Raw genomic sequence first — 112724 nt, forward strand, 5'->3', positions numbered from 1 at the left:
CCGTCGATCAGTGTGCAGTTGGCCCGCATGGTTCGTGCTGAAGTCGAGTACCGACACCCTCTTGAGCTTCTGCAGGACTATTCGAACGCCGACAAGCACAGGGCCTTGAGGCTGTGCGCGGCCGGTACCCTTTCCACGACCGGCGATGTTCCGCTCGCCGATCTCGACCTGGGGTTCCGGGAACTTGAGGTTGGATCCGTGATTGCCACCGCTGCGCCGAACACGAGTCTCATAGTCGAACTCAATTCGGCCGTCTTGATGGAACGGCCAGGTTCTACAGCGATGGTGGCGCCTGTTGCAGAGCTATCTCATCTCCATAGGTACGTTGCCAACGTTGTAGTGCCCGTGCTGATTACGGGTGTCGAGCTTCCTCGATCATTACCCCCGCAAATTGAACTCGGCGATAACGGCGCTGCGAGCGCCGAACGGATCTCGCGGGGAGAGTGGGCCCCTGCTCCGGAAAGGTGGGCAAGCAAGACTCAAGAGCGCCTTGCCGACTGGGTGGCAAAGCCACCGCTGCGGATGGCCAAACATCAGGGGTAGGTGCTCAGGAGCTGCCGCGTTCGTGTGGGTGGCTTCAAATGTGTCTCGCAGCAGCAAAGTTCTCCCACCGGCCAAGTGTGGTGCAGGTCAGCCCGCCCGGGCTTGTCACCGTAGAAGGTGAAGGTCCCTGTTCGGGGGTCTGAACTAGTTCCTGCCGAGGTTCGAGAGGCGCTGATCGAACCGTTGCGTCAGTGCGCGGACGGCCTCCCGCCAAATATTGGCTTCTTCGATGTCGATGTCAGCGGTTCCGCGCTTGAGGCTCTCGACGTCCTCGCCCCGGTAGCGCGAGCGATTCCCAGTTGTGGGCCTTGATGGGGCAGGACGGGGCGGCAGGCGATCGCTGGCGCGAATACTGTGGCGCCGCGGGAACGAAGCGGACCTGGGAACGCTGCTGTTCTTGGTCCATGACCGGGATGTTCTCGTCCGGGGGGACCGCAGCCTTCTGCGTCGCGAGGTGGGCGGCGGACGGTATCGGCCGCCCGGCCACGGTTTAGGCAGTGCAGAGTCTGATCGACAGCTCCGGCACCCACATTGTCCGCCAAATAGTCAACGGCCTCGAAGGAGTTGCCGACATACCAGCGCTGGCAGCTGTCTCGGAAGCTTTAGTTCGACACCCGTCATCATTCGTACGCCGGTGGGCCATTGCCGCGTCCAGGTAATCACTGTCCTAGGGCGGTGACGGTTCGATGGTGCATCGTCCCGAGTCACTGCTGACGACTTACCGATTTCATTCCGCTTGCGCTGGCACGTCGACGAGGACGTGATGGTTCGCCGGATGGCGGTGACGAAGTCGCCGTGGTGGTGTGATCAGGCGAAGTCGTGGTTCAGGAATTCGGTGCGGAGTCGAGTGATGAATTCTGGGTAGTCACGGCCGTATGTGGCGATGCCGGAGCGCACCGCTTCGAGCGCGGCTCTGATCGCGGTGATGTCGTTGCTGACGGCCAGCATGTAGGTTCTGGCGGCTTCGTACTGTGGGACGAAGTCGGTAGCTCCGGCGATGCCGGGTTCGATGGTCAGCGGTATGGCGGGGTCGGTTTGCAGGCGGTATGTGGTCAGTGAGTGGTTGGCGAAGTCCGGTGGTGGGGTGGTGCCGTGATCCATCGTGTCGAGGGCGGTGCGGAAGTCGTCGAACTCGACGAGGCCGCTGCGCTCGAAGGCGCGTCGCGCGCACCAGCGCGCGAGGGCCCGCAGGCGGTCTTCGGACAGGGCATCGATTTCATCGACTAGATCGCGGTCGAGGTCGGCGATTATCGAGGCGGCGGTGGAGATCGTGAGGTCCTCAGCGAGGCGTCCGGTGGGTGGGCGTCCGCCCCATCGGTTTCGCAGGGCGAAGACAGCCTGCGCTTCGGGGCTGTCGATGGTGAACTTGGTCAGGGTCCCGTCAGGGCCTGGGGCATGGAAGTGTTCGTAGTCGACTTGCGGGAGTTGCTTCGTCGGCGGCTCGTGAGCGGTGTCGGTCTTTCGTAGCCGCGTGATCGAGTCTGTGGGGCGGGTTGTCGGGGTGATCTGGAGTAGGTACTGCTCGGTGGGTTCGGTGGCGATGCCGTCGAAGTCGATATCTCGGCCTCGGGCGTGCGCGCGTACGCGGTAGCGGCCGGCGGGGATGAGGGCGTATCCGTCGGCGACGCGACCATCGACGCTGAGCACTCGTAGGTCCTCGGGGGCATCGATCACGGTTTCTTCGACGGTTTCCCATTCCTCCAGCGCCGCGGTGGTGTCGTGGGTGTCGACTGTGAGGGTGGCTGGGCCGTAGGCGATTCCGGTCAAGATGGTGACGAAGCCGGGGCCGGTCCAGATCAGGGTTCCTTCTGCGGTGACATCGGTGGTGTCGGTGCCGCTGCCGGCGAGCAGGAATTGATGGTCGCTGACCTGGACGGTCCCGGTCTGGGTCATTTAACTCACTCCCTTGGTGGTCAGGATCCCTTCACATAGAAGGTATCGCCGTCGAGTACGCGGTTTTTCACATAGAACCATCCGGTGATGCCGCCGCCGCGCATGTTGTCTCGCCCCGGCATCATGCACATACTGATCCCCGCCGCGTTCCAGAACGTCACCGGCACCGACAGGGGGACGACCCAGCCGCTGGGCATTCCTGTGGCACAGCTGCCCTGATAGGTCCTGGCCGGGCCGTTGGCGCCTCCGCCCTGGTTGGTGGAGGCGAAGGGGTATTCGTCGCACTGCTGGCCCGCCGGGCGGGGGCGCGGTACCCGGTTGCAGGAGATGTTGCGATTGTTCTGGATCTGGGCGTCGTTGGTAGTGCGGGTCAGCGGTGTGCCGTTCGGTGCTCCGGGAAGACCGCTGGCCTGGGCGTAGCCGATATGGCCGGACAGCGCGGGCACGTTGCGGGTGGTCATGTCCAAGATCGGTTCCGCGCCGGCGACGATGCAGCCGGAGGTGTTGCGGTTACCGACCTGATCGCAGCGAATCACCGGTGACACACCGGCCTTGGTGGTGACGGGGTTCGCATTGGATCCGGGCAGTGAGATCGTGAATTCGGCGAAGCCGTTGGTCCGCGAGATCGCTCCGATCCCCACCGGTGAGGACATGGTGTAGTCACGCTGGTACGGCGTTTCGGCGACCGGGTGGGGCGGCTCGTTGTTGTTGAAATTGTGGCTGCAGCTACCGTCGCTGGTGCAGTAGACCGACATTGCGTATTGGGCGGCGTCGAGTCCTCCGGTGACGCCGGTTATGTGCAGGGCCGTGCGCACATTCCAGGTCGTGGAATTCCATGCAGTGGTGAGCTGGTTTTCCTGAACCACTCCCAGCGTTCCCAACGGCGCGCCTGTTTCGCGGTCCAGCAGCGCCAATTGCCCTTCGCGCCACATGCATTGATACTTCCGATCGCCAGCCCACTGCCGGTGGGGAAGGTCCTTGCAGTACGGCTTGTCGAGCACGCTGGTCCAGCTTGCCTGCGGTGCCAGAGCCGGGGCCGGTTCGGGTCGGCACCAGCTGTAGCGGGGGTTGTCGCCGGTGTCGGTGGGCAGGTCCGTGCACAGCGGCAACTCGCCGAACATCTGCCCGGTGTCGGGCTGGCTCTTCGGTGCGAGGTCGGGCTGGGGGGCGTTGGTCCAGCCCGGCCCGGTCACCGCCACCCGATCGTCGTCACCACAACCGGGGCAGTTGCCGTCGTCGATGTAGTCCTCTTGCCAGTCGATATCGTCGTCTTGCACCGCGGTGGTGGGCCAGCCGATGGTGCCGTATTGGAAGTCTTGATCGAAGGCTTGTCCGCGCTGCCTTTGATCCGACACCGGATACCCGTAGGGGCCTGCTTCGTAGTTCGTCATCGCCCATTTGGTCAAGATTCCGCCGGACGCCGGGTGCGCACCGGTCGAGGGGGACCAATAGATCATGCCGTGTTCGAACCGGTTGAACCGGCCGACGCCATCCGGCGCTACGGTTTCGTCGCTCGTCGGGTAGCCGAGATAGCCTGTTTCCCAGCCGGTTTCGCCCCACTTGTCGCGGATGGCGCCGGCGACGTAATAGGCGTCGTTGAGTTTCCAGTAGATCGTGCCGCCCTGGAAATACTGGCGGCGCCCGATATTGTCGGGGTTGACCAGCTCGTCGGAGGTCGGATAGCCGAGAACGCCTGCCTCCCAGCCGTTGCGCTGCCAAGCGGCGAAGAAGTGGTTGGCCACCGGATGCGCTCCACCGGCCGGTGACCAGTAAATCGGGCCGTTCTGGAATGTCGAGCGTTTCCCGACCCCGTCGGGGTTGGTCAGCTCGTTCGACGTCGGCCACAACAGGAAACTGTTCGGGCCGCCCAGCTCGTTGTATTTGTCGCGGATCGCGCCGCACACCTCATATGGCGCCGGCCAATACACCTGACACCCGGGTGTGGCCAGCGGTTGCGGCGCGCTCGCGGTCGCCTCCATGGTCTCGGCTTTGTCGGCCTGCTCCCTTGGTGAATCCGTCGGGCACCTTCTCCCGATCCGACCGCATTTTTCCAGGAACCACTGTGCGATTGGGGTTCTCGGTCGGCTTCCAGGCGCCCGCAGCCGGATTGTGCGGTGGTGTCGGCGCCGACTGTGGTGGGCTCGTCGGCCGCGGCGAGCCGGGTGGTGGGATGGAGCTGCTCGTCGGCGGTGGCGAGGAGGTCGGTGGTGGATCCGCAAGCGCTACACCGGCACCACCGGTGATCGTCAATGCGACAACGACCGCGGTGACGAAGGGACGCGCACGTACCGCACGGCGGCGGCCGGTGGCGGGGTAGTGAAGACGTGGTCGAGCCATGACAACCTCCCTGATCTTCCCCAGTAACGTTGCCGCTGAGCCGATTACGCGCTCGCGGCAACCGTCCACGACCATATCGAACATATGTTTGCCCTACTGGTGTGTTGCTGGTCGCGTGTCCGATATGTTGCGCGTCCGTTATGTCTGGATGTTGGCGCGGTAGCGGATATGACTGTGACTCAGCGGATTTAGGATTCCGTCCCACGAGCAAGGGGGAAATCGCCTTCAGCTGGGCCGGTTCGAATTCCGGAGGCAGTAGCAGCTTCCGGGCAGCGCTGCGTAGTGGTGTGCGCGGCCGGCGGTGTTCATGTTCGTTGCGCGGCAGTGCCTGCCGGGTGTTCCCGCTGCGGTCCGGGTCTACTGGCAGGCCAGTAGACGAGTGTGATCCCGCCGACCAGCCGGGATGTTGCTGTGCGCCGGAGTTTCCAGGTCCGCAGTCGCTACGATTTTCCGCCGACCGCGGTGCTCGAGGTGGTAAAGGACACGGATCGATCAGGCACCGGTGAATTCTGAGCGCCAGGCAATCTCGATGTCCGGAAAGCGTCGCTTGGCACACGGCTCGCCCTCGGACATCGTGATGTGGGATGGGAGGCCGCACATGTAAGGCCGGACGGCCGCGCTTTCGCGCCGCGCCCTTCTTCCGCGGAGTTGTTGCCGGCCGGTTCCAGGGGCGCGGTGTCAGATGAGGTGTGCGTAAATTTGTGCCATGACGCAGCCTATGACCTTGTCACCTTGGGCGGTGGTCGCCACAAGGGCGTTCGGTTCGGCTTTGCGGGGGACCCGGAGTTCGCAGATGGTTGCGCCGCGGCCGATGGTGCGGCTGAGTTCGACGTCGACCCGGGCAGGGGCGAGTTCGAACAGTTCAGGCCAGAGCAGGTAGGCGGCGGCGGAGGGATCGTGCAATGCCGCGGGCCGGGGTGTGTTCGGGTCGGTCATGCGTAGGTAGAAGCCGACGTGGTCGGCGACGATATCGGCGCGTTCGGTGCCGATGGTCCGCAGCTGGTGTTCGTGGTCGGGGGTGATGAGGACTTGGCGGGTGAGGTTGAGGCCGAACATGCGCAGCGGCGCGCCGGAACGTAGTAACCCGTCGAGTGCTTCGGGGTCGGCGTAGGCGTTGAATTCGGCGGCGGCGGTGTGGTTGCCGCCGGTCGTCGAGCCGCCCATCCACACCACCGCGTCGATGGCGTCGACCAGTTCGGGGTGGAGCAGCAGCACCACGGCGATGTTGGTCAGGGGCCCGGTCGCCAGGATCGTGATCGACCTGGTCGCGGCCGAGCGCAGCGTCGAGGCCAAGGCGTGGATCGCGTCGACGGGCTCGGCGGCGCGCTGAGCGGCGGGGAAGCAGCGGCCCAGGGTACCCATGGCACCGGTGCCGAGGAGCCGTTCGATGGTTTGGGGCTCCTGCGCCAACGGTTTGGCAGCCCCGCGGTAGATCGGAGTGTCCAGTCCGCAGAACTCGGCGACGGCGAGGGTGTTGGCGGTGGTGTTGTCCAGGCTGGTATTGCCGACCACTGTCGATATCCCCAACAGCTGGATCTGTGGTGCGCGCGCGAGCACCATCAACGCGAGTGCATCGTCGAACCCGCTATCGCAGTCCATCCACACAGAACGCATGCATTTCCCCCTCTCTCACGCACCGCAGCAGGCAGCCGAGATGTTGATCGCCAGAAACGCCGCCTGTGCCACGAGAGCCGCGGCGCGGGGCCACAATATCGGGATCGGGACCTGGGTGGCGCCCAATTTCGGTGGGCCCAAGATGATGTCGTGCAGGATGGGGCTCGCGTGCGTGGGGCTCGATTGGCTCCGCAAGGCAAGGCCACCCGATACCCGCGCGGGCTACTCGTCTCAACTGTCGCGCTGGTACCGCGCAACGAACCGCGCGCGCAATTGCTGCTGTAGGAACACAAAACGATGGCCGCTCTCCCGGAACACCAGTGACGAATCGTTCGACCGTTCGCCAGTGGGCGGTCGTCCGCGATGCCACTTTGGGCGCTGTCGGTGACAGCGGCAGCGTCGCCCGCGCCCGTGCCGACGGCGGGCTGGGTTTTGATCCGGAAGTCGTTGGTGTCTTCACATGCGCTCCCGTGGCACTGCTGCCCGTAACTGGTTGTGCTCGACTGTATTTCACGCAGAAGTCGACCCGGCAGTATGTCAGTGGTACTCGGTGGAAACGGATGCCAATGTCGGTTCGGCCGGATACCGTGTGAGCGCGACAGATTCATGGTGCGGATGGTGCCGTCGTAGCGAGGAAGGGGGCGCGCGGTGGAGGAAGGCTCGATCTCAGAGCTTGCCGTGTTGTGGGGAATGGCGGATTGCACGTTGGCGGTGCCGCGGTTCGGTGAGCCGGGCTGGTCGTATGAGGAGACTCTGCTACTGGCGTGCCCGAAGGGCATTCGACGGTTCATGTTGCGCGAAAGCCGTTCGAGTACAACGGGAAGCAGTTGCGCTACGTCGCGTTGATCTGTCCCGATTGCGCCCACGCGTACGAGATGCGGGACTTCGCGTTCACGTCCTACGCTCAGGTGCGAAACGCGTCTTCAGGACGCGGGCCCCGGCCACAGCAGGGGAACGCCTCTCGCTCCCGCACCGCTTCACCCGCGAGTCAATCGCGGCCGAGTTATGAGCCAACGCACGAGCAGCAAGCGGTGATCGAGGTTGCGAGGGCTGGAAAGCATCTTGTTGTGCAGGCCGGCGCCGGTGCGGGAAAGACCAGCACGCTGGAGTTGGTGGGTCACGCGTTGGCGGGCAAGAAGGTCGCCTACACCGCCTACAACAGGGTCACCAAGGACGAGGCGAGCCGCCGATTCCCCTCCCACGTCCGCTGCGCCACCGCGCACGGATTGGCCCACCGGTTTCTGCAGCGCTACCGACATCGACTCGACAACACGCAGCGACAACGGGCCGAAGACCAAGCCAGAATCCTGGGCATCCAGCCAGGCAGGCGTAGGTGCGAGCCGTCGAACTCGGGGGCGACGATGGTGTTGAACAGCTCGTTGTAGCGGTCGATCAGTCGCTCGCGACGGGCGGGATCGCCTTGCAGCGCCCACATTTCGAACTCGGTCGCCAACCGGCGCGCTTCGGCCTGCGCGGCGCGGGTGGCACGAGTGTGGAGCTTGTCCCCACCGGTGGCGGCGTGGAACTCCTTGGATTTGTTGATCTGGATCGGTTTGGAGTTGCACAGCGCGGTCAGGATGTCGATGTGGTCGAAGCGCTTGCCGGCGACACCGCAGCACGCGACACCCAACTCGTCGGCTTGGGCGTCTTCGAAGTTGTAGCCGCCGTCCTGGTTCGTGTAGAACTTCGGGGCCAGCCCCCACTTCTCGACGTCGGCGTGCCAATCGTCGTACTCTGGAACATCGATCACCCACTCCCCGGCAACTCGGTCGACGAGCACCGGATGCCCGGCCGGGATGGCGAAGGTGTCGCGGATGAACTGCGCGTACTCGTTGGGCGGCACCCAGACCGCGCCGAGGCGGATATCGACATCGGTGCGTCGTGCAGGCAGAACCGCGGTCAGTGCTTCGACGGTTGGCGCGATAGCGGGGATCGGTGTCCACCCGTTCGTCGCTGCGGAGAGCTTCTTGAAGACGTTGCCCGACAGGTAGGACGCGGCACAGATCCAGGTGTCGGGATCGGCGATCGACCGGAACGCGAGCCCAGTCTCCACCAACTGCTGGGCCGCATCCTCATCAGAAGCGGTGAGCAAGCGGGCAATACGGGGCACGTCGATGACCCCGGTCTCGTCGAGGCTCACCGCCACCGCGTCTTCGATGCTGGTGGCGTGGGTGATCGGTTGTGCCGCAGTGGCGATCACATCGGAGGTGAGCAGCGGCCCTTTGCTGGCGCGGCCGGTGTCTTCGTCGAAGACTTCGAGCGCGAACACCAGCGCGATAGTGGGATCGTTGCGCAGGACGCCTTCCAGATGCGTCTGCTTTCGGAACGGTTCGCGTTCGGGTTCCCACGCTTGTTCCGTGAAACCTTCGAGCACCTCGTCGGGAATAGGCCCTAGGAACGGCTGTCCGGGTTCGCCTTGTTCGGCACGCCAGGCGGTGGCCGCGGCATCGACGCGTTCGCGGTGGCGCTTCTCGGTGACCGGCGGCGGTTCGACCCAGGTGAATCGGTTGATGAAGCCGTAGGTTTCGAGATAGCGGTCGTAGCGTCGGTTCAGCTCACCGCGCAGCGCGGATCGTTCGGCGTGATCGCGTCCTTCGAGCTGCGCTTGCACGAGAGTGGCGGCGACATCCCGTAGTCCGAGCAGCTCCCGCCATTCGGCGATCCGGCGTTTCCCGCGTACCGGGGCCTCGGTCCAGTCGGTGCCGGTGAACACCTCGATTCGCCAGAGCTGCTTGTTCCACCGCAATGTGTCAACCGCGACCTCGGTGCTTTCCTCGACTGGCGTGACCAGACCGGTGCCGAAGGCATCGGGACTGGCGATGACAGTGGACGCCGGTGTGGCGGTCAACCCCCAGTCCGGCGTCGAGGCCGTTGTCGATGATGCGGGTCAGTCGGCCCGCCACCAGGCGAGCGAGTTCCTCACCGACGGGGCCGTCGATGTCGAGTGCATCGCGGCTGTATTGGCGCTGTCGCCAGCACAATTCGCCGAGGATGTGATCGGAGTGGGCGAGGAAGTACTTGTTGAGTTCGACTTCGCGGCGGTACCCGTGCTCGTCACGCACTGTGGTCATCCCCGATTGCAGGTACAGCCGGGTGTCCGCGGTGGGTTCGCGGCCTTGCTCACGCACTCGCCAGATCAATAAGTCCTGCACCACTCCGGTACCGGCGACGCGCAGGAATGCCTTGGCGGGCAACCGAAGCGCGCCGACCAGATCCGCCCGCGCGGCCATATGCTCGCGGGCGGTCGCGTCGCGTATCTCGCTGGTGAAATGCGAAGTCAGAACTGCGACATAGCCGCCGACACCGACCAGGTCGAGGGATTTGACCAGGAAGTGGTTGTGGATGGAGAAGTTCGCGGCGTTGTGGATCGGATCGTAGAGACGCACTTTCCCGAACGGCACGTTCCCGATCGCCAAAGCGAACGCGCCCGCCTCCACTCGGGTGTCTTCGAATCCCTCGCAGCGGATCTGCGCCGAGGGATACAGCGCCGCTGCGGCGCGGGCGGTGATCGGATCGCACTCCACCCCGACCATCACCGCCTCCGGCGGAGCTTGGTCGATGAAAACTACTGCGCCGCAGCCTGGTTCGAGGACCGGTCCGCCGGAGAATCCGGCGCGGCCGATGGCCTCCCAGATCGCCTGGGAGACGGTGGGGTCGGTGTAGTGAGCGTTGAGAGTGCCTGCGCGGGCGTGTGCCAACTCCGTGCTGTCGAGCAGTTCGTGCAGCCGTGTGTGCTCAGCCTGCCATTGCGGGTCGTCGGTGGAGATCCCTGGCAGCGCACCCCACCCGGACCAGGCGGCGATCACCTGCTGTTCCTCGGGCGTCGCGTAGCGGTCCTCGTTGTCGAGGCGGCGCAGAGTCTCGATTACGCGGAGATTCGCGTGCGCGCGGTCGATCTCCTGCGACGGAACCCACAGCCGGGTTCCCGGCTCGAAGTTTACCGGCGCGGGCAGGTCACCGCTCGCCGCTGCGTCCCGAACAGGTGTGGGAGAGGGCGCGGGCTATCGGGCGTGGTGACGGCCACTTCCAAGGGGGTGGCTGTGATCTGCTGCGCCGAGATATCGGCTTCTTCGAGGTCAGGTGTGGCAGAGCCGGATTCGGCTGCGGACTGGCTCGCGGCTTCCTGCCATCCGCGTAGGTATTCGTTGATCAGGTGGAGGACGTGGTCGGGGTCGGTGTTGCTGCGTGCCAGCGCCGTCGCCAGATCGGGGTCGATTGGAGCGGCGGGGTCAGTGCGTCCGTCACGGTAGGCGTCGCGCCCCAGCGCGAGGAAGTCCTCGGGAGCCATTCCCGCCAGCGCGATCGCGGTCGCATCGCGGTCGTCGGCGGCGCTATCCATGGCGGTACCGCTACCCGTGCTGGTCGACGCGGCGGACGCTGCCCGTTCCGGAATAGGTTGCGCCTCAGAAGCCCCCGATCGGCTGGTGGTCGGGCGCGTTCGTGTGGAGGTGAGTACCGACCTCGCGGTACCCGTCGCGATGTGCAACGTCGCTTACGGCACGCGATTGATCGGAACGCGCGGTGGAACCGGCGAGAAGGTAGCCGAGATGCGCGTCTATGTTGGGGGTTCCGAGGGCCCCACTCCTGGTGAGCCGATTTCGGCTGTTGTGGCGTGGGAGTTCCGGTCCCGACTCTATGAGGAGCTCGGTCAGTGGTCCGAGTATGTCCGCGGCGAGCGAAGCGAGTGCTTTTACTGGCACCGTGCGGACGTTGTTCTGGGTCTCGATCTCCACGAGTCTTTCGTACTGCTGAACGTTGTCAACCCCCGCTACGAGCGATGGGTTCGCTCCACCCGGTCAGCTCCGCGCTCTCCGGGAGCAAAGGAGATGTGATCTCAGCAGCCTATATGACCGTGTGCCGCAGCGGCGGGCCCACGTAATGTGTGGGCCCGCCGCTGGTTTCGAGTTTCAGATGCGTTCAGGCGACCCTGTCCGCGAGCGGCTGTGCCGTGGCCTGGTCGCTGACGTCGTCCTGCCAGCTCTCGTGCAGGTCACGGTTGCGTGTGAAGGCGAAGCCGATGACCGCGGCGACCGCGAGCAGGACGGCGCCGACGGTCATCATGTTGTTCAGACCGTCCACCACTGCGGAATGGGCGGCAGACACCGCTCGGGGTCCAATGCCGTCAGGGAGCTGCCCGAGGACCGAAGAGCCCGCTGCGGCAACAGTTTCTCCCTGGTCGTGGGCGGCGCTGCCGATCTGCTGACCAATTTCGGAGGCGGCGAAGTGGTTGGCGACGCGGGCCTCGAAGAAGGAGCCGAACACCGCGATGCCGAGGGCGACGCCGATCTGCTGGAAGGTTTCGCTGACACCGTTGGACATGCCGGCTCGGGCAGGCTCGACGACGTTGATCGCCAAGGCGGCGCGGGTGGGGTTGAAGATGCCCATGCCGACGCCGATCAACAGGAAGTTGGCGAGCAAGGCGGTCCATGAGCTGTCGGACTTCAGTAGCAGTGGAACCGAGATCATGCCTGCGCCGACAGCCAGAGAGCCGATGCCCAGTAGCCATCGGGGGGAGACCTTGGCGGTCAATGCGCCTGCGACGCCGCCGATCACCATCATGACCGCCGACATCGGCAGTAGGCGCAGGCCCGTGGCCATCGGCGAGTGACCCAGTTCGATCTGGACGAACGACATGAGCAGGAAGATGGCGGCCAGCGACGATCCCATCAGCAGCACGGTCACCGCGGCGAGGCTGTCGAAACTGACGATCCGGAACAGTGACAGATCCAGCAGTGCCCGCGGTCCTCTCGCGCGTTCGATGCCGACGAAGACGGCGAGCACGATCGCCGAGGCGATGAACAGGCCGACGATCAGTGTGCTGCCCCAGCCTTCGGTGTTGCCGCGCAGGATGGCGAAGACCAGCATGGTCATGGCCACGGAGAAGGTGATCAGACCGGCCCAGTCATTGGCGTGCGGTGTGCGGTCTCCCCGGTCTGGGATGCGCAGTGCGCCGGCGATCACGGCGAAGATGCCCAGCGGTACGTTGACCAGGAAGATCCATCGCCAGTCCAGGTACTGGGTGAGGACGCCGCCGACCACCGGGCCACCGGCGATGGCAACGCCGTAGCCAGCGGCGAAGACTCCGAGCGCCTGGGCTCGTTCCTTGCCGCTGAACTCCTGGGCGATCAAGGCCGGTCCGATCGCGAACAGCGCCGCGGCGCCGACACCCTGGATGCCTCGTGCGATGTTCAAACTCCAACCGTCCCAGGCTAATCCGCAAGCCAGGGACGCCGCCGAGAACAGTGCGAATCCGAGGAGGAACATCGACTTGCGGCCGTACCGGTCGGCCAGTGCGCCGCCGGTGAGCAGGAAGACGCCGAGGGTGAGTGAGTAGGCGTCGAGCACCCATTGCAGATCGGCGAGATTGCCGATGTCGAACGCGCTGCGCACGCTTGGCAGGGCCACGTTGACCGAGGTCAAGTCGATCATGAGCATCGAGGTGGCGAGAGTGACGATGCCGAGTGTCCACCAGCGGGCGCTGGCGGGTGGAGCCCCCGACGGGAGGGGGCTCGTTGTGTCTATATGACGGCCAGACATTTCGTTCAACCTCCGAAGGCGTGATCCAAGGTCGGTTACCATTGGTTACAGAGGTCATGATGTGTGACCCGAGCTCGCAGGGGAAGAAGGCACTTCAATGTCACAGAGGAACATCCAGGTGCCCGTGGGGTACGACCTCGAAGAGGATTGCCCTTTCCAGGAGGTCCTCGAGCGTGTCGCGAGCAAGTGGGTTGTCCAGGTGATTTTGGCCAGCTCGGCAGGTCCGGTCAGGTTCACCGAGCTCGAGAGCGCGATCGACGGGATCAGCCGACGGATGCTCACCCTGACGTTGCGTCGCCTCGAACGTGACGGACTAGTCACCCGCACCGTATATCCCTGTGTCCCACCGCGAGTCGAGTACACCGCGACCGAACCAGCCCTCGAGCTACAGGAAGCGTTCCAGGCCCTCGCCGATTGGGCGTTGCGTCATCGGCCTACGATCGCCGCCGCCCGCCGCGTCTACGACAACAGGGTCTCAGCTGAGGCTGAGGATTCAATCCTTAGTTGAAGATCAAATGAACATCTAGGTTAATTCCTCGGTGGGGAATAGATCACCGCGCGCCATTGTTGCCGGCGCATTGACGTGACGTGTGGGTATAGCTTTCTTCGGCGACCGCGGGTTATATGCGCAAGTCCTTGTTCGAGTGAGGCCGATCACAAATCATGTTAAATTATCATGCTGAATTTGAAAGGACTTTGGCGGGAGGGCACACTCGAAGGGATTTGCTTTCTGAACACTGGGTGGGGGAAGTTGTCGTGAGTGAAACCGAAGAGAGACGTAGATCTGAGCTGGCTGCTTTTCTGAAGGCTCGGCGCTCTCGCCGTCAACCCGAAGATGCAGGTCTGGTTCGGACCGGCTATCGCAGGACGCCGGGGCTGCGCCGCGAGGAAGTCGCCGTTCTCGCGAACATCGGCGTCTCCTGGTATAGCTGGCTGGAGCAGGGTCGGCCGATCAAGGCATCAGCGCAGGTGGTCAACGCCATCTCGGACGCGCTGGGATTGGATCAGGAGGACCGCGCGCACCTGCGGGTGTTGGCCGGGCTACATGAGTTCGATGTTGTTCCCGTGTCCGAAGAGAGGGTTTCCCGAATTGTTCGGGATGTGCAGCTCGTTATCGATAATATTGGCGATCCGGCATATATCCTCGACAAATATGGCAGCGTTGAATTTATCAACGCTGCAGCTCGGGAGCTGATCTACGCACCGATCGGCTCGAACTGCATGATTCGATTCTTCACCGATGCAGATTATGCCGACAGATTTGTCGATCAAGATGCTGCCGCGCGGAGCTTGGTAGGACGCTTCCGAAAGCGGGTGGGGAAGTACATAGACGATTCTATACTCGCCGAGACGGTTGATTCGCTCCTCATGCGCAGTGATTCTTTCGCGTCGCTGTGGCGTGAAATGGCGGTAGGCTCCGATCTGCCCGAAGTCCTGGTCTACCGTCACGATTCACTCGGCCAGCTGCCGATGCGAACCACCAGCTTCGCTCTCGAAGCAGACATGGAGCGCACCCTGGTCGTGCATTCTGTCGACGGACCCATGTCCGATGTCGTGCGGCGGCATCTGCAGAACCGTTCGTGCGCGGACGGCCGAGTGATTGCGTCAGAGCCGACTCAGTGGCATGACCCTGCGTGTGCCCTGACCAGCATCGACGTCTGAAAGTAGCGGGGGTCCAAAGGATTCCATTGGGGGGTGGGCGGCCGGAGTGTGGCATGGCGGTCTCCAACCCTTCACGCTCTCGCGGTGTGGGTGTTAGTCGGAGTAACAGGACCGAGACACCCTGGTTGGCGGTACCGCGCCCCGGCAATATCGACTTGCGGGACAACGGATCTCATCGGCGAGAGCAGTTGTTCCCCTGGTGCTTTCGCATCCGGTCGAGCCGTTCTGTATTCGAGACGGCGCCCCGCGTCGCCGGTCCCCTTTGACATCTGGCGTCGGCCGTGAGGCGAGTGACTGCGAGGAGGGGATTTGTGACGTCAGCTGTACATGAAGATGCGATTGCAATCGTCGGTATGTCTTGCCGACTGCCCGGAGCGCGAGATATCGACTCCCTGTGGCGTCTGCTCGACGGAGCCGATACCGCGGTGAAATCTGTTTCACCGAAAGGACTTCCGGATCGTTCGCAACATCCGGGTGACGCGCATCGATTCCACGGCGCGGTGATCGATGACATCGACCTGGCCGGCGAGGTACAACCGTTCGGCGTGGTCGATGTCGGTGGCGGCCATCGACTGGAACCGGCGAGGAACATCGCGGTTGTTCAAAAGCGTCAGCACTGCGGTTTTGGAGATCCGGTACTGCGCGGCCAGCCGCGCCGCCGAGGCTCCGTCGCGATACGCCTGAATCAGTTCTTCCACCGCTGTGGACGTCAGTCGACGCTCGATTCTGCGGGGAGCCCGGGAGCTGTCTGCTGTTGTCCGCTCGCGCCTGCGGCGCGGCCCCGAAGGCTGTCCGGAGTGGATTTTCGCGTGGGTGGCCTCGAGTTTCTGCAGGTCAGCACGTTTGGAATAACGCCCAGCTAGGTCCACAATTCTTAAAATCCCAGGTCGGGCCCTTTTTTCATCCATACGGCGGCCGAGCATTTCGCCCAGAAAGGATTCGGGAGCGCGACGATCAGAGACATCGCTGCTGCCTGCCGGATCTCGCGTGCTGGGCTCGTGCACTATTTCCCGGACAAGGAGGCGCTGCTACAAGCGGTGCTCGAAGAGCGTGACCTCGCGGACCGGAGACGATTCGGGGCGTACGTCCAGGTGCCCGGCGGGCTGGGTATTTTGCGCGGGATGGTCGAGTTGGCCGCTCACAATCAGCAGACGCCCGGATTGATAGATCTGTTCGTGCGGCTGTCGGCGGAGGCTTCCGATCCGGAACATCCGGCGCACGAATACTTCGTCGAGCGCTACGACCGGATCCGTCTCGGCACCGCCCGAACACTGCGAAAGGCGCTTCGCGCCGGGTATTTACATGAGGATTCGGATCCGGACCGAATCGCTGTGCGCCTGACCGCGCTGATGGACGGCCTGCAAACCCAATGGCAGTTCGACCGTACGATCGATATGGCGCACCACATCCGTGCGGCCATCTACGAGGTTCTCAGCGGCGAAGGCAGAAAGGCGTTCGAAGCGCTCGCTGTCGGGCCGCCTCTCGCATGAGGCCTGTCGCGTCCCAGCGAACGCCTCGTGCACACGTCGGCGCGCTTCCTCCGGCTTTCTCGAACCAGCCGACGCTGGACACATCTCACAAGTTAGGGCCCACATCATGAGGTCTTCCTGGATTTTGGCGTTCGCCGCTGTAGTGACCATGGCCGGGCACACCGCCGCGGTGAACGCGCAGCCACCCGCGCCCGCGATGAACGATTGGGACTGTCGGCCATCGGCCGCGCATCCACGCCCTGTGGTATTACTGCACGGCATCACCGACAGCACGCACGAGTGGGACGCGCTGGCCCCACGTCTGGCCGAGGCCGGTTACTGTGTCTTCGCACTCGACTACGGCAAGGATGAGCGAACGTTGTTCCAGGTCAACGGGTTCGGTCCCGTGCGGCGCTCGGCGACGGAAGTCGATGCTTTCATCGAGGCGGTCCGCACCCGTACCGGTGCCACCCAGGTCGACCTTGTGGCTCATTCGGAAGGCGCTGCGATCGCGCTGTCCTTGGCCGAGCAGGTCGAGCGTGGAGACCGGATTCATACCGAAGTTCTGCTGGCGCCACCCACTTTCGGCACAACGCTGTCCGGTGTCGTGGAGGTCGCCGAACGGTCCGGAGTTCGTGGCGTGACCGATGCCGTCTTGTCGAATGCGATGTGCCCGGCCTGCGCCGACCTCGAGGCCGGATCACCGTTCATCACCGAACTCGACCGTGCACCGATCGCGGTGGCGGGCGTGCGCTACCACGTTCTCGCGACGCGTGACGACACCGTCGTCACCCCGCCGGGCACTGCCTCGTTCATCCCGGAGGTCGGTGTGGACAATGTCTTCGTCCAGGACCTGGCTCCCGGGCATGTCGTCGACCATGCCACTCTCCCACGCGATCCCGTCGTCATGGGGTGGATCACCGCTGCCCTCGACCGATAGGGGGCATGGGCGTCCGGCGTACGTGACGACCCGCAGCGCTCACAGCCGCGGGGTGTTGCCCCGCCGGGTGACGTTGCCATCGACTACGACCACGTCTCGTCCATATCGGCCCGCTGTGTCCGCGGTGCTGGTGACGCGTTCCCTGTTCCGGTCGTGAGGACAAGATCGGCGCCGTGCTGGGTGAGCAAGGCAGCGACGGCTCCGCCCATTCCGCCGTCGAAGAAGGCGAAGGAGCGCAAGTGGTATGCGCGATGGTCGTGGGCGCAAGGCGTCGGGACCCGGTCGCCTTGCCCCCCTGGAGTTCCGGTCAGGGCGGCGGCTGTGACCGCGGCGATCAGCGTGAGCAGTTGTCGTCGGCCCGGTCTCGCAGGATCCATCGCTTTTTCCTGGTAGGGCGGTGTTTTGGCAGGACCTCGTTTCCGGCTCGAACGTAGCATTCGCCGGGCCTCGCAAACCGGACCCGGCGGCCGGCGCGTGCGTCGGTTTCGATCGGGTGGGAGATTGGAAGGATGGCCTGAATGAACATGGTCGCTACGCCCGGATGGGAATTGGCTGCGGTATGTGCGGTTCTGGTGTGTGCGGCAGCGGCGGTGTACCGGGTGGCGCGGCTGGGGTCGATCCTGATCGTTCCGGGCGCCGCGATGCGCGCGGTCGCGCAGCTGAGTGTGGTCGCGCTGGTTCTGGCCGCAGCTTTGGCGAGGGTGTGGTCGTCGCTGCTGGTGCTGGGCGCGATGTTCGCCGCGGCGGTGTTCACGGCTGCGCGCCGGGCGCGGGCGGGCCGATCCGGGGTATGGCTGGCGGTGGCTGTGGGTCTCGGCTGGTGTGTGGTGCTTGTGCCGCTGGTGGGGACTGGGATCGTTCCGATCGCGGGCGTGGCGATCGTGCCGATCGGTGGAATCATCCTCGGCGGCACGATGACCGCCACATCGTTGGCGGCGCGGAGAGCCTTGGATACGATCGAGCACCGCCGCGGTGAGATCGAGGCCGCGCTGAGCCTGGGAATGTCCGAACGAGACGCCCACCTCGAGATGATTCGCTCCACGGCCGCCGACGCCTTGCTGCCCGGAGTCGATCAGACCCGCACCGTAGGTGTGGTGACACTGCCGGGAGCGTTCGTCGGGGTTCTGGTCGCCAGCGGTTCGGCGACACAGGCGGCCGCGGTCCAGGTGCTCGTGCTGCTCGGATTGCTGTTGGCCCAGTCATGTGCGGTGGCGGCCACCATCGAACTGGTGGCACGTGGCCACGTGCGCCGCGCCGCCGGCAGGCGGTGATCGCCTCAGCCTGTAGGAAATGCGTTAAGAAATCCTGTGAGGGTCCGGCCCGGAGGCGCCTCAGTGCAGGATGAGCATCGACGACCTGATCGGTCGTCGAGTGGCAGGTTGTGCCGTGGGTGATTTCGGGGACAGGAGCGTGGGGATGCGGATGGTCCGGTTCGCTACCGCCGCGGTCGTTGCGGTGGGGCTGCTGACCGGTTGTTCGAGTCATCCGCCGCAGGCGGAGGTGCGCCAAGCTGTGGACCCGAATTTCCTTGCCGGGTGCGGTCCGGTGGGGGAGCCGGTGATCGCGCGGGCGGTCGACAGGTCGACCGCGATCAAACAGTCCTCGCCGCCGACGTGTGCGTGGGCCGCGTCGGGTCCGGACGCAGACACCGTCGATGTGACCTATGCCTGGTTGTCCGGTGACACGCTCGCCCGCGAGCTACAGATCGCGCAGCAGTCCGGGTATCAGGTGGAGAAGTTCGTGGTGAAACGCTTCGCGGGCTTCTACTGGCACGATCCCCGCGATCCCGGCCACTGCGGGGCCACTGCCGCTGACACCGGCACGGTCACCTGGTGGGTGCGAAACCGTTCGCACACACCACATCCCGATGACCCGTGCGCCGCGGCCATGACGCTGATGCAGCAGACGTTGTTGATCGACGGCACGTGAGCGATATGGTCCGCGCAGCGCGGTCTGCGCGGACCCCATCCGATTCGGTTTGTCTACCCGGTGATGGATTGGGCGAGCTTCACCGCCACCAAGATCACAGCGATGAGCAGGTAGCCGCGAAGGGCGAGCATCCCAGCCGTGCGGAGCGGCGAAAAGGCCGGGCGTGGAAGGGTTTCCAACGCGGGAGTGCGCCACGTGTCGCGATCCTGTTCGCGGATTTTCCTGCGTTCGCAGCGGCTGAGCGCGGTGGCGTCGAGCTCCTCGATCTGGTCGGGATCGAGTCCACCCAGTTCGGTGGCGGTGCGTTCGATCGATCGGCGGGCGCTGCGATGCCGCGACAGCCCAAGGCCGATGCCGCTGATCCCGCCGGCCGATACTCCTGCGGCGAAACCGATTTCGAGTGTGCGGGTCGACAGGTGCGGGAAGAATGTCGCGGCGGTCAGCGCGAGTGACAGCAGCACCAGCGACCAGACGATGATGCCGGCGACGATGTTTTGCCGGGTGGTGTTGACCCACGGCCCGAGCACCGCCTTGTCGTTGCACAGCAGCACGAGAAACACGGTGGCCGAGGGCAGCAGCACACCCGCGAGTGCTTGCACACCCTGGGTCAGTAGTCCGAGGACGTGGTCGGGGCTGAACGACACGGCGGCCGCGGCCGCCAGCAGCGCGGCATATCCCAGGTAGAAGGCGGGTGCTTCGCTGATCTTCCAGTGCAGCGAATGCCGTCGGCCCAGGGTGTCGCCGAGCGCGTAGGTGGTGGCCAACCCGACCGCGTTGGCGCCGATCAGTGATGCGTCGAGCAGCAGGATCGCGAACATTGCCCCCACGGTGGTCCCTGCGTGCTGTTTCAGCCCTTCGGCGACCGCGCCTGCGTCGCTGAACGTTCCGACGGCGTCGGTGCCGGCCAGTCCGAAGGCGGTGGCGGCCATGATCGCGACCGCGCCGAGCACGACTACGACGATGCCGACCCACAGATCGATGCGCTCGTAGCGGATCCAGCGCGGGGTGATGCGTTTGTCGACGATGTTGGACTGCTGGAAGAACAGCTGCCACGGCGCGACAGTGGTGCCGACGATCGCGACGATGATCAGCAGTAACGTCGAGTTCAGCCCGCCCGGAAACGACGGGACGAAGCCCTTCGCCGTCGCAGACAGGCTCGGGTGCGCGAGAAAGGCCAGCGGGAACATCACGATGTCGACCGCGATGAGCGCGAACAGCAATCGCTCCCAGCGACGGAACGAGCCTGCGGCCACCACCGTGAACAACAGCACCGCGGCCACAGGCACCGAAATCCCTTTCGGCAGCCCGAAGTAGCTCAACGCCAATGCGACACCGATGAATTCGGTGACGATGGTGAGTGCGTTGACGACGAACAGATCGCCGACGCTGAACGCGCCCCAGAACTTGCCGAACCGGTCGAAGATCAGCCGCGCGTGTCCGACACCGGCGACAGCGCCCAGGCGCACCACCATTTCCTGGTTGACGTAGAGCACCGGAATCAGCAGCACCAGCGTCCACACCAGCGCCATGCCGTAGTTCTGTCCGGCTTGGGCGTAGGTCGCGACCCCGCCGGCGTCGTTGTCGCCGACCATCACGATCAGGCCCGGACCGATGACCGCGAGCAGCATCCGCAGACGCTGCCCGCGGCTACGCCCCTCGACCGTGTCGTGTCGGCCGATGGTGCCGAGCGCGCCGACGATATCGCCGACGTGCGCGGAATCCATCACCGCCGTCGACTGCGTGGTGTGCTCGTTCGGCGTCGCGGTGTCGGTGCGGCGGTCGTCCCCGCCTGAGTAGAAGGCCATCGCCGGTCCTTCCCTTTCTGAAATCTTCTGCAGTACAGGGTTTTCCGGTTTCAGCGGTGGTAGGTGTGGCCGCCGAGAGAGGCGGTGACGACCGCGTGTGGAATGTGTGCCGACCGCAGGTTGTGGCGCTCCGCGGGCGTGAGGTGGTAGCGGGCACGTATACGTCGAGCCGATGCGCTCAACACGTCGCCCAGGCGGTCGGGACGCGGGAAGGTGGGGAAGGACATGATCGTGCTCCTCGCGGAATCGCAGCCGCCGCATCATGTTTCACGAAATACGGGCACGCGAGAGCGGCCGGACGCTGCTTCGGCGACAAGGGCCGCCGAAAGCGTCGGATGCGGTGTCTCGCCGTGATCAGGCCGTGAAGTGGCCGCAGCAAGCTGAGTGGGAAACGGAATGTCGAACCGGACTCGGATACGGACTATCGCCGGAATTCATCTCGTCCCTCACCTCCTTGCCGCCGGGACGCACGCGCACGTCATACATTGTCGAAACAACAGCTGGGAGACATCGCCGCGAAAGCGGCCGATGGGCACCCCTCTCGTCAGAGCTTCGGCACTGTACGACGTATCCCCTTGCGGGAGAAGCCACTTCGGATCATCCCTTAATCCGGAAAGATCTGTCCTAATCCTGGGCGTCTCTCGACGTCGTCGGATCAGTGGCCTGTGTTCGTACAGGAGCCTCGCCTAGCGAGGTGCTGACCGAGCAATTCTGCACCGCGGGCGAAACTCTGTCAACCGAGGTGATCCGAGACACAGCGAAGTGTGAAAGGTGTTGCAGCAGTGGCTGTTCGCGTCTGCGTGTTGTCGGCCGCGGTCGGCGGGGACGGCTACGGTCGGTGAAAAGTGATCGAAATCCGTGCACGCAGCCCGCGCCATGCTTCGCGCAGCGTCCACCTGATGACCTTGCCGACCGGCGACGTCCACGTCGTGGGAGAGGGGTCGGCTGCGGGAAGTATCGATCGAGCATGCGGGCCCTCGGAAACGTCGGTTTCCGAGGGCTCGCGACGCGGTCTGTCAACGGTCAGTTCTGGGGTTTGTTGATCGTGTTGAAGAACTGGATGGCGCTGGCGACTGCCACCGGCCCGCCGAGGATCACGGTGCCCGCCGAGGCACCGAGAGCGGCGCCGGCGGCGGCGCCCGCCAGGCAACCGCCGGGGGCTCCGGCGAAGAAGATCGGCGGCATCAATGCGGTGCCGACGACCGCGCCGGCCCGATCGGCACATCCCGATCATCGCTTTCCACGGCAATGCGGACCAGATCGTTTCCTACAACGGGGGTGTGGGGCCGGTCGGCCAGAACCTTCCCGCTTCGGACGGCTCCCCCCGCACCGCGGGACAGCAAATGGGTGATCCCGGTGCCGCGGGCGAAATCATCAGTACGCAAAGTGTGCCGGATCAGGCCGCGGCATGGGCGGCACGCAACGGATGCGGCTCGACTCCTGCTGTCGAACGGGTGGCAGCCGACGTGACCCGGACGGTCTACCCGTGTGCGGCCGGCGGTTCGACCGAGTTGTACACGGTCGAGGGGGGTGGTCACAACTGGCCGGGCGGGGACGCCTCGACCGTGCAGGAGCTGATCGTCGGACATCAGACGCGTTCGATCAGTGCCACCCAGATCATCTGGGACTTCTTCCGGTCACATCCACTCGAGGGCCCGATCGCATCCTGACCGCACACGACCCGCAGCCATCGGCTGCGGGTCACCGCGCGGGCGGGTAATGTTTCAGTTCGGTGATATCCCGGCCGACGCCTTGCCGCCCGATCAAACGGCCCTTGCGGTACAGAAAGCGCTTCATCCCGAATTCGTGTCGTACGCACGCCCACTCCGTGGCTCCCGGCGTGGATTTCCATTTCGCGGACCTCGCCGTCCGGCCGCAGGACGCGTCTCGAAGAACGGCTCGCGCACCCGGTTTGCTCGGAACCGCGGGGTGACCACTGTCCGTGCCGGCTGGCGGTGTCTCGATCGGTCTGTGCTCGCGACGGCGGACAAGCCCAGATGTGCCGGCACGTATCCGAATTCGTCACTGCCCGGGGATGCGGCAACGATCGGTCGTGACGTCCAACTGGCCGTTGATGATGTTCTGGTGGACAAACACCGTGCCGTTGCAGATGTAGGCGAGGTCGTTATCCCTGGGCTGGATGAGAGTCGCTTCCTCGACCTTCCCGCTGGTGGGCGTGCCCGGGCCGGCCTGGCAGTTCTGCCCCTTGATGGCCTTGGTTCCGTCTAGTTCCGTCACACCGAACCCTTGCTCGGCGATGTCGCAGGTGTAGACCGGCAGCGGACCGAGCGGCTCGGCTGAGGCCGTCGGCGCCCACACTGTCACCGCGGCCGCGGCGGCGAGGAAAGCAGTGGGCAGAAGGCGCCGGGTGCAACGAGCATCACGCATTTTCGACCTCCTGGGGTGTCGTACCGATCCGGTCGTGCCGCCACGAGGCCGGCTTCTCCCCGCGACAGCGCAAGAAACGTGCTGGACAAGCTGATCGACAGGCCACCCGCGCTTACGCGCGGCGCCGGGCAGACAACCCGACGCGACCACGGTAGGCGCACCGCCCGCACCGGCCGACACGTCCGCTCACCCCGGCGTGTCCGACTCCCGAACCTGTGCACCTGCAGAGTCGGACATGGTGTGGCTCGAGGCCGAACGGGCCGCTTCGGCATGGGACCGGGGCGACTGCTGGTGGCTCTTGCGTTGGCAGGATTAGGTACCGGAACGCGGTAGTGGTCGCGAGGGGGATTCTCCTCACTCACCGATTTGGATCGCGTGGTCATTGCCCGTGCCACCGCCGAAGTCTGCCGCTTCGTTTCGGCTGGCCCGCGTCGAATTCGACGACCGTGTGGCCGGTGCTGGCGTCAGTCGGACGACGGGGATGGTCCGCCCAGTTGCCGCGGCGATTCGGCGGAATTTGGCGTAGGGCGCGAACACGGCAGTTCCGAGATGCCACAACCGCTCTCGCTCGGCGTCGTCGCGAACGACCGCGGCGCGCATCGGCATTCCGGCGAATTTCACGTCGGGGTTCTGCCGCAGGTTGTAGTACCAAGCGGGGTTGGTCGGTTGCCCGCCGTTGAGGGCGATGACGATCACGTCGTGGTCGTCGTGGAAGTACAAGACGGGATTTCGCCGTGGTGCGCCGGTTTTGGCGCCTCGGGTTTCCAGAACAGCGGTCGGCAACATCAAGGGCAGCCCGAAACGTTCTCCGGTCACGGCCATCACGTAGCGATCGAGTTTCCAGAACAGATTCGGCATGAGCTGCCGGACCGGTTCCGAACCGATGAACCCGGCGTAGGTACGGTAGACCCAGCCGCGGCGCCGATAGGGAGATCGGACCGTGGGCCGTGCATTTTCTGATGTCACCGCAGTGGCACCGATGGCGGCGTACAAGCCGGTCAGGGCAACCAGCGCTATACCCCCGCGCAGCGGCACGTCGCGCCGCAGGAGATGGGTAAGGCCGGTGAGTGTGTCGGCTACGTCGACCCCCAGTGCGAGTCGCTTCCAGCGATCGCGTTCTTGTTGCTGAGCGGTGAGATATCCCAGTCCCATGGCCAGGGCCCGAGCACCGTAGATCCTCGTCATGTAGGTCAGTTCCGGTGAACCGGTGACACCGGTCAGCTCGGCGAATCGGCGTGGTGCTGCCAGGGACATGACCGCCAGCCCGATCCGCCCGATCGCCAGCAGGGTCGGTGCATCGGTCATCGTGGCCTCAGACGCGTGACCGGCGATCACGTCGTCGAGGATCTGGTCCAGACGGCGGGGTGTGAGGTCGGCGAGGCCTGTTGCCCGCTGTGGGTCGACGACGTAGTCGTATTCGTTACTGCTGAGCAGGTATCGGCAGAACGCGTAGTTCTGACCCGTCGCCGCCGCGACGAGCGCGGCGTCGAGCTGGGGGGTGGCCAGCGGGGTCGGCGCAATCATCGGGCGGCGGCCGAGCCGGGCCGCGATCGCGCGAAGCAGTTGTTCGTGGGTGGGTTCCGCGCTCGCGGGGACGTCGAGAATCCGGCCGGCCAGGTCCTCACGCGTGCCCGCCGCGATGATCGCCTCGGTGACGGTATCAGGGTCGGTGACCGAGACTCGGTTCGACCGCCAAGGCCCCAGTGGGATGATCGGGAACCGTTGCGCCACGCGGAGATACGGCAGTATCGCCCGTGAGCCGTCACCAACGACCATGCCTGCCCGCAGCGTTGTCATGCCCGGGATCCCGTCACGCAGGATCTGCTCCACCTGAAGCCGATTGCGTTGATACCGCGGCGGGGCGATGCCCTCGGGCGGGGCCAGCATGGTGAAGAACACCCCGCGTGCCAGTCCGGCTCGGCGGGCCGCGTCGACGAACCGGTGCGCGGCGATGATGTCGCGCTGATCGGTGCGGTTGTCGGTCGCGTCCAAGGCGTGCACGAAATAGAACGCGACGTCGACTTCGTCCAGGGCTTCGTCGAGACCGGTTCCGGCGACGACATCACCGGTCACGACCTCGTGCAGCTCCGGTATCGCCCTGTTCGGGTCGCGGGCCAAGCCCCGCACGAAATGGCCCTCGGCCAGGAGTCGGCGGGTCACGTTTCGGCCGTTGTATCCGCTGGCCCCGACGATGAGCGCCTTCATTTGCGAATACCCTTCGCACACAGTCGCTTCCGCGAATCAGTCACCGGGATTCGATCGCCGGTAGCCGAATCAGCGTGCGGTCCGGGGTGTCGGTATTGCAGACGGAGCGCGGTGACGGCGATGCGGGGAGCGGTGATCAGTACACGGAACTGGGCCCACCGTGATGTGCGGGGCCGCGCATCCAAATGCACTGACATCCAGTGGTGGACCACCAGGCCGCCGCGGAAGGTCCAGATCTCGGCGCCGGTCACGCAACCTCGGACGCCGAAGGTGCCGTCGAGCGTGAGCACCACACAATCGTCGGTGGCGCATTGCGGATATTTGCGCACCCGGAACCGATGTCGGCGCCAGAGCTCGGCCATCAGCGTCGCCGCGGGCCGAATCGCATCGATCCCCTCGTGGCGTTCGCGTGCGCCGTCGACGATCCAGTCGGCCACCGCGTCCGGGTGATACAGCCCCAGCCACCCCTCGGTCGATGCGAGGTTGGTCAATCGCTGCGCTCGCGCGGCGAACGCGGCCCCATCGACGACTGCGCCGTCGGTCGTCGCGTCATCGCAGGCTGATACAGACATACAGAGTCCCCTCTCGATGATGGGTGCGCGCTGCGATATGGCTGAAGCCGCCGCGCCCCAGGCGATTCGGAGGTGGTAACCGCTCCGGTAGGACCACCTGCGATCACGGTAACATAAGAAATAGAAGTAGAGATAAATTTTAGAACTACGCTTCGCTTTGATATTCCGCTGATAGGGTGGCGAACGTGGCGCGACGTACATATGAGCAGTTCTGCGGCCTGGCGCATGCGCTGGACGTGGTCGGTGAGCGGTGGACCTTGCTGATCGTGCGGGAGCTGATGTCTGGCCCGAAGCGATACTCCGACCTCGCCGCGGCACTCGACGGCATCGGCACCAGCCTGCTCGCCACGCGGGTCCGCCAGCTCGAAACCGACGGCATCGCGCGGCGCACGCTAAGTGCCCCGCCGGGCGCCTCGGTGGTCTACGAGCTCACCGCGACCGGGCGCGAATTGGCCCGCGCGGTGATCCCATTGGCGTTGTGGGGCGCCCGGCACTATATGAGCGATGAATCAGCCTCCGGCGAGAGCTACCGCCCCGAGTGGGCGCTGGTCTTCCTCGCCGACGACCTCGACCCCGCAACCCTGGCAGGGGTGACCGCCAACTATGACTTCCATATCGACGAGAACACCGTCCGCCTCCACATCGCCGACGGACACGCCACCGTGACCGCCCCCGACGCGACGCCCGCGAACGCCGAACTGACCTCCGACGCAGTCACTCTCGCTGCCATCGCAGGCGGCCGCACCACCATCAGCGATGCCGTCACCAACCGGCGACTCCGAGCAGAAGGCAACCCCGAAGCACTGCAGACACTGCTGTTGATCCTCGACACGCAGCTGACGAGCCACCTGACCCGGATCGGCGGCCCAGCACACCAACCCGAGCAATAGGGAGCCACCGACGCCTACAGGCGACGTTCACCGAACGCGGGCACCTGACCGACACTCCCCGCTGGGCCGACAACAAACGATCTCGATGCCCGAAGCACTCTTGTTGTTGAGCAGGTCAGGTCCGCGGTGGGCGGCGGGGACACCGACTTCCGCTACGACGTCGGCGCGATGGCGACCCACGCCCAGCGTGATCTGGTGAAACGGCATGTGTCCGAGGCGGTTTCGGCCGGAGCCACCGTGCTCGCAGGCGGAAAGCCCACCGGCACGGGCACGTTTTTCGAACCGACGGTGCTGGTCGAGTCGACCACTCGATGAGCTGCGCAGCGGAGAGTATTGCGATGTCGGACTCGGTTCTGCATCAGCGGCGGGGTCCGGGCCGGTCCTTGCGCGCCCGCTCGGTTGCAGGAATGTAGTGGGTCGTGCGAGCCTGTTCATCCGTGGGGATCGGACAGCGGCTTCGCTGGCAGACGCCGGGAGTAGAGCTGCAATCGAACAAGTCTGCGTCGGCGGCAGATGCGCCTGTGGCATGGCAGGACGTGATCAGTGCACTGAACCGCCTCGCGCCTGAAATTGCGGCAACCTGCCGTGCGCGGCAGGTTCCGTCCCGCGAGCGGTCACTGCTGACTGGACGGGGGTGGCTTCTCGACTTCTATCCCAGTGCGCGACTGCAGTTGCGGATCGATTGGACCGGCGGCTGGGCGTTCATGCACCGCCCCATCCCTCAACCCGGCGCATACCGGGCTCTTCCCGGGCATGGAGCGAAGAAGATCTCCACCAACGATGCTCGTCTGCATTGGGAGAGCCGAGTAGCCGGAGATCCCAGCGCCCGCTCGACGTTCACAGAACCTGCTCTGCGTGAAAGTTTCCGGAATCAGCTCGCACGTCTGTCGCCGACCGGGACGCAGTGAGTAGCTTGCCGGCGCGGGATCGGTTGGCCCGTGTGGAGCGTCGTGTCCTTGACCGTGGCGGTGTCCGCGCACTGGAACACATCGCTGCAGGAGTCCGGCCCCAAGTCGCCGCGCAGCCCGTCGCGGAGAGCGTGACGAGTGCGGGCTCGGATTCATCGGGAGGTCCGGGGGTAGGCCGGGGGCATGGGTGTCATCGACGAGGACATGCGCTCGATCGTGGACAGCGCCAAACTGGGGTTCGTCGCCACGGTGTGCGCGGACGGATCACCGAACCTTTCCCCGAAGGGGACCGTGCGGGTGTACGACGACGACCATCTGGTGTTCCTGAATCAGGCGTCGCCGGGCACGGTCGCCAACTTGCGGCGTGATCCCCGACTGGAGATCAACGTCGTCGACTTCCTCAAACGCCGCGGGTACCGGTTCAAGGGAACCGCCGATTTTCACGGCCCCGGCAGCCCGGTGTTCGAGTGGATTCACGACTGGTTGCTCGCCACACAGGGACCGGGATATCCCGCGATCGAGGCGGTACTGGTAACCGTCGACCGCGCCTTGCCGGTGGACTCGCCGGCCTACCAGTTCGGGCATGCCACGGAGTCCGAACTGCGGGCGGCCTGGGCCGAAACGTACGGGGTCGAGTAAGTCCCCAGGGGCTGTGTCCGGCGTGACGGCGCCGCATCGGCCGAAAGGAGGCACGCACGATGGCCGGGATTCCGGACATGATGTACGCGGCCTACGTGGAGGCGCTCGGCCCGGCCGATGCGATCCGCTACGGGCGGTTGCCCGTCCCGCAGATCGGGCCCACCGATGTGCTGGTGGCCGTCCACGCGGTCACGGTCGACCCGGTGGACACATTCGTGCGGTCGGGGGCGTATGCGACGCCGACTCCTTTCCCGTTCGTCATCGGCCGCGACCTGGTCGGAAACGTCGCGGCGGTCGGCGACGGTGTCGCTGGTTATGCGGTCGGGGACACGGTGTGGTGCAACAGTCTGGGCCACGGTGGCCGGCAGGGTTCGTTCGCGCAGTACGCGGTTGTCCCGGTCGACCGGCTGTACCACCTGCCCGACGGTGTGGATCCCGTTCAGGCGGTCGGTGTCGCACATCCGGGCGCCACGGCATGGTTGGGGCTATTCCGGCACGCTCGGCTCGAGCTGGGAGATGCCGTATATATCGGCGGCGGCGCCGGAAACGTCGGCGATGCGGCGGTCCGCCTGGCGCGTGCGGCCGGCGCCCGGGTGATCGCGTCCGCCTCCGGGAACGGGCTCGAACGTGTCCGGGATGCGGGGGCGGCCGGGGTGATCGACTACCGGGACCCCGACATGGTCGAGCAGATCCGGGCGGCGGCGCCCGAGGGGTTGGACGTGTATTGGGACACCTCGGGCCACCACGACTTCGACGTCGCGATCGCATTGCTGGCCCGCGGGGGCCGGCTCCTGCTGACAGCGGCCGGACCACAGGCGCGGGTGCCGCTACCCGTCGCCCGCGCCTACACCCACGACGTCACCGTGGCTGGGTTCGCGATCAGCAACGCCACCGTCACAGACCTGGCCGCCGCCGCGACCGTGCTCAACCAGAAGCTCGCCGACCGAACCCTGACCGCACGAATCGCCGAGACGATGCCCCTGGCGCGAGCAGCCGACGCGCACCACCGTCTCGAAAAGGGCGGCGTCCACGGGCGGCTCATCCTGATGCCGTGACGAGGAACCGGAACGGTGTGGGCAAATGTTCCGGGCCGGCTTGGGCTGCACCGTGGTGGCTGATTTCCGTTGCCGTCGCCTCGGCTCCGGGCTGTCGAATCAGATTCCGGCTGCGAGGTTTTCGAGTGTTCGGAGGCCATCCCGTTTCGCGTAATGCGCTGCCGGGCTTTGCGCTGCGGGGCGCAAGCCGGACGACCAGTGATGCCGGGCCGTTCGCGGCGTGGGACGCTCTCGGTGCTACGGCATGTCGTGGTGTTCGTCGGCGGTTGCTGGGCGGGCGTACATGTGGCCGTCGCGGATGCCGAATTCGATGCGGCAGGGAAAGGTCGGGACTTCGGCGTCGGCGCGGTGATGATGGGTGACGAGCATGGCCATGGCCCAGTCGCGCAGCGGCACGGGCAGGGTGACCGTGGTTCCGTCGCGTAGTCGTAGGCGGGGCTCGCCGCCGCCGAGGGGGTCGGCGATGGCGATTCCGGCGATGTCGAGGATCAGGCCGGTATCGGTCGCGGAGGCGACCACGGGTGGGTCCAGCGCGAGAACCATATCGGCAACTTAGCCGCCGATCCCGTCGTGATCACGGTGTGCGGGCTCGTGTCGGCCGCGGGTTTTTTCCGGCAGGTCTATGCACTGTGACCAGCATCGTTGCCGACGAGCGGATGTGCGTGCACTATCGAAATCGGCCGATCAAGGATGCTCGTGCGGGGCCGAGCGGGCCCGGCCGCCGGATGCGTGAGATCCCTTGGCGACTTGTCACTTTCCCATTGTGAACGGTGACTCCGGTCCCGGTCACCGCGCGGCCGATGGTCCACGCCGGCCTCGGCAGAACTTGGCGGCGGTAGCAGCGAACGGAATCGTCGCGGAGAGGAGCGAATGCGATGACAGACACCCTGACCGATATTCCCACCGCACCCCTTCGGCTCGCCCGGCCCGCCCCGGTCGCGCGGGCGACGTCGGCCCGCCCGGTCCCGGTGACCGGGGTCGCGAGCGAGTGGCAGGAGGCGAAGACGGTGCTCGTCACCCGTGTCGCCGGGCCCGGGCAGTTGGTGACCGTGCCACGGCTGGTTATCCCTATCGGGTTGGGCCAGTTGGCGTTTCGTGTGTCGTCGCAGTCTCCGGAAGCCGACGATGTGATGCGTGACGGCCGGGTGCTGGTCCAGGCCGGTGATCGGCGCGGACGTCCGGCGCTGGGATCTCACCAGCGTCAGGGACACGCGCAGGTCGTGACCGCGGGCACGCTGGTGTCGTTCGTTCAGGCCGAGATCGAGGCCAAGTATCGGTGGCGAATTCCGCTGGCGAAGTTCGGTCACCGGCTGGCGCGGGGAAACGCCCCCTACGGCGACGTCGTCGTTCTCGTCACGGTTCAGGATTCTCCGTCTCGAATGCTGCCCCCGGTACCTTGACCGACGCCTGCCGCGTGTCGCTGAACGAAGCGATGCCGCCGGGGTGGCGATCGGCCCGGCGGCATCGCGACGACTCTCGCGTAGCCCGTCATGCCTTCGGCCTACGCGCGGGCCGGCGCCGGGCAGGACGTCGGCCTCACTCCTCTGTTACCCGCTCCGCCATTGACAGCAAACCTTCAGCGCTCGGATTCGAGCCAAAATCGCGTGCCGCGCGGACGTATTCGATTGACGTTTCCCTCCACGTCACCGTAGGTGCACCGAGTCGACGAATGGCATGCCATCAGCGCGCGCGGCGGGTTTGCTACCGCAGGTCGCTGCGGAATAAGAACGATCGTGGCGTTACCGAGGTGAGGAGTTCGTGGTCTGCTCCTGGATCCGGGGGAAGGGCTGCTCGGCTTCGAGAAGGTAGGCCAGTTCGATCAGCGTGCGTTCGTCGCCGTATGCGGCCGACAGCTGCACCCCGACCGGCAGGCCGTCGGGAGTGCGGCCCATGGGCAGCGAGATGGCCAGGGTGCCGGCGATGTTGTTCAGCGGCGTATAGCTGACGTAACGGGTCAGCCGGTCGATGAGTTCGGGGAAGGGAACGGTCGGTGCGATGTGGCCCAGTGGCGGTGTCGCGTGCGAGAGTACCGGCGACACAACGACTTCCAGCCGGGCGAACATGCGCGCGTAGGCGGCTGGGATGCCGCGCAAACGGCGCAGTGCCGCCGGTGTCCGGTGCAGGTTGCGCCGGTGATGGGCGCGCAATCCGCGCGTGAGCCCGTCGGTGGCGGCCGCGTCGAACGAGCGATCCAGGATGAGCTTGCCCGTGCTGACCGCTAGATCGGCCAGCAGCGCCCAGTATTGGACGAAATCGGCGGCGAACTGATCGGTGACCGGGAGCGCGATCGGCTCGATGACGTGCCCGGCCTTCTCCAGCAGCGTGGCGGTGTGCTCGACCGCGTCCCGGGTGGGCGCGTCGACCTCGGCGCCGGTGACGCTGTGCATGAGCAGCCCGACCCGCAGCCGTCGTTGCGCCGGGCCTCGGACTTCGCCGATGGGAGCAAGTTTCGGGTTGCGCCAGACGTTCTCGGCCGCGGCGACGAATGCCGCGGTGTCGCGCACGGTGCGGGTGAGCACACCCTCGGAGATCATGTGGATCGGCACATGCCGCACCTGTTCGCCGTCGATATGGCGGCCGCGGCTCGGCTTGAGCCCGACGAGTCCGCCGCATGCGGCTGGGATGCGGATGGATCCGCCCCCGTCGTTGGCGTGCGCGATCGGAACCACACCCGCGGCGACGAGTGCGGCCGAACCGCCCGACGACGCGCCGACCGAGCGGTCCAGATCCCATGGGTTGCGCGTGGGCGGTTCGGTCATGAATTCGGTGGTGGCGTTGAAGCCGAACTCCGGTAGTCGCGATTTGCCGAGCAACGTCAGCCCGGTGCCGAGGAACTGGTCGGTGTAGGCGCCGTTCTTCACGGCGGGCCGGGCCCGGAACGCCTCGCTACCGTGGTTGGTCGGCAGGCCCGCGACGTCGGAGTTGTCCTTCACGAAGGTCGGCACGCCGTAGAGGGCGGCATCGGAGCGCCAGTGGTAGCGCGGGGCGTCGTAGATCGCGCAGGCGACGGCATCGAGTCGCGGGTCCACCGCGCGCGCCCGCTCGATGGCGGCGGCGGCGAGCTCCTGCGGGCTGACCGAGCCGTCGCGGACCAGTTCGGCGAGGGCGACCGCGTCGTGCTCGGCGAGCGCATCGTCGCGAAATGCGTGAAGGGACGTCATGGCGGCTGAGTCTAGAAGAATGTACAGACTCTGCCCAGAGGGAAACTGTAAGAAATTACAGAGATGGCCTAGGCTTGGCCGCGTGACCCCGCGCCGCCACCGTCCCAGCGCCCAGGCTCGACGCGAAGCCCTGCTCGCGGCCGCTGTCGAGGTCACCGCGGCCGTGGGCGTGGCCGGAGTGACCCACCGCGCGGTCACCGAAAAAGCCGGGCTGCCGCTCACCACGGTCGGCTACTTCTTCGACTCGATCGACGCGCTGACCGAGGAAGCGCTGCGCGTCTACACCGACGCCGACGCCGATACCCAGGTCGCGCTCGCCGAGGCGCTGGCCGAGGCGCACAGCACACCCGACGAGATCGCCGCCGCGCTGTCGGCGGCCGCGACCCCGCGCTCGCCGGAGACGCCGGCGTTGTTCGAGGCCTATCTGCACGCCGCGCGGCATCCGGAGTTCCGCGACGCCGCCGCGCGGGCACTGGATGCCGCACGCCGGGCCGCCGCCGCGGGCGTTCGCGCGGCCGGATCGCCGGAACCCGACACCGCCGCACCGGCATTCACGGCCTTGGCCCACGGGCTGGCGCTGCACGAAATGGCCGTACCGGGCGCGCTGCCGCCGGATTCGGTACACGCGGCGTTCCGGGCGCTGTTTCTGGGATTTCTGCTCGACAACGGACATGTCGAGCTGGCTCTGAGACTGCGGCGACAAGGGTCGGTGGACGACGAGGCGACCGAGGGTGACGGGCGATCAGCCGAACTCGATGCCTGACAACGGGTTTCGGTCACGCATGCGACCTGCGAGGAAGACGCCGATTTCGCCGGACGCCGCGAGGTGCAATACCTGAAGGCGTTCGAGTCGGTGGGTCGACGTCCGACATGCGCCTCGCGGCGACGCCGGGCGGATTCAGTGAGTTCGGGGGCCGAGGACGAGTCCGAGTAGCGCGGCGACGATGCCGGTGCAGGTGTCGACGAGCCGGTCGCGCTCGATGGTCAGGTGCCCGTCGGTCCATTCCAGATACACCGACGTCAACGCTCCGGCCAGTGCGGTGCCGATGGTGGCGAGCGCGGCATCACTGCTGGCGAACAGATCCCCGGCGCTGTCGCCCAAGAGCGGAGCCAGAGCCCGGATCACCGCAGGGGTGCGGCGGGTGATGTGTGCCCGTAAATCGTCGTCGGCCAACGGTTCACGCAACAGCACGCGCGCCCGCCGCGGGTCCTCGTCGAAGAAATCGGCGCAGGTTTGCAGCGCCGATCGGATCGCCGCATACGGGTCGGTGCCCGCGCCGATCACCGACAGCCGTTCGCGCAACGCCGCTTCCACCCGGTCGTAGACGGCGAGGATCAGCGTTTCGCGGCCGTCGAAACTTTCGTAGAAATAGCGCGGGCTCAGATTCGCCTGTCGCGTCACCGCCCGCATCGTGACCGCCCCGGCTCCCGCTGTCCCGAGCAGGTCGAAAGCGCAATCCAGCAACAGTTCACGGCGTTCGCCGGAACGGTCCTGCAGCGTCTGGCCTCGCCAGAGTTTGGGTGCGGTGCTCACAGGATCATCCTCGCATCCCGCCCGCACACCTCATTGACATCACCTGATTCTACATGAATCATACGATTCACCTCGAGGCGCGCCGCACCGGCACCGTGGCCGGTCGCGCCGATCGTGTGAAGGGGTCGCTCATGTTCGACGAGGAACAGTTCCAGCAGGCGCTGCGGCAGCCGCGGTTGTCGAAACCGGTACCGGAATTCCTGAATTCCAATCGGGCCGTACCGATTCGGGCGATCCCCGAGGCCGAACTGCAGGCCGGCACCCTCGAGTGGTTCGGTGAGTTCGAACGTAAACTCGAGCTCTACGGCAAGCTCGGCGTCGATCTGAGCTGGGTCATGGAATGGGCCAAGAAGTACTGGTGGAGCTTTCTGGTCCGGGATATGAGCCTCAACCACGAGCTCTACGCACCCGACATCCGCTACACCGACGTCACGACGTTCGGGCGCACCATCGTGGGCATCGACGAATTCGTGAAGTACAACTTCGCCTTCTTCGACGCCATCCCGGACTGGCGCTACGACCCGCTGCCGAATCAGGTGTATCTGGACGTGACGCCGGAAGGCACGGTGCGCACCGTGATCCGCTACATCGGCAGCGGGCACTGGACCGGCCCGCTGCGCCTGTACCCCTACGACGAGTCGGCGCCGGTGATCTACGGCAACGGGCGCTTCATCCAGTGCCCGGCGGTCGACCGCTACCACTTCAACGCCGACGGGCTCATGGAAGAAGGCGAAACCCTCTACGACTTCCTCGACGCCACTCAGCGCGGCGGAGTCCTGCCCCGCGACGACAGCTGGCAGTTCCGTGCACTCATGGCCGCCTCCAAACTCCCCGCACTCCTCGCCCGGATCGGGACAGTGCGGTAGCGGGTGGCCGGGGCGGGGGAGTGGCGAAGCCGTTGATCGGCTTCGGAATGTTCGCTCTCGTCGCGGTCCTGGTGATCACCACGGTCTGGAATACGCTCGCGCGCACGGTTTCCGGTGGCACACACAGCTATTCGGCGACCCCGCGCGATGCGAGTGGTGCTCGACGGATTTCAGCCGCTGTTCCATACGCTGAATACGCAACAGGTCAACGATCTGTCCGACCACGGCGACGGCTACATCTGCAGCCTCGACATCTCCCGGTACGGCGTGCTGCTGCGCCGCGGGCTCGTCCCGCAGATCGGCGGGAACTCTCGCTCGCCCATGTGCAGGGGAGCGTTGGCCGTTTGCCCCTGCCTCTCTTCGTCAGCGCCAGCCGACCTGAGTTCTATCAGCCTACTGCTATATGCGCATCTACTTATTAGATCCCACAGTTTCTCCCACTCGCTGACAGGGATAGCTGCGGACAAAAGAACAGCCAGGATGGTCCGGGCCGATCGTCGGTGCGGGGTGGCAACGGAGCCAGCAGTACGGCGAGCAAGGGGCGTGTGACGCAGCCTGATTCGGGCCTCCGCGCCGGACTGCGGGAGGTAACCGCGGAATTCGAGTAGCGGTCTACTCGGGTCGGCGGCGCGGTCGGTCCATACGCTGACAGCAACGTAGAAAGTTGATTCCTCGGCGTGGCTCGAACGGATGAAAGTAACGACGTCACCGCCGCAGAGGGATCCGGGTTTCGGTGCTGCTCAGCGCATTACGGTGTAGGCGAGCGTGAACGGCGCCCCGGTTTCACAGCGGCGGTGCGGCTCGGCTTATCGCCGCACAGCACCGCCGGCGCCACAGCACACCGGTCCGGTCGGTCATCGTCCGCTGTGCAGCCATTTCGTCGTGCCTGGCAAAGTATTCCGATACGATGCCCGGCCGGTCGATGCCCGGCAGGTCTTCTCCGATCGCGTATCCGGCCATTGCCAGCGTCGTGGCCACGTACTTGTGCGGCTGTCCGGTCCGGACTCGGTTGTTCGCCAACGGGGGGCGGTGGCTGGGTTCGTGATGGCCGACCGCCGAGTCGGTGGTGGCCGGACGACACGAAGACCCGCGCGTACCGCGAATCCCGAGGAACGCGCGCAGCTGTGGCCGCGAATCACCGAGGCCTACCGGGGTTACGCGAACTACCAGACGCGGACTACGCGGGCGATCCGGTGGTCATCCGCGAACTCGGGGAAGCGCTCTGACCACACGTTCGCGGTTACTCCGTGCGCCCATGCCCGCATCCGAACCCCGTCGCTGAACATCGGCCGCGAGGTCGTCGCGTCGAGCGAATCGTAAGCTGGTGGCATACGGAATGCCTAGGCCCCGCATCCACCGACTGGAGACCCTGGTGACAGATAGCCGATCAGCCTCGAATCCGCGACGCACGATCGTCATCACCGGTGCCAGCGACGGCATCGGAGCGGTGACCGCGCGGGCGCTGGCCGCTCCCGACGTCGACCTCGTCATCGTCGGCCGGTCGGCGCACAAACTCGCCGCCGTGACCGCCGACACCGGTGCCACCGCCTTCACGGCCGATTTCGCCGTCCTCGACGATGTGCGCGGTCTCGCCGAGCAGATCGGTGAACATGCCGGCGCGATCGACGTGCTGCTCAACAACGCGGGCGGCCTGTTCGAGTCGCAGCAGCGGACCGTCGACGGGCACGAACCCAACTTCCAGATCAACCACCTGGCCCCGTTCCTGCTCACCAATCTGCTGCACGACAAACTCGCCGCCAACGGTGCGCTCGTGCTGAACACCGCGAGCGTCGGCAACCTATTCGGGCGCGTCGACATCTCCGACCTCGACTACCGGCGCCGCCGCGCCTTCGGATGGCGCGCCTACGGGACGAGCAAGCTGATGAACATCATGTTCACCCGCGGTATCGCCCAGCGCTGGACATCGGATGGAATCGTCTCCGCCGCAGTTCATCCCGGCCCCGTAGCCTCGAGCTTCGGCCGTGACTCCCGCGCCGTCGGCCTGCTCTACCGCACTCCGCTGCGCCACGTCGGCACCATCACTCCCGCCCGCGGCGCCGAACCCCTGATCGACCTGGCCCGCCGCGGCGCCGACCCGGAAATCAACGGCGTCTACTTCCACCGCCACCGAGCAAAAGGCCCCGAGTCGCCCCAAGCCCACAACCGCCGCCTCATCGACGAACTGTGGTCCGCCTCAGCCGATCTCGTCGGACTGGATTGAGATCGAGCCTCGCCTGGCGCGCCGATGACCGCGGCGTAGGTCCTTGTCCTCGTCGGCCGAGCGGGGCTTGCGCTCCCTCGGCGGCCAGTACAACACCGCGTAGTAGACAGCGACCGACAGCAGGCATACGACGATCAGAAGACCGAGCATCCGAATCCTTTCCGGTGCTTTATTTCTGGCCACTTCGCGAATGACAGGCGCGGCGATACGGTCTCGACGTCCGCCAGCGCCATGACGGCGTTGAGTGTGAGCGCGTCCATGTGCTCCGGCGACGGGGTGAGCACAGCATCGACATCGGCGTCCCGTACGAGATCCGGCAGTGGCACGAGACTCGCCCCAGGCCACACGAGCGCGTAGCCGAGATGCCGCGCCAACCTCCTCAGTTGCGCCGCATGCCATTGCGCTGTCTCGCTGACGTCGTCTGCGATCCATGCGAGCGCTGTCGGCTCAGCTCTCATCGCCGTCGACTTCGGCGATATACGGCGCGACGTTGTCGAGCATCGCGGATTTCGTCTCGTTTCCCTCAACACGCATCGACAGGCACTCCCCGGTTCGAAGGGCTTTCGGTATCGCATCCGGCGCCGGAGAGGTTGTCTCAACCCGGCGCGGGGACGTATCGCAATGATGCACTCCCCAGGCGTGGATGTCTAGTCTAGTCGCATGAGTCTAGATATAGAATCGGCCACGTAGGCCAACCGACGAGAGGCATTACCAGTGAGCGTGACGGGCGACGTCATCCGGCAACGGAGAAAGGTCCTTGGCTACTCACAGACCCGGCTTGCGAAGTTGGTGGATGCGGACCAGAAGACCGTGTCTCGTTGGGAGACAGGCGAAACCGAACCAGTTGTGTCGGACCTCGTCCGGCTCTCCGAGGTGTTGGACGTGTCACTGAACACGCTCGCGGGCAAGACCGCCGTCGGACTCGAATTCTCTGGTGACTGGTGGTACTCGGGGCAGGCATTCGGCGACGCCGGGGAACGAATCGACACGCTCGAACTGCATATCGAGCAAGACGGATTGTGGCTGCAACTCGCCGGCGCCCGGGCCCGGCCGGTGTCGGAAGGGTCCTACGCGTGGACCGGTGAAATGAAGCTCTACGACTCCGAAGCGTTCATGGGGTGGTATGTCGCTGCTGACGGAAATGTGCGATCGAAGGGAACGCTGTATTTCGAACTTCACCCGCACGGCCAGATGATGAGGGGCGGATGGGTCGGTCAGTCGTATGTTGCACCGGTTGTGCAAGGTTGGTGTGCGGTCGCGCGGGAACGTTGGGTCGCGGAGGCCTTGGTCCGTGACATGGCCCGAACTGAGGGACAATTGAAGGCATGGCCGACACTGAAACCGTAGTAGACGTTTCGATTACTGCCAGCGACCCGGAATTTCTGGCCGGGCTGGTCCGTGAACTAGTGGAAGCCCGATATGTGGCCTGCGGCAATATCGTTCCCGGCATCCGCAGTATCTACCGGTGGGACGGCGCAGTGCAAGACGACGGGGAGTCGTTGGCTATTCTGCACACTCGGCGATCGCGGGTGGATGACATCTTGGCGTTCCTGAAAGACAAGCATCCGGACGAGACACCGCAGGTGATAGCCACGGAAGCGGTCCAGACCCATCCGGGATATCGGGATTGGGTCTTGGACAGCACCCGACCGCGCTAGCCGCAGCGGAGGCGCGACAAGTGAGTCGGCATCCGTCCCGGGACCGGACTTCTCGCGGGGCGAGGACATCGGATCGCCAGCCCGATGAGCTCGTGCTCGAGCGGGCTACTTGGTGCGCAGGCAGACGATGAGGGTGGTTTGTAGGTTGTAGGTGCTGCGGGTCTCTGTGTAGTACGCGTCCGAGTCGGGATACGCACTGCCGCAGAGGGTCTCGGCGGAGTCGGACTCGGTGGAACCCGGCGCCTGGGGGAAACCCGGAGTCGGCGCCGGGCGCGACAGGGTGCCGAGGACGGTTGCCTGGGCGCGCGGATCGTCGCAGGGCAGGACCTGAACGTTGGCGTTGTCGTCGTCCTGTCCGCCGCTGGGCCGGTGCGTGTTCCAGACACATTGGCCCGCAGTGAAAGTAGTGGCCGGGATCGGGGTGCGGATGGTGCTCGGATAGGTGCCGTTGGGGGAACCGGCGGGCGAGTACGACGAATGCTTCGTGTTCGGATCGGATCCGGCTGCGGCGATGATGCCGGCGATAGCGAGGAACGGCAGCAGAACGGCGAGGATCTGTGGCCGACGATAGAGCGGCTTACCGGGATCCATCGGTTGGTAGGGGCTGCCGGGAATCGGCGGCGGCAGTTGGCCGATCTCGTAGCGGCAGTACAGGTTCCACAGGATGGTGAGCGGGTTGGCGATGAAGGACACGATGCCCCACCAGCCCTGCCACAGACTTTCGCCGGTCATCTGCCGGAAGGTCGCCAGGCCGCAGTCGCGGCAGAATGGGCCGGACGCCTTGCGGAATTGCATGACGATGAGCAGGCCGCGGTGGGCGCGAATGTTCACGGTGGCCGCCGGTGTGGCGCCGCAGTAGTTGCAGTAGACGCCGTTGGCGGTGGAGTGCTCGGCAGACAGCGGTGACACGTCGGTCACGTTCCCCCCAGAAATTTTCGGTTGAGCGCGCAGTGCCGGGGAATTGAATCACATTCGGCGCTCCTCGTGCGGAATGACTCCGAACGGTTGCTCCACCCCGATCGGTTCGCGACTCGGTAGTACATTGTCGTCGGGTTCCCAGGAGGTTCCGGCTGACCGCGCGGCAGTCGGTCGTCGAGTTCGGTGCGTACCAGCGATGCGGCGTCAGGGAGGAAATGTGGATATCACCCAGTTGATCCTCGATGACCATCACGAGCAGCGGCGGTTGTTCGCGATTCTGGAGCAGATCGACCGGGGGGACACCGGGGCGCTGGCGGCGATCTGGGACAGGTTGGCGGCCTTTCTCGAGTTGCATGCGCAGGCCGAGGAGGAGATCTTCTACCCCGCGTTGCTGCAGGTGGGGATCGCGGCTCGGCGAGCGAGCGGGGCGGAGGACGAGACGCTCGACGCGATCGGTGACCACAACGAGATCAAGGACGCGGTCGCAGACGTAGGGCGGCACCAGGTCGGCACCGACGAGTGGTTTGCGGCGGTCGCGGCGGCGAATCTGGCCAACAGTGACCATATGGCCGAGGAAGAACGTGAGGGGCTCACCGATTTCCGCCGCCTGGCCGGGTTGCAGCGCCGCCATCAACTCGCGGTTGCCTTCGCCGCGTACGAGGCGCGCAACTACGCCGGTGTCGTGTCCGTCGACAAAGACCCTGCCGGCTATGTCCGCGCGGCGGAGGCGGCATTGCGATCGGAGGCCAACGGATCGCTCAGCGTGGGTAGTTTGAAGCGAATCCCACCCGGCTGAGCACTTCACGGTGGGGTCGAAGGACGGCGACGTTCGCTGATCGAGTTCTCGGCGAATATCCGCGTGGGCGTGGCACTCTGGAGACGTGCCTCTCCCGGCGGGTGGCCGCCGGCACGACAACGCTAGGAGGTCGCAGGACATGGTGAGCGTTATCGGTGGTGGGATCGCGGGCAGTTGCCTGGCCGGTGGTCTCGCACGGCGAGGGCATCGGGTAGCGGTCTACGAACAACAGCGCCCAGGACCCGGAGCCGGGGCCTTCCTGTTCATCGACGGGCGCGGACACGACGCGATGGAGGCGATGGGCGTCGATCGATCGGCGCTGCACGAGGTTTCGTATCCGCTGGCGGGACTCGACTACGAGGACAGCCGCGGGCGGCGTAGCGCAATGCCCAGTCGCGGCCATCGTTTCTGGTTGCGCCGCAACCTGATGGGCGTGCTGTCGGAGTTCGTCGCGGGCTCCGCCGCCGAGCTGCGCTACGGCGAACCGATCACCGGCGTGACCGTGGGCGAGGACAACCCCACGATCCGGCGCGGCTCCGAAGTCGTCACCGCCGAGGGGCTGTTGATCGGCGCCGACGGTATCGATTCCGTGGTCCGCGCGTCCGTGGAACCCGACCGCACTCCCGTCTACGCCGGTGACGTCGTGCTCTACGGAATGACCGGCACGCCACTGGATCCGCCGCCGCCCACCACCCCCGCGGTCCTCCACTTCTACGCCGAGGTCGCCGAAGACGGCAGCGCCGGAAGCACGTTCGGCCACATCTGGCGACCCGAGGATCCGGCGGCCCTGTGGTTCGTGCGGATCCCGCGCGATCCGCTTCCCGGTACTCGCGACGATATCGGGATGCGACCGGTCGACGAGTGGGCCGAAACCGTCCTGACCGCAACGCCTTCCAGCCGAGCGTTGGTGTCGGCCTTCCTGTCGCGGACGGAACTGGTGCACGTCAGCAACGCCCGCAACGTCCCGCTGGAAAGCGCACGCGCACCGCAGGATTCGGTCATCCTCATCGGTGACGCCGACCACGCGATCACTCCGGCCGCCGGAGTGGGCGCCCGCGACGCGCTCGAGGACGCCCGCGCGGTCTTCGACGCGATCGTCGGCACCGCCTCACCCGCCGAAGCGATGACGCAACGCCGCAAACAGATCGTCACCGACCGTGAGGCGGCTCAGCGGGCGCGGCGGCGATGACGGTCACTGAACCGGTAGCCCTGTGAGCCGGGCGAGGGCGGTGTAGCCGTCGTCGGTGCCGGGCCAGTGGGCGCGGACCGCCTCCGGGCCGGCGGTGCGGACGACGCTGCGCAGGACCGCGGTGACGATGATGGCGTCGTCGGCGTATCCGATGAGGGGGATGATGTCGGGGATCAGGTCCAGGGGTGAGGCGAGGTAGGCCAGCACCAGCCAGAGCCGGATCCGCACGCCGCGCGGCAGGGATCGGTCGGCGGCCAGGCGGCGGATCAGGCGCAAGGTGTCGGGCAGGATCCGCACCGCTTCGCGCAGCAGGTTGCCGCGCGGCCGGACGATGATCAGCGCCGTGATCAGCGCGGTCCAGCACACGATGAGCGCGGCGGCGACCGCGATCAGCAGATCCCACCACCACGAGCCGGTCATGATCGGTATCCCACCATCACGTGTCGTGTCGGCCGGCGGTGGGGCCCCGGCGCCGGTTGTGTTCGGTTTCCCTTACCGGAGCAGTACTCGGCCGAGGTTTGCCCATAGCTTGCCCTAGTGTGCGGCGGTACCGTATAGACAAGCCTCCGCCGTCGGATGGGAGAGCATCGTGAGCGACGAATCGGCTCGCAAGACATTCACCGAACTCAAGGAACGCGCCGGGCGCCGTCTCGTCAGCGGACCGGAGCGTTCGTTCATCCCGGACGCCGATCTCGACGAGTTCTGGGCCACGCTGGAGCCCGCGACCATCGATTTCATGATCGGTGAATGGCAGGGCGGCGAATTCGACACCGGCCACCGGGAGAACGGAACGCTGGCCCTCATCAACTGGTTCGGCAAGACGTTCGATTCGGCCACCGATGTGAAGCCGCTGGTCTGTCTGGACGCCGACGGTAGCAAATACTCGAACACCGACAACGGCGAAGGCAGCCTCTGGATGGAGGAATTTCGCGGCGAGGTCACCGCGACGATGGTCTTCGACGGGCAGCCCGTACACGACCATTTCAAGAAGATCGACGACGACGCCGTGATGGGCATCATGGACGGCAAGTACGCCCTCGACAACGGCCGCTACGCCTACTTCTATCTCGAACGGGCCTGATTTGGCGTCGATGAGTGCGCGGTGATCGACGGAATCGGTGTCGAACCGCGTCGATGAATTTCGAGCGCGCACACCGTCTATCCCGTTATGAGGCGACTGAGCTACGGGATCAGCATGTCCCTGGACGGCTACATCAACGACCGCGACGGCAGCATCGACTGGTCGAATCCGGACGACGAGTTGCACCAGTTTCACAACGACCGGTATCGGGACATCGAGATTTCCCTGCACGGTCGTCGCCTGTACGAGCTGATGGCCGACTACTGGCCGCACGTGCGTGCGGACGCGCCGCCCATCCAGCGTGAATTCGGCAGGTTGTGGACGGAGAAGCCGAAGTTCGTCTTTTCCCGGACACTGACCGAGGTGCACTGGAACAGCACGCTGGTCGGTGAGAACGCCGTCGAGGAGGTGCGCAGGCTGAAGGCCGAGGGCGACGGCGTCATGGAGGTCGGGGGTGCGAGTCTCGCGGCGTCGCTCATTCCGCACGGGCTCATCGACGAGTATCAAGTGTTCGTGCTGCCCGTGGTGCTCGGCGGCGGCACACCGATGTTTCCGCTTCTGGACCAGCGTATTTCGCTCCGGTTGGCGGAGACGCGGCATTTCGACACGGCGGTGATGTTGCGCTACGTCGTCGACTGAGGACGCCCATGGAACTCGGTCGCCGTTGTGCACCCGCTCTCGCTCGGGCACAGTTCGGTGCGGCGGTGACGGGGTCGTCGGCCGCCGGTTGGTGATCGTTCCAGGCTCGGGTAGCGGAAAGCAGGCGATGCGGTGGGTGTGTATGTGGTGACCGGGGCGGCGTCCGGGATGGGGCGGGCCGCGGCGGAGAAGTTGCGCGAGCGGGGCCATACGGTGGTCGGGGTCGATCTGCGGGACGCACAGGTGGTCGCGGATCTGTCGACTCCGGCCGGACGCCGCACCGCGATCGACAGTGTGCTCGCGCAGGTGGACGGGCATCTCGACGGCGCGATCCTGGCGGCGGGAGTGGGGCCGGTGCCCGGTGCGGACCGGCCGCGGCTGATCTTCGAGGTGAACTATCGCGGCGTCGTCGACCTGCTCGACGGCTGGCGCTCGGCGCTGGCGCGCGCGGACGAGGCGAAAGTCGTTGTGTTCGGCAGCAATTCGACGACCACCACGCCGCTGGTGCCGCGCCGGGCGATCCGTGCGCTGCTGGCGGGTGACACCGAGAGGGCGCTGCGGGCATTGCGGATCTTCGGCGGGAATGCGCCGTCGATCGCGTACGGGACGTCGAAGATCGCGGTGAGTCACTGGGTGCGCCGCCAGGCGACGACCGCGCGGTGGGCCGGGGCGGGGATCCGGCTCAATGCCCTGGCACCCGGCGCGGTGCTGACGCCGCTGCTGGAGAAGCAGCTCGCGACTCCGGCCGAGGCCAAGAATATCGAGCGTTTCCCGGTTCCGATCGGCGGGTTCGGCGATCCGGGCGATCTGGCCGAGTGGGCGGTGTTCATGCTGTCGCCGGCGGCGCGTTTCCTGTGCGGCAGTATCGTTTTCGTCGACGGCGGCAGTGATGCCTACTTCCGTGCCGACGATTGGCCGCGCGCTGTCCCGCTACGCAAGCTGCCCGGTTATCTGTGGCGATTCTTCGGCTCGGGCCCGCGCTGAACGCTTCGGGCCCTCACACCGCGGCGAGTTCGCGTCGCAGCACCTCGCTCGCGGCGCGTTCGCCCGAGCGAACCGCTCCGTCGACCCACCCGCACATGACGGCCGAACTTTCGGTTCCGGCCCAGTGGATGCGTCCACACGGTTCGCGCAGCGCACGGCCGAACTCGGTGAGCACCCCGGTCGGCAAATGACTGAGCATTCCGCCGCCGGAATAGCGTTCGGCACTCCAGTCCTGCTCGACGTAGTCGACCGGGGAACCGGCCTTGTTCCCGAACCTGGTGACCAGTTCACGCACTATCGCCGCCCGGCGTTCGGTGGCGTCGAGCCGGCCGAGCTGTCGTGCGGTCGGCCCCTCCGTGATGACGCACAGGACTCCGGGCCGCGCGGTATCGGTGCAGGCGTCGATGGTGACGGTGGCCGGCGACCCCGGCGCGGCCGACTGCCCGGACAATCCGTCGTGCCGCCAGAACGGCTCGTCGTAGACGACGGAGGTCTTGATGATCGAGCCACTCGGCACGCGCTGATGCAGGAACGAGCGATCGACCGGCAGCATCGGCTCGTACCGGATCTGACCGGCGACCGCGAGTGGGACGGCGACGATCGCCCGATGAGCGCGCAGCGTCGACGCTCCGGCGTGCACGGTCACCCCGGCCTCGTCCTGCTCGATGCCGTGCACCGGCTGCGACAGGTGAATGGAGTCGCCGAGCTGGTCCGCCATCGCGCCGGAGATCGCACCCATACCGCCCACGGGCCGCGAGTCCTGGGCGCCGCCGCGGATGCTGAACATGAAGCCCGGCCCGCCTCCGGACGCCATCTGATACAGCGCGAAAAGCATCGACACTTCCGAGGCGGCGGAGGTGTAGCTGCCCGCGATGGCGGTCTCGAGCAGATCGTGCGCGGCCTTCGACCGGATGCGAGTCAGCCACTGCGCCAACGTGATCCGATCCCATTTCTGCGCCTTCCGGGCGTCCCACGGCGCCTCGAGCGGGATCGACTTGCACAGGTGAGCGAGTTCGGCGAAGCCGGCGCCGAGGTTGAGCGCGGCCCACGGACTCATCGTCCACGGGATCGTGCCGGTGTAGCGGTACTGCTCGCCGTCGACGACCATCATCGCCTCGCCGTCGGTGTACTGCCGGTAGCTCCCGATCCCGAATTCGCCCATCAGGGCACGGATGCGGTCCTGTCCGGGCCCGATCCAGGCGCCGCCGCGGTCGATCCAGCAACCGTCCGGGCGCATCTCGGTGAACGTGCGCCCGCCGAGCCGGTCACGCGCTTCGAGCAGCGCCACCGATCGACCTGCCTGCTTCAGTCGCAGCGCGGCGGTCAATCCGGCGAATCCGCCACCGATCACGCAACAGTCCACGTCTGTCATCGAGAGCCGCCTTCGTGTCGACGTTCTCCGGGCCACTATCGGGCCACGGCACCGCTCGCATCCACGACTTCGTCGCTACGCACCACTTCGGTCGGATCGACATCGCAGGTGGGCAATTTTATAGCAAACCATCAGGGCGGCGGTCCGGAAATCCGGCGCCTATCCCAGCCGGCCGGTCGAGACGGCTGCCGGCAGCCCGTCGCGGGGAACTAGTGCGATGCGCCTGCCCGAGATCCGTAGCCGCAGACCGGCGGCACGGGCGAGGACGACACCGATCAGCGCTGCCGATGCCGCCGAGACCGCCCCGCAGGCGAACAGCCCGAGCCGGGGGCCGAACTCCTCGGTGAGCCATCCCACGATCGGTCCGCCGATAGGGGTGCCGCCGGTGAAGACCATCATGTACAGCGACATCACCCGCCCCCGCATGGCGGGGTCGGTCTCCAGTTGCACCATCGAGTTGCCGGAGGTGTTGAAGGTGAGCCCGAGCAGGCCCACCACCGCGAGCAGGACGGTGAAGAGCCAATAGTCCGGTGCGAAGGCGGTGACCGCCTCGAGTGCGCCGAAGCCGACGGCGGTGGCGACCAGCATGCGCATCCGAACCCGCCCGCGGCGGCTGGCCAGCAGCGCGCCCGCGAGCGAACCCACGGCCAGTGCGGTGTTGAGCAGCCCGTACTTGCCGGCGTCGACGTCGAAGACGTGATAGGCGAACCCCGACAGCACGGTGGGGAAGTTGTAGCCGAAGGTGCCGATGAAGCCCACCATGACGATCGGCCAGAGCAGTTGCGGATGTGCTCGCACGTAGCGCAGACCGTCGCGCAGTTGCCCTTTCCGCCGGGGCAGGCGCGGCACCGGTGTCAGCTCCGACGGTCGCATGGCCAGCAGACCGGCGATGACGGCGGCGAAGGAGCAGGCGTTGATCGCGAAGGCCCAGCCGGAACCGACGGCGGCGATCAACGCTCCGGCGACCGCCGGCCCGACCAGTCGCGCGGCCTGGAAATTCGCGGAGTTCAGGCTGACGGCATTGCGCAGTCGCCGGCGGCCGACGATTTCCGGGACGAACGATTGACGGGTCGGGTTGTCGACCACGGTCACCATGCCCAGCAGCAGCGCCAGCAGGTAGACGTGCCACACCTCGACCGTGCCGGTCAGCGTCAGGGCCGCGAGTACCGCGGCGAGCACGCCCATGGTGGCCTGGGTGAGGACCAGCAGCCCCCGTTTGGGAAAGCGGTCGGCGATGACGCCGCCGTAGAGACCGAACAGCAGCATCGGCAGGAACTGCATGGCAGTGGTGATGCCCACGGCGAACGAGCTACCGGTGAGCCCGAGCACCAGCCAGTCCTGCGCGATCCGCTGCATCCAGGTGCCGGTGTTCGAAACCACCTGTCCCGCAAAGTAGTAGCGATAGTTCGGGACGGTGAGGGAGGCGAACATCCCGCCCGTGCGTTCCGGCGGTGCCGGTGGCGGTGCGGGCAGATCGGGCGGAAGCGAATCGGGGGCGGTGGTGGTCTGGTAATCGTCGGTGCGGCTCGCGGTCAAAACTGCCTTTCCTGCGTTCGGCTCCTTGTTCGGTGAAGAGCAACGTTCGGTTGCTGCGGACGGGCCGGAGGGCGGATACGGCGTGGCGCCGGACGGGTTCCGACCACCGATCCACGTTGCTTAGCCTATCTAATTAACTATAATGCACGGGATCCCGCTACCGGCCGGCGATTTCTGTGCGGTTGGCGACACGATGGCGGCGGATTCTTTACGTTTTCCCTACGCCTCGCGGCCGCCGGGTCCGGGTTTACCGGATTTAGGCTGATTAATCGTGGTTTCACCGATCGACGTCGCCAAACGAGTTGTGCTGGGACGACCGTTTCGCAGCGATCGGCTCGGTGAGACGCTGTTGCCCAAACGGCTGGCATTACCGATTTTCGCCAGCGATCCGCTGTCCTCGGTGGCGTATGCGACCCAGGAAATTCTGCTCATCCTGACTCTGGGCGGCCTCAGCTACCTGTATCTCACACCGTGGGTGGCCGGCGGTGTCGTGGTGCTGCTGGCGGTGGTCGCGTTGTCGTATCGCCAAGTCGTGCGCGCCTATCCCTCGGGGGGCGGATCCTACGAGGTCGTCGCCGAAAACCTTGGTGCGATACCGGGTTTGGTGGTGGCGGCGGCGCTGCTGGTCGACTACGTCATGACCGTGGCCGTATCGGTCGCGGCGGGGGTGGACAACATCATCTCCGCCGCGCCGGCGTTGAACCCGCATCGGGTGCTGATCGATATCGGGTTCATCGTGGCGCTGACCGCGATGAACCTGCGCGGGGTGCGCGAATCCGGCCGCGCGTTCGCCGTGCCGACCTACGGATTCGTCGCCGGCGTCATGGTGATGATCTCGATCGGCCTGATCGAGACACTGATCGGACACCCACCGGTCGCCGAGAGCGCGCACTACCAGATCCACGCCGCGCACGCCGGCCTCGGTACGGCCGCGGTGGCGTTTCTCGCGCTGCGGGCGTTTTCCTCGGGGTGCACGGCGCTGACCGGCGCCGAAGCGATCTCCAACGGGGTACCGGCGTTCCGGAAACCCAAGTCGCTCAACGCGGCCCGCACGATGACCGCGATGGGTGTGCTGGCGATCGTCATGTTCACCGGGGTGACCGCGCTGGCCATGATCACCCACACGCGCGTCGCCGAGAACACCTGCGATCTGATCGGATTTCCCGGGGATTGCCGCACCGACGCCCAGAAGACCGTGATCGCGCAGATCGCGGGGGCGGTGTTCGGCGACACCAGCGCGGGCTTCTACTACCTGATGGTCACCACCGCGCTGATCCTGATCCTCGCCGCGAACACCGCCTACAACGGGTTCCCGCTGCTGACCTCGATCCTGGCTCAGCACCGCTACCTGCCGCGGCAATTGCACACTCGCGGCGACCGGCTCGCCTACTCCAACGGCATCGTCCTGCTGGCCGCGGTCGCCGCCGGGCTGATCTACGCCTTCGACGGGCAGACCACCAGGCTCATTCAGCTCTACATCGTCGGCGTGTTCACCTCGTTCACGCTGTGCCAGACCGGCATGGTCCGGCACTGGAATCGCGAGCTGCGCGGCGTGACGGCCCCGGCGCAACGACAACGCATCCACCGCGCCCGGGCGATCAACGCGTTCGGCGCCTGCTTCACCGGCGTCGTGCTGGTCGTGGTCATGATCACCAAATTCGGCCACGGCGCCTATCTCGTGGTCATCGCGATGCCGTTGCTGGTGCTGATGATGTACCTCATCCACACCCACTATTCGGCGGTGCGCGCCGAACTCGACATCGACCCCGGCGAGGAGACGACGCTGCCCGGCCGGGTGCACGCGATCGTCCTGGTTTCGGACTGGCACAAGGCCACTCGGCGAGCGGTGCAATTCGCGCGCGCCACCCGTCCCGACACCCTCACAGCGATCACGGTCAACGTCGACGACAGTGACACACGGGCGCTGACCCAGTCCTGGGAGAGCCACGATGTCTCCATCCCGCTGAAGGTCGTGGAATCGCCCTACCGCGAAATCACACGCCCCGTCATCGAATACATCAAACGGGTCCGTCGCTCACGGCCCCGGGACGTCGTCAGCGTCTACATTCCGGAGTACGTCGTCGGGCACTGGTGGGAAAACCTGCTCCACAACCAGAGTTCGCTGCGGCTCAAGGCGCGCCTGCTGTTCGAACCGGGTGTGATGGTCACCAGCGTGCCCTATCAGTTGCGCTCCTCGCGAAATCGCAAGCCGCCCACCGTCACACCGAGCCCCGGGCAGGTCCGCCGCGGAATCGTCGCACCCTGATCGGTGACCTTCGCCGCGATCAGCGCTCGGCTCGGCCGGTGACGGTGTCGACATCGACGAGCAGATGGCGTGGCCCCCGGAAGATCTGGTTGCGCCGATACGGCGGCGGATCGACGACCAGCCGTGGGGTCGCCACGCGGCGCAGGAAGATCTCGAGCGCGAGATCGACTTCCAGCCGGGCCAGTGGGCCGCCCGGACAGGTGTGAATGCCACTGCCCCAGCCGAAATGCTCGTTGTCTGGGCGCTGGAGGTCGAATCGGTTCGGGTCGGTGAATCGGTTCGGGTCGCGGTTGGCGGCGGCGTAGACCAGATGTACCGCGGCCCCTTCCGGGATGACGGTGCCGGCGATCTCGATATCGGCGGTGACGCTGCGGCTCGGGAAGAACTGCACCGCCGCCTGCAAACGCTGCACCTCTTCGACCGCGCGGGGGATCAGTTGCGGTCGATCGCGTACCTGATCGTAGGCGCCGGGATTGCGCAGAAGCGTCATCACACAATTGGCGATGGTGTTGACCGTCGAGTCGTGACCGGCGATCAACAGCAGGACCGCATTGGCCAATACTTGTTCGGCCGGCATGGGGCCGTCGGGGCCGTCGTCGTGCAGTAGTCGCGACAGCAGCCCTGGGCCCGGCTCGCGCTGGAGCTGTTCGATCAGGTCCGCCAGATATCGGGTGAGGGCGTCACGGCCGGCGTGGGCCTTGCCGGCGCGAATACTGCCGTCTTCGGTATCCGCATCCGGGCCCAGATCGGTGCCGGTCAGCATGTCGTAGATCCAGGCATGGAAGCGCGGCTCGTCCGCGAGCGGGATGCCGAGAATCGTGGAGATCACCGTCACCGGTACCGGATAGGCGTAGTCGTCGACCACGTCCAGTCGTGTCTCGCCGCGTGCCGCGAAGTCGTCGAGCAGCTTGTCGCACAACCGGACGATGACGGGTTCCATGCCGGGAATGACGTGCGGGGAGTGCGGTGGGCCGAAGTGGCGCATCACCTGGCGGCGCGCCCGATCGTGCGCGGGAGGATCCGAGGCGATGATGCTCTGCCTGCGAGCGGGCGGCGGCGTGCTCGCCGCGTCGGTGCCCGCCAGGGGATTGCCCAGTGGGCTGCGGCTGATATCGGAGCTGACCCGGGGGTCGTGCGCCAGGGTCAGCAGTTCCTGATATCCCGTCACCACGTACAGGTTGTCGGCCACGCGCGCGACCGGGGTCCGGCGGAGCTGGTCGAAGTAGGGGTACGGGTCGGCGCGGTGTTCGTATTTCATCGCCTCGGCCCAGGCGGTCGCCGCGGTCATGCTGCCTCCTCGCTCAATGGAATTCGGCGCCTCGTGAGGTGGGGTCATGGCCGGTCAGCACCACATCGGGAATGCCGGTCGGCACCCGCGGGTCGGGGAAGCGGGCCGGTATGGGCGCCGGGTAGGCGGCTCGGTCGTAGCCTGGCGGGGGCGGCGGAAACGGCGCCGAACGTTCGATCATCGCCGCGTAGTAGGGGAGCCATTTGCCGTGGTCGAACGTCACCGCGCCGACGATGCGGCCGCGCCGGCCGTAGACGGCGGCGAACCGATACTCCTCGGGACGGCCTTGGGTGAACGCGATCTCGTCGCCGAACGAGCAGACCCCCACACCTTTGATGTTCACCCCGAATTGGGCCGACCAGAACGACGGCAGCGGTAGGTGCGGTCGCCGTTCGGTCTCGAGGCTGATCATGTTGTTCGCGGCGACCTGCGCACCGCACACCGCGTTGTCCCAATGCTCCATCGAGATGAACTGATACTCGTAGAGCACGTGCGGCTGCCGGGCGACATCGCCGGCCACGAAGATGTTGTCGGTCACCACCCCGTTGATGTCGAAGGCACGACAGCCCGCATCACATCCGACGCCCCAGAAACCGGCGGCCAGCCCGGCGCCCTGCAACCATTCGACATTGCGGATCGACCCCAATGACGCGACCACCACATCGACGTCCAGTGTGGTTCCGTCCGAGAGGCGGGCCCGGCGCACCCGTCCGTCGGAGTCGCCGTCGAGGGACCGGACGGACACACCGGTGCGCAGGTCGACTCCCGCACCGCGCTGCATCCGTGCGGCGATATCGCCGATCACCCCGCCGAGCGGGCCGATCAGTGGTCCGCCGCCGCGTTCGGCGACGGTGACCGGCACGCCGCGCTCGCGGCACACCGAGGCCAGCTCCGAGCCGATGAATCCCGAGCCGACGACCAGGACGCGCTGCGGATTCGCGTTCAGCGCGGCCTGCAGGCCCGCCGCGTCTTCGCGGGTGCGCACCGTGAACACTCCGCGCAGGGCGCCCTCGGCCGGGTTCGGCCAGGGCCGGGCCCGAACGCCGGTGGCGATGAGCAGCCGGTCGTAGGGCACCGTGTCGCCGGTGGCCAGCAGGACCCGCCGGTTCACGCGATCCAAGCCGGTGGCGGCCACTCCCAGCCGCCATTCCGCGTCGACCGCCCGCATCCGCGGAAGTGCGGTGTGATCGGCGCCGACCCATCCCTGCAGGACCTGTTTCGACAGCGGCGGACGGTCGTACGGTTCGTGCGGCTCGTCGCCGATGAGGGTCAGGCTTCCGTGAAAGCCTCTGTCCCGCAACGCTTCCGCCGCGCGCAGTCCGGCCAGCGAGGCGCCCACGATGACGATGCGGCCTTCCGCTCGGAATGTCTCGACCAGGTCCGCCATCAGCGAGGCGGTCCTCATGTCGCGGGCTCCGCCTCGTCGGGAGTGTAGGTTTCCACCAGGATGGCCTGGACCGGGCACGATGCCGCCGCCCGCAAGACCCGGTGACGCTGTTCGTCGTCCGGGTTGGGGTTGTAGGTCAGTGCCTCCTCGCCCAGTAATCGCAGCACTTGCGGTGCCAGCGGAACGCACTGCGCGTATCCCTGACACTTGTTCAGATCGACCACGATGCGCATGCCCTCAGCTCCTCGTTCGAACCGAGTCCCTATCGGCCGGACAGCCCCGCGACCGCTGCGGGCCGATCAGCACTGATACCCGCGAGGGTCGACGTGAACTCCCGGAGGAGGACACGTCCCGAATGCCGGATGCCGTGCGGGCATCTCACAATGGATTCGTAGCGGCCGGGCCGACGGGTTATCGCCGGCGGCGAGGTGCTGCCGAGCGAGGTGGCGCCGCGCGCATGTGGTCGCGCACCGGCGACAGCAGGTCGGCCAGCGTCGTGGTGTCCTCGCGTGACAACGGTTCGAACAGTTGCTGATTGACGACCTCGGTGTGGCCGGGCAGCACCTCGGCGAGCAGCGCCCGGCCGGCATCGGTGATCGTGACCGTGACGCCGCGCTCGTCGTCCGCGGAGGGTGCGCGCGTGACCAGGCCCGCCTTCTCGAGCAGACCTGCCTGATAGGTCAATCCGCTGCGGCTGTAGACGACGCCGTCGGCCAGGTCGGTCATGCGCTCGCTGCCGGTGGGGGAGTCGAGGCCGAGCCGCGCCAGAAGCTGGAACTGCACGTAGCTCAGGTCGCCGGCGTCTCGCAGCTGTTGCTCGACCGCGTGTCGCAGCAGGCCGGCCACCTCCATGAGGGCGAAGTACGCGCCCAGTTGGGCGGCGTCCAGGGGCCGTGGAGTGTCGGACATGGCACGACTGTACAACTCTTGCTTCGATTTCGAAACTCTTGCTTCGAATTCAAAGCACTGCTACCGTGGCCAAGTACTTCGAGTTCGAAGCACATCGAGAGTGAGGCACCACGATGAAGGCGATTCGATTTCACGAGTACGGCGATCCCGGCGTTCTTCGCTACGAGGACGTCGACCTGCCCGTTCCCGGTCCCGGCCAGGTGCGGGTGCGTGTCGCGGCGACGGCGTTCAACGCCGTCGACGGCAATATTCGCGCGGGGTTCATGCAGGGCCCGATGCCGCTGACCCTGCCGCACATTCCCGGCCTGGACGTCGCGGGAACCGTCGACGCACTCGGCGAGGGTGTGGCCGAGTGGGCGGTCGGTGAGCGGGTCGTCGGCTTCCTGCCGTTCACCGACGACGGCGCCGCGGCGGAGTACGTCCTCGCGCCCGCGGCGATTCTCGCGGCGGCGCCGGTGAGTATCCCGCTGGCCGATGCGGCCGCGCTGCCGGTGGTCGGCCTCACGGCGTGGCAGGCGCTGTTCGACCACGCCGAACTGAAGCCTGGCCAGCGGATTCTCATCAGCGGCGCCGGTGGGGCCGTGGGGGGTTATGCGCTACAGCTGGCCAAGGCGGCCGGCGCCTATGTGATCGCCACCGCCAGCCCGCGCAGCCGCGAGCGCGTCGCGGCGAGGGGTGCCGACGAAGTCGTCGACCACACCACCACCGAGGTGGCCGCCGCGGTGACCGAGCCGGTCGACGTCGTGCTCAATCTCGCGCCGATCAGCCCGGCCGAGTTCGCGGCACTGGCCGGACTGGTCCACGACGGCGGCGTCGTGGTCGGCACCACCGTGTGGATGCCCGCTCCGGCGGACGAGGCACGCGGTGTGCGCGCGGTCGACGTCTACGTCCGCAGCGACGCGCGGCAACTGGCGGAACTCGTTGCGCGCGTGGACCTTCGCGAGCTGATCGTGGACGTCGACGAGCGTGCTCCGCTGGCCGAGCTGGCGTCGGTGCACACCCGGGCGGGCGCGGGGACGCTGCCGGGCAAGGTCGTCGTCCTCGCGGCCGCGGACTGAGCTGCCGCGAGAGCTCTCGAAAGCCCGGGCGCGGGGACCGGACTACTTGCGGGCGACGCCCGCGTAGGCCGACACCTGCGCGTCCGTCTTCTTCGGCGGCGCGACCCCGTCGGGGCGCCAGCGGTGGGGCACCTCGACACCCGGCTCGACCAGGTCCATGCCGTCGAAGAAGCGCGCGAACTCGTCACGGCTGCGGACCTGGCACGGCAGGCCGCTGCGGCGGTAGATCTCGACCACGGTCGCTATCGCCGTCGGATCGAAGTCCGGGGTGACGTGGGTCATCACCAGGTAGGAGCCGGGTACGAACCGCTTCATCAGCGTCTCGATGATGCCGTAGGCGCCGTGCTCGTCGGGCACGAAATGCATCAGCGCGTTGAGGCTGACCGCGACCGGCTGGGTCAGATCCAGCGTCTCGTGCAATTCCGGGGCGTCGAGAATCGCTTCCGGGGTGGTGACGTCGGCGGAGATGTAGTTGGTGCGTCCCTCCGGGGAGCTGATCATCAACGCCCGGGCGTGGACGAGCACGATCGGATCGTTGTCGACGTAGACGACCCGCGAGTCGGGGGCGACCTCCTGGGCCACCTGATGCAGATTCGGCTCGGTGGGGATACCCGTTCCGATATCGAGGAATTGACGAATCCCCGCGTTCGCCAGGAATCGTGTGACGCGGTGGATGAAGGCCCTGTTCTGCCGTGCGGCCGTCCGCACTCCGGGCCAGGTCGCCACGACCTTCTCGGCCGCTTCCGCATCCGCGCTGTAGTGGTCCTGGCCGCCGAGGTAGTAGTCGTACATGCGGGCGGTGTGGGGCTGGTTCTGTCGCAGGTCGACAGGGGCGCCGGATTCCACGGTCGCAGTCCTTTCCGAGATGAAGTGGCCCTGGCGAAATGCGGTGCGCCGGGTCGAACGTGTTGCGGGCAACGGGAATCGGGGATCCGGCCGATTCCCGCACGCCGTGTGAGTCTACCCGGCACCCTCGGCGCGCATCGGGTGTCCGACGATCCCGCCCGGCGCACCGGGCGCCGACGAGAAGGGCGGGCCGGCGCGGGCGTGGTAAGCATGTCGAGTGGGTGCGCGTGAGAGAAACAACGTGGCCGTCCTCGGCTCGGCGGACGGGCCGACGGTGCTGCTCGCGCACGGATTCGGCTGTGACCAGAACATGTGGCGCCTGGTCACCCCGATTCTGGCGCGGCGTTTCCGGGTGGTGCTGTTCGATCATGTCGGCTCGGGCCGCTCGGACGTCTCGGCGTGGTCGGCCGAACGGTACGGCGACCTGCACGCGTACGCCGAGGACATCGTCGATATCTGTGCCGAGTTGAATCTGCGGGACGTGGTGCTGGTCGGCCATTCGGTGTCGGCGACGATCGCGGTGCTGGCGGTCGTGCGGGCGCCGGAGTGGTTCGCGAAGCTGGTGCTGGTAACGCCGTCACCGCGGTATATCGACGAAGGTGACTACCGTGGCGGATTCAGCCGCGCCGATATCGCGGAATTGCTCGACGCGCTCGAGGCGAATTATCTGGGCTGGTCGGCGTCCATGGCTCCGGTGATCATGGGCAATCCGGATCGGCCCGAACTGGGCGCCGAGCTGACCGAGAGTTTCTGCCGCATGGATCCCGCGATCGCGCGGGTCTTCGCGCGCGCGACCTTTCTGTCCGACAATCGCGCCGACCTGCGGCAGGTGAGTGTGCCGACGCTGATTCTGGAAACCGCGCAGGATCCGATCGCCCCGCGCGAGGTCGGCCGATTCGTCCGCGATCAGATCGCGGGAAGTGAACTGGTCACCCTCGATGCCACCGGGCACTGCCCGCAGTTGAGCGCCCCCGAACTCACCGCCGCCGCCATCGAGGCGTTCGCCGGCCGGGCCGCGATGAGCCGATGATGATGTGCCGGCCGGGTGAGGCGGACCATCGCGACAGCGAGCGGTCGCCGAACGCCGATCCCGTGTTCTCGGCGATGCTGGAAGACAGTGCAGAGGACCTCTACGACCACGCGCCCTGCGGTTATCTGTCCACCCTGATGGACGGCACGATCGCGAAAATCAACAGCACCCTGGTGGCCTGGCTGGGCCACGAGCAGTCCGAGCTGATCGGGCGCCGCGCATTCACCGATCTTCTCGCGGTGGGCGCGCGCATCTACTACGAGACCCATATGGCGCCGATGCTGGCCATGCACGGCCAGGTCAACGGCCTGGCGCTGGATCTGCGGTGCGCCGACGGAACCAGACTGCCGGTGCTGGTGACCTCGGTGGTGAAATGCGGCCCCGACGGCACCGCGCAGCTGATCCGCACCACGATCTTCGATGCGCGCGAACGCCGCGCCTACGAACAGGAACTGCTGCGCGCTCGCCAGGCCGCCGAGCGTGAACGCGAACGGGCCCTCACCCTGGCCACGACGTTGCAACGCAGCCTGTTGCCGTCCGAACTGCCGGTGGTGCCGGGAATGCAGGTCGCCGCCTACTACCATCCGGCCTCCGTCGACGAGGTCGGCGGCGACTTCTACGACCTGTTTCCGCTCACACCCGACACCTGGGGATTCTTCCTCGGCGACGTCTGCGGTAAAGGCGCCGACGCCGCGGTGGTGACGTCCTCGGCGCGGTACACGATGCGCGCCGCGGCGGTCTACGACCCGGAACCGCTGGCTGTGCTGGCGCATCTCAATACGGTGCTGTGCCGCGAATTCCCCACCGGCGCACCGCGTTTCTGCACCGTGGTCTACGGTTCGCTGCGACCGACTCCTGATGGCGCCACGCTCACGCTGGCCGCCGGCGGGCATCCACCTCCGGTGGTGATCCGGGCGGACGGCACCACCGAGGTGATCGAGACGCCGGGCGGCATGCTGGTCGGAGCACTTCCCGACGCCGTATTCGCCGGCCGCACAGTGCGTCTCGGTCCCGGCGACACGGTGCTGCTCTACAGCGACGGCCTCACCGAGGCCCGCGTCCGTGGCCGCGAACGCCTCGGTGAGGAACGTCTCCACGAGTTCATCGACGCCCTCGGCCCGGTCACCGCGCCCGCGTTGGTCGCCGCGTTGACCGAGATGCTCGCCGGATTCGACGGTGTCGACGACGACACCGCCCTGCTCGCGCTCGGCGTCCCGGCGACCGCGGCTCGGTCGGCGTAGACGTGTTCCGTTGGCGCGTACCGAGTTTCGCCGAAGCGCTCTCGGCTACTTGCCGCTGAAGACCGGGAACTTGCCGGCGTCGCCGTAATCCCGGATCTGTTCCATGTTCCGCAGCGTGTGCATGTCGTCGTCGGAGATCACGAAGTCGACCTGGGCGTTGCTTCGCATGTGTTCCGGGTTCGCCGTTTTCGGCAGCGGGAGAGTGCCGAGTTGCAGGGTGTAGCGGATGCACAGCTGGGGCACGGTCACTCCGTAGCGGTCCGCCATCGCGGCGATGTCCCGGTTGTTCAGTATCTCCCCGTGCGCGATGGGGGGAGTAGGCCTGCACGAGGATGTCCTTGCTCTCGCAGTAGCCGATGAGGTCGGCCGGGGTGTTTCCGACGTGGACGAGCAGTTGATTCACCTGTGGTGCGACCGTGCAGGCCGCGAGGATGTTGTCGAGGTCGTGCTGTTCGAAGTTGGAGACGCCGATGGAACGGAGCTTGCCCGCCCGATACGCGTCTTCGAGCGCACGCCACGCCTCCCGATTGCCGTCCGCGTAGTCCCCGCCGCGGAAATCGGACCAGGGCTGCGGGCTGTGGATCAGCATGAGGTCGATGTGGTCGAGCCCCATCCTGGCGAGGGAACCGTCGATGGCGGCGGCCGCATCCGCGTAGTTCTTGATCTCCGCCGCGAGTTTGCTGGATACGAACAGCTCGTCCCGCCCGACACCACTGGTGCGGACCCCTTCGCCGACGCCTCGTTCGTTCCCGTACGCCTGCGCGGTGTCGATGTTGCGGTATCCGATGCCGACGGCATCGACCACCGCCCGGGCGGCCTTGTCGTCGTCGATGAACCAGGTGCCCAAGCCCAGCTTGGGCGTCCGCACCCCGTTGGACAGCGTGTACGTCTCGTTCAGAACCATCGTTTCTCCATTCCTTCGCCGGGCACCGACTCGGTCGCTCACCGATCCGGCCGCCGGCATCAGGACGGCGCGGATCGGCGTCTAGGCGGCGACTACCCACAACAGCCCGGCTACACCGCCACCGAGGCAGTTGTCGGCGAACGGATGCGGCAACACCGCGACGGCGTGGTCGCGGGGAACGGCTCCGCAATCCGATGCAACCTGTTCTAATCGGAGTGGGCGGGAGGGAACCCGGACCGTATCGACGCCGAGCGGAGTGAGATCGTGCCCCTAGCTCTGACCGCGGATCAGGCGGCGCTGGCGCAGGCCGTCAGCGGATTCGCCGACCGCCACCACACCCGGGAATACACCCGCAAGCACACCGACCGGCTCGCCGCCGGCGAACTGCCCACCTTCTGGGCGGACCTGGTCGCACTGGGACTGCCCGGTGTGCATCTGCCGGACGAGGTGGGCGGGCAGGGGGGAACGCTCGACGAGATGGCGGTGGTGCTCGCCGAATCCGGGCGGTCGCTGTTACCCGGGCCGCTGCTGCCCTCGGTGATCACGAGTGCCATCGTGGCGTCGGCGGAAACCGTTGCGACGGTGAGTGATACGTTGCGTCGGTTCGCCGAGGGCGGGACCGGTGCGACGGTGGATGCGGGTCACGGGGTGCGGTTCGCCGACGGCGGTTCGAGTGGTGAGACCGGCCCGGTGCTGGGCGCGGCCGCGGCCGACGTGCTGCTGGTGGCCGCCGCCGACGGCGACCGCATCCGTTGGTTCCTGGTGGAACGCGACGCCCCGGGCGTGCAGATCGAGGCGTGTGCCGGATCGGATCTGGGCCGCGATCTCGCCGTCGTCCGCTTGCGCGATGTCGCCGGAATCGAGCTCACCGGCATCGACACCGGCTATGCCGAGGCGGTCGCCACCGCGTTCATGGCCGCCGAAGCCGCCGGAGTGATTCGCTGGTGTTCGGACACTGCCACCGAATACATCAAGGCGCGCAAGCAGTTCGGCCGTCCCGTCGGTTCCTTTCAGGCCGTGCAGCATCGTGCCGCGCAACTGCTGATCACCAGTGAGCTCGCCACCTCGGCGGCCTGGGACGCGGTGCGCGGTCTCGCCGACGAGCCGGCGCAGCGCACGCACGCCGCGGCCGGTGCCGCGCTCACCACCCTCGGCAATGCCGTGCACGCGGCCGTGGAATGTCTGTGCCTGCACGGCGCGATCGGTTTCACCTGGGAGCACGACCTGCACCTGTACTGGCGGCGGGCCATATCTTTGGCCGGTCTCGGCGGTTCCCCGGAGAGCTGGGAACGCCGCCTCGGCGAGGTCGCGCTCGATGGTCCGCGCACGTTCGCGGTGCCACTGCCGGAAACCGATTCCTCGTTCCGCGCATGGGTGTCGGAGATTCTGGATCGTGCCGCCGCCCTGGACAATCCGACTCCCGGGAAGATCGGTGACCACGACGCCACCAATACCGGTCCTCGCCGCACGCTGCTCGCCGATTCCGGGCTGGTCTCGCCGCCGATGCCGAAACCGTGGGGAATCGAGGCGGGCCCACTGGAGCAGTTGATCCTGCAGGACGAATACGACCGGCACGGAATCGCGCAGCCCTCCATGGGAATCGGCCAGTGGGTGGTGCCGATCGTGCTCCAGCGCGGCACCCCCGAACAGCTCGCCCGGCTGGCCGCGCCGGCACTGCGGGGCGAACAGATCTGGTGTCAGCTGATGAGCGAACCGGAAGCGGGTTCGGATGTGGCGTCGCTGAGCTTGCGCGCCACCAGGGACGGCGACGGCTGGCGGCTCAACGGCCAGAAGATCTGGACCACGCTGGCGCATCGCTGCGACTGGGGACTGCTGCTGGCCCGCACCGATCCCGAGGCCGAACGTCATCGCGGCCTGACCATGTTCCTGGTCGATATGCACGGTGCGGGCGTGACGGTCCGCCCGATCACCCAGTCCAGCGGTCAGGCCGAATTCAACGAGGTGTTCTTCGATGACGCCTTCGTCGGGGACGACATGGTCCTCGGCGAGGTCGGCCAGGGCTGGGCGCTGACGCTGGAAACCCTTGCCCAGGAACGGCTTTTCATCGGCGGCGTCCGCGACCCGGGACACAACTCCCGCATCGTCGGCATCATCGAACGCGCGGAGTACGCGGGCAGCCGAGAGAACGCCCTGCGCGTGCTGGGCCGGATCAGTGCGCGCGGAGCCGCCATCTCGGCGATGAATCTGCGCGAGACCATTCGGCGCCTCGGCGGTCACGGAATCGGCCCGGCCACCAGTATGTCCAAGGCCGCGGCCTCGATGCTGCACACCGACGCCGCGGCCGCCGCGCTCGAACTCATCGGCCCCGCGGCGGCGCTGAACGAGAAGGACTGCGAGGTCGTTCTCCACGAACTCGACATCCCGAGCTGGGTGATCGGCGGCGGGACCCTGGAAATCCAGCTCAATACCATCGCCACCCTGGTCATGGGTTTGCCGCGGAAATAGCCCATCACCGTCGCGCCGCCGGAACCGCGTTGTTCCCGCAGCCGTATCGAACTGCGGGACAACGGGTTTCAGTTGCGGACGAAGGTGATGGGCAGCCCGTCCTTCGGATAGGGCAGCGAGTGGTAGTCCAGCGGTGGGACGTAGGCGGGGTCCACCCGCCAGTGATAGTCGCGCAGCAGGCGATGCATGATCGACTTCACCTCGAGTCCGCCGAAATGCATGCCGATACATTTGTGCGCGCCGCCGCCGAAGGGCTCCCACGCGAAGCGATGCGATTTGTCCTCGCGGCGTTCGGGGCCGAAGCGGTCGGGATCGAAGGTGTGCGGGTCGGTCCAGTACTGCGGCATCAGGTGGGTGAACTGGATTCCGATGACGACATCGGTGTCGGCCGGAATCCGAACCCCTTGGATCACAGTGTCTTTCACCGCGTAGCGGACCAGGACCGGGACCGGAGCCCGCAGTCGCAGCGCCTCGCGCATCACCAGATCGATGGACTCCAGCCGCTCGAGTTCGGCCATCGACGGCGCGGGACCCAGTGCCGATGCCTCACTGCGGCAACGCTCCTGCCATTCCGGATGCTGTCCCAGATACTGCAGGATCGTGGAGGTGGTGATGGTGGAGGTGTCGTGGGCGGCCATCATCAGGAAGATCATGTGGTTGACCACGTCGTCGTCGCTGAATCGGGCCCCGTCCTCGTCTTCGATATGGCACAGCACCGAGAAGATGTCGTCGGTCTGTTCGGCGCGTTTGGCTGGTAGGTAGTGGCGCAGAAATTCGTCGAGCACCTTCCGGCCGCGGTAGGCCTTACCCCAGCGCGTGAACGGCACATTGCCGCGCACGATTCCGGCCGCGGCCTGCACACATGCGATGAACGCCTTGTTGATCCGGTCCATCTCGGCCGGTGTGGTGTCCGCGGCGCCGCCCATGAACAGATCGGCGGCGATATCGAGGGTGAGCTGCTTGAGTTTCCAGTACGCGGGGAAGGATTCGTTCTCGCCCCAGTGCGCGACACCCTGTTCGATCGCCGGATGCAGCCGCTCGGTATAGGCCTGCAGGCGGGGACGGGTGAACGCCTGCTGCATGATTCGCCGATGCCGCTTGTGCTCGTCGAAGTCGATGAGCATGAGCCCGCCGTGGAAGAACGGGCCGACCAGCCGCGACCAGGCGGGCTCGTTGGCCAGCGCCCCGTCCTTGTTCAGCAGTGCTTCCCCGCAGGCGTCGGGACCGAGCAGCAACGCCGCGGTCCGGCCGAGGGAATACATCGGGGCGACGGGCCCGTAGTGATCCCATTCCCGCTGGAACAGCGCCAGCGGGTCCTGGGCGTATTGCAGCAGTTGCCCGAGCACCGGGTAGCCGCGATCCTCCCGCCGCTGGGTCGGGAGAGGCCTGGTCTCCAGGGCGTCAGCCGTCATCGCACACCTCGTCTCTGTGATGCCGCTCACGTCACAGCCTGATTCAGGAAGGGCGTCCTGTCAACCTTGATCGTGAAGTCGCTGTGGCATGCTGGGGCCATGGCCGTGCAATCAGGGGTCTATCGCGGAGCGACCGCCGCCGAACGGGCCACCGAACGCCGGTCGCGCCTGCTGGACGCGGGTCTCACGGTGTGGTCCGATGCGGGAACCCGGACGACGATGACCGCGGTCTGCGCCGAGGCCGGACTCAGCGAGCGCTACTTCTACGAAAGTTTCACCGGACTCGACGCCCTGCTCGAAGCCGTCCTGAACGAGATCGCCGTCGAAATCGAGGACAACAGTCGCAGCGCCGCCGAGGCCGCCGGAGACGATCCGGAAGCGCGCATGCGGGCATCGATCGGCGCGTTCGTGCGGCTGCTGGTCGAGGATCCGCGCAAGGGCCGGGTCGCGATCGTCGAATCGGTGGCGTTTGCGCACTTGCGCAGGCGCCGTACGGAATTGCTCCGGCACCTGGCGCACGAGTCGGCGATCGAAGTACGAACGTGGCTCGGCGATTCCGGCCGCAGCCGGGCCGCCGACGAAACCTCGGGTCTGCTGTTCATCGGCGGCATGGCCGAACTGGTCACCGCCTGGCTCGACGGCGCCATCGAGTTGACCGCCGAGGAGATGGTCGAGGCGGCGTGCCGGGCACTGCGTGGTCTCTATCGCTGAATGCCGGTGGTGAGAATGGTCGCGAGTTCGCGGTAGGCGTCGGCGTCGTCGAGGCCGGTTTCGGTACGGACGCCGCCCTGCTGGATGCGGACCATCATGGTCGCGGCGAGGTCGGCGGCGAACGCCGCGTGGACTTCCCGGAATTCGCCGGCCGCGACGCCGTCGTCGACGAGTTCGCGGACCCTTCCGGCGGCGAGGCGGGTGTTCTGCTCGTACACCTCTCGCGCCGGTGCGAAGGCGTCCAGGTCGGTCATGAACTGCTCGGACGCGGCGCCGAGTACGGCTCCGACGGCCGACAGATAGGCGATGATGCGTGCGCGGGCCCCGGTGGTGGTGGCGATGCGCTGCTCGACGTCCTCGGTGGCGCGCCGGAAGAAGTGCACGGTGGCGGCGCGGACCAGCTGTTCCTTACTGCCGGCCAGGGTGTAGAGCGTGCTCTTGGAACACCGCAGCCGCGAGGCGATCTCGTCGAGGGTCAGATGGGCGAAGCCCTCGGTCAGGAAGAGGTCGACCAGGGCGTCGAACAGTTCGGTACGCCGCCGGGTCCCGAAACCGCCACGAGTCGTCTGCGTCATGCCTGAATAGTACTCAAACGAGTCTTGCAGTACCGTTCGCCGGACAGTACTCTGGCCGATAACCGAGTACTGCCATGCGTGGCCGAGAGGGAGGATGTCGTGGCTGTCGATCGATTGCTGCCCACCGACGAGGCGCACGAGCTGATCCAGCTCACCCGTGACATCGCGGACAAGGCGCTCGCGCCGATCGTCGATGAGCACGAGCGGTCGGAGTCGTATCCGAGCGGTGTCTTCGCCACCCTCGGCGAGGCGGGGTTGCTGAGTCTGCCGTATCCGCAGGAGTGGGGCGGTGGCGGCCAGCCCTACGAGGTGTATCTGCAGGTGCTCGAGGAGATCGCGGCGCGGTGGGCGGCGGTCGCGGTCGCGGTGAGCGTACACAGCCTCGCGTGTCATCCGCTGATGATGTTCGGGACCGAGGAACAGCAGCGTCGCTGGTTGCCGGAGATGCTGGGCGGCACCACGATCGGTGCCTACAGCCTGTCCGAGCCGCAGGCCGGATCCGATGCCGCGGCGGTGGCGTGCAAGGCCGTGCCCGCCGACGGCGGGTATCGGCTCAACGGCACCAAGGCGTGGATCACCCACGGTGGTGTCGCCGATTTCTACAACGTGTTCGCGCGGACCGGTGAAGGCTCGCGCGGGATTTCGTGCTTCCTGGTGCCGAAGGACCTCGAGGGTTTGAGTTTCGGCAAGCCCGAGGAGAAGATGGGCCTGCATGCGGTGCCGACGACGACCGCGCATTACGACGACGCGTACCTTCCTGGGGAGCGGCGGATCGGCGCCGAGGGGCAAGGTCTGCAGATCGCTTTGAGCGCATTGGATTCCGGGCGTCTGGGGATCGCGGCGGTCGCGACGGGGTTGGCGCAGGCCGCTCTCGACGAGGCGGTCGGTTACGCGAAGGAGCGCAGCGCCTTCGGTAAGAAGATCATCGATCATCAGGGCTTGGGTTTTCTGCTCGCCGATATGGCCGCCGCCGTCGACTCGGCCCGGGCCACCTACCTCGACGCCGCGCGCCGTCGCGATGCCGGACTGCCCTATTCGCGGCAGGCGTCGGTCGCCAAGCTGGTGGCCACCGACGCCGCGATGAAGGTGACCACCGATGCGGTGCAGGTCTTCGGAGGCTACGGCTACACCCGTGACTTCCGCGTCGAGCGGTACATGCGGGAAGCCAAGATCACCCAGATCTTCGAGGGCACCAACCAGATTCAGCGCCTGGTCATCAGCCGCTCACTCGCGAAGTAGCCGCCCGCCGCGCACTCGGCCGGCGCTATCGGCCGGTGAAGAACTGCCAGATGACGGTGGCGGCGTCGAATTGACGGCTGACCTTGCCGATGAGGACGGCGGGCAGATATTGCGGGCCGCCGGGCCAGGTGTGGCCGCCGTTGTCTATCGAATACGCCGCTACCCGAGTGTCGTCGGCGCACGCGGCGGTCGCGGTGCGGACGGTGGTTCCGTCGTCGACGACCGTCGGCAGTTCGGCGGTCGTGACGGGGCCGCACCGGTTTTTCGTACGCCACAGTTCCTGGGTGGCGTCGACGGACAGGACAGGGCTGGTGCCCGGGCCGAGGCGGCCGGAGGTCATCCGCACGACTCCGCCGTCATAGGGGACGACCGGATCTGCGGTGCCGTGGATTTCGAGCACCGCCGGCGGGTGCGTGGGGGCGCAGTCGGCGGCATCGGCGGCGGGCAGAGGCCCGGCGACTGGCGCGATCGCCGCGATCTTCGCCGAGAGCCGGCAGCCGAGATACTCGGTGAACATCGCGCCGTTGGACAGGCCGGTGGCATAGACACGGGTCGGATCGACGTCGTTGTCGGCGACGAGGCGGTCGATGACCGCGGAGACGAAGGCGACATCGTCGATCCGCTTCGCGCCCGCGCTGGTGTCCGCGCCCCGGCCGTCGTTCCAGCTCTTGTCGGAGCCGACAGGGTAGACGGCGACGAACCCCTCTGTATCGGCCAGGGCATCGAAACCCGTTGTGGCGGCCATGTTTTCGGCCGTTCCGCCGCCGCCGTGGAAGATGAGGACGGCCGGGCGTCTCCCCGGCCCGGGCGATGACGGTTCGTGGATCAGATACTGCCGTGGCAGGCCGCTCGACTCGACTGTGACCGTCCGGTCCCCGGCCGGAGCGGCGTGCAAGGGAGCACATCCACTCACCGCGGCGATCAGACCGGCTGCCGCGACGAAGGCCGGGACCGGTGCGAATCGCTTACCCATCGCACAACGGTAAACCGGATCTGCCGGACCCTCACCCCTGTGGCGCTGAGGATCACCTGAAAACCGCGGCGGCGGCAGGACGTATCACGACGCGGTGCTCGCCCGAGGGCACCTCCGGCGACCGAGCGCCGACGGCGACGATGATCGGATCATGATCAGGCCGAAAGTGATCCTCAGCCGGGCGATGGAGGCAGGGCTCGTGGTGGTGGGGCTGGCCGTGTTGTGGGCCGGCGACCCGAACGACTGGCTCGTGGTGTGGGACGTCTACAACGCCGCGGTCATCGGAGTCGCGGTCGGGGTGGTGACCGGTGGGCGGTGAGCGGGTTGTGCGGGAAAGTTGCCGGAGTACGCTGAGTGAGTCGGCCTTCGATGAATCGGCCTCTCGATGAATCGAGACAACTCATGCACGAGCTGGCAATCGCGCAGGGGATCGTGAGCGGCGCGTGTGAACACGCCGCCGGGCGGCGGGTGTACCGCGTGACCGTCGCGATCGGGATGCTCTGCGCGGTGGTCCCGGATGCCCTGCACTTCTGTTTCGGCCTCGCGGCCGAAGACACTCTCGCCGAGGGCGCCGAACTCGTCGTCGAGGAAATTCCGGGCCGGGCGCGCTGCCGCACCTGCGGCGCCGAATTCGGTCTGCCGGATCTGATCCCGCTGTGCGCGTGCGGCAGCGCCGACGTCGACATCCGCGCCGGGCGGGAGTTGCGAATCCGCTCCATGGAGGTGAGTGACACATGTGCGCAACCTGCGGATGCGGCGGCGACGACACCCAGCCGGTGATCACCGGCCTGCACGAGCACGACCATCCTCACGATCACGACCACGACCACGGCGACACGCACGATCATGGCGTCGGGGACGCGCACGATCACGGCCACGACCACGCGCACGATCACGACGACGGGGACGCGCACGATCACGGCTACGACCACACGCACGATCATGGCGACGGGCACACGCATGACTATGGCGACGGGCACGCGCATGACGCCCATGACCACCACGCAGACGAGCACCCGCCAGACGATCCCGATCGGCACGAGCACGGCGGTCCGCCGACCGAGACCGTCACTCTGGAACAGAAGGTCCTGGCCAAGAACGACCAACTGGCACAAGACAATCGGCGCTGGCTGGCCGAGCGGGACATCCTCGCCCTGAACCTCACCAGTTCCCCGGGCGCGGGCAAGACGACGCTGCTCGAACGCACCATCCGGGAATGCCCGGGCATGCCGATCGCGGTCGTCGAGGGCGATCAGGAGACCCTGCTGGACGCGCGGCGGATCGAATCCACCGGCTGCCCCGTGGTGCAGATCAACACCGGCGCCGGTTGTCATCTCGACGCGCAGATGACCCGCGGCGCGCTCGAATCACTGCACCCGGCGCGCGAGAGCGTGGTCCTGATCGAGAACGTCGGCAATCTGGTATGCCCCGCCCTGTTCGACCTCGGCGAGCGCGCGAAAGTCGTCATCGTCTCGGTGACCGAGGGAACCGACAAACCGTTGAAGTACCCCCACATGTTCGCCGCGGCCGGGCTCGTGCTCATCAACAAGATCGATCTGCTGCCCTATGTCGACTTCGATCTCGCGACCTGTACGCGCTATGTCCGGGCGATCAATTCCGGGGTGACGGTTCTCCCGGTGTCCGCGACGAGCGGAGAGGGCCTCGGCGACTGGTACGGCTGGCTCGCCGGGCAACGCTCGTCGGTAGCCGCCGCACCCCATTGAGGTTCATTTGCCGCGAGACTAATATTTGTGTGGTCTGTATCACAGATTGAGACGGCTTCGAGCCGGATCGGCCAGCCCCCGCCCGGCTCGGGAAGGCGGCGTTCATGCCAACCCAGGAAGCAGTTCGGGCCGAAGAAACGCTGATACACGTCCTGTGGATCAACGCGGGCCTCAGTTGTGACGGCGATTCGGTGGCGTTGACTGCCGCCACCCAGCCCAGTGTCGAGGAAATCGCGCTCGGAGCGCTTCCCGGCCTGCCCAAGATCGCCGTACATTGGCCGCTGATCGATTTCGAATGCGGTCCGAACGGGGGAGCCGACGACTTCCTCGAATGGTTCTTCAAGGCCGACCGCGGCGAACTCGAACCCTTCGTTCTGGTGGTCGAAGGGTCGATCCCGAACGAACAATTGCACGGCGACGGTTACTGGTGCGGTTTCGGCAACAACCCGGCGACGAATCAGCCGATGACCACCAGTGAATGGCTCGACCGGCTGGCACCCAAGGCCACCGCGATCGTGGCGGCCGGCACCTGCGCCACCTACGGTGGCATTCACGCGATGGCGGGCAACCCCACCGGAGCGATGGGGGTTCCGGATTATCTCGGCTGGGATTGGAAGTCCAAGGCCGATATTCCGATCGTCTGTGTGCCCGGATGCCCGATCCAGCCGGACAATCTCTCCGAGACGCTGACCTATCTGCTGTACATGGCCACCGGCCAGGCGCCGATGATTCCGCTCGACGATGCGCTGCGCCCGAAATGGTTGTTCGGCGCCACCGTGCACGAGGGTTGTGATCGCGCCGGATACTACGAACAGGGTGATTTCGCGGAGGAATACGGTTCCCCGAAATGCATCGTGAAATTGGGCTGCTGGGGCCCGGTCGTGAAATGCAATGTGCCCAAACGCGGTTGGATCAACGGCGTCGGCGGCTGCCCGAACGTCGGCGGTATCTGCATCGGCTGCACCATGCCGGGATTCCCGGACAAATTCATGCCGTTCATGGACGAACCGCCGGGCGGGAAGATCTCGTCCACCGCGTCGGGGCTGTACGGATCGGTGATCCGCAGTCTGCGGCACATCACCGGCCGCACCGTCGACAAGGAGCCGCACTGGCGGCACAGGGGGGAGAAATTGGACACGGGCGCGACTCGCACCTGGTAGGAGTATCTCGCGATGACACAGATCATCCCGGAGGCGTCGCACAAGAAGCTCGAGCCGGATTCGCTCGTCGAAATGGCGTGGGATCCGATCACCCGGATCGTCGGCAGCCTCGGTATCTACACGAAAATCGATTTCGAGAACCGGGAAGTGGTCGAGTGTCACAGCACGTCGTCCATCTTCCGTGGCTATTCGATATTCATGCGCGGCAAGGATCCGCGGGATGCGCACTTCATCACCAGTCGCATCTGCGGAATCTGCGGTGACAACCACGCCACCTGTTCGTGCTACTGCCAGAACATGGCCTACGGCGTGAAGCCGCCGCATCTGGGCGAGTGGATCGTGAATCTCGGCGAGGCCGCGGAATACATGTTCGACCACAACATCTTCCAGGAGAATCTGGTCGGGGTGGACTTCTGCGAGAAGATGGTCGCCGAGACCAATCCGAGCGTCCTCGACGCGGCCCGCAAGGCGGAGGCGCCGCACGCCGCGATGCACGGCTATCGCACCGTCGGCGACATCATGGAAGCGCTCAATCCGTTCACCGGCGAGTTCTATCGTGAGGCGCTGCAGGTGAGCCGGTATACGCGAGAGATGTTCTGCCTCATGGAAGGCCGGCACGTGCATCCCTCGACGCTGTATCCCGGCGGCGTCGGCACCGTCGCCACGGTCCAGTTGATGACCGACTACATGTCGCGACTGATGCGCTACGTCGAATTCATGAAGAAGGTCGTGCCGATGCACGACGACCTGTTCGACTTCTTCTACACCGCGGTGCCCGGATACGAGCGGGTCGGGCTGCGGCGCACTCTGCTGGGATGCTGGGGTTCGTTCCAGGATCCGGAGATCTGCAATTTCGAGTACAAGGATATGGAGGACTGGGGCCGGCGAATGTTCGTGACGCCGGGTGTGGTGGTGGACGGCAAACTCGTCACCACCTCGCTGCTCGACATCAATCTCGGGCTCCGAATCCTTTTGGGCAGTTCGTATTACGACGACTGGACCGATCAGGAGATGTACGTGAAGACCGATCCGCTGGGCAATCCGGTGGACCGGCGCCATCCGTGGAATCAGCACACCAATCCGAAGCCGCAGAAACGCGATCTCGACGACAAGTACAGCTGGGTGATGTCACCGCGCTGGTTCGACGGCAAGGACAACCTGGCCCTCGACACCGGCGGCGGGCCGCTGGCCCGGTTGTGGTCGACGGCGCTGGCCGGGCTGGTCGACATCGGCTATGTCCGCTCGACCGGGCACAGCGTGCAGATCAACCTGCCCAAGACCGCCTTGAAGGGGCCGGTCGAACTGGAATGGAAGATTCCGGAGTACGGCAGCAACACCATCGAACGCGATCGTGCCCGCACCTACTTCCAGGCCTACGCGGCGGCGTGCGCACTGCATTTCGCCGAGAAGGCGCTCACGGAGATCCGGGCCGGGCGGACCAAGACGTGGGAGCACTTCGACGTGCCGGCCGAGGGCATCGGCTGCGGTTTCACCGAGGCCGTGCGCGGAGTGCTGTCGCATCACATGGTGATCCGCGACGGCAAGATCGCCAACTACCACCCCTATCCGCCGACGCCGTGGAATGCCAGCCCGCGCGACAGCTTCGGCACGCCGGGTCCCTACGAGGACGCGGTACAGGGACAGCCGATCTTCGAGGAGAACGACCGCGAGCACTTCAAGGGCATCGACATCATGCGCACGGTGCGCAGCTTCGATCCCTGTCTGCCCTGCGGTGTGCACATGTACCTCGGGAAGGGCACGACCCTGGACCTGGTGCATTCACCGGCACAGATATCGACCGCCGAATAACCGGAGATCCGGTACCGGCGGCACAAGGAGGCGATATCCACGCGTCCTGACGGTGAGTCCGCGGCGACGGTCGGCGACGATCGGTGGCGCAGCGCGGGTGATCGCATCGAGACACTGCTCGATGCCAGTTCCGCTGGTGGTGCGGCGGCCCGGGAACGGGCCGAGGCGCTGGTCGGCGAGGTGGTCGATCTGTACGGCGCCGGATTGCGGCGCATCCTCGCCGTCCTCGACGACGCCACGGTGCAGCGGCTGCTCGCCGATGATCTGGTCGCCAGCCTGCTGCTGGTGCACGGCCTGCATCCGCACGACGTGCGGACCCGGGTCGCCGGCGCGCTCGACAGCGTGCGGCCGTATCTGGGATCGCACGGCGGCGATGTGCGCTTGCTCGAGGTCACCGCGGATGCGGTGGTCCGGCTGGAGTTGACCGGAAGCTGCCGCAGTTGCCCGTCGTCGTCGGTGACATTGGAATTGGCGGTGGAGGACGCCGTGCGCGCGGCCGCACCGGAGATCACCGCGATCGAAGTGGTCGCCGCCGAGGCGGCCGCCGACGCGGCGGTGATCGCCCCGGAGACGCTGTTCGCGCACGTGCGTTCCGGCGGAAACTGGATCGGCGCACCGGAATTGGCGGATTTGGCCGCCGGCGAGGTCGGCGGCTTCGCCCTGGGCGGGCTGACGGTACTCGCCTGCCGGGTCGGCGACGAGATCTACGTCTACCGCGACCACTGCCCGAACTGCGACCGGACGCTGGCCGGCGCGGTACTGCACCGCGGGGTCCACGGCGACCCGGTGCTGCGCTGTCCCGGTTGCCGCGCCCATTTCGACGTCGTCCACGGCGGCGCCCGGATCGACGGGAGCGGACATCTCGAGCCGCTGCCGGTTCTGGTGCGCGACGGCGAACTGTCGGTGGCGATTCCGGTGGGGGTGGGCGGATGAATCCGACCGTGCGCGCACTGCGCCGCCTCGCGGCCGAACGCCCTCGGGCGCCGGTCGCGGGGGAGCGGTGCGAGATGTGCGCGGAACCCGTCGACGCGGCGCATCAGCACGTCGTCGACACCGAGAGCCGGCACATGTTGTGCGTGTGCCGGGGTTGCTATCTGCTGTTCACCGATCGGGCCGCGGCACTGCGTTACCGGGCGGTCCCGCAGCGGTACGTCTCGTTCCCCGATTTCCGGATGAGCCTGCCGGAATGGGACGGCCTCGAGATTCCGGTCGGACTGGCCTTCTTCTTCCACAGCTCGGCGGCCGGGCGCACCGTCGCGTTCTATCCGGGACCGGCCGGGGCCACCGAATCCGAACTGCCCCTTGATAATTGGCACGCATTCACCGAGTCGAACCCGGAACTGAGCGACGTCGCCGACGATGTCGAGGCCCTGCTGATTCAGGTCCCCGAACGCGACGCCGGCGCGGCACGCTGCCTGCTGCTGCCGATCGACGCCTGTTACGAGTTCGTGGGCCGGATCCGTTTGCTGTGGCGCGGTTTCGACGGAGGTTCGGATGTGCGCGACTACATAGCGCGATTCTTCGCCGAGATGACGGCGCGGGCCCGGCCGTTCGACCCGGGAAACATGGGGGAGGCGCCGTGAGCCCCGCCTACGCCACCACCTTCGCGGTGCTCGGGATGAAGCCCGAACCGTACGCGGTCACTCCGATCCTGTCCGCACGGATCGGAATCGCCTCCGTCGGTGACGAACCCGTCCACGCCATCGCGCTGCGCGCCCAGGTGCGCATCGAGCCGAACCGCCGGTCCTACACCGACGCGGAGAGCGCGGGACTGCTGGATCTGTTCGGTCCGCGCGACCGCTGGGACCACACCCAGCGCTCGTTTCTCTGGATGCACTGCGCCACCACGGTTCCCGGCTTCACCGGCGGCGCGGAGGTGGATCTGCCGATGCCGTGCACCTACGACCTCGAGGTCGCCGGATCGAAGTATCTGCACGCGCTGCGAGACGGTGAGGTTCCGTTGCTGTTTCTGTTCAGCGGGACCGTATTCATCCGCGGCAGTGACGGTTTCGCGGTGCAGCAGATCCCCTGGGATCGCGACGACCGCTACCGGATGCCGGTCTCGGTGTGGCGCGAGCTGATGGCGGCGCACTTCCCGGGCATGGGCTGGCTGCGGCTGCGCGAGGACACCCTGGCCGCGCTCACGGCCTACAAGGGCGAGCACGGACTGCTCGGCTTCGACGAGACGGTCGCGCGGTTGCTCGCGGGCGCACAGGAGTCGGCGTGAGTACCGCGCGATCGAGCCGAGAACGAGCCCGCGCGGTCGCCGACGCGGTGCTCTACGAGGGCTATCTGCTCTACCCGTACCGGGCCGACGCGCGAAAGAACCAGTGCCGCTGGCAATTCGGCGTCCTCGGCCCCGCCGGCGCGCACACGTCCGGACTGGGGGAGGAGTCCGAACTCACCGGGCAGATGCCGATGGTCCCGGACGGCGACCCGGTCCTGCGGTTCACGCTTCGATTTCTGCAACTGCAGCACCGCGGAGTGCACGACGCGGACGGCACACCCGTCGCGGAGACGACCGTCGCGGGCGATACCTGGCCGGACTGGGACGAGGCCGTCGAACGGGAGATCACCGTCGGACCGTGTGCCCCGGCCGACACGACGGTGCCGTTCGAGATTCCCGGAGGCCGCGACACCGAACCCCTGGCCGATCCGGCGACCGGAGCCGCGGGCACGGTCGTGCGCACTCGCCGCCCGCTGCGCGGCGAATTGGAGCTGGCCGTCGCCACCGAGGGCGGATATCGGATCGTGCGGGTGACCGTGCGCAACACCGGGGAACCGGCCGTCGATCGCCGCGACGCCCTGGCCCGCTCGTTGCTGGGCACGCACGTGATCGCCGAGGCCACCGGCGCGGAATTCGTCTCGCTGCTGGAACCGCCGCCGGAGGCCGAGGCCGCCGTGGCGCGCTGCGCCCAGCATCGCTGCTTCCCGGTGCTGGCCGGACCGCCCCGTGACCGCGGCCTGATGCTGATCTCGCCGATCATCCTCTACGACCATCCCGAAATCGCCGAGCAGAGCCCGGAATCGCTCTACGACGCCACCGAGATCGACGAAATCCTCACCCTGCGCGTCATGGCCATGACCGACGAGGAGAAGGCGGCCGCGCGCGCCACCGATCCGCGCGCGGCCCGCATTGTGGACAGCTGTGACGCGATGACCGCCGAGCAGATGGCGCGATTGCACGGCGTGCTGCGCGACCCGGGCGCCGGGGAGAACCGGCTGGTGCCGGAGATCCCGCCCGGGATCGACTGGTGGGATCCGGTGGCCGACGGCGCGGTGCGACCGGATTCGGATGCCGTGCCCATCGCGGGGACGCTGGTGCGCAAGGGGAGCCGGGTGCGGCTGCATCCGGGCCGGCGCGCCGATATCCACGACATGTTCTTCGACGGCCGTGACGCGCGGGTCACCTCGGTGCACGCCGACGTCGACGGGCGCACCCACGTCGGTGTGGTCATCGCCGACGATCCCGGAGCCGATCTGCACGAATGGTACGGGCGTTACCTGTATTTCGATCCCGACGAACTGGAGCCGCTGGACGGACCGGGCGAGTAGCGCGGCCGGAGGAAAGGACGGATGTCATGGAGACGGTGGGAATGGTGGCGACGGGAGTCGTCGCGGCGGCGGTTGTCGTCGTGGCCCTGATCGGAATCCGCTCGATTCCGGATATGCGCCGCTATCTGCGAATGCGGCGCATGTGAACAGCCGGGTGCTGGTCGCCGGAATCGGCAACATCTTTCTCGGCGACGACGGATTCGGCCCCGAGGTGGTGCGGCGGATACCGCCGGACCGCGACGAGGACGTGCGGGTGGTCGACTACGGCATCCGCGGCATGCATCTGGCCTACGACCTGCTCGATGCCTGGGATGCGCTGGTCCTCGTCGACGCCATCCCGAACCGGGGCGCGGCGGGGAGCATCGAGGTGATGCGCGCCGAACCCGGCCAGGAGGCGCCGGCCGGTCTGGACGCCCACGGAATGGATCCGGCGGCGGTGTTCGCCGGGGTCCGGGCGCTCGGCGGGGTGGTGCCGCCCACCGTGGTCGTCGGCTGTCAGGTGTTGTCGACCGATGAGGGAATCGGCCTGTCCGCACCCGTGGCGGCCGCGGTGGACGAGGGCGCCGCGACCGTGGCGCGGGTGGTCGCGCACGTACGGATGTCGCGAACGGAGGTGTGATCGTGTGCCTCGGAATTCCGGGCCGGGTCGTGGAGATCGTCGACGGCTACGGCGGACAGCTGGCGCTCGTCGACGTCTCCGGCGCCGAGCGCAAGGTGAATATCGGTCTGCTGGAAGAGGATCCGGTGCGGCCGGGTGACTGGGTGATCATCCACATGGGTCTCGCGGTCGAGCGCACCGACGAGGCGGGCGCCCGCGAGGCGCTCGCCGGACTGCGACTGCTGAGCCGAGGCGAACCGTGAGTACCGAGGCGGGCCGAGCAGTGGGCACCGAGGCGGGCCGAGCAGTGGGCACCGAGGCGGGGCGAGCAGTCGGCACCGAGGCGGGCCGAGTGGCCGGCGGCGGGCGCGCTCGTTGCCGGTTGGTGGTGCGCGGCGTGGTGCAGGGCGTCGGGTTCCGGCCCTTCGTCTACAGCACCGCCGCCGAACTCGCACTGACCGGCAGTGTCGGCAACGATAGCGACGGGGTGATCGTCGACATCGAGGGAACACCTTGGGCGCTGGCCGAATTCACCGAACGGGTGCGCCGCCACCCGCCGCCGCTGGCGGTGGTCGACTCCGTCGAGCGCACCGATCTTCCGGTGCGCGGCGGCACCGGATTCCGCATCGCCGGCACGACTCGCGGCGGCGGACGCACCCTGGCCTCGCCCGATGTGGCGATCTGCGCCGACTGTGCGCGGGAGCTGGCCGATCCGGCCGACCGCCGCTACCGGCATCCGTTCGTCACCTGCACCAATTGCGGCCCACGCTTCACGATCATCGCGAGTCTGCCCTACGACCGTGAGCGGACCTCGATGGCCGATTTCGCGATGTGCGAGCACTGCGCGCGCGAGTATCACGATCCCGCCGACCGTCGTTTCCACGCTCAGCCGATCGCCTGCCCCGATTGCGGGCCCACCCTGCGCTTCTCCGGTCCCGGAACCGGTGACCCGGTGGCCGCCGCGCGAAAGATGTTGCGCGAGGGCGCAATCGTGGCGGTCAAGGGCATCGGCGGCTATCACCTGGCCTGCGCCGCCGACGACGAGGATGCGGTGGCGCGGCTGCGCGTCCGTAAACGGCGCGGTGCGAAACCTTTCGCCGTCATGGTCGCCGATCTCGCCGCGGCCCGCACCCTCGCGCGGGTCGACGCGGCCGCCGCGGCGGTGCTGAGCGGACCACAGCGGCCGATCGTGCTGTTGCCGCGCGGTGAGCGAGCACTGGCGGCATCGGTGGCGCCGGGCCTTCGCGAGCTCGGGGTGATGCTGGCCTACACCCCGCTGCATCTGCTGCTGTTCGGACTGCCCGGCGACCCGCCCGGTCCGCTCGCGCTGGTGATGACCTCGGCCAATCTCGGCGGCGAACCCCTGTGCTACACCGACGAGGACGCCGCGCGACGCCTGCCGGAACTGGCCGACGCGGTGCTGGACCACGACCGCCGCATCCTGGTGCCCTGCGACGATTCGGTGGTCCGGATGGTCGACGGGATCGAACTGCCGATCCGGCGCTCCCGGGGATACGCGCCGCTGCCGCTGGCGCTGCCGCAGGAGTCGGCGCCCGTCCTCGCGGTCGGCGCGGATGTGAAGAACACCTGCGCCGTCGCCGAGGGCCGGTATGCGTGGCTGAGTCAGCACATCGGTGATATGGACGATCTGGCCACGCTGCGCGCCTTCGGCGCCGCCGAACATCATCTGGAGGAACTGACCGGCGTGCGCCCGGCGCAGCTGGCGGTCGACGCCCATCCCGGCTACCGCTCCAGCGCCTGGGCGCGGCGCGCGGCGGCCGGGCGGCCGGTACACAGCGTGCAGCATCATCACGCCCACATCGCGGCGGTGATGGGGGAGCACGGCCTGCCCGGATCGTCGACCGTCCTCGGAATCGCTTTCGATGGAACGGGTTTCGGACCGGACGGGGCGATCTGGGGCGGTGAGGTGCTGGCCGCCGGCTACAAGGGATTCCGCCGCCTGGCACATCTGGCCTACGTCCCCCTCCCGGGTGGTGATGCCAGTGTGCACCGGCCCTACCGGATGGCGCTGGCCCATCTGCACGCCGCCGGCATCGCGTGGGAGGAGTCCATCGCCTCGGTCGCGGCGTGCCCGCCCGCCGAGCGCCGGGTCCTCGCCCACCAACTCGGCACCGGGCTGGGCTGCGTCCCGACCTCGAGCATGGGGCGGCTGTTCGACGCGGTGGCGTCGCTGGCGGGGGTGCGCCACGTGGTCGACTACGAGGCGCAGGCCGCCATCGAATTGGAGGCCCGTTCGCGGGACTCGGATCCCGGGCACGGCTACCGATTCGCGCTCGGCGCACCCGACTCCGACGGGGCGGTGCGGATGGATCCGGCTCCGGTGCTGGCCGCGGTGCTCGACGACCTCGCGGCAGGGGCCGGGGCGGACCTCGTCGGCGCGCGCTTCCACGTCGCGGTCGCCGAACTCGTGGTCGCACTGGCGCGCCGATTCGGTGAACCGGGTGTGCCGGTGGCTCTCACCGGTGGCGTGTTCCAGAACGCGCTGCTGCTCTCGCTCTCGCGAAACCGGCTGCGGGACGAGGGTTTTCAGGTCATCACTCATCACAGAGTGCCACCCAACGACGGCGGCCTGGCATTCGGGCAACTGCTCGCCGCCGGGGCTCGATGAGCGAAAGGAAGGAACCGATCATGTGCCTGGCAGTCCCGGGGAAGGTGCTCGACCTGTACGAGCGCGACGGCACGCTGATGTCGGTGGTCGACTTCGGCGGTGTCCACAAAGACGTATGCCTGCAATACATTCCGGATGCCGCGGTCGGCGACTACGTCGTCGTGCACGTCGGATTCGCCATTCAGCGCCTCGACGAGGAATCGGCGCTGGCCACCCTGGCCGAATTCGAACACCTCGGTGTACTGAACGAGGAGTTCGGCGACGGCTTCGCCATCGCCGCCCGGCAGTCCGGACTTCCCGATCCCACCTCCGGCGTGCCGTCGGAGCCCGCCCGTGACGACGAGGTGAACCGATGAAATATCTGGACGAATTCAGCAATCCCGACCTGGCTCAGCGTCTGCTCGAACGTATCCGGGCCGCCACTTCGCGGCGCTGGTCGATCATGGAAGTCTGTGGCGGCCAGACGCATTCGATCATCCGGCACGGGATCGACCAGCTGCTGCCCGATACCATCGAGATGATTCACGGCCCCGGCTGCCCGGTCTGTGTCACGCCCCTGGAAGTGATCGACAAGGCACTCGAGATCGCCGCCCGCCCGGAGGTCATCTTCTGCTCCTTCGGCGACATGCTGCGGGTGCCGGGAAGTTCCAAGGATCTGTTCCGGGTCAAGAGCGAGGGCGGCGATGTGCGCGTGGTGTATTCGCCGCTGGACGCGCTGACCCTCGCGAAACAGAATCCCGACCGCCAGGTGGTGTTCTTCGGAATCGGTTTCGAGACCACCGCGCCGGCCAACGCCATGACGGTGTATCAGGCCCAGCGGCTGGGCATCGAGAACTTCTCGCTGCTGGTCTCGCACGTCCTGGTCCCGCCGGCGATCGCCGCCATCATGGAATCGCCGGACTGCCGCGTTCAGGCGTTCCTGGCCGCCGGTCACGTGTGCTCGGTGATGGGTATCGGCGAATACCCGCCGCTGGCGGAGAAATATCGAGTTCCCATGGTGGTCACGGGATTCGAGCCGCTCGACATCCTCGAGGGGATCCGCCGCACGGTGATCCAGCTCGAACAGGGCCGCTACGAGGTCGAGAACGCCTACCCGCGGGCGGTGCCGGCCAAGGGCAATCCGGCCGCGAAGGCCATGCTGGAGGACGTCTTCGAGGTCACCGACCGCGCCTGGCGCGGGATCGGCGTCATTCCGCGCAGCGGGTGGCGGCTCTCGCCGCGCTATCGCGACTACGACGCCGAATACCGATTCAGCGTGGGCGATATCCACACCGCCGAATCGTCGGTGTGCCGCTCCGGAGAGGTGCTGCAGGGGCTGATCAAGCCGACCGATTGCGCGGCGTTCGGCACCCGCTGCACACCGCGTAACCCGCTGGGCGCCACGATGGTGTCCTCCGAGGGCGCCTGCGCCGCCTACTACCTGTATCGCCGCCTGGACCTGCCGGCGGAGGTGGCTCATGCTTGACCACGCCGAAACCTCCGCTGCGCCACCGGTATTCGACGCGGAGAGCTGGGTGTGCCCACTGCCGCTGCGGGATTCGCCGACGATCGTGATGGCGCACGGCGGCGGGGGCGCGATGTCGGGCGAGCTGATCGAGCACCTGTTCCTGCCCGCGTTCGGCGCCGCCGCCGAGGCCGCGCTCGGGGACGCGGCGGTGGTCGAGGTCGGCGGCACGAGGCTGGCGTTCTCCACCGATTCGTTCGTGGTGAAACCGCTCGTCTTCCCCGGCGGCACGATCGGCGAGCTGGCGGTCAACGGCACCGTGAACGATCTGGCCATGGCCGGTGCGCAGCCGCTGGTGCTGTCGACGGCGTTCATTCTGGAAGAGGGCACCGATCTGGCCGAGATCGCCCGGGTCGCCGAGGCCATGGGCGAGGCCGCCGGCACGGCCGGGGTGAAGCTGGTGACCGGCGATACGAAAGTGGTCGACGCCGGTCACGGGGACGGCATCTTCGTCAACACCGCGGGCATCGGGCTGGTGCCCGCGGGGGTCGACATCCGTCCCGAGCGCGCCCGGCCCGGCGACGTCGTGCTGATCAGCGGCGACATCGGTGTGCACGGGGTGGCGGTGATGAGCTGCCGCGAGGGCCTGGAATTCGGCACCACCGTGCGCAGCGACACCGCCGCGCTGAACGGTCTGGTCGCCGCCGTCCTCGCCACCGGCGCCGACGTCCACACGTTGCGCGATCCCACCCGCGGCGGGGTCGCGGCGACATTGAACGAGATCGCGAAAGCCGCGAATACCGGTGTGCGACTGGACGAGCGCGCGCTGCCAATCCCCGACGCGGTCCGCGATGCGTGCGGACTGCTGGGCCTGGATCCGCTGTACGTGGCCAACGAGGGGAAGGCGGTCGCCTTCGTCGCCGCCGAGGACGCCGACCGCGCGCTGGAGGCCATGCGGGCGCATCCGCTGGGCGCGCGGGCCTGCGCGATCGGTGTCTGCGTCGACGAACATCCCGGAATGGTGGTCGCGCGCACCGCCCTCGGCGGTACCCGGGTGGTGGATCTTCCTGCCGGCGAACAGCTTCCGCGGATCTGCTGAGCGCGGCGGGTCGCGGGCGGGAGACATGATGCGGCCGACGATGACGGTAGCGCCCCCTCGGGAGTGGGCGCGAGAAGATCGCGCCCGGCGCCGCGGCGTGACCGGCATGGCCGTGACGGTGATCGCGCTGCACCTCGCGGGCTGGGGGCTGCTGGCCGCCCTGGTCGTCCCGAACCACTACGCGGTGGGCAGTGTGGTGTTCGGTGCCGGCCTGGGCGTAACCGCGTACACGCTGGGGATGCGGCACGCCTTCGACGTCGACCATATCGCCGCCATCGACAACACCACCCGCAAGCTGGTGGGCGAGCGCAGAACCCCGGTGTCGGTCGGATTCTGGTTCTCGCTCGGGCATTCCACCGTCGTCTTCGTCATGGTCGGTGCGCTGGCACTGGGCGCGCGGATGCTGGCCTCCGGTGTCGAGGACGACGGGTCCGGACTGCGGCGCTGGACCGGCACCTTCGGCAGCGGCGTCTCGGGCACCTTCCTGCTGCTCATCGGCCTGCTGAACCTGGTGTCGCTCATCGGTATCGGGCGTGCACTGCGCGCGGTGCGCCGGGGCGAGGGTGACGAGCGGGAACTGGATTCCCGGCTGCACGCGCGCGGAGCGCTGAACCGGGTGCTGGCGCCGCTGGTTCGCGCGGTGCGCAGGCCGGGGCAGATGTATCCGATCGGCGTGCTGTTCGGGCTGGGATTCGACACGGTGACCGAGGTGAGTCTGCTGGTGCTCGCGGGTGGCGCGGCGGCCGACACCGACCTGCCCTGGTACGCGATCGTGGTGCTGCCGCTGCTGTTCTCGGCCGGTATGACCCTGTTCGACTCGCTGGACGGGGCGTGTATGAACGCGGCCTACGGCTGGGCCTGCGCCGCGCCGGCCCGCAAGATCTACTACAACCTGCTGGTGACCGGGCTGTCGGTCGCGGTGGCCCTGCTGATCGGCGCCCAGGAGATCGTCTCCGTGGTCACCGGCGCACTGGGCATCACCTCCGGCCCGCTGGCCTGGATCGGCGGTCTCGATCTGGGGGCGATGGGATTCGTGGTGGTGGCGCTGTTCGTCGCGACCTGGCTGCTGGCGCTGATCCTGTGGCGACGCGAGGAAACATGAGCGGGCCGCAGATGTTCGCGCGCTACGCCTACGCGCCGAACGCGCTGGGCTACTGCGGGCCCGCCGACGCCCCCGCGCTGGCCGGCGGGACCGATGCCGAGATCCGGGCCGTGGCACGACGCTTCTCCGGAGCCTGGCCGTACCTGCACGTGCTGTCGTCGATGACCGGAATCCCCGATCCGCTCGACCCGCGACTGGTCGAATCCTATTGGCTCGGTGGGGGAGTCGGCGCGCGGATCGACAGGACGGAGTTCCTGTCGAGGCTGTTGTCGGTGATCGGCCCGATCGCCGGCGGGTACTGGCGTCACCTCGGTCCGGAGCTGGCCGAGGAGAGCGCGGCCAACCATCACTTTCACGTCTTCGGCATCTACCCGTGGACCCGTCTGCTCGGCCGGGGTCCCGCGGATCTGCCGCTGCGCGTGCTCGACAACTGCCGGATCACGTGGGCACGGGTCTGCGCGCGCGACGCCACCACCGCGACGGTGTGTGCGCGGCGGCTGTGCTGGAACGATTCCCGGCTCTCCCTGTCGGCGGAGACGTCGCGCCGCATCGAACTGGCCGGGGCGGGCATCGACGCCGCCGATTTCGAGGTGGGCGACCATCTCGCGCTGCATTGGGAGCACATCTGCGCCCGGCTCGACCGCACCCGGCTGGATCGGCTCACGTCCGCGACGGCCTGGCAGCTGGCGGCCACGAACCGCCGCCTGGGCCCGAACTCCGTGACTGCGGCCCGGCCCTCACGGGCCTCGTGACGGCGACGGCGGTTACTGCTCCGGGTGCTCGCGCAACGTTCGCTCCCGGGTGATCTGGGCATCGACCACGGCGCCGAGCAGGATCGCGAAGTTGGTGAGCCACAACCACATCAGCAGGACGATCGCCGCGGTCAACGACCCGTACACGCGATCGAGCGAGTCGAAATGGGCGGCGTAGAGCGCCAGTCCGGCCGATCCCGCGATCCAGATGCCCACGGCGATCACGCTTCCCGAGGTCAGCCAGCGCCACCGCTGGCCCTCGGTGTTCGGCGCGACCCAGTACAGCAGCGCCAGTGCGACACTCACCAGCAGGGCCAGCAGCGGCCACTTCACGATCGACCAGACGAGCAGGCCCGCCGAACCCATCCCGATCCGGTTGCCGGCGTGTTCGGCCAGGCCCGGCGTGATGGCGAAGCCGAGCACGGTGACGACCACGGCGACCACCAGCATCAGACCCAGTGCGAATCGCAATGGCAGTGTGCGCCACAAGGATCGGCTCTCCCGCACCCCGTAGAGGGCGTTGGCCGCGCGGATGAACGCGCCCAGGTAGGTCGAGACGGTCCAGAACGCCGACAACAGGCCCACGACCGCCATCGGACCGGACAGCGACTTGACCGACTGCAGGTGGTGGATCGAGCCGGAGATCAGTGAGGTGCCGCCGCCGGGGCCCAGCCGACCGGCCGCGCCCGCGAGCGAGTCGGCGGGGGCCGGTCCGGCGATACTCAGCACGACGATGGCGATCAGCAGGGCCGGAAACAGCGACAACATGCTGTAGTACGTCAATGCCGCCGCCCAGTCGGACAATTCGTCCGACCACGCCGCGCGCACGGTACGCAGGAGCACTCTGACCTCGGCCCGGCGAAACACCCGATACCGAAGCGCCGGCTCCGATCCGACCGCCACAGTGCCTACCTCCCAGCAGATTTCGATCCGCGCACAGTCGGATCGCCGGCGCCTGTGTTCGAAATACCACGACCGGATCCCGCCACGCGCGGCCGGTGCGGTTTCCTTTCGGACGATTTCGAGCACTTTTCCCGTGCCGCCGGGCCCGGTTGCGAAACGTGGATGGCGGCTTGCGAGACAAGCCCTTTCGTCGTCACGGCCCCTCGCCGTGGCGGCCGGTGTCGCCGCGGGTGTTCGCTGAGTGGCACGGATGTCCCGCTGTGCGAGACCGAGGGTGGGTGTGTCGTGGGTCACGACCGATGCTGAACCGCATGATTCGGATCGGAATGCTGTTGCCCTATGTGGACGGAATGATCGGTTCCGGCGGATTTCTGCAGGATCTGGCGGGGACGCTGGAGGAATGCGGGGTCGAGTCGGCCTGGGCGGTCGAGCACGTCGTGGTGGCCGACGAGTACGACCCGCAATATCCGTATTCACCGGACGGGCGGATGCCCGGCGCCGAGCACGGGGCGCCGATGACCGATCCGCTGGAGACGATCGCCTTTCTGGCCGGTTCGACGCGCACGCTGCGCTTCGGCACCGCGATGATGGTCGCACCGCTGCACAGTCCGGTGGTTCTGGCCAAACGGGCCGCCACCATCGCGCTGCACTCCGGTGACCGGCTGCTGCTCGGGCTCGGAATCGGCTGGCAGAAGGAGGAATACGCGGCGATCGGCGTACCCTTCGCCGATCGTGGCGCACGCCTCGACGACGGGATCGGCGCGATGCGTGCGCTGTGGGCGGAGGCTCCCGCGAGCTACGCGGGCAAGCACGTGCGTTTCGATCGCGTCTACTGCGAACCACGCCCGTCGAAGGGGACGGTGCCGATCGTCGTGGGCGGCAACAGTGCGCCCGCGGTGCGGCGGGCCGGTCGCGTGGCCGACGGCTGGTTTCCGTACACGATCACGCCGGCCGATTTCGCCGCGCGTGCCGACGAGGTGCGCGCGCACGCGCGTGCCGCGGGGCGTGCCGAGAGCGCGGTCGAGTTGACGGCGTGGCCCGGATCATGTGATCCGGCAAGGGAATTCGATATCGAGTTCGTCCGTGGCTACACCGATGCGGGCGCGTCGCGGCTGGTGGTGAATCCGCCGCTGTTCGGCGACGAGTCGTTGTTCGCCGCCGGGATCGCGGGGCTGCCCGGATATATCGCCCGGTACCTCGACGAGGTGGTGAGCAAGCTGTGACCCCGACGGTGACGGTGATCGACGAGATCGCCATCCCCCACGATCGAGTCGAGGAATGGTCGCGGCGCTGGCGCAGCGACTATCTGCCCGGCGCCGGTGACCGCGGCATGCGCGTGGTCCGGCAGTGCCGCCGCTTCACCTCACCCGACACGGTGACGCTGGAGATCCAGTGGGAACTGCCCGGAATCTACGAGTTCTACGGGATGCGCGCGGCGGCGGGCGCCGACGACGCGGTGAGCGGCTTCTGGCGGTGGACCGATTCGCTCGCGCTGTCACGGGCGCGGCGCGTCCTCGAGGAGGTGCGGTGATGTCGCGCTGGGTCGTTCGCACACCGGCGGGAGTCGACGGTCCGGCCGGGGCCGAGGGCGGTGACGATCTGCCCGGTAGCGTCGGCGGACTCGGGATGACCTGGGACCTGAGTTGTGACGATATCGACGCGGCCTGGCCGGGTCGACCGGCGGCCGCCGACGCCGTGGCGCTGACCCGCCTGGTCGGTGCGCGGGTCGCGATGCCCGGCAGGCGCATCAAACGCACGTTGTTGTTGCGGGTGCGTCCCGGAACCGAACCGGCCGTGCTGGATCGATTCGAAGCCGACCTGGCCGCGATGCCCGGCCACATCGCGGCGATCGGGTCGTGGACCCTCAGTCGCGCCGACCACCCGCGGTGGACGCACGCCTGGGAACAGGAATTCGCCGACCTCGACGGCCTCAACGCCGACTACCTGCTCCACCCCTACCACTGGACCTGCGTCGACCGATGGTTCGACCTTGAAACCCCCGACTCCATCGTCGACCCGGCCATCGCCCACCTGTACCGCTGGGCCGACGGGCCGCTGCTGTCGTGACCGGGTACGCCGCCTGATCCGGCGGCAGATGTTCCGCGCGGGTCCCTCCGACTGCTTGTAGATGGCCGAGCGGGACAGTAGGCGCGATTCGACGGTCTCAGGGGTGGGGTGCCAGGTCGATTCGCAGGGTATCGCCGGTATTGATAACGAATACGCGGTCGCGGTGCTGGGCGCTCCATTTATGGGGAATGAGGATGTACTTGTCGTTGGAGCGCGCGAGCAGAAGCAGGCCGCTGTATTGGAAGCGATACTTCTCGCCCGGTGTGGTGATGGCATCCACCTTCGAGCCACCACCGCCGACGGCCAAGCGGTCGACACTGAAGATGACTGCCACGGGCTGGCCGGGGAAGCCCCGTTCCTCCGCTGCACGCGCGTCTCGTTCTGCTCGATCGGCGGCATATGAATCCACCGCCCAGAAGGTTCCGAGAAACCCGAGAATGAGCAGCGCCAGAATGAGAACCCATGGTGTCGGCTGTGGTGGGCGACGGCCACCGCCGCGGCGCAAGAGTGTTGCGTAGCTGCTTTGCAGGTATAGGCGATACGCGATCAACCCCACGCTCGTGAGCAGCATCAAAGGCAGCCCGACGCTCATCGTGCGAGGAAGGCTGCCGCGTATCGCCACGCCGACCACCACCGCGACGCCGAGAGCGATCCCGGCGACGGCGACACCCCCGGCCCACATTCGCAACACCCGGCGGGGCCGGCGGCTTCGTGCGGCCGCCACGATCGGCACCCGCTGCGATGCGACGATGCCCACGACGGCCAACACGGCTAGCACGACCGGGAAGAAGGCGCCGTTGATGCTTCTGACCATGTAGTCCGACGCACTGAGATCCAGGAAGCGTGCGTCGACTCCGAAATACGCGTACCAGGACCGGGTGTAGGTCAGGCCGAAGTAATACAGAACTGCGGCGGTCAAGGTCGCCTGAGAGACGGCGACCGCAACCGAGACAGCCCGCTGGAAAGACTCCGAGTTACTCGGCCGAGGGACGGTCATCGCGTGGACGTAGTCCCCGTGTCGGGCGCAGGCGGCGCAACGCGGGGTGCTGGTGGTTCGGAGTCGGGCGGGCCTGGCGGCAGTGTCGTGCTCGGTATTCCGGCGCCGCTGCCGGGCGTGGCTGGAGAAATTGTGGCTGTGGGCGGCAGGCCGTCCCCGCTGTCCGCGGTGGGCTGCGGGGCAGGCGTGGTCAGGCCGGGGACGAGCGAGCCGGAAACCGGGCTACTCGATCCAGCTGTCTGCGAACCTTCCACCGCCCCATCGGGACTCGACGGACTAACCACTGTTGTCGTGGTCGGCCCACTGTCGGTTGAACGGCACGCAACCAGGGACCAGGACACCGACATGATGAGCATGACCAGAACGACGCGCATGTATACCCCTCGGGCAAATGAAGTCGTTGACGAGAAGTGTGACACAAAAGCCCCGCGAGACCACTGCGTTGTCGGGTGCGCTAGAGGGGCGTGCCGAGCTCCGTCGTGGATGTGGCGGCGACCCGTTCGAGGGCGCGGAGATCCTTCTGGATGACTCCGTAGAGCAGGTAGGCGAGGATGAAGCCGATGATGCCGCCGACGCACAGGATGCGGATCGCCCAGATGATGGACTCGATGTCCGGTGCCGGCAGGAACGTGATCCCGGTGACGCCGATCAGGGGTACGGCGGCGGCTGCGGTCAGGTAGATGCCGGTGCGCCGGGCGAGCCGGCGCAGGTGTTCGACGTCGGCGGCGTCGGATCGGCCGTGCGCGAGGAAGATCGGGTACAGGAACCGGACCACGTACCAGGTGATCGCGAAATACGGGTAGGCCAGTGCGACCGCACCGCACACCACCAACGACAGCAGGAAATGCGCGTAGGTGCCGCGCGGAACGCCGCCGGCGACGAGATTCAGCATCACCGGAAACAGCACTCCGCCGGAGAACCAGAAGACGAAGGCGATGGCGGCCACCCGGTTGCCGAGCCGCAACGCATCGATGCGGGCCCCGGTGAGGACCGAGTCGGGATAGCTACGCCCGTTGTGCAGTCCGATGGATATCTCGATGAGGTGGCGCGCGGTGTAGAGAATCAGCAGGGTGGCCGCGACGATGGCCAGCGGGTACAGCACCCGGGCCACGTCGTGGAAGGACTGCTGCACGTCGGGCGTGAGTTTGCCGACGATCAACGTCCTATTGTAGTAGTAGTTGTACCAGGCGGCGGCCAGGTTCGGCACGGCGATCGCGATCGCGAGAATCGGTATCGGCCACAGCGGCCCGCGCGGCCGGTGGCTGTGTGGTGGTGCGTCGACCAGATCGCGGGCCCGCGGGTCGAGGCAGAGCTCGAATTGCTGCGCCAGCTCGGCCCCGTTGCTCCAGCGATCGGTGCGCTGCGGCGCCAGGCAGGTCAGCAGCACGCGGCACAGCGAGGCCGGGCAGTCCGCGGGAAGGTCGTCGAGGAATTGCGGCGCTATCGGACGGCGGCGCATCTCCAGCAGCTGCTCGACCGAACCCTGGGAATCCTTCGCCTCGGCCGGGGGAAACGGCCGCCGCCCGGTCAGCAGCTCCCACAACATGACCCCGAGTGCGTAGATATCGCTGCGTGTGTCGAGGTCGTCCACCGTGCCGGGCAGCTCCGGGTGGCTGGCTTCGAGATGTTCGGGCGACATGTAGGCCAGCGACCCGCCGAAGTACGCCACCGGACTGCTGCCCGCGACGTGGTCGCTGAAACTGATATTGAAATCGGCCAGTTTGGGTGCGGCGTCGGCGGCGAGCAGGACGTTCGCCGGTTTGATGTCGCGGTGCAGCACCCCGCGCCGTTCGGCGTAGGCGAGGGCTTCGGCGAGCCGGCGTCCGAGCCAGGCCACGGTTTCCGGCCAGGACAGGGCCGCGATCTCGTCCCGTGCGCGACTGCTCGACGTGGGGATCTCGCCCTTGTCCTCCAATGCCTCGTCGACGGCGTCCAGCAGCAGCCGGCCGCTGCGCCGCTCCGGTGCCGTCGCGCGGACCCGCGGCAGCACCGAAGCCAGCGTTCCGCCCGGAACGTATTGCATGTACAGCAGTTTCAGCCCGAGGTCCGGCAGCACCCGCTGGTCGTACACCCGGACGATGTATTCGTAGTCCAGCTGGGCGAGGGTCTGGGGTTCGATGCCGTGGTCGGCGGAGATCTTCACCGCCACCAGGCGCTGCATCGACCGCTGCCGCGCCAGGAACACCGTGGCGAAGGCTCCGTGCCCCAATTCCAGCAGCAGATCGAAATCGTCGATCCGGCCGCCGGGTTCGAGGTCGGTGCCCGGCGCGGCCGCGTTCGGCTGCGGCCCGATCGTGCCGGTGGATTCCTCGGGGTCGGCGGGTTGCCGGGCAGTGTTCACCGTCCGATCGGCCAACGGGTCGAAGGCGGCGGTGGCATCGCCTTCCGGTCGAGCGCCCATGTGCTGGTCACTCCGGGATGAGACGTCGAGACATGGTGAATTTTATCGCGCTCCGGGTCTCGCACCGGGGTCTCGAAGGGGATGGGCAGGGGGTTATCCGGCAGCGATCTTTCCGCATCTCGAGGATTCGGATTCCACCCAGGTCGACCGGCGCGCCGTGGCCGGTCGATTACTTTTCGGTGACGATCGTTATAGCGGATGTCGACCGGTTATACCGTCGTTACAGCGAGTGAAGAGCTTTTCTGGGCGTTGCAGGCGTTTAGGAGGTTCGAATGGTAGTGCTCGTACAACGCCGGCCGGCACCGGTGGCCGCGGCGGCGAATCTATTGCTCGACAGTGAAGCGAATTCGGCAGATTCTTTTCGGCGCAAGCGTTTTCGGTGGCCGTGGCAGCTGGCGGACATGTTCGTTTCGGCGGCGGCGCAACTGTATGTCGGTGAGGCGAAGGCGCAGGTTTCCGCCGTGCACACACTGGCCGACGTCGCTGACGCTTCCGCGTCCACGCCACGCCAGCAGTGCGTGGACGTACTCTGCGGATATCTGCGTCTGCCCCGGGCGGTCGGCCGGCTCGGCGCATACGACCGGACGGTTCGCCGGACCATCGCGTCGGTCATCGCCGAGCACCTGCGCCGCGGTGCGCGCCGGAGCTGGTCGCGCGCGGCATTCGATTTTCGCAATGCCCGGTTCGAAGACGCCGATTTCACCGACGCCGTTTTCGATGGCCCCGCGATATTCGAAGGCGCGGATCTGGCGGGTATCACCCGATTCGACCGCGCCACCTTTTCGGCGGACACCCATTTCCAGGACGCGACCTTCGACACGGTGTGGTTCCGGGAGGCGGTGTTCACCGATTCCGCCCGATTCTTCGGGGCGCGATTCGCGCGGGCCCGATTCGACGGAACGACCTTCCGCGGCAGCGCCCAATTTCCCCTGGCAATCTTCGCCGGCGACGCGCGATTCCATCGGGCGGCATTTCGTGGCGGGGCGTACTTCGACAGCGCCCAGTTTCGCGGCCACGCCGACTTCGGCGCGGCCGGCTTCACCGGACCGGCCCGGTTCGACGGGGCCGCGTTCACCGTCGACAGCTCGTTCGAACGCGCCCGATTCCACGACCTGATCCCCTCGGAAGAGCCGCCTGCCGGGTGGTTCACCGCACCGGGCCCGCACGAGGTCGCCCACCGGGTGCCGGTGGCCGCATGCCGGTAACCGCACCGCGTCGGCGGCGGAAACAATCGGCCCCGCTCAGGCCGCCGGTTTCGCGGTTGACCGCCGCAATCCTGGGTAGTAGCTCGGACGACGGTACTCGTACGGGCTTGGAGGTCCGGTGTTTCAGGCATTGATCGGTGTGGTGTCGGGGGTCGGCCGGACGGGGACGGCTCTCATCGGCGGCTCCGCGCGGCTGCCCGTGCGGGTGGTGACCGCGGGGCAGACCGCGCTGCGGCTGACGGAAGTCGCCGACGATATCGCCGGGCAGTTGCAGCGCGAGGTCCGCTCGTTGCTGAACCCGGCGCTGCGCCGGGACGGGAGACGGATCGCCGCCGTCGAGGATCGTGTGGTCGTCGAAGTGCGGGGCCTGTGTTCGGAGCGGAGCGAGCAGGTCGCTGAGGCCGTGCACCGGCGCGTGGGTTCGCTGCCGGGTGTGCGCTGGATGCGGGTGAACGCGGTGACCGGGGATGTGGTCGCCGCGGTGCGCGACGATGGAGCGGTGCCCGGACTGGTGGACGCGATCGCCGCCGCCGAGGAGGACGTCGGCGTCGCCGACACCGTCTGGGACCCGAGTGCCGAACATCCCGCCGATCTGGAACCTGTTGTCTCGGCGGCGATTTCGCTGGCCGGGGACCTGCTCTCCGCCGGCGTCACCTTCGTCGGAGCAGTCATTCCCGGCCGCAACGGCGTGGAGACGCTGCAGTCGCTGGTCGCGCTGGCCGACTCCCAGCCCCGCATCCGGCGGCTGCTGGAACAGCGCCTCGGCCGGGCCCGCACCGATCTTGTGCTCACCACCGCGAACGCGCTGGCCCAGGCCGCCGGCGACAGCCCCGCGAACGTCCTGGTCGATGCGCTGCATCGGGCGTTGGCCGTCACCGAACACGGTGTGCGCCATGCCCGGTGGCGGTTGTGGGAGGTCGAACACGGTCACCGCCGGGCCCGCGACATCCTGCAGTCCCCGCCGCATCGGGAGCGTCCGGTCGAACTGCCGCCCGGCCCGGTCGAGCGGTGCGCGGACGAGGCCTCGGCCGCCGCGACCGCCGGAGCCGCTGCCGTGGCCGCGGGCCAGGGACTGTCGTCGGTGGGGCGGGCGTTGTCGCTCGCGGCGCCGAAGGCCGCGCGGGCCAGCCGGGAGAGTTTCGCGGCGACCGTATCGACGCTGCTGGCCACATCCGGCGTGCTGACGATGGATCCGTCGGTGTGGCGGCGGCTCGATCGATTGAGCGCTCTGGTGATCGACGGCACCGTGCTGTATGGAAGCGGACGCTTGGTGCTCGATGCCGAAACCCGTGAATCCGACCCGGGGAATGCCGAGAAGCCGGCGCCGGACTGGACCACGGCCCAGGTGTGGAACGCCGCTCAGCGACTGTTGTGGTCGGGACCGGACGCCGCCGCGGCGACGCCGGATACCGGCGATCTCCGGCTGCGACCGGACCCGGATCGCAATCCCGGCGACTCGATTCCCGGTTGGTACGACGTGTGTGACGGCACGGACGTGCTGGGCCGGGTCCTGGTCGGCCGCGAACTCGATCCGCGTGCGCGGACGCTGATGCTCACCGCCCGGGCCTCGGGCTTGAAGGTGGTGGTGCGCGGACAGCGTGATGCGTTCGAATTGCGCTCGCTGGCAGACGAATTCGTCGAGCGGGAAGGGTCGGCGGCGGAGCTGGTCTGCCGGTTGCAGTCCGACGGACATGCGGTGGGGCTGGTCGCCACCGATTCCGCCGGGGATCTGAACTGCGCGGATGTCGCCATCGGTGTGAGCCGGATCAGCGCCGTCGAGGTCGAGGCGATGCCGTGGGCGGCCGATGTGGTCTGCGGCGATCTCGATCAGGTCATGCGGGTGCTGCTGACGGTGGCTCCCGCCCGCCACGTCAGCGAACGCGGCCGCGTCCTGGCGCTCTCGGCGTGTTCGCTCGCGGGTCTGCTGCTGGCCGCCGGTCGCTCACGTGACGCGTGGCCGGTCACCGCGGCGCAGGCCAGCGGCCTGTTGCAGGGTACGTGGGCGGGTATGCAGGCCGCCCGCGGCCGGCTCCCGGAGTCGGGCGCACCGCTGGTTCCCTGGCACAGTCTCGAACCCGACGAAGTGCTGACGCGGTTGCCGGAGCCCGAACGCGGCGAACCGGCTCCCACGCGCTCGTGGACCGCGCCGCTCACTCGCATTCCCGCGCAGCTGTCCCCGGCGATGCGCTTCCTCGCCACCGTGCGCCGCGAGCTGGCCGATCCGCTCACCCCGATTCTCGGTGTCGGCGCCGCGGCCTCCGCCGTGCTGGGCTCGCCCGGCGACGCGGCGCTGGTGGCCGGCGTGGTGGCGGTCAATGCCGTGGTGTCGGCGTTGCAGCGCCAACGCGCCGAGAACGCGCTGCGCGACCTGATCGCGCACGAGGCGATCACCGGTCGCCGCGTCGAGCGCACCGCGCTCGACCATGATCCCGAGCCGCCGAGCGAATCGGTGCCCGGTACGGCCCTGATGGTCGGTGACGTGATCGCGCTGCGCACCGGCGACGTCGTTCCGGCGGATGCGCGGCTGCTGCGAGCCGAAGACCTGGAAGTCGACGAGTCGGCCCTGACCGGCGAATCGGTCACGGTGCCCAAGCACAGTCCCGCCACGCCCGGTGCGGACCTCAATCACCGGCGCTGCATGGTGTACGAGGCCAGCACGATCGTCAACGGCGCCGCGGTGGCCGTGGTGGTCGCGGTGGGATCCGATACCGAGACCAACCGCGCCGCGGCCGTCGCGGTGCCGCCGCGCCTGGGGGGAGTGCAGGCGCAGCTGCGTGCGCTCAGCGATCAGGCACTGCCGCTGACACTGGGCGGCGGATCGCTGGTCACGGCGCTGGGATGGTTGCGAGGCCAGCGCATCCGCGGGGCCATCGCCGATGGGGTGGCGGTCGCGACCGCCGCTGTGCCGGAAGGACTTCCGCTCGTCGCGACGGTGGCGCAGCTGGCGGTCGCCCGGCGCCTGTCTCGCCACGGTCTGCTGGTGCGGGCCAGCCGGACGGTGGAGGCCCTGGGCCGGGTGAACACCATCTGTTTCGACAAGACCGGAACGCTCACCTTCGGTCGCCTGCGGCTGACGACGTTGGCCGACCTCGAGCATCAGTGGTCGCCCGAGGACGACGACGCGCGCGCCCGCCGGTTGCTGCGGGCCGCGGCCCACGCCTGCCCCGATCCGGACGACGGCCCGATCGTGCACGCCACCGATCAGGCGGTGCTCGACGCCGCCGAGCGGCTCGATCGGGACGAGCGCTGGGATACGGTCGAGGAACTGCCCTTCGAATCGAATCGCGGATACGCCGCGACGCTGGGTCAGACGCGGCGGCGGCACTGGCGGCTGATCGTGAAGGGGGCGCCGGAGATCGTGCTCGCCCGCTGCACCGCGATCCGGACCCGGCGCGACGGTGCCGATCACGACGAACCGATGTCCGCCGACCATCGGCGGGCGGCCGACCGCATGATTCATCGCATGGCCGAACGCGGGCTGCGGGTGCTGGTCGTCGCCCGCCGCGATCTGTCCGCGGCGCCGGGGGATGTGGTGAGCGCGGTGGAGAAGCTCACCCTGCTCGGCTTCATCGGGCTCGCCGATACCGCGCGTCCGCAGGCGCGGCCACTCGTCGGTGCGTTGCAGCGCAACGATATTCGCGTGCGGATGATCACCGGCGACCATCCGGTCACCGCCGCCGCGATCGCCGCCGATCTGGGGATCGACGCCGATCCGGTGGTGACCGGAAGCGATCTGGCCGAACTCGACGATGCCGCGCAGTCGGAGCTCATCGCGCGCAGTAGTGTCTTCGCCCGCGTCAGCCCGCAGCAGAAGGTCCGCATCGTCACCACTCTGCAGCGGCGCGGCGAGGTGGTGGCGATGGCCGGTGACGGCGGCAACGACGCGGCCGCGATCCGCACCGCCGATGTCGGCATCGGACTCACCGCGCAGGGGTCGACCGCCGCCCGCAATGCCGCCGATCTGGTGCTGACCGATCCCGACCCGCTGGTGCTGCTGCACGCGCTGATCGAGGGGCGCGGCATGTGGCGGCGCGTCAGCGATGCGGTCGGCATCCTGGTCGGCGGCAATGCCGGTGAGGTCGCGTTCACTGTCCTCGGCACCGCGCTCGCGGGCCGGGCCCCGCTGGGCACCCGACAGTTCCTGCTGGTCAACATGCTCACCGACATGTTCCCGGCGATGGCCGTGGCGCTGTCGACCGAGCGGTCCGGCGACGAGGAGCCCACCGGCCATCAGGAACGCGCCGATCTGCTCGCCGAACAGCTCGCCGCGCGGCCGCGCACCGATATCGCCGCGGATCTGCGCCGCACGATCGTGATCCGCGGTTCCACCACCGCGGCCGCCTCGACCGTAGCGTGGTCGATCGCCCGCTGGACCGGTACCGAACGCCGGGCGGCGACCGTCGCCCTGGTCGCGCTGGTGGGCACCCAGCTCGGGCAGACGGTCCTCGCCGCACGCCACAGTCCACAGGTCTGGCTCACCGCGGCAGGTAGCGCGGCGTTCCTGGGCACGGTCGTCATGACGCCCGGACTGTCGACGTATTTCGGTTGCCGCCCCCTCGGCCCGGTCGGCTGGGCCACCGCGCTCACCTCGGCGGCGACCGCGACCGCCGCCGGCGCCCTCCTGCCCTCCCGCCGCCCGACCGAGCCGGGACAACCCACTGTCGCCCCGGGACACAGCGAATTCGCGGAGGACCGCGAGTACGTGGTGGACATCGAAAGTGTTGGAGTGCAACACTCTTGACAGGCGGTCGGCGCGTGGGACCGCTGCCGGACGCCATTGAACTCCTACGGCGATTCGATTCCGGAGGTAGAAGAAGGCGCGGGCAATAATTTGGCCGAACCGCCTCGCCGCTCCCAAGTTCGCTCAGACGCCCGACGGCGAGGACGCTAGGCCGTCGAACATGGTGCCGTTGTTCGGCCGGCGCTCAGCAGTGGACCCAAGGCGGGGTGTGTCAGCCGTCCTCACCGTCGGTTTCCAGCGCTGCTGGAGTGTCCTTCGGTGAGACCGGAGCAGCAGCGACAGGCGCGCCCAGCCCGATCCCGTCCAGCGCCTCATGTAGGCGACCACGCAGCTTGTGTTTAACCTCGTCGACCGCCTGGTTGTACGCCAACTGTGCAGCTGCACCGCCTGCATGTCCTGCCGCGCGATAGCCGCCCCACGAATCAACGATGCGATAGCCGCCTCCCGTGGGATCGATCCGCACCACCCAGAAGATCTTGCCGTACTTACGTACGGTCCAGTACGTGCCATCCGCCGTGTAGTTCCGATAACCGCTCGGCCGTGATTTCACTGTCATACCCCGCATAGTCTCATCAATCAAGTTGGGGGACAGCGGTTTGCGTCTCTCAGAGTTGCACACCGAGCCAGGAGGCGAATCCGCTGAGGCTGTTGGTCTGTCGGCGTTGTACCGCAGCGATTCCGTAGACCGTCTCTCGCACAGACGGGTGTAGGCGCGTCTGCTGTGGGGCCACCCGCCGCGCCCGATTCAATGCGTCCAGCGCTCGGTCCGGTTTGCCGATCATCAGCCATGCGCGGCTCACGTCTTGCCAGTGGTGCCCCGCACGCGGCGGTGCGATGTCTTCAGGAAGCACGAGGGACGAGCCTTCCCGCGCGGCCCTGTCGGGATCGCCGGCCTCCAATGCCACTGCTACAGAATGAATCCCCACATTCGCCGGGCCGAACAACGTTCCGTACAGGTCGGATTCGCCAGGCATCGCCGGGGCAAGACGTCGCGCGTGCTCGATGTGTTCGGCGGCCGTATCGGGACGGATGCCTCGGGCGGCCACAATCGCCCCGCACAGGTGCGCGTATCCGCGTACGGCGTTCGCAGCTTCGCTGTCGCCTTCAATTCCGTCGAGCGCGTCCTCAATCAGTCGGAGTCCGATGTCGTTCCCATCGTGGTACATGAGGACCCGCGCCCGCTTGACCTTGGCTTGCGCCTCGTACAGAGGATCATCTGCCAACTCGGCAGCCCATTCGAGTCGGTCGAGCACAGTAGGGGCGAGCTGAATGAAGCCGAACCTCCGGCACAGCCGTTCGGTCGTCACGTACGCAGCGCACAACAGCGAGAACACCGCCCCGCGCTCGTCTTCACGGGCCTCGCGCAGCGCCCCGTACAAGAGGCGAAGCAGACCCGGCATGCGCGCGAGTGCCAGGCGACCCCTGTCATTGCGATAGGCAAGGTCCACAGCGGCCATCTCGGCGGCAAGCTCGGTCAGCGATGGTGGTTCGACGGCACGCACGTACCTCCCCTCCGCAAGCACGGCGCGCAAATCGGCCAGCCCCTGTAGCGGCCCGTCCTCTTCGATGAGGTCGCGGTACGGCGCACCGATCAGCCGCTCGGGCTCCACACGTAGAGCGCGCGCAGCGGCAGCCAAGAACGCCGGGCTCGCTGGTTCCCGGCCTTGTTCTACCGCCTTGACCATCGCCAGGCTGTAGCTCGCGCGATCGGCCAATTGCCGCTGGCTCAGACCCGCGATTTTCCGCTCAGCCGCAATGATCTGTCCGGCGTGGTCCGAAGGACTCATGGCTCCAGGGTATCGGGGAAATGGCGATGACCCCTCGACACCAGGAAGGGCCACCGAGTATTTCGTACTCGGTGGCCCTTCGGTGTTCAGGCGGTCGCGGCGTTGGTGTCGCCCAGCAGATCCAGGGCGATGTCGACGATGAGATCTTCCTGCCCGCCGACCAGTCCGCGCCGGCCGACCTCGAGCAGGATGGTGCGCGCGTCCAATCCGTAGCGCCGTGCGGCCGCTTCGGCGTGGCGCAGGAACGACGAATACACGCCGGCGTATCCCAGGGTGAGCGTCTCGCGGTCCACCCGCACCGGGCGGTCCTGCAACGGGCGCATCAGATCGTCGGCGGCGTCCTGCAGGGCGAACAGATCGCAGTTGTGCTTCCAGCCGTACAGGTCGGCGACGGCGACGAACGGTTCGATCGGGCAGTTGCCCGCCCCGGCGCCGTGCCCGGCGAGTGAGGCGTCGACGCGGGTGACCCCTTCCTCCACGGCGACAACGGAATTGGCGACCGACAGCGAGAGATTCTCGTGCGCGTGAATGCCGATCTCGGTGGCCGGATCGAGTACCCGGCGGTAGGCGCGCACGCGATCGCGCACGCCGTTAAGGGTCAACCGGCCGCCGGAATCGGTGACGTAAACGCACTGCGCGCCATAGCTTTCCATCAGCTTGGCCTGTTCGGCGAGCTGCTCGGGTTCGGCCATATGCGACATCATCAGGAAGCCGGACACGTCCATGCCGAGTTCACGCGCCGTGCCGATGTGCTGGGCGGAGACGTCGGCCTCGGTGCAGTGGGTGGCGACGCGGACCGAGCGGACGCCGAGCCGGTAGGCCTGCTCGAGATGTTCGATGGTGCCGATGCCGGGCAGCAGCAGGGTCGTCAACCGGGCGTGGGTGAGATTGTCGGCCGCGGCCTCGATCCACTCCCAGTCGGTATTGCTGCCGGGGCCGTAGTTGAGGCTGCCGCCGGCCAGGCCGTCTCCGTGGGCGACCTCGACGGCGTCTACGCCCGCCGCGTCCAGCGCCGCCACGATCGTGCCGACGTCGTCGGGGGTGATGCGATGGCGAACGGCGTGCATACCGTCGCGGAGCGTGACGTCCTGGATGAACAGTTGTCTGGTCATCGCGAGGCTCCCTGTTCTGCCGGGGCGGCGATCGTTTGGGCGACCGATTCGGCGTAGCGCAACGCCGCGGAGGTCATGATGTCGAGATTTCCCGCGTACGCGGGCAGGTAGTGCGCCGCGCCCTCCACTTCCAGGAAGACGCTCACCTGATGCGTGGGTGCGGGCCCGTCGTCGGCGGGGTGCAGGGTGTGCACCGGCTGGTCGGCCGGAATCGGCGTGATCTGGATCTGCTGTTTGAGCCGGTAGCCGGGGACATAGGTGGCGCATCCAAGATCCTGGGATAGTCGGTCCGGGGGAGCCTTCACTGTCGCGGCGGAGTGGACCGCCGCACCAGCATTTCGTTCCGCTGAGCGGAACGCCGGGTAAGCTCGGCGAGGTGAGTACGGCGCACTCGGCGAGCAACGGCGCCCGGCCGGTGGACGGTTCCACCGTGCTGGGCAAGGTCATGGCCGTGCTCGAGTCGTTCTCGATCGACGACGGCGGATTGAGCCTCGCCGAGATCGGCCGGCGCACCGAACTGCCGAAGGGAACCCTGCACCGGGTGCTGTCGGATATGGTCACCGTCCGGCTGCTGGAGCGGACCGATGTCGGTTATCGCCTCGGCGGCCACCTGTTCGAACTGGGAATGCGCGCGTCGGTGGAGCGGAGCCTGCTGGAGGTCGCGATCCCGTTTCTCGAGGAATTGAACGCGCGCATCCACGAGACCGTGCATCTCGGCGTCCTCGACGGCACGGATGTGGTGTATCTGACCAAGATCGGCGGGCGGCGCCAGGCGAGCGCGCCGTCGCGGATCGGCGGCCGGATGCCGGTGCATTGCACGGCGATCGGGAAAACGCTGCTCGCCCATGCGGATCGGTCGTTGCGCGACCGGGTGCTGACCGGCCCGCTGCCCGCCCATACGCCCCGGACGATCGTGCTGCCCGGCACGTTGCGCACGCAGCTCGATCGGATCGCCGCCGAGGGCGTGGCCTACGAATTCGAGGAATCGGCACCGGGATTGGTGTGTGTGGCGGCGCCGGTGCGCGAGGCCGACAGTGTGGTCGCGGCGATCAGCATCGCGGGCGCCTCGCACCGATTTCATCCGGAAAGTCATGTGGCATCGGTGCGGGCGGCCGCGGACGGTATCGGTGCGACTCTCACTCGCCGCGCACGAATGCTGTCGGCCTCGGGCAGCTGATCGCTACAGCGGCAGCCCCTGCTCGAGCAGGTCGACGGCCTCCAGCAAGGTGGTGAGCATCCCCTCGTCGCGGGGGTCGGGGCTGTCGTTGGCGATATGCATGAGCACCCCCCGTGCGGCGGAGACGAAGACCCGCAAGCGTGGGTTGTCCGGATCGAGGCCGAGGTAATCGGCGAAGACGGCGACACCGCCGAACAGGGAACGGTCGGATTCGATCTGAAAGGCGGTTTGCAGTGCGGGTTCCGACTGGATCAACCGCATCCGGTCCGGATTCGATGCCCATGGATCGGCCATGCCGATCCGATAGATTTCGCGCAGCAGGACCCGTAGCAGATCGAAATGTCCGAGCCCGCTCGGTAGTGCCGCGATTGCGGCCGCGCGCTCCTCGGCGAGGTCGTCGCTGATCACCACCTGTTCCTTCGAGGTGAAGTAACGGAAGAAGGTGGTGTGCGAGACGTCGGCCTCCTTCGCGATCTGTTCGACCGTGGTGGGTGTGTATCCCTGCTGGTCGAACAGCCGCATCGCGGCCTCGCGGATGGCGGTGCGGGTGCGGGCCTTGTGCTTCTCCCGTAACCCGACCCGCCGCCCCGGGCTCTGGCCCGGGGCGGTGGTCGACGTCATGCCGGCTCCTTCATTCGATGCCTTCGTCAGCTCCTCGCGCCGACGACTTCGGTGGCGGGGGTGGCCTCCGCCTCGACGTCGATGCCCCGGTTGCGCACGGCGCCGCCCTCGATGTCGAAGTTGGGCACGAGCCTATCGAGCCAGCGCGGCAGACCCCAGGCGCGGTCGCCGAGCAGCGCGATCACCGCCGGCACCACGATCATGCGGATGATGAAGGCGTCGAAGAACACTGCGATCGCCAGCGCGAAGCCGAGCATCTTCGCGGTGGTGTCCGGGGCGAGCATGAATGCCGCGAAGACGCTGATCATGATGATCGCCGCGGAGGTCACCACCCGGGACCCGTGCCGATATCCGGCGATGATGGCGTCGGTGGCGCTCATGCCGTGGATGTATTCCTCCCGCATCCGGGTCACCAGGAACACCTGGTAGTCCATCGCGAGACCGAACACCACCCCGATGAGGAAGATCGGCAGGAACGACAGGATCGGCCGAGTGTTGTCGATCAGGCCGAGCGCGCCCTCCTGGAAGATCGCGACCGTGACACCGAAGGTGGCCAGGACGGAGAACACGAATCCGACGGTGCCGATCAGCGGCACCCAGATCGACCGGAACACCGCGATCATGATCAGGAACGCCAGGCCGACCACGACGACCAGATAGGGGATCAGCGCCTTGTCGAGTTTGGCCGACAGATCCGACATGATCGCCGTCTGCCCGCCGACGTGCAGTTCCGCACCGTCCTGCGCCACGGTGGGCGCGTAGTCGCGAATCCGCTCCATCAGATCGTGGGTGGCCTGATCGGCCGGGCCGCTGTTCGGTGTCACCACGATCAGCGCGGTGTTCGCGCCCACATTCGGTTGCGCGGTCCCGTTGCCGGTCCAGGTGAGAGCACCGGCGTTGGCGACGTCGGGCAGCGTCTTGATGTGGGCCACGGTGGCCTCGGCCGCCGCGCTCACCTCACCCTTGTCGTTGTGCACCATCACCAGCAGCGGGCCGTTGACGCCTTGCCCGAACCCGCGCTGTAGCAACGTCATCGCCCGTGTTTCGTCGGGGCTCGACAGGGACAGGCCGAGTTCGAGTTTGCTCATCGGCAGCGCCGCCAGCACCAGCACCGCCAGCCCGGCCACGATGAACGGCAGCGGCCGGCGCACCACCGTGCGGCCGAACCGCACCCCGTTGGTGTCGACGGTCTCGGACTGTTCGGCGTGCTTGATCCACGGGATGCGCGGTGTGAAGGCGAAGCGTCCGACCGCGCCGAGCAGCGCCGGAATCAGCGTCAACGCGGCGAGGACCGCGATCGCCACCGCCACGGCCGCACCGGCGCCCATCTGCGTGATCAGCGGAATGCCGATCACCATCAACGCCACCACGGCGATGATCACGGTCAGTCCGGCGAACACCACCGCGGAACCGGCGGTGCCGACCGCGCGTCCGGCGGCCTCCGCGCGTCCGCCGCCGCGCTTCACCTCACTGCGGTAGCGCGAGACGATGAACAGCGCGTAGTCGATCGAGACGGCGATGCCGAGCATGGTGACGATGCCGGTCGCGGTCTCGTTGACGCTCAGGAACTCCGCGCTCAAGGTCACGAGCAGGATCGTGATCAACACCCCGACCAGGCCGGTCACCAGTGGGATGAACGCGGCGACCAACGCGCCGAAGGCGACGATCATCACCACGAAGGCGATGGCGAAGCCGATCATTTCGGCCTTGCCACCGGTTTCCATGACCTGCATCAGCGAGCCGGTCGCCTCCACCTGCAGTCCGTGCCCGTTGTGCTTGGCGAGGATGTCCTGCAACTGGTGTTTCTGATCCACCTTCAGGTCCATGATCTCGATGTTCTGGCGCACCTGGATCAATCCGACCTTGCCGTTGTCGCCCACCACCGATGCGGCGATCGCCGGATTCACCCGCGCCGCGAGCACCGGATCGACCACCGTCTGCGGATCCGACACCTCCGGCAGCGTCTTCAGATCGGCCACGAGCGCATCGATCTGCGCCGTGTGGTTGACGATCCCGTCGTCGGCGGCGACCAGAATGCTGGTCGAGGCATGCTTCTGCTGCTCCATGACCTGGGGGAAGTACTTCTCCACCTGGTTGGTCGCCGTGCCCGAATCAGTGCCGGGCAGATCGAAATCCTTCGCGAATTTCGGATTCAGCGCGCCGACCAGCCCGGCCACCGTCACCGCGGCGATCACCCAGGTGGCGATCACCCACCACTTGTGACGAAACGAGAACCGGCCGAGCCGGTACAACCACGCTGCCATCACACACTCCAATCCGGGAAAAGTTGCTCGGCTCACAACTATTAGTCACTAACAGTTGTTATTCGCTAACAAGGTAACCCGGACAGGCGTCATCCAGCGCGATCTGTGATGAGGATCGCGGCGTCGCTCAGTCGCCGCGGTTCTTCTGCAGGTGTGCGATCTCGTTGCCCCACACCGATTGCGACCCGGCATCGCCGACGCGGTAGGTCTGCACGATCGATGCGATGCCGACGACCACGGCAAGGACCGCGACACCCACCGTGACGAGCGTGCGCAGATCGGCGCCGCGGCGTTCGGCGAGGTGCAGACCGGTCAACGCCACCGCGACGACCAGCAGCGCGATGGCGAACCAGAGCATCGTCTCGCCACGTTCGGCGTGTTCGCGCAGGATCTCGTCGGGATTGCGGCGCAGGTTGTACAGCCACTGTCCGGCGTGAATGGTGATCGGCGTCAGCACCATGACGATCACCGCCAGCACCAGCGTCAGCCACACCAGAAGGCCGCGGCGCGCGGCCGGCCAGACCGCGCACACGATTTCCAGGATCGCGGTCAACGGCACCAGGACCACGATGAAATGAACGAACAGCACGTGCGCGGGCAGGTTGTGGATGACGGTCACCGGGGCTCCTCGGTCACTCGCGATTCTCACGGTGCCGACGACCGCCCCGAACTCGCCGACGCCACAGTCGGAACGAGCATAGCCAGCGCAGCGGCGGTTTCGACGGTTATTGGCGGCCCGGTCGCATGACGGTGTCCCACCACGATTGCAGCGGGCTGGGTTCGGGCCAGTGCACGACCGCTTCCGGATCGAAAGGCGCTGTTGCGCAATGATTGTCGGGGGTGTGGTCAGTAGGCGAGGCAGTCGTAGTCGTCATCGGCATGAGGGAGAGTCCAGGACTGATCGATGCGGTCGGCGGTGTCGAAAGCGTCGCGAATGCGTTCGGCCAGGGGATGCACCCTTGTGAAGTCCGGGCCCGTGTCGTGGTCGCGGATGTCGGCCAGGGCCTGCTGTTCGGCGTGGTCGGCGTCGCTGCCTGCGGGAAATGCGGTCATCACGGACTCCTTCTGCGAGCGATCACCGGCGCGGGCGCGCCGGTGCGGATCGGAAAAGGGCCGGATGGGCCCGGAAGCCGCAGCTGACCGGGCCCACCCGTGGATACACAGTTCTGGTCAGGCCGTGATCGCCTGCCGGTCGCCGTCGACCCGGTCCACGCTGATCTTGCGTGGTTTGGCCTTGTCCGCCACCGGGATTCGCAACCGGAGTACGCCGTCGCGGTAGTCGGCGCGAATGTGATCGGTGTCGAGGCTGTCGCCCAGCATCACCTGTCGCCGGAATACCCCGCGGACGCGTTCGGCCGCGATCATCGACCTGCCCGAGTCGATTGCGGGGCGCGACGCCCGCACGGTGACCACGTTGCGTTCGATATCCACATCCAGCGAATCGGGGTCGATGCCGGGCAGATCGAACTCCACCACGAACTCGTCACCCTCGCGCCAGGCGTCCATCGGCATCGCTACTGGTCGAGCCTGCGTGCCGAACACCTGCTGCGTCGAACGGTCCAGATCGCGAAACGGATCGGTGCGCATCAGCATGGTCGCCACCTCCAGTTCACTCCTTATATCACTCGAAGGAACCTCAGATAACCTCTGTTACCTGACACAGATTTATTTAGCACTCCGGTGAGGAGAGTGCAAGAAGCTGTGGGAGATAAGCTGGTTGTGTACGGAGAAGGGAGCAGGATGGGTTCGGATCGGCGCGAGGGACATCTGCCGGGGTCGGGTCAGGCGGTGTACCCGATATCGGTCGCTGCCGAGCTGGCCGGCATCGAAATCCACACCCTGCGCCTCTACGAGCAACACGGCCTGATCACGCCCGCCCGCAGCGCGGGCGGGACCCGGCGCTACAGCGGCGACGACCTGGCCCGGCTCCAGCGCATCACCGCCCTGACCCGGCAGGGATCCATCTGTCGGCCATCGCGCGGATCCTCGATCTCGAAGACGACAACAGCGCGCTGCGCGCCCACAACACCGCCTTGACCGCCGAACGCGACCAACTGCGCGACACGATCACCGACCGGCAACTACCGCACTGACCGCGGCGGCTCCGGTCGCTTCAGAACCCGATCGGGTAGGCGGCGACCGCATCCTTGCCGCGGGGTGGCAGTGGCGCCGTCCAGGAGACCCGGCCACCGGGGAAGACCCGGCAGCAGCCGCCGACGTCGCGGGCCCGCGCGTGCACGGTCGACACCACGGCCGTCGGCAGTGCGTCGGCCGTGGTGGTGCCCGTGGTGTCGAGGGTGTCGATGGTGACGGTGAGCACGTCGGCCACGGTGACGGTGACGACGATCGCGGCGACGCCTGCTCGCTCGGCGGCAGCGGAGGCGGTGTCGGCGACCACTGCTTCGACATGGTCGGCTACGGCATCCGGCACATGCTGCGCTGGGCCGGTCACCGCGACGATGCTGCGCAGCTGGGTATGGCCGATGCGGCGCTGCACCGCTCGCTCGACACGCTGGAGTAGTCCGGCGCCGCGCGTGACCGGGATGATGCCGTCGCCCGCCGCTCGCTGCGGGGCGACGGATACCGCATCGCCGCTAGCGGATTGCGGTTCCGCGCAATCGGACCGCAGCATCGCGTCGACCAGTTCGAAGGCCTGCGACAGCGCATTCCGCACCGCGAGGTGAGCGGTGGGATCGCTGTCGTTGCGGCCAGCGGGGATGAAAGCCATGGAGGGCGTGAACCTCTACGTACCGACACACAACGAACCGACCCTGCGTATAGAGCCGATTACGTCCTCCCCAGAATGACCGTTATCGGCCGCGCTAAACCGGAAGCGGCCGATTCGGATCGTGAGGTATCGGACACAGGGCACCACCGCTCACCTGGTCGTTTGTCCGAGTGGCTGCGCGGCTCAGTCGATTCGTCTTCGCGTCGGCGCGGACCTCGATGCGTCGGCCCGCGGCCGTGGTGAGCATGCGCAGGCAGCCCATGATCGGGCGTGCCGCCGGCGAGATCGGTTCCGGAACCGTACAACAGACGAGTGGTCGGCGGGTTCGACGCTGTAACGCGAGAAGTGGTTGCCGACGTCGACGCGCGCTCCGGGATAGGAGTTCTCCCAACGGGTTTCCGCCCGCGGGCGGCGCGGCGGTCTTCGTCGGACATGAAAGCCCTGGAGCTCGTGGAGCATCGTTTTCGGGAGACCGATGACTGATCGGTCCCGGATGCGTCATACAGATATGGATCAGCGAGTGGAGGCAGCGCGCGACGGCGACCAGGTCGCGTTCGCGCATCTGGTCGAGCCGGTGGGGCGGGAGCTGCAGGTGCATTGCTATCGCATGCTCGGCTCGGTGGAAGACGCCGAAGACGCCGTGCAGGAGACGCTGCTGCGGGCGTGGTCCCGGCTGGATACCTATGCCGGGCGCGCCTCGTTGCGCGCGTGGCTGTACGGGATCGCGACCCACGCCTGCCTGGATGCGCTGCGGCGGCGCAAGTCGCGGGCGTGGCCGGCCGATCTGGCCGGCCCGGCGGACCCGCAACGCTACGAGCTGGGCACGGTGGATGTGCCGTGGCTGCAGCCGTATCCCGATCGGTTGCTGGACGTCGCCGCCGCGGGAGAAGAACCGGAGGCGGTCGTCACCGCGCGGGAGACGATCGAGCTGGCCTTCCTGGCCGCGATCCAGCGGCTGCCCGCCCGTCAGCGCGCCGTGCTGATCCTGCGAGACACGCTGGACTGGTCGGTCGCCGACACCGCCGCCGCGCTGGGGGTCAGCCGTGCGGCGGTCAACAGCGCGCTGCAGCGTGCCCATGCCACCCTGTCGGAACATCTTCCCGCACAACGAGATCGATGGCATCCGGTGTCGACGGCGTCCGAACGCCGGGCGCTGGCGAAGCTGATCGGCGCGTGGGAGAGCGCCGATCCGAGCGCACTCGTCGCCCTGCTGAGCGACGACGCGACGCTGATCATGCCGCCGGGCACGGTGTGGTTCGCCGGTCGCCACGACATCGGCACCTTCTTCGCCGACCACGTCTTCGGCGAGATGGGCAGCGGCTGGCGGCTACGGCCGACGGGCGCCAACCGGCAACCGGCGTTCGGGCTGTACTGGCGCGAGCCCGGCGCGGATACGTTCGAGGCCTTCGCGATCGGGGTGCTGACCGTCGACGGCGATGCGCTCGCCGAGATCGCGCTGTTCCATCAGCCGGAGTTGTTCGCCGCGTTCGAGCTGCCGCCCGCGCTGCCGTCGCAGAGCTGATGGACGCTCGGCGCGTGCGGCGCTGGAGCGTGGTGCTGCAGCCGGGGGAGGCACTCGACTACGTGGCCGCCGACTGGGCAGACACCCTGGTCGTGGTGACCCGCGGCGAACTGGAGCTGCAATGCCGCAGCGGCAGACGCGCCCGATTCGCCGCCGGAGCTGTCCTCGCTCCCGCCGCAATACCGGTGCGGCGGCTGCTCAATCCCGGGCCCGAGCCCCTGGTGCTGTCCGCGGTCGCGCGCCGACCCCACCGATGACGGATAGACCCCGCGTGCGTCACACAGGTGAAGACATCGAATTCACCGAGTAGGAGCACAGCATGTCCGTACCAACCACAGTGGCCGGCAAGGCGATACTCGTCACGGGTGCCGGGCGCGGCCTCGGGCGCGCGCTCGTCGACGAGGCGCTGCATCGCGGCGCGGACCGGGTCTACGCCGCGGCCCGGCGACCGGTCGACCATCCGGATCCGCGAGTCACCGCGGTGCGGCTCGACATCACCGATCCCGACCAGGTCCGCGCGGCCGCCGAACTGGTCGGCTCGCTCGACGTCCTGGTGAACAATGCCGGCGTCTCCACACCGGACGATCTGACCGACTCGGCCGCCATCGAGGACCATCTGGCGGTCAACCTGTTCGGCACATATCGGGTCACCCACGCTTTCCTCCCGCGATTGCGCGAATCCCGTGGGGCCGTCGTGAACGTGCTCTCGCTGGCCGCGCTGGCGACCGTGCCCGTCACGCCGGCGTACGCCATCTCCAAGGCCGCCGCCTTCTCGATGACGCAGTCGCTGCGATTCCTCTCGGCCGCCCACGGTGTCGGCGTGCACGCCGTGCTGCCCGGCCCGGTCGATACCGACATGATCCGCGGCTGGGACATTCCCAAAGCCGAGCCGGCGGCGGTGGCCCGCGCGATCCTGTCCGGGCTCGCGGACGGACGCGAGGAGATCTTCCCCGATCCGATGTCCGCATCGCTCGCGACCAGCTGGGAGGACGGGGTCGTCAAGAACCTGGAGCGCGCGAATGCCGCTGCCGTGCAAGCAGTGGCGGTGGCGTCGTGACCGGCTCCCGGCGGACGATGGTGGTCGGCGGCAGCCGCGGGCTGGGCCGGGGGATCGCCGTCGCGTTCGCGCGCGCCGGTGCGGCGGTCGTGGCCGTGGCGCGCACGGAGTCCGCGCTGCGGGAGCTGGCCGCCGAGACACCCGGCATCGACATCGAGGTCGCCGACGCGGCCGATCCGGCCGTGCCGGGGGCGCTGCTCGACCGCCACCGGCCGGACGTCCTGATCATCGTCGCGGGCGCGCCACCGCCGATGCGTCCGCTGCACCAGCACACCTGGGAGACGTTCTCGGCGAACTGGAATACGGACGTGCGCATCGCCTTTCACTGGTTGCGCGAAGCGCTGCTGATGCCGCTGCCGCCCGGCGCGCGCGTGATCGTCGTCAGCAGCGGTGCCGCCGTCCAGGGTTCACCGCTCAGCGGCGGATACGCCGGAGCCAAGGCAACCCAGCGGTTCATCACCGGCTACGCCCAGGACGAGGCCCGGCGCGCCGGAATGGACATCACCTTCTCGACGGTGCTGCCACGGATCACTCCCGCCACGAGCCTCGGCCTGCCCGCGGTGCGCGCCTACGCCGCCCGGGCCGGCCGGAGCGTGCAGGAGTACATCGAGCAGATGGGTGAGCCGCTCACTCCCGAGATCGCCGGCGCCGCACTGCTCGAACTCGCCTCCGCGGGCGAACCCGCGACGTCCTGGCAGCTCACCGCCGACGGCCTGACGGCCCTGCCGTGATCGGCGGCGTACGCCATTCGACCGACGAAGAAAGAGGAACAGATGCGCAAGCTCATCGCAGCGATGAAGATTTCGGTGGACGGGAAATACGAAGGGCCGGACGGATATGCGGACTGGGTGCACGGCTGGTCCGATGATTACGGAATCACTCCGCAGATCGACGCCTGTGTGCTCGGTAGCCGGATGTACGACGGCTACGAACCGTACTGGACCGCGATCGGCGACCACCCGGACGAACCCCTGCCCCAGACCGGCGCGGCGCCGACGCCAGGCGAGCTCGAATGGGTCGACTTCGCCCGGAAGACACCACATTACGTCGTCTCCACAACGAAAAGCGCTGCCGCATGGCCGAATACGCGCTTTCTGCGCGGACTCGACGACGTCGCGGCACTGAAATCCCGACCAGGAAAGGATATCTACCTCATGGGCGGCGCCACCCTCACCGGCGCCGCGCTCGACGCGGGCTTGGTGGACGAGATACGCCTGATCGTCTACCCACTCATCGCGGGAGACGGGCCGTCCCTGTTCGCGACCGCGAGTGTTCGCCATCCGCTCGAACTCCGGAAGTTCGAGCAGTTGCCCGAGGGCCGGCTGAGCTACGTCTACGACATCGGCTGACCGGCAACGAACGCCGGACCGCTACCGAGTGGCGGTCCGGCGTTCGACCCGCTGCGGCGTTTACGATGCCGTTCGCACCGGCGCCTGCTTCAGTTCGCGCAGCGCCGTGCGCAGCCCGCGGCGCTTGCCGGTCTCCGGGTCGACGCCGAAATGCGCCCGCATTCCGTCGCGAATCGCGAATCGCAACTCGGACGCGGTCTCCGGGGCATCATCGGAGGTCGCGGTGAGCAGGGCGTTGGGCAGCGCCAGTTTCGCGATCGTCCGGAACGACTGCAGATACTGGCGGCCGAGCGAACCGGTCGTGTACGGCAGGTCGTACTTGTCGCACAGTTCCCGGACCCGGACCCCGATCTCCTCGTAGCGGTTGCTGGGCAGGTCGGGGAACAGGTGGTGTTCGATCTGATGGCTGAGGTTACCGCTCATGAAGCGCATGAGCGGTCCGGCGCGAAAGTTGGCCGATCCCAGCATCTGTCGCAGATACCACCGGGGCTGATCCTCCTCCGCGAGCTCCTCGGTGGTGAATTTCTCCGCGCCGTCGGGGAAGTGGCCGCAGAAGATGACCATGTAGGCCCAGTAGTTGCGGATGAGATTGGCGGTGGCGTCGGCGGTCAGCGTCGTCTTCCAGTTGCGCCCGGACAACGCTGGGTAGATCAGATAATCCTTGGCCGCCTGTTTGCCGACCTTCGTCCCGATGATGCGCAGATCCCGGATCGCCTGCCGCCACGTCTTGTCCTTGCGGCGAATCTTCTCCACCTCGAGGTGGTGCAGCGCGACGCCCCATTCGAACAACGTTCCCAATGTCAGGTTGTACACCGGATTTCCGATGTTCCACCACTCCCACCGCTGGTCGCGGGTCACCCGCAGAATGCCGTAGCCGACGTCGTCGTCGCGTCCGACGACGTTGGTGTACTTGTGATGGACGAAGTTGTGCGAATGCTTCCATTGCACACTGGGACAGGTGGTGTCCCATTCCCAGGACGAGGAGTGAATTTCCGGATCGTTCATCCAATCCCATTGCCCGTGCATCACATTGTGGCCGAGCTCCATGTTCTCGATGATCTTGGCCAGTCCGAGCATCGCCGTGCCGGCGAGCCATGCGACCTTGCGATTGCTGAACATCAGCGTGACCCGGCCGCCTGCCGCGAGGGCCCGCTGCAGGGCGATGGTGCGATGGATGTAGCGGGCGTCCCGCTCACCGCGGGACTCCTCGATATCGCGGCGGATGGTGTCCAGTTCGGCGCCGAGCGCCTCGATGTCCTCGGGGGTCAGATGCGCGTAGGCGTCGATATCGGTGATGGCCATAGGGGCTCCTACAGATCGAGGGTGCATTCTCCGGACACGCTGCTGATGCATGTCTGGATTCGTTCTCCTTCGCGTCGCTCCGCGCCGGTGCGCAGATCACGCACATATCCCCCCGCCAGCGGGACGACACAGGTTTGGCAGATGCCCATCCGGCAGCCGAAGGGCATTCCGATGCCCAGATTCTCTCCGGCCTCGAGAAGTGTTGTGGCGCCGTCGATCTCCGCCTTCTTCCCGGATGCGGCGAAGTGCACCGTTCCGCCCTCGCCGCCGTGGTCGGTGCGGGCGATGGTGAATCGCTCGGTATGCAGCCGGTGGCGCAGTCCGCCCGCCTCGTAGTGCGATTCCATCTCGTCGAGCAGCGCCGGCGGGCCACATGCCCAGCAATGGCGTTCGCGCCAGTCGGGCACCCACTCGTCGAGCCGCGCGGCGTCGAAATTGCCCATTTCCCGGGTCAATTGGAGCGTCAGGTCGTAGCCGTCGGAGTTCTCGGCCCGGGTCTGCATCTCGTCCGCGAAGATGACGTCGTCGCGGGTGGGCGCCGAATGGATATGGCAGATGTCGGGCGCCTGCCCGTGCGCCTCGAGGGCACGCAGCATCGCGATCACCGGCGTGATCCCGCTGCCCGCGGTGACGAACAGCAGTTTGTCCGGCACCGGCTCGGGCAGATGGAAATCGCCCTTCGGCGCCGCCAGCCGGATGACCGTGCCCGGTACGACACCGTCGACCAGATGCGTCGACAGGAACCCGTCGGGATTCGCCTTCACCGTGATCGAGATGGTCTTGTCGTCGGCCCCGCCGATCGAGGTCAGCGAATACGAACGCCAATGCCAGCGGCCGCCGATCTGCAGCCCGATGCCGACGTACTGTCCCGGCGTGTAGCTCGTCGGAAAACCCCAGCCCGGCCGGATGATGACGGTGGCCGAATCGGCGGTCTCCTTGACGACGTCGACGACCTTGCCGCGCAGTTCCCGCGCGGTCCACAGCGGATTGACCAGGCGGAGGTAGTCGTCGGGAAGCAGGGGCGTGGTGGCGCGCGCCACCAGCCCGCGCACGACGTTGACTCGTGGCTTCTTGGCGCTGATATCGGCGGCAGGCCGTTTACTCCATTTCAACAGATCCATGGAAGCCCTCACTTCCGTGTACATCCGTACACTCGAAATGCCTGTGCCTACGTGCGGTCGTATACCACCTTCCCGCGCGGGTACACCGAAGTTCTCGAGGTTCCCCGAAATCGGACCCTGCCGGCCGGCCCTTCGCACGGCTGCCTCGGACATGTGCCCATTCGAGTGGACGACTGTGCGCCGAAAGGTCAGGCCGCGCGACCCGGGCCGGATCGGCCGCCCCGGGGTTCGTGCCGGTCGTAGGCTTGCCCCATGGCACACGATCGCGACACGGCGCACGACATCAAGCCTCGTTCCCGGGATGTCACCGACGGGCTGGAGAAGACCGCCGCTCGCGGCATGCTCCGCGCCGTCGGCATGGGCGACGACGACTGGGCCAAGCCGCAGATCGGCGTCGCCTCCAGCTGGAACGAGATCACCCCGTGCAATCTGTCGCTCGATCGCCTGGCCAAGGCGGTCAAGGAGGGTGTGCACGCGGGCGGGGGCTACCCGCTCGAATTCGGCACGATCTCGGTCTCGGACGGAATCTCGATGGGTCACGAGGGGATGCATTTCTCCCTGGTGAGCCGCGAGATCATCGCCGATTCCGTCGAGACCGTCATGATGGCCGAGCGGCTCGACGGTTCGGTCCTGCTCGCCGGCTGCGACAAGAGCCTGCCGGGCATGCTGATGGCCGCCGCGCGCCTGGATCTGGCGAGTGTGTTCCTCTACGCCGGTTCCACGCTGCCGGGCAACGTCGACGGCCGCGACGTCACGATCATCGATGCGTTCGAGGCGGTCGGCGCCTGTATGAAGGGGTTGATCAGCCGCGAGGACGTCGACCGGATCGAGCGCGCGATCTGTCCGGGCGAAGGCGCCTGCGGCGGTATGTACACCGCCAACACCATGGCCTCGGCCGCCGAGGCGCTGGGCATGAGCCTGCCCGGCTCGGCCGCGCCGCCCGCACCCGACCGCCGCCGCGACGACTACGCCCGCAAGTCCGGCGAAGCCGTGGTCGGACTGCTCCGCAGTGGCATCACCGCCCGCGACATCCTGACCCGCGAGGCGTTCGAGAACGCCATCACCGTGGTCATGGCGCTCGGTGGTTCCACCAACGCCGTCCTGCATCTGCTGGCCATCGCGCGCGAGGCCGGGGTCGAGCTGACCCTCGCCGACTTCAACCGGGTCGGCGACAAGGTGCCGCATCTGGGGGACCTCAAGCCGTTCGGCCGCTACGTCATGAACGATGTCGACCGGGTCGGCGGCATCCCGGTCGTGATGAAGGCCCTGCTCGACGCGGGCCTGCTGCACGGTGATGTGCTGACCGTGACCGGCGCGACGATGGCCGAGAATCTGGCGCACATAGAACTGGGTCTCGACGGGGACGTGATCCGCCCGCTCGATCGCCCCATCCACAAGACCGGCGGCCTGACCATTGTGCACGGCACCCTCGCGCCCGAGGGCGCGGTGGTCAAGAGCGCCGGATTCGACTCCGACGTCTTCCGCGGCACCGCGCGGGTCTTCGACGGTGAGCGCGCCGCGATGGACGCGCTCGAGGACGGCACGATCGGCGCGGGCGATGTGGTCGTCATCCGCTACGAGGGCCCCAAGGGCGGACCCGGTATGCGCGAGATGCTCGCCATCACCGGCGCGATCAAGGGCGCCGGCCTGGGCAAGGACGTCCTGCTGCTCACCGACGGCCGATTCTCCGGCGGCACCACCGGTTTGTGCGTCGGTCACGTCGCGCCCGAGGCCGTGGACGGCGGGCCGATCGCTTTCGTCGCCGACGGCGATCCCATCGTTCTCGACGTCGCCAACCGCATCCTCGACGTCGAGATCGACGAGGACGAACTCGACGCGCGCAAGGTCGGCTGGGAGCCGCTCGCTCCGAAGTACACCTCGGGAGTGCTGGCCAAGTACCGCAAGCTGGTCAGCTCCGCGGCCCACGGCGCCGTCACCGGCTGACGCCGACAAGGTCGTGGCCGTGCCGTAGCGTTGCGCCATGGCAACGTTGGTCAGTTTCCACGCCCATCCCGACGACGAGGCGATCACCTGTGGCGGGGTGATGCGCAAGGCGTACGAGCAGGGACACCGAGTGGTTCTCGTGGTCGCGACACGCGGTGAGCACGGCGAGGTGCCGGACGGATTCCTCGACGAGGGCGAGCCGTTGTGGCAGCGGCGGGTTCGCGAAACCCATGCTGCCGCAGAGATTCTCGGCGTCGCGCGGGTGGAGTTCCTCGGCTACGTCGACTCGGGGATGATGGGGACGCCCACCAACGACGCGGCCGGATCGTTCTGGACCGCTCCCGTCGAGGACGCCGCGCGGCGGCTGGCCGCGATCCTCGCCGAGGAGGACGCCGAGGTGCTCACCGTCTACGACGACAACGGCGGATACGGTCATCCCGACCATATTCAGGTCCACCGTGTCGGGATGCGTGCCGCCGAATTGGCCGGCACCCCACGGGTTTTCCAGAGCACCATGAACCGCGACGAGGTCGTGCGCGGTATGAAGGAGATCGCCGAGCAGGCCGGGGCCACGGGAATCGAGGCGCCCGATATCAGCGAGGTCGCCGAATTCGGCAAGCCGGAATCGATGCTGACCACCGCCGTCGACGTCTCCGCCTATCTGAGCCACAAGCGCGAAGCCATGCGGGCGCACCGGAGTCAGATCGACGAGCAGTCCTTCTTCCTCGCGATGCCGGATCCGGCGTTCGCCCGGGCATTCGGCACCGAATGGTTCATCCGCAGCGGTGCGCGACCGGACACCCTCGAAACGGATCTGTTCGCCTCTCGGTGACATCGCGGCCCGCGGTCCGGATCGGGACCGCGGGGCCGACGGTGGGACCTCTTCGATTACGTCCGGTCCGAGGGGG

General features: G+C 67.3%; 112 protein-coding genes, 4 pseudogenes and 1 riboswitch (1 of these 117 running past the window's edge). Of the genes and pseudogenes, 66 read left to right on the top strand and 50 right to left on the bottom strand.

Annotated elements, in window-relative coordinates; translation table 11 throughout:
- Window positions 1-543, top strand: a 543-nt coding sequence (locus tag IRT45_RS14065; protein ID WP_228534331.1) for a hypothetical protein, incomplete at its 5' end; no start/stop codon positions are given.
- An 807-nt stretch (window positions 544-1350) separates the two neighbouring features.
- Here IRT45_RS14065 and IRT45_RS14070 read toward each other — a convergent pair.
- Together IRT45_RS14070 and IRT45_RS14075 are read right to left on the bottom strand one after the other, a co-directional pair.
- Window positions 1351-2436: a hypothetical protein gene (locus IRT45_RS14070; protein WP_194806306.1), complete on the bottom strand. Its 1086-nt coding sequence runs from the start codon at window positions 2434-2436 to the stop codon at window positions 1351-1353.
- A gap of 20 nt (window positions 2437-2456) precedes the next feature.
- On the bottom strand, window positions 2457-4415 hold the full coding sequence (locus IRT45_RS14075; RefSeq protein WP_194806307.1) for a hypothetical protein: 1959 nt from the start codon (window positions 4413-4415) through the stop codon (window positions 2457-2459).
- Window positions 4416-4498: 83 nt separating this feature from the next.
- Here IRT45_RS14075 and IRT45_RS14080 point away from each other — a divergent pair, with 83 nt between their 5' ends.
- A complete protein-coding gene (locus tag IRT45_RS14080) occupies window positions 4499-4753 on the top strand; it encodes a hypothetical protein (RefSeq protein ID WP_194806308.1) in 255 nt (84 codons plus the stop codon).
- A 698-nt stretch (window positions 4754-5451) separates the two neighbouring features.
- Here the strand turns inward: IRT45_RS14080 and IRT45_RS14085 are convergent.
- From IRT45_RS14085 to IRT45_RS14110, 6 genes are all read right to left on the bottom strand, one after another.
- Complete coding sequence (locus IRT45_RS14085) at window positions 5452-6387, bottom strand: nucleoside hydrolase (protein ID WP_194806309.1); 936 nt, start codon at window positions 6385-6387, stop codon at window positions 5452-5454.
- Window positions 6388-7636: 1249 nt separating this feature from the next.
- Window positions 7637-8761 (bottom strand): hypothetical protein, encoded by a 1125-nt coding sequence (locus IRT45_RS14090; RefSeq protein WP_194806310.1) that lies wholly within the window; start codon window positions 8759-8761, stop codon window positions 7637-7639.
- Window positions 8762-9137: 376 nt separating this feature from the next.
- Window positions 9138-10193, bottom strand: coding sequence for a hypothetical protein (locus IRT45_RS14095; protein WP_194806311.1), 1056 nt, complete (start codon window positions 10191-10193; stop codon window positions 9138-9140).
- A gap of 131 nt (window positions 10194-10324) precedes the next feature.
- Complete coding sequence (locus IRT45_RS14100) at window positions 10325-10726, bottom strand: hypothetical protein (RefSeq protein WP_194806312.1); 402 nt, start codon at window positions 10724-10726, stop codon at window positions 10325-10327.
- Between the two features lie 64 nt (window positions 10727-10790).
- Window positions 10791-11120 (bottom strand): hypothetical protein, encoded by a 330-nt coding sequence (locus IRT45_RS14105; RefSeq protein WP_194806313.1) that lies wholly within the window; start codon window positions 11118-11120, stop codon window positions 10791-10793.
- A gap of 184 nt (window positions 11121-11304) precedes the next feature.
- A complete protein-coding gene (locus tag IRT45_RS14110) occupies window positions 11305-12966 on the bottom strand; it encodes an MFS transporter (RefSeq protein WP_309240956.1) in 1662 nt (553 codons plus the stop codon).
- Between the two features lie 76 nt (window positions 12967-13042).
- Between IRT45_RS14110 and IRT45_RS14115 the strand changes: the two genes are divergently transcribed.
- From IRT45_RS14115 to IRT45_RS14140, 5 genes are all read left to right on the top strand, one after another.
- Window positions 13043-13432, top strand: a complete 390-nt coding sequence (locus IRT45_RS14115) for a helix-turn-helix domain-containing protein (protein ID WP_309240957.1) — start codon at window positions 13043-13045, stop codon at window positions 13430-13432.
- A gap of 248 nt (window positions 13433-13680) precedes the next feature.
- Window positions 13681-14586 (top strand): helix-turn-helix transcriptional regulator, encoded by a 906-nt coding sequence (locus tag IRT45_RS14120; protein ID WP_194806316.1) that lies wholly within the window; start codon window positions 13681-13683, stop codon window positions 14584-14586.
- 353 nt (window positions 14587-14939) lie between these two features.
- The gene (locus IRT45_RS38005; RefSeq protein WP_194806421.1) at window positions 14940-15449 is read left to right on the top strand and encodes a hypothetical protein; all 510 of its coding nucleotides are present in this window, start codon (window positions 14940-14942) and stop codon (window positions 15447-15449) included.
- Window positions 15450-15677: 228 nt separating this feature from the next.
- Window positions 15678-16076, top strand: coding sequence for a TetR family transcriptional regulator C-terminal domain-containing protein (locus IRT45_RS14135; RefSeq protein ID WP_194806317.1), 399 nt, complete (start codon window positions 15678-15680; stop codon window positions 16074-16076).
- Between the two features lie 106 nt (window positions 16077-16182).
- On the top strand, window positions 16183-16995 hold the full coding sequence (locus IRT45_RS14140) for a triacylglycerol lipase (protein WP_194806318.1): 813 nt from the start codon (window positions 16183-16185) through the stop codon (window positions 16993-16995).
- 83 nt (window positions 16996-17078) lie between these two features.
- Here IRT45_RS14140 and IRT45_RS14145 read toward each other — a convergent pair whose 3' ends face one another.
- A complete protein-coding gene (locus IRT45_RS14145; RefSeq protein WP_194806319.1) occupies window positions 17079-17372 on the bottom strand; it encodes a hypothetical protein in 294 nt (97 codons plus the stop codon).
- Window positions 17373-17513: 141 nt separating this feature from the next.
- Between IRT45_RS14145 and IRT45_RS14150 the strand changes: the two genes are divergently transcribed.
- Together IRT45_RS14150 and IRT45_RS14155 are read left to right on the top strand one after the other, a co-directional pair.
- The gene (locus IRT45_RS14150; RefSeq protein WP_194806320.1) at window positions 17514-18266 is read left to right on the top strand and encodes an ABC transporter permease; all 753 of its coding nucleotides are present in this window, start codon (window positions 17514-17516) and stop codon (window positions 18264-18266) included.
- A gap of 145 nt (window positions 18267-18411) precedes the next feature.
- Window positions 18412-18924 carry a DUF3558 family protein gene (locus tag IRT45_RS14155; protein ID WP_194806321.1) on the top strand — a complete coding sequence of 171 codons (513 nt, stop codon included), beginning with the start codon at window positions 18412-18414 and terminating at the stop codon, window positions 18922-18924.
- A 53-nt stretch (window positions 18925-18977) separates the two neighbouring features.
- Here IRT45_RS14155 and IRT45_RS14160 read toward each other — a convergent pair whose 3' ends face one another.
- From IRT45_RS14160 to IRT45_RS14170, 3 genes are all read right to left on the bottom strand, one after another.
- Window positions 18978-20729, bottom strand: coding sequence for an NRAMP family divalent metal transporter (locus tag IRT45_RS14160; protein WP_194806322.1), 1752 nt, complete (start codon window positions 20727-20729; stop codon window positions 18978-18980).
- Window positions 20730-20779: 50 nt separating this feature from the next.
- Entirely contained in the window at window positions 20780-20956 is a 177-nt protein-coding gene (locus IRT45_RS14165) for a hypothetical protein (protein WP_194806323.1), read from the bottom strand.
- Between the two features lie 302 nt (window positions 20957-21258).
- Window positions 21259-21430: riboswitch (M-box (ykoK) riboswitch) on the bottom strand.
- A gap of 322 nt (window positions 21431-21752) precedes the next feature.
- Window positions 21753-21914 carry a hypothetical protein gene (locus IRT45_RS14170; RefSeq protein WP_194806324.1) on the bottom strand — a complete coding sequence of 54 codons (162 nt, stop codon included), beginning with the start codon at window positions 21912-21914 and terminating at the stop codon, window positions 21753-21755.
- Between the two features lie 158 nt (window positions 21915-22072).
- Here IRT45_RS14170 and IRT45_RS14175 point away from each other — a divergent pair, with 158 nt between their 5' ends.
- A complete protein-coding gene (locus tag IRT45_RS14175) occupies window positions 22073-22399 on the top strand; it encodes a hypothetical protein (protein ID WP_194806325.1) in 327 nt (108 codons plus the stop codon).
- A 352-nt stretch (window positions 22400-22751) separates the two neighbouring features.
- Here the strand turns inward: IRT45_RS14175 and IRT45_RS14180 are convergent, their stop codons facing one another.
- The 3 genes from IRT45_RS14180 to IRT45_RS14190 all read right to left on the bottom strand — a co-directional run bounded on the left by IRT45_RS14180 (window position 22752) and on the right by IRT45_RS14190 (window position 26095).
- A complete protein-coding gene (locus IRT45_RS14180) occupies window positions 22752-23117 on the bottom strand; it encodes a hypothetical protein (protein ID WP_194806326.1) in 366 nt (121 codons plus the stop codon).
- A 354-nt stretch (window positions 23118-23471) separates the two neighbouring features.
- On the bottom strand, window positions 23472-25322 hold the full coding sequence (locus tag IRT45_RS14185) for a nitroreductase/quinone reductase family protein (RefSeq protein WP_194806327.1): 1851 nt from the start codon (window positions 25320-25322) through the stop codon (window positions 23472-23474).
- Window positions 25319-26095: a nuclear transport factor 2 family protein gene (locus IRT45_RS14190; RefSeq protein WP_194806328.1), complete on the bottom strand. Its 777-nt coding sequence runs from the start codon at window positions 26093-26095 to the stop codon at window positions 25319-25321. Before IRT45_RS14190 ends, IRT45_RS14185 begins: the two co-directional genes overlap by 4 nt.
- Here IRT45_RS14190 and IRT45_RS14195 point away from each other — a divergent pair.
- The 5 genes and pseudogenes from IRT45_RS14195 to IRT45_RS14215 all read left to right on the top strand — a co-directional run bounded on the left by IRT45_RS14195 (window position 26080) and on the right by IRT45_RS14215 (window position 29386).
- The gene (locus IRT45_RS14195; RefSeq protein WP_309240958.1) at window positions 26080-26784 is read left to right on the top strand and encodes a winged helix-turn-helix transcriptional regulator; all 705 of its coding nucleotides are present in this window, start codon (window positions 26080-26082) and stop codon (window positions 26782-26784) included. The genes IRT45_RS14190 and IRT45_RS14195 overlap by 16 nt on opposite strands.
- 132 nt (window positions 26785-26916) lie before the next feature.
- Window positions 26917-27113 (top strand): annotated as a pseudogene (locus tag IRT45_RS14200) (aldehyde dehydrogenase family protein); the annotation flags it as partial.
- A 108-nt stretch (window positions 27114-27221) separates the two neighbouring features.
- A complete protein-coding gene (locus tag IRT45_RS14205; RefSeq protein WP_194806329.1) occupies window positions 27222-27692 on the top strand; it encodes a hypothetical protein in 471 nt (156 codons plus the stop codon).
- A 183-nt stretch (window positions 27693-27875) separates the two neighbouring features.
- Window positions 27876-28331, top strand: a complete 456-nt coding sequence (locus IRT45_RS14210; RefSeq protein WP_194806330.1) for a pyridoxamine 5'-phosphate oxidase family protein — start codon at window positions 27876-27878, stop codon at window positions 28329-28331.
- A 59-nt stretch (window positions 28332-28390) separates the two neighbouring features.
- Window positions 28391-29386: an NADPH:quinone reductase gene (locus IRT45_RS14215; protein ID WP_194806331.1), complete on the top strand. Its 996-nt coding sequence runs from the start codon at window positions 28391-28393 to the stop codon at window positions 29384-29386.
- A 237-nt stretch (window positions 29387-29623) separates the two neighbouring features.
- On the opposite strand, the gene IRT45_RS14220 is transcribed toward IRT45_RS14215, so the two are convergent.
- Entirely contained in the window at window positions 29624-29929 is a 306-nt protein-coding gene (locus IRT45_RS14220; RefSeq protein ID WP_194806332.1) for a hypothetical protein, read from the bottom strand.
- 332 nt (window positions 29930-30261) lie between these two features.
- Between IRT45_RS14220 and IRT45_RS14225 the strand changes: the two genes are divergently transcribed.
- A complete protein-coding gene (locus IRT45_RS14225; protein ID WP_194806333.1) occupies window positions 30262-30786 on the top strand; it encodes a hypothetical protein in 525 nt (174 codons plus the stop codon).
- A 339-nt stretch (window positions 30787-31125) separates the two neighbouring features.
- On the opposite strand, the gene IRT45_RS14230 is transcribed toward IRT45_RS14225, so the two are convergent.
- Window positions 31126-32547 carry an amidase gene (locus IRT45_RS14230; protein WP_194806334.1) on the bottom strand — a complete coding sequence of 474 codons (1422 nt, stop codon included), beginning with the start codon at window positions 32545-32547 and terminating at the stop codon, window positions 31126-31128.
- An 82-nt stretch (window positions 32548-32629) separates the two neighbouring features.
- Here IRT45_RS14230 and IRT45_RS14235 point away from each other — a divergent pair, with 82 nt between their 5' ends.
- The gene (locus IRT45_RS14235; protein WP_194806335.1) at window positions 32630-33310 is read left to right on the top strand and encodes a TetR/AcrR family transcriptional regulator; all 681 of its coding nucleotides are present in this window, start codon (window positions 32630-32632) and stop codon (window positions 33308-33310) included.
- Window positions 33311-33445: 135 nt separating this feature from the next.
- Here the strand turns inward: IRT45_RS14235 and IRT45_RS14240 are convergent, their stop codons facing one another.
- On the bottom strand, window positions 33446-34081 hold the full coding sequence (locus IRT45_RS14240; protein WP_309240959.1) for a TetR family transcriptional regulator: 636 nt from the start codon (window positions 34079-34081) through the stop codon (window positions 33446-33448).
- A gap of 53 nt (window positions 34082-34134) precedes the next feature.
- On the opposite strand from IRT45_RS14240, the gene IRT45_RS14245 reads away from it, so the two are divergent.
- Window positions 34135-34947, top strand: a complete 813-nt coding sequence (locus IRT45_RS14245; RefSeq protein WP_228534336.1) for a nuclear transport factor 2 family protein — start codon at window positions 34135-34137, stop codon at window positions 34945-34947.
- A gap of 783 nt (window positions 34948-35730) precedes the next feature.
- Here IRT45_RS14245 and IRT45_RS14250 read toward each other — a convergent pair.
- Window positions 35731-35925, bottom strand: a complete 195-nt coding sequence (locus IRT45_RS14250; protein WP_194806337.1) for a hypothetical protein — start codon at window positions 35923-35925, stop codon at window positions 35731-35733.
- Between the two features lie 66 nt (window positions 35926-35991).
- Between IRT45_RS14250 and IRT45_RS38010 the strand changes: the two genes are divergently transcribed.
- Both IRT45_RS38010 and IRT45_RS14260 read left to right on the top strand, forming a co-directional pair.
- Window positions 35992-36267 (top strand): nitroreductase/quinone reductase family protein, encoded by a 276-nt coding sequence (locus tag IRT45_RS38010; protein WP_194806424.1) that lies wholly within the window; start codon window positions 35992-35994, stop codon window positions 36265-36267.
- 52 nt (window positions 36268-36319) lie between these two features.
- The gene (locus IRT45_RS14260; RefSeq protein ID WP_309240960.1) at window positions 36320-37168 is read left to right on the top strand and encodes an SDR family NAD(P)-dependent oxidoreductase; all 849 of its coding nucleotides are present in this window, start codon (window positions 36320-36322) and stop codon (window positions 37166-37168) included.
- On the opposite strand, the gene IRT45_RS14265 is transcribed toward IRT45_RS14260, so the two are convergent.
- Both IRT45_RS14265 and IRT45_RS14270 read right to left on the bottom strand, forming a co-directional pair.
- Window positions 37142-37318 carry a hypothetical protein gene (locus tag IRT45_RS14265; RefSeq protein ID WP_194806339.1) on the bottom strand — a complete coding sequence of 59 codons (177 nt, stop codon included), beginning with the start codon at window positions 37316-37318 and terminating at the stop codon, window positions 37142-37144. The two genes, IRT45_RS14260 and IRT45_RS14265, sit on opposite strands and share 27 nt — an antisense overlap.
- Window positions 37303-37626 carry a hypothetical protein gene (locus IRT45_RS14270; protein WP_194806340.1) on the bottom strand — a complete coding sequence of 108 codons (324 nt, stop codon included), beginning with the start codon at window positions 37624-37626 and terminating at the stop codon, window positions 37303-37305. The genes IRT45_RS14265 and IRT45_RS14270 overlap by 16 nt, the downstream gene beginning before the upstream one ends.
- A 256-nt stretch (window positions 37627-37882) precedes the next feature.
- On the opposite strand from IRT45_RS14270, the gene IRT45_RS14275 reads away from it, so the two are divergent.
- Together IRT45_RS14275 and cutA are read left to right on the top strand one after the other, a co-directional pair.
- The gene (locus IRT45_RS14275) at window positions 37883-38515 is read left to right on the top strand and encodes a helix-turn-helix domain-containing protein (protein ID WP_194806341.1); all 633 of its coding nucleotides are present in this window, start codon (window positions 37883-37885) and stop codon (window positions 38513-38515) included.
- Entirely contained in the window at window positions 38494-38826 is a 333-nt protein-coding gene (gene cutA, locus IRT45_RS14280; RefSeq protein ID WP_194806342.1) for a divalent-cation tolerance protein CutA, read from the top strand. Before IRT45_RS14275 ends, cutA begins: the two co-directional genes overlap by 22 nt.
- A gap of 105 nt (window positions 38827-38931) precedes the next feature.
- Here cutA and IRT45_RS14285 read toward each other — a convergent pair whose 3' ends face one another.
- Entirely contained in the window at window positions 38932-39744 is an 813-nt protein-coding gene (locus IRT45_RS14285; RefSeq protein WP_228534337.1) for a hypothetical protein, read from the bottom strand.
- Between the two features lie 217 nt (window positions 39745-39961).
- Here IRT45_RS14285 and IRT45_RS14290 point away from each other — a divergent pair, with 217 nt between their 5' ends.
- A complete protein-coding gene (locus tag IRT45_RS14290) occupies window positions 39962-40540 on the top strand; it encodes a hemerythrin domain-containing protein (RefSeq protein WP_309240961.1) in 579 nt (192 codons plus the stop codon).
- Between the two features lie 139 nt (window positions 40541-40679).
- A complete protein-coding gene (locus tag IRT45_RS14295; protein ID WP_194806345.1) occupies window positions 40680-41729 on the top strand; it encodes an NAD(P)/FAD-dependent oxidoreductase in 1050 nt (349 codons plus the stop codon).
- A gap of 3 nt (window positions 41730-41732) precedes the next feature.
- Here IRT45_RS14295 and IRT45_RS14300 read toward each other — a convergent pair whose 3' ends face one another.
- Window positions 41733-42149, bottom strand: coding sequence for a YkvA family protein (locus IRT45_RS14300; RefSeq protein WP_194806346.1), 417 nt, complete (start codon window positions 42147-42149; stop codon window positions 41733-41735).
- 169 nt (window positions 42150-42318) lie between these two features.
- On the opposite strand from IRT45_RS14300, the gene IRT45_RS14305 reads away from it, so the two are divergent.
- The 3 genes from IRT45_RS14305 to IRT45_RS14315 all read left to right on the top strand — a co-directional run bounded on the left by IRT45_RS14305 (window position 42319) and on the right by IRT45_RS14315 (window position 44433).
- Window positions 42319-42810 (top strand): DUF4334 domain-containing protein, encoded by a 492-nt coding sequence (locus IRT45_RS14305; protein WP_194806347.1) that lies wholly within the window; start codon window positions 42319-42321, stop codon window positions 42808-42810.
- Window positions 42811-42897: 87 nt separating this feature from the next.
- Window positions 42898-43449, top strand: a complete 552-nt coding sequence (locus tag IRT45_RS14310) for a dihydrofolate reductase family protein (protein WP_194806348.1) — start codon at window positions 42898-42900, stop codon at window positions 43447-43449.
- 132 nt (window positions 43450-43581) lie between these two features.
- Entirely contained in the window at window positions 43582-44433 is an 852-nt protein-coding gene (locus IRT45_RS14315; RefSeq protein ID WP_194806349.1) for an SDR family oxidoreductase, read from the top strand.
- A 13-nt stretch (window positions 44434-44446) separates the two neighbouring features.
- Here the strand turns inward: IRT45_RS14315 and IRT45_RS14320 are convergent, their stop codons facing one another.
- Window positions 44447-45805 (bottom strand): FAD-dependent oxidoreductase, encoded by a 1359-nt coding sequence (locus IRT45_RS14320; protein ID WP_194806350.1) that lies wholly within the window; start codon window positions 45803-45805, stop codon window positions 44447-44449.
- Window positions 45806-45964: 159 nt separating this feature from the next.
- A complete protein-coding gene (locus IRT45_RS14325; RefSeq protein WP_228534338.1) occupies window positions 45965-47341 on the bottom strand; it encodes an MFS transporter in 1377 nt (458 codons plus the stop codon).
- A 271-nt stretch (window positions 47342-47612) separates the two neighbouring features.
- Here IRT45_RS14325 and IRT45_RS14330 point away from each other — a divergent pair, with 271 nt between their 5' ends.
- A complete protein-coding gene (locus IRT45_RS14330; RefSeq protein ID WP_194806351.1) occupies window positions 47613-49607 on the top strand; it encodes an APC family permease in 1995 nt (664 codons plus the stop codon).
- 19 nt (window positions 49608-49626) lie between these two features.
- Here IRT45_RS14330 and IRT45_RS14335 read toward each other — a convergent pair whose 3' ends face one another.
- From IRT45_RS14335 to IRT45_RS14350, 4 genes are all read right to left on the bottom strand, one after another.
- Window positions 49627-50895, bottom strand: coding sequence for a cytochrome P450 (locus IRT45_RS14335; RefSeq protein ID WP_194806352.1), 1269 nt, complete (start codon window positions 50893-50895; stop codon window positions 49627-49629).
- Between the two features lie 13 nt (window positions 50896-50908).
- Complete coding sequence (locus tag IRT45_RS14340; protein WP_194806353.1) at window positions 50909-52300, bottom strand: NAD(P)/FAD-dependent oxidoreductase; 1392 nt, start codon at window positions 52298-52300, stop codon at window positions 50909-50911.
- Entirely contained in the window at window positions 52297-52515 is a 219-nt protein-coding gene (locus tag IRT45_RS14345; protein ID WP_194806354.1) for a ferredoxin, read from the bottom strand. The genes IRT45_RS14340 and IRT45_RS14345 overlap by 4 nt, the downstream gene beginning before the upstream one ends.
- Before the next feature lie 178 nt (window positions 52516-52693).
- Complete coding sequence (locus tag IRT45_RS14350; protein WP_194806355.1) at window positions 52694-53191, bottom strand: MarR family winged helix-turn-helix transcriptional regulator; 498 nt, start codon at window positions 53189-53191, stop codon at window positions 52694-52696.
- A gap of 113 nt (window positions 53192-53304) precedes the next feature.
- Between IRT45_RS14350 and IRT45_RS14355 the strand changes: the two genes are divergently transcribed.
- Window positions 53305-54249, top strand: coding sequence for an NADP-dependent oxidoreductase (locus IRT45_RS14355; RefSeq protein WP_194806356.1), 945 nt, complete (start codon window positions 53305-53307; stop codon window positions 54247-54249).
- 42 nt (window positions 54250-54291) lie between these two features.
- Here the strand turns inward: IRT45_RS14355 and IRT45_RS14360 are convergent, their stop codons facing one another.
- The gene (locus tag IRT45_RS14360; RefSeq protein ID WP_309240962.1) at window positions 54292-55095 is read right to left on the bottom strand and encodes an SAM-dependent methyltransferase; all 804 of its coding nucleotides are present in this window, start codon (window positions 55093-55095) and stop codon (window positions 54292-54294) included.
- A gap of 217 nt (window positions 55096-55312) precedes the next feature.
- Here IRT45_RS14360 and IRT45_RS14365 point away from each other — a divergent pair, with 217 nt between their 5' ends.
- Together IRT45_RS14365 and IRT45_RS14370 are read left to right on the top strand one after the other, a co-directional pair.
- The gene (locus IRT45_RS14365; RefSeq protein ID WP_194806357.1) at window positions 55313-56125 is read left to right on the top strand and encodes an alpha/beta fold hydrolase; all 813 of its coding nucleotides are present in this window, start codon (window positions 55313-55315) and stop codon (window positions 56123-56125) included.
- Window positions 56126-56199: 74 nt separating this feature from the next.
- Window positions 56200-57366, top strand: coding sequence for a PP2C family protein-serine/threonine phosphatase (locus IRT45_RS14370; protein WP_194806427.1), 1167 nt, complete (start codon window positions 56200-56202; stop codon window positions 57364-57366).
- 45 nt (window positions 57367-57411) lie between these two features.
- Here IRT45_RS14370 and IRT45_RS14375 read toward each other — a convergent pair.
- Window positions 57412-58270: pseudogene (locus IRT45_RS14375) on the bottom strand (aldo/keto reductase).
- 264 nt (window positions 58271-58534) lie between these two features.
- Here IRT45_RS14375 and IRT45_RS14380 point away from each other — a divergent pair.
- Window positions 58535-60736, top strand: a complete 2202-nt coding sequence (locus IRT45_RS14380) for an acyl-CoA dehydrogenase (RefSeq protein ID WP_194806358.1) — start codon at window positions 58535-58537, stop codon at window positions 60734-60736.
- 68 nt (window positions 60737-60804) lie between these two features.
- Here IRT45_RS14380 and IRT45_RS14385 read toward each other — a convergent pair whose 3' ends face one another.
- The gene (locus tag IRT45_RS14385) at window positions 60805-62148 is read right to left on the bottom strand and encodes a cytochrome P450 (protein WP_194806359.1); all 1344 of its coding nucleotides are present in this window, start codon (window positions 62146-62148) and stop codon (window positions 60805-60807) included.
- Window positions 62149-62247: 99 nt separating this feature from the next.
- Here IRT45_RS14385 and IRT45_RS14390 point away from each other — a divergent pair, with 99 nt between their 5' ends.
- Window positions 62248-62859, top strand: coding sequence for a TetR/AcrR family transcriptional regulator (locus IRT45_RS14390; protein WP_194806360.1), 612 nt, complete (start codon window positions 62248-62250; stop codon window positions 62857-62859).
- Here IRT45_RS14390 and IRT45_RS14395 read toward each other — a convergent pair.
- Window positions 62850-63434 (bottom strand): TetR/AcrR family transcriptional regulator, encoded by a 585-nt coding sequence (locus IRT45_RS14395; RefSeq protein WP_194806361.1) that lies wholly within the window; start codon window positions 63432-63434, stop codon window positions 62850-62852. The genes IRT45_RS14390 and IRT45_RS14395 overlap by 10 nt on opposite strands.
- A gap of 99 nt (window positions 63435-63533) precedes the next feature.
- Here IRT45_RS14395 and IRT45_RS14400 point away from each other — a divergent pair, with 99 nt between their 5' ends.
- Window positions 63534-64673: an acyl-CoA dehydrogenase family protein gene (locus IRT45_RS14400; protein WP_194806362.1), complete on the top strand. Its 1140-nt coding sequence runs from the start codon at window positions 63534-63536 to the stop codon at window positions 64671-64673.
- Between the two features lie 25 nt (window positions 64674-64698).
- Here IRT45_RS14400 and IRT45_RS14405 read toward each other — a convergent pair whose 3' ends face one another.
- Entirely contained in the window at window positions 64699-65646 is a 948-nt protein-coding gene (locus IRT45_RS14405) for a PHB depolymerase family esterase (RefSeq protein WP_194806363.1), read from the bottom strand.
- A 151-nt stretch (window positions 65647-65797) separates the two neighbouring features.
- Between IRT45_RS14405 and IRT45_RS14410 the strand changes: the two genes are divergently transcribed.
- The 18 genes from IRT45_RS14410 to IRT45_RS14490 all read left to right on the top strand — a co-directional run bounded on the left by IRT45_RS14410 (window position 65798) and on the right by IRT45_RS14490 (window position 81518).
- Window positions 65798-65965 (top strand): hypothetical protein, encoded by a 168-nt coding sequence (locus tag IRT45_RS14410; protein WP_194806364.1) that lies wholly within the window; start codon window positions 65798-65800, stop codon window positions 65963-65965.
- Window positions 65966-66048: 83 nt separating this feature from the next.
- Window positions 66049-66426: a hydrogenase maturation nickel metallochaperone HypA gene (locus IRT45_RS14415; RefSeq protein ID WP_194806365.1), complete on the top strand. Its 378-nt coding sequence runs from the start codon at window positions 66049-66051 to the stop codon at window positions 66424-66426.
- Window positions 66381-67370 (top strand): hydrogenase nickel incorporation protein HypB, encoded by a 990-nt coding sequence (gene hypB / locus IRT45_RS14420; RefSeq protein ID WP_194806366.1) that lies wholly within the window; start codon window positions 66381-66383, stop codon window positions 67368-67370. The genes IRT45_RS14415 and hypB overlap by 46 nt, the downstream gene beginning before the upstream one ends.
- Before the next feature lie 104 nt (window positions 67371-67474).
- On the top strand, window positions 67475-68530 hold the full coding sequence (locus IRT45_RS14425; RefSeq protein ID WP_194806367.1) for a hydrogenase expression protein HypE: 1056 nt from the start codon (window positions 67475-67477) through the stop codon (window positions 68528-68530).
- 12 nt (window positions 68531-68542) lie between these two features.
- Window positions 68543-70339: a nickel-dependent hydrogenase large subunit gene (locus IRT45_RS14430; protein ID WP_194806368.1), complete on the top strand. Its 1797-nt coding sequence runs from the start codon at window positions 68543-68545 to the stop codon at window positions 70337-70339.
- 33 nt (window positions 70340-70372) lie between these two features.
- Window positions 70373-71272: a NifU family protein gene (locus IRT45_RS14435; RefSeq protein ID WP_194806428.1), complete on the top strand. Its 900-nt coding sequence runs from the start codon at window positions 70373-70375 to the stop codon at window positions 71270-71272.
- Window positions 71269-71922 carry a DUF5947 family protein gene (locus IRT45_RS14440; RefSeq protein WP_194806369.1) on the top strand — a complete coding sequence of 218 codons (654 nt, stop codon included), beginning with the start codon at window positions 71269-71271 and terminating at the stop codon, window positions 71920-71922. Before IRT45_RS14435 ends, IRT45_RS14440 begins: the two co-directional genes overlap by 4 nt.
- Window positions 71919-72566, top strand: a complete 648-nt coding sequence (locus IRT45_RS14445; protein ID WP_309240963.1) for a DUF6084 family protein — start codon at window positions 71919-71921, stop codon at window positions 72564-72566. Before IRT45_RS14440 ends, IRT45_RS14445 begins: the two co-directional genes overlap by 4 nt.
- A complete protein-coding gene (locus IRT45_RS14450) occupies window positions 72563-73894 on the top strand; it encodes a hypothetical protein (RefSeq protein ID WP_194806370.1) in 1332 nt (443 codons plus the stop codon). The genes IRT45_RS14445 and IRT45_RS14450 overlap by 4 nt, the downstream gene beginning before the upstream one ends.
- A gap of 26 nt (window positions 73895-73920) precedes the next feature.
- Window positions 73921-74040 carry a DUF6893 family small protein gene (locus IRT45_RS38015; protein WP_374726770.1) on the top strand — a complete coding sequence of 40 codons (120 nt, stop codon included), beginning with the start codon at window positions 73921-73923 and terminating at the stop codon, window positions 74038-74040.
- Window positions 74037-74513: a hydrogenase maturation protease gene (locus IRT45_RS14455; RefSeq protein WP_194806371.1), complete on the top strand. Its 477-nt coding sequence runs from the start codon at window positions 74037-74039 to the stop codon at window positions 74511-74513. Before IRT45_RS38015 ends, IRT45_RS14455 begins: the two co-directional genes overlap by 4 nt.
- Before the next feature lie 2 nt (window positions 74514-74515).
- A complete protein-coding gene (locus tag IRT45_RS14460; RefSeq protein WP_194806372.1) occupies window positions 74516-74755 on the top strand; it encodes a HypC/HybG/HupF family hydrogenase formation chaperone in 240 nt (79 codons plus the stop codon).
- Between the two features lie 125 nt (window positions 74756-74880).
- Window positions 74881-77121 carry a carbamoyltransferase HypF gene (gene hypF, locus IRT45_RS14465; protein WP_309240967.1) on the top strand — a complete coding sequence of 747 codons (2241 nt, stop codon included), beginning with the start codon at window positions 74881-74883 and terminating at the stop codon, window positions 77119-77121.
- Between the two features lie 20 nt (window positions 77122-77141).
- Window positions 77142-77477, top strand: coding sequence for a HypC/HybG/HupF family hydrogenase formation chaperone (locus IRT45_RS14470; protein WP_194806373.1), 336 nt, complete (start codon window positions 77142-77144; stop codon window positions 77475-77477).
- Window positions 77474-78586 (top strand): hydrogenase formation protein HypD, encoded by a 1113-nt coding sequence (gene hypD, locus IRT45_RS14475; RefSeq protein WP_194806374.1) that lies wholly within the window; start codon window positions 77474-77476, stop codon window positions 78584-78586. The genes IRT45_RS14470 and hypD overlap by 4 nt, the downstream gene beginning before the upstream one ends.
- Window positions 78579-79664 carry a hydrogenase expression/formation protein HypE gene (hypE, locus tag IRT45_RS14480; protein ID WP_194806375.1) on the top strand — a complete coding sequence of 362 codons (1086 nt, stop codon included), beginning with the start codon at window positions 78579-78581 and terminating at the stop codon, window positions 79662-79664. The genes hypD and hypE overlap by 8 nt, the downstream gene beginning before the upstream one ends.
- Window positions 79665-79704: 40 nt before the next feature.
- Entirely contained in the window at window positions 79705-80766 is a 1062-nt protein-coding gene (locus IRT45_RS14485) for a HoxN/HupN/NixA family nickel/cobalt transporter (RefSeq protein WP_228534339.1), read from the top strand.
- The gene (locus IRT45_RS14490; protein WP_228534340.1) at window positions 80763-81518 is read left to right on the top strand and encodes a DUF6390 family protein; all 756 of its coding nucleotides are present in this window, start codon (window positions 80763-80765) and stop codon (window positions 81516-81518) included. The genes IRT45_RS14485 and IRT45_RS14490 overlap by 4 nt, the downstream gene beginning before the upstream one ends.
- Window positions 81519-81530: 12 nt before the next feature.
- Here the strand turns inward: IRT45_RS14490 and IRT45_RS14495 are convergent, their stop codons facing one another.
- Window positions 81531-82361 (bottom strand): YihY/virulence factor BrkB family protein, encoded by an 831-nt coding sequence (locus IRT45_RS14495; RefSeq protein ID WP_194806376.1) that lies wholly within the window; start codon window positions 82359-82361, stop codon window positions 81531-81533.
- Between the two features lie 371 nt (window positions 82362-82732).
- Between IRT45_RS14495 and IRT45_RS14500 the strand changes: the two genes are divergently transcribed.
- Genes IRT45_RS14500 through IRT45_RS14510 form a run of 3 tightly spaced genes read left to right on the top strand, consistent with a single transcriptional unit; the run spans window position 82733 to window position 84488 of the window.
- On the top strand, window positions 82733-83644 hold the full coding sequence (locus IRT45_RS14500) for an LLM class F420-dependent oxidoreductase (RefSeq protein ID WP_194806377.1): 912 nt from the start codon (window positions 82733-82735) through the stop codon (window positions 83642-83644).
- Window positions 83641-83952, top strand: coding sequence for a hypothetical protein (locus IRT45_RS14505; RefSeq protein WP_194806378.1), 312 nt, complete (start codon window positions 83641-83643; stop codon window positions 83950-83952). Before IRT45_RS14500 ends, IRT45_RS14505 begins: the two co-directional genes overlap by 4 nt.
- Window positions 83952-84488 (top strand): Dabb family protein, encoded by a 537-nt coding sequence (locus IRT45_RS14510; protein WP_194806379.1) that lies wholly within the window; start codon window positions 83952-83954, stop codon window positions 84486-84488. The genes IRT45_RS14505 and IRT45_RS14510 overlap by 1 nt, the downstream gene beginning before the upstream one ends.
- 97 nt (window positions 84489-84585) lie before the next feature.
- On the opposite strand, the gene IRT45_RS14515 is transcribed toward IRT45_RS14510, so the two are convergent.
- Together IRT45_RS14515 and IRT45_RS14520 are read right to left on the bottom strand one after the other, a co-directional pair.
- The gene (locus IRT45_RS14515) at window positions 84586-85407 is read right to left on the bottom strand and encodes a hypothetical protein (protein WP_194806380.1); all 822 of its coding nucleotides are present in this window, start codon (window positions 85405-85407) and stop codon (window positions 84586-84588) included.
- Between the two features lie 532 nt (window positions 85408-85939).
- On the bottom strand, window positions 85940-87886 hold the full coding sequence (locus IRT45_RS14520) for a serine/threonine-protein kinase (RefSeq protein ID WP_194806381.1): 1947 nt from the start codon (window positions 87884-87886) through the stop codon (window positions 85940-85942).
- Between the two features lie 272 nt (window positions 87887-88158).
- On the opposite strand from IRT45_RS14520, the gene IRT45_RS14525 reads away from it, so the two are divergent.
- Window positions 88159-89091 carry a pentapeptide repeat-containing protein gene (locus IRT45_RS14525; RefSeq protein ID WP_194806382.1) on the top strand — a complete coding sequence of 311 codons (933 nt, stop codon included), beginning with the start codon at window positions 88159-88161 and terminating at the stop codon, window positions 89089-89091.
- Between the two features lie 118 nt (window positions 89092-89209).
- A complete protein-coding gene (locus IRT45_RS37750; protein ID WP_194806383.1) occupies window positions 89210-93832 on the top strand; it encodes a cation-translocating P-type ATPase in 4623 nt (1540 codons plus the stop codon).
- 211 nt (window positions 93833-94043) lie between these two features.
- Here the strand turns inward: IRT45_RS37750 and IRT45_RS14535 are convergent, their stop codons facing one another.
- From IRT45_RS14535 to IRT45_RS14550, 4 genes and pseudogenes are all read right to left on the bottom strand, one after another.
- Complete coding sequence (locus IRT45_RS14535) at window positions 94044-94388, bottom strand: hypothetical protein (protein WP_194806384.1); 345 nt, start codon at window positions 94386-94388, stop codon at window positions 94044-94046.
- A gap of 49 nt (window positions 94389-94437) precedes the next feature.
- Window positions 94438-95619 carry a helix-turn-helix transcriptional regulator gene (locus IRT45_RS14540; protein WP_194806385.1) on the bottom strand — a complete coding sequence of 394 codons (1182 nt, stop codon included), beginning with the start codon at window positions 95617-95619 and terminating at the stop codon, window positions 94438-94440.
- Between the two features lie 86 nt (window positions 95620-95705).
- A complete protein-coding gene (dmpG, locus tag IRT45_RS14545; protein ID WP_194806386.1) occupies window positions 95706-96731 on the bottom strand; it encodes a 4-hydroxy-2-oxovalerate aldolase in 1026 nt (341 codons plus the stop codon).
- Window positions 96728-96994: pseudogene (locus IRT45_RS14550) on the bottom strand (acetaldehyde dehydrogenase (acetylating)); the annotation flags it as partial. The gene dmpG and the pseudogene IRT45_RS14550, both read right to left, overlap by 4 nt.
- 182 nt (window positions 96995-97176) lie before the next feature.
- Here IRT45_RS14550 and IRT45_RS14555 point away from each other — a divergent pair.
- Window positions 97177-97908, top strand: a complete 732-nt coding sequence (locus IRT45_RS14555) for an IclR family transcriptional regulator (protein WP_194806433.1) — start codon at window positions 97177-97179, stop codon at window positions 97906-97908.
- Window positions 97909-97911: 3 nt separating this feature from the next.
- On the opposite strand, the gene IRT45_RS14560 is transcribed toward IRT45_RS14555, so the two are convergent.
- The 5 genes from IRT45_RS14560 to IRT45_RS14580 form a co-directional block, all read right to left on the bottom strand.
- A complete protein-coding gene (locus IRT45_RS14560) occupies window positions 97912-98529 on the bottom strand; it encodes a TetR/AcrR family transcriptional regulator (protein WP_194806387.1) in 618 nt (205 codons plus the stop codon).
- A 26-nt stretch (window positions 98530-98555) separates the two neighbouring features.
- Window positions 98556-100793 (bottom strand): MMPL family transporter, encoded by a 2238-nt coding sequence (locus IRT45_RS14565; RefSeq protein ID WP_194806388.1) that lies wholly within the window; start codon window positions 100791-100793, stop codon window positions 98556-98558.
- 127 nt (window positions 100794-100920) lie between these two features.
- Entirely contained in the window at window positions 100921-101412 is a 492-nt protein-coding gene (locus tag IRT45_RS14570) for a DUF2231 domain-containing protein (protein WP_194806389.1), read from the bottom strand.
- Between the two features lie 227 nt (window positions 101413-101639).
- On the bottom strand, window positions 101640-101846 hold the full coding sequence (locus IRT45_RS14575; protein ID WP_094027173.1) for a hypothetical protein: 207 nt from the start codon (window positions 101844-101846) through the stop codon (window positions 101640-101642).
- A gap of 117 nt (window positions 101847-101963) precedes the next feature.
- On the bottom strand, window positions 101964-102401 hold the full coding sequence (locus IRT45_RS14580; RefSeq protein ID WP_305082312.1) for an Hsp20/alpha crystallin family protein: 438 nt from the start codon (window positions 102399-102401) through the stop codon (window positions 101964-101966).
- Window positions 102402-102533: 132 nt separating this feature from the next.
- Between IRT45_RS14580 and IRT45_RS14585 the strand changes: the two are divergent.
- Window positions 102534-102886 (top strand): annotated as a pseudogene (locus IRT45_RS14585) (MerR family transcriptional regulator).
- 20 nt (window positions 102887-102906) lie between these two features.
- Here IRT45_RS14585 and IRT45_RS14590 read toward each other — a convergent pair.
- Entirely contained in the window at window positions 102907-103521 is a 615-nt protein-coding gene (locus IRT45_RS14590; protein ID WP_194806390.1) for a hypothetical protein, read from the bottom strand.
- A 508-nt stretch (window positions 103522-104029) separates the two neighbouring features.
- On the opposite strand from IRT45_RS14590, the gene IRT45_RS14595 reads away from it, so the two are divergent.
- The 5 genes from IRT45_RS14595 (at window position 104030) to IRT45_RS14615 (ending at window position 107449) form a co-directional block, all read left to right on the top strand.
- Window positions 104030-105043, top strand: coding sequence for an RNA polymerase subunit sigma-70 (locus IRT45_RS14595; protein ID WP_194806391.1), 1014 nt, complete (start codon window positions 104030-104032; stop codon window positions 105041-105043).
- Window positions 105043-105300: a hypothetical protein gene (locus tag IRT45_RS14600; RefSeq protein ID WP_194806392.1), complete on the top strand. Its 258-nt coding sequence runs from the start codon at window positions 105043-105045 to the stop codon at window positions 105298-105300. Before IRT45_RS14595 ends, IRT45_RS14600 begins: the two co-directional genes overlap by 1 nt.
- 62 nt (window positions 105301-105362) lie before the next feature.
- Window positions 105363-106100 carry an SDR family NAD(P)-dependent oxidoreductase gene (locus IRT45_RS14605; RefSeq protein WP_194806393.1) on the top strand — a complete coding sequence of 246 codons (738 nt, stop codon included), beginning with the start codon at window positions 105363-105365 and terminating at the stop codon, window positions 106098-106100.
- Window positions 106097-106831 (top strand): SDR family NAD(P)-dependent oxidoreductase, encoded by a 735-nt coding sequence (locus IRT45_RS14610; protein ID WP_375540100.1) that lies wholly within the window; start codon window positions 106097-106099, stop codon window positions 106829-106831. The genes IRT45_RS14605 and IRT45_RS14610 overlap by 4 nt, the downstream gene beginning before the upstream one ends.
- Window positions 106832-106873: 42 nt before the next feature.
- A complete protein-coding gene (locus IRT45_RS14615; RefSeq protein WP_194806394.1) occupies window positions 106874-107449 on the top strand; it encodes a dihydrofolate reductase family protein in 576 nt (191 codons plus the stop codon).
- Between the two features lie 60 nt (window positions 107450-107509).
- Here IRT45_RS14615 and IRT45_RS14620 read toward each other — a convergent pair whose 3' ends face one another.
- Both IRT45_RS14620 and IRT45_RS14625 read right to left on the bottom strand, forming a co-directional pair.
- Complete coding sequence (locus tag IRT45_RS14620; protein ID WP_194806395.1) at window positions 107510-108751, bottom strand: fatty acid desaturase; 1242 nt, start codon at window positions 108749-108751, stop codon at window positions 107510-107512.
- A gap of 8 nt (window positions 108752-108759) precedes the next feature.
- A complete protein-coding gene (locus IRT45_RS14625; protein WP_194806396.1) occupies window positions 108760-109872 on the bottom strand; it encodes a ferredoxin reductase in 1113 nt (370 codons plus the stop codon).
- Between the two features lie 252 nt (window positions 109873-110124).
- On the opposite strand from IRT45_RS14625, the gene ilvD reads away from it, so the two are divergent.
- Together ilvD and IRT45_RS14635 are read left to right on the top strand one after the other, a co-directional pair.
- Window positions 110125-111816 (top strand): dihydroxy-acid dehydratase, encoded by a 1692-nt coding sequence (gene ilvD, locus IRT45_RS14630; RefSeq protein WP_194806397.1) that lies wholly within the window; start codon window positions 110125-110127, stop codon window positions 111814-111816.
- Between the two features lie 37 nt (window positions 111817-111853).
- A complete protein-coding gene (locus IRT45_RS14635; protein WP_194806398.1) occupies window positions 111854-112648 on the top strand; it encodes a PIG-L family deacetylase in 795 nt (264 codons plus the stop codon).
- A gap of 56 nt (window positions 112649-112704) precedes the next feature.
- Here the strand turns inward: IRT45_RS14635 and IRT45_RS14640 are convergent, their stop codons facing one another.
- On the bottom strand, window positions 112705-112724 hold the final stretch of the coding sequence (locus IRT45_RS14640; protein ID WP_194806399.1) for an NAD(P)/FAD-dependent oxidoreductase. It continues 1627 nt past the right edge of the window; 20 of the gene's 1647 nt are visible here — the last part of the coding sequence; the start codon falls outside the window, past its right edge; it ends in the stop codon at window positions 112705-112707.

It is taken from the genome of Nocardia sp. BSTN01, from assembly GCF_015354405.1.
GTDB lineage: Bacteria > Actinomycetota > Actinomycetes > Mycobacteriales > Mycobacteriaceae > Nocardia.

Excerpts from the sequence above, each read along its gene's own strand:
- IRT45_RS14070 (WP_194806306.1), bottom strand. The coding sequence starts at position 2,436 with ATGACCCAGACCGGGACCGTCCAGGTCAGCGACCATCAATTCCTGCTC.
- IRT45_RS14075 (WP_194806307.1), bottom strand. The coding sequence starts at position 4,415 with ATGGAGGCGACCGCGAGCGCGCCGCAACCGCTGGCCACACCCGGGTGT.
- IRT45_RS14085 (WP_194806309.1), bottom strand. The coding sequence starts at position 6,387 with ATGCGTTCTGTGTGGATGGACTGCGATAGCGGGTTCGACGATGCACTC.
- IRT45_RS14100 (WP_194806312.1), bottom strand. The coding sequence starts at position 10,726 with ATGGATAGCGCCGCCGACGACCGCGATGCGACCGCGATCGCGCTGGCG.
- IRT45_RS14110 (WP_309240956.1), bottom strand. The coding sequence starts at position 12,966 with ATGGTAACCGACCTTGGATCACGCCTTCGGAGGTTGAACGAAATGTCT.
- IRT45_RS38005 (WP_194806421.1), top strand. The coding sequence starts at position 14,940 with ATGTCTTGCCGACTGCCCGGAGCGCGAGATATCGACTCCCTGTGGCGT.
- IRT45_RS14140 (WP_194806318.1), top strand. The coding sequence starts at position 16,183 with ATGAGGTCTTCCTGGATTTTGGCGTTCGCCGCTGTAGTGACCATGGCC.
- IRT45_RS14145 (WP_194806319.1), bottom strand. The coding sequence starts at position 17,372 with ATGGATCCTGCGAGACCGGGCCGACGACAACTGCTCACGCTGATCGCC.
- IRT45_RS14150 (WP_194806320.1), top strand. The coding sequence starts at position 17,514 with ATGAACATGGTCGCTACGCCCGGATGGGAATTGGCTGCGGTATGTGCG.
- IRT45_RS14155 (WP_194806321.1), top strand. The coding sequence starts at position 18,412 with ATGCGGATGGTCCGGTTCGCTACCGCCGCGGTCGTTGCGGTGGGGCTG.
- IRT45_RS14160 (WP_194806322.1), bottom strand. The coding sequence starts at position 20,729 with ATGGCCTTCTACTCAGGCGGGGACGACCGCCGCACCGACACCGCGACG.
- IRT45_RS14165 (WP_194806323.1), bottom strand. The coding sequence starts at position 20,956 with ATGTCCTTCCCCACCTTCCCGCGTCCCGACCGCCTGGGCGACGTGTTG.
- IRT45_RS14170 (WP_194806324.1), bottom strand. The coding sequence starts at position 21,914 with ATGCCGCCGATCTTCTTCGCCGGAGCCCCCGGCGGTTGCCTGGCGGGC.
- IRT45_RS14175 (WP_194806325.1), top strand. The coding sequence starts at position 22,073 with ATGGGTGATCCCGGTGCCGCGGGCGAAATCATCAGTACGCAAAGTGTG.
- IRT45_RS14180 (WP_194806326.1), bottom strand. The coding sequence starts at position 23,117 with ATGCGTGATGCTCGTTGCACCCGGCGCCTTCTGCCCACTGCTTTCCTC.
- IRT45_RS14185 (WP_194806327.1), bottom strand. The coding sequence starts at position 25,322 with ATGAAGGCGCTCATCGTCGGGGCCAGCGGATACAACGGCCGAAACGTG.
- IRT45_RS14190 (WP_194806328.1), bottom strand. The coding sequence starts at position 26,095 with ATGTACGTCGCGCCACGTTCGCCACCCTATCAGCGGAATATCAAAGCG.
- IRT45_RS14210 (WP_194806330.1), top strand. The coding sequence starts at position 27,876 with ATGGGTGTCATCGACGAGGACATGCGCTCGATCGTGGACAGCGCCAAA.
- IRT45_RS14215 (WP_194806331.1), top strand. The coding sequence starts at position 28,391 with ATGGCCGGGATTCCGGACATGATGTACGCGGCCTACGTGGAGGCGCTC.
- IRT45_RS14220 (WP_194806332.1), bottom strand. The coding sequence starts at position 29,929 with ATGGTTCTCGCGCTGGACCCACCCGTGGTCGCCTCCGCGACCGATACC.
- IRT45_RS14225 (WP_194806333.1), top strand. The coding sequence starts at position 30,262 with ATGACAGACACCCTGACCGATATTCCCACCGCACCCCTTCGGCTCGCC.
- IRT45_RS14230 (WP_194806334.1), bottom strand. The coding sequence starts at position 32,547 with ATGACGTCCCTTCACGCATTTCGCGACGATGCGCTCGCCGAGCACGAC.
- IRT45_RS14245 (WP_228534336.1), top strand. The coding sequence starts at position 34,135 with ATGAATCATACGATTCACCTCGAGGCGCGCCGCACCGGCACCGTGGCC.
- IRT45_RS38010 (WP_194806424.1), top strand. The coding sequence starts at position 35,992 with ATGGCCGACCGCCGAGTCGGTGGTGGCCGGACGACACGAAGACCCGCG.
- IRT45_RS14265 (WP_194806339.1), bottom strand. The coding sequence starts at position 37,318 with ATGCTCGGTCTTCTGATCGTCGTATGCCTGCTGTCGGTCGCTGTCTAC.
- IRT45_RS14270 (WP_194806340.1), bottom strand. The coding sequence starts at position 37,626 with ATGAGAGCTGAGCCGACAGCGCTCGCATGGATCGCAGACGACGTCAGC.
- cutA (WP_194806342.1), top strand. The coding sequence starts at position 38,494 with ATGGCCGACACTGAAACCGTAGTAGACGTTTCGATTACTGCCAGCGAC.
- IRT45_RS14295 (WP_194806345.1), top strand. The coding sequence starts at position 40,680 with ATGGTGAGCGTTATCGGTGGTGGGATCGCGGGCAGTTGCCTGGCCGGT.
- IRT45_RS14300 (WP_194806346.1), bottom strand. The coding sequence starts at position 42,149 with ATGACCGGCTCGTGGTGGTGGGATCTGCTGATCGCGGTCGCCGCCGCG.
- IRT45_RS14310 (WP_194806348.1), top strand. The coding sequence starts at position 42,898 with ATGAGGCGACTGAGCTACGGGATCAGCATGTCCCTGGACGGCTACATC.
- IRT45_RS14320 (WP_194806350.1), bottom strand. The coding sequence starts at position 45,805 with ATGACAGACGTGGACTGTTGCGTGATCGGTGGCGGATTCGCCGGATTG.
- IRT45_RS14335 (WP_194806352.1), bottom strand. The coding sequence starts at position 50,895 with ATGACCGCGGCGACCGCCTGGGCCGAGGCGATGAAATACGAACACCGC.
- IRT45_RS14340 (WP_194806353.1), bottom strand. The coding sequence starts at position 52,300 with ATGAGGACCGCCTCGCTGATGGCGGACCTGGTCGAGACATTCCGAGCG.
- IRT45_RS14345 (WP_194806354.1), bottom strand. The coding sequence starts at position 52,515 with ATGCGCATCGTGGTCGATCTGAACAAGTGTCAGGGATACGCGCAGTGC.
- IRT45_RS14350 (WP_194806355.1), bottom strand. The coding sequence starts at position 53,191 with ATGTCCGACACTCCACGGCCCCTGGACGCCGCCCAACTGGGCGCGTAC.
- IRT45_RS14355 (WP_194806356.1), top strand. The coding sequence starts at position 53,305 with ATGAAGGCGATTCGATTTCACGAGTACGGCGATCCCGGCGTTCTTCGC.
- IRT45_RS14370 (WP_194806427.1), top strand. The coding sequence starts at position 56,200 with ATGCTGGAAGACAGTGCAGAGGACCTCTACGACCACGCGCCCTGCGGT.
- IRT45_RS14385 (WP_194806359.1), bottom strand. The coding sequence starts at position 62,148 with ATGACGGCTGACGCCCTGGAGACCAGGCCTCTCCCGACCCAGCGGCGG.
- IRT45_RS14390 (WP_194806360.1), top strand. The coding sequence starts at position 62,248 with ATGGCCGTGCAATCAGGGGTCTATCGCGGAGCGACCGCCGCCGAACGG.
- IRT45_RS14395 (WP_194806361.1), bottom strand. The coding sequence starts at position 63,434 with ATGACGCAGACGACTCGTGGCGGTTTCGGGACCCGGCGGCGTACCGAA.
- IRT45_RS14405 (WP_194806363.1), bottom strand. The coding sequence starts at position 65,646 with ATGGGTAAGCGATTCGCACCGGTCCCGGCCTTCGTCGCGGCAGCCGGT.
- IRT45_RS14410 (WP_194806364.1), top strand. The coding sequence starts at position 65,798 with ATGATCAGGCCGAAAGTGATCCTCAGCCGGGCGATGGAGGCAGGGCTC.
- IRT45_RS14415 (WP_194806365.1), top strand. The coding sequence starts at position 66,049 with ATGCACGAGCTGGCAATCGCGCAGGGGATCGTGAGCGGCGCGTGTGAA.
- hypB (WP_194806366.1), top strand. The coding sequence starts at position 66,381 with ATGTGCGCAACCTGCGGATGCGGCGGCGACGACACCCAGCCGGTGATC.
- IRT45_RS14425 (WP_194806367.1), top strand. The coding sequence starts at position 67,475 with ATGCCAACCCAGGAAGCAGTTCGGGCCGAAGAAACGCTGATACACGTC.
- IRT45_RS14430 (WP_194806368.1), top strand. The coding sequence starts at position 68,543 with ATGACACAGATCATCCCGGAGGCGTCGCACAAGAAGCTCGAGCCGGAT.
- IRT45_RS14440 (WP_194806369.1), top strand. The coding sequence starts at position 71,269 with ATGAATCCGACCGTGCGCGCACTGCGCCGCCTCGCGGCCGAACGCCCT.
- IRT45_RS38015 (WP_374726770.1), top strand. The coding sequence starts at position 73,921 with ATGGAGACGGTGGGAATGGTGGCGACGGGAGTCGTCGCGGCGGCGGTT.
- IRT45_RS14470 (WP_194806373.1), top strand. The coding sequence starts at position 77,142 with ATGTGCCTGGCAGTCCCGGGGAAGGTGCTCGACCTGTACGAGCGCGAC.
- hypD (WP_194806374.1), top strand. The coding sequence starts at position 77,474 with ATGAAATATCTGGACGAATTCAGCAATCCCGACCTGGCTCAGCGTCTG.
- hypE (WP_194806375.1), top strand. The coding sequence starts at position 78,579 with ATGCTTGACCACGCCGAAACCTCCGCTGCGCCACCGGTATTCGACGCG.
- IRT45_RS14485 (WP_228534339.1), top strand. The coding sequence starts at position 79,705 with ATGACGGTAGCGCCCCCTCGGGAGTGGGCGCGAGAAGATCGCGCCCGG.
- IRT45_RS14490 (WP_228534340.1), top strand. The coding sequence starts at position 80,763 with ATGAGCGGGCCGCAGATGTTCGCGCGCTACGCCTACGCGCCGAACGCG.
- IRT45_RS14500 (WP_194806377.1), top strand. The coding sequence starts at position 82,733 with ATGATTCGGATCGGAATGCTGTTGCCCTATGTGGACGGAATGATCGGT.
- IRT45_RS14510 (WP_194806379.1), top strand. The coding sequence starts at position 83,952 with ATGTCGCGCTGGGTCGTTCGCACACCGGCGGGAGTCGACGGTCCGGCC.
- IRT45_RS14520 (WP_194806381.1), bottom strand. The coding sequence starts at position 87,886 with ATGGGCGCTCGACCGGAAGGCGATGCCACCGCCGCCTTCGACCCGTTG.
- IRT45_RS14525 (WP_194806382.1), top strand. The coding sequence starts at position 88,159 with ATGGTAGTGCTCGTACAACGCCGGCCGGCACCGGTGGCCGCGGCGGCG.
- IRT45_RS14535 (WP_194806384.1), bottom strand. The coding sequence starts at position 94,388 with ATGACAGTGAAATCACGGCCGAGCGGTTATCGGAACTACACGGCGGAT.
- IRT45_RS14540 (WP_194806385.1), bottom strand. The coding sequence starts at position 95,619 with ATGAGTCCTTCGGACCACGCCGGACAGATCATTGCGGCTGAGCGGAAA.
- dmpG (WP_194806386.1), bottom strand. The coding sequence starts at position 96,731 with ATGACCAGACAACTGTTCATCCAGGACGTCACGCTCCGCGACGGTATG.
- IRT45_RS14555 (WP_194806433.1), top strand. The coding sequence starts at position 97,177 with ATGGCCGTGCTCGAGTCGTTCTCGATCGACGACGGCGGATTGAGCCTC.
- IRT45_RS14560 (WP_194806387.1), bottom strand. The coding sequence starts at position 98,529 with ATGACGTCGACCACCGCCCCGGGCCAGAGCCCGGGGCGGCGGGTCGGG.
- IRT45_RS14565 (WP_194806388.1), bottom strand. The coding sequence starts at position 100,793 with ATGGCAGCGTGGTTGTACCGGCTCGGCCGGTTCTCGTTTCGTCACAAG.
- IRT45_RS14575 (WP_094027173.1), bottom strand. The coding sequence starts at position 101,846 with ATGACCGCATTTCCCGCAGGCAGCGACGCCGACCACGCCGAACAGCAG.
- IRT45_RS14590 (WP_194806390.1), bottom strand. The coding sequence starts at position 103,521 with ATGGCTTTCATCCCCGCTGGCCGCAACGACAGCGATCCCACCGCTCAC.
- IRT45_RS14595 (WP_194806391.1), top strand. The coding sequence starts at position 104,030 with ATGGATCAGCGAGTGGAGGCAGCGCGCGACGGCGACCAGGTCGCGTTC.
- IRT45_RS14600 (WP_194806392.1), top strand. The coding sequence starts at position 105,043 with ATGGACGCTCGGCGCGTGCGGCGCTGGAGCGTGGTGCTGCAGCCGGGG.
- IRT45_RS14605 (WP_194806393.1), top strand. The coding sequence starts at position 105,363 with ATGTCCGTACCAACCACAGTGGCCGGCAAGGCGATACTCGTCACGGGT.
- IRT45_RS14615 (WP_194806394.1), top strand. The coding sequence starts at position 106,874 with ATGCGCAAGCTCATCGCAGCGATGAAGATTTCGGTGGACGGGAAATAC.
- IRT45_RS14620 (WP_194806395.1), bottom strand. The coding sequence starts at position 108,751 with ATGGCCATCACCGATATCGACGCCTACGCGCATCTGACCCCCGAGGAC.
- IRT45_RS14625 (WP_194806396.1), bottom strand. The coding sequence starts at position 109,872 with ATGGATCTGTTGAAATGGAGTAAACGGCCTGCCGCCGATATCAGCGCC.
- ilvD (WP_194806397.1), top strand. The coding sequence starts at position 110,125 with ATGGCACACGATCGCGACACGGCGCACGACATCAAGCCTCGTTCCCGG.
- IRT45_RS14635 (WP_194806398.1), top strand. The coding sequence starts at position 111,854 with ATGGCAACGTTGGTCAGTTTCCACGCCCATCCCGACGACGAGGCGATC.